General features: G+C 63.6%; 84 protein-coding genes, 4 tRNA genes and 5 pseudogenes (1 of these 93 only partly in view). 41 read left to right on the top strand and 52 right to left on the bottom strand.

Features of this window, described 5'->3' with window-relative positions; translation table 11 throughout:
• The 3 genes from ACIG5A_RS42975 to ACIG5A_RS42965 form a co-directional block, all read left to right on the top strand.
• Window positions 1-603, top strand: the 3' portion of a protein-coding gene (locus ACIG5A_RS42975; protein WP_397251276.1) for a Kelch repeat-containing protein. The gene continues 369 nt to the left of window position 1, outside the view; the window shows 603 of its 972 coding nt (coding positions 370-972); its start codon lies off the left edge, out of view; the stop codon is at window positions 601-603.
• The gene (locus ACIG5A_RS42970; RefSeq protein WP_397251274.1) at window positions 600-1193 is read left to right on the top strand and encodes a DUF305 domain-containing protein; all 594 of its coding nucleotides are present in this window, start codon (window positions 600-602) and stop codon (window positions 1191-1193) included. The genes ACIG5A_RS42975 and ACIG5A_RS42970 overlap by 4 nt, the downstream gene beginning before the upstream one ends.
• Before the next feature lie 93 nt (window positions 1194-1286).
• The gene (locus ACIG5A_RS42965; protein WP_397251272.1) at window positions 1287-2345 is read left to right on the top strand and encodes an AraC family transcriptional regulator; all 1059 of its coding nucleotides are present in this window, start codon (window positions 1287-1289) and stop codon (window positions 2343-2345) included.
• A gap of 36 nt (window positions 2346-2381) precedes the next feature.
• Here the strand turns inward: ACIG5A_RS42965 and ACIG5A_RS42960 are convergent, their stop codons facing one another.
• Window positions 2382-3347, bottom strand: coding sequence for a LysR family transcriptional regulator (locus ACIG5A_RS42960; RefSeq protein ID WP_397251270.1), 966 nt, complete (start codon window positions 3345-3347; stop codon window positions 2382-2384).
• Between the two features lie 225 nt (window positions 3348-3572).
• Between ACIG5A_RS42960 and ACIG5A_RS42955 the strand changes: the two genes are divergently transcribed.
• Window positions 3573-4922, top strand: a complete 1350-nt coding sequence (locus ACIG5A_RS42955; RefSeq protein WP_397251268.1) for an FAD-binding oxidoreductase — start codon at window positions 3573-3575, stop codon at window positions 4920-4922.
• Window positions 4923-5031: 109 nt separating this feature from the next.
• Here ACIG5A_RS42955 and ACIG5A_RS42950 read toward each other — a convergent pair whose 3' ends face one another.
• Window positions 5032-5688 carry a hypothetical protein gene (locus tag ACIG5A_RS42950; protein WP_397251266.1) on the bottom strand — a complete coding sequence of 219 codons (657 nt, stop codon included), beginning with the start codon at window positions 5686-5688 and terminating at the stop codon, window positions 5032-5034.
• A gap of 160 nt (window positions 5689-5848) precedes the next feature.
• On the opposite strand from ACIG5A_RS42950, the pseudogene ACIG5A_RS42945 reads away from it, so the two are divergent.
• Together ACIG5A_RS42945 and ACIG5A_RS42940 are read left to right on the top strand one after the other, a co-directional pair.
• Window positions 5849-6959: pseudogene (locus ACIG5A_RS42945) on the top strand (IS3 family transposase).
• A gap of 72 nt (window positions 6960-7031) precedes the next feature.
• A complete protein-coding gene (locus tag ACIG5A_RS42940) occupies window positions 7032-7283 on the top strand; it encodes a type I-E CRISPR-associated protein Cas6/Cse3/CasE (protein ID WP_397251263.1) in 252 nt (83 codons plus the stop codon).
• A 185-nt stretch (window positions 7284-7468) separates the two neighbouring features.
• On the opposite strand, the gene ACIG5A_RS42935 is transcribed toward ACIG5A_RS42940, so the two are convergent.
• From ACIG5A_RS42935 to ACIG5A_RS42920, 4 genes are all read right to left on the bottom strand, one after another.
• Window positions 7469-9229, bottom strand: coding sequence for an Hsp70 family protein (locus tag ACIG5A_RS42935; RefSeq protein ID WP_397251261.1), 1761 nt, complete (start codon window positions 9227-9229; stop codon window positions 7469-7471).
• Entirely contained in the window at window positions 9226-9657 is a 432-nt protein-coding gene (locus ACIG5A_RS42930; RefSeq protein ID WP_397251259.1) for a hypothetical protein, read from the bottom strand. The genes ACIG5A_RS42935 and ACIG5A_RS42930 overlap by 4 nt, the downstream gene beginning before the upstream one ends.
• A 204-nt stretch (window positions 9658-9861) precedes the next feature.
• Complete coding sequence (locus tag ACIG5A_RS42925; RefSeq protein ID WP_397251257.1) at window positions 9862-10551, bottom strand: hypothetical protein; 690 nt, start codon at window positions 10549-10551, stop codon at window positions 9862-9864.
• Between the two features lie 7 nt (window positions 10552-10558).
• A complete protein-coding gene (locus ACIG5A_RS42920; protein ID WP_397251255.1) occupies window positions 10559-11518 on the bottom strand; it encodes a hypothetical protein in 960 nt (319 codons plus the stop codon).
• Between the two features lie 670 nt (window positions 11519-12188).
• Here ACIG5A_RS42920 and ACIG5A_RS42915 point away from each other — a divergent pair.
• On the top strand, window positions 12189-13409 hold the full coding sequence (locus ACIG5A_RS42915) for a hypothetical protein (protein ID WP_397251253.1): 1221 nt from the start codon (window positions 12189-12191) through the stop codon (window positions 13407-13409).
• 299 nt (window positions 13410-13708) lie between these two features.
• On the opposite strand, the gene ACIG5A_RS42910 is transcribed toward ACIG5A_RS42915, so the two are convergent.
• From ACIG5A_RS42910 to pglW, 6 genes are all read right to left on the bottom strand, one after another.
• Complete coding sequence (locus ACIG5A_RS42910) at window positions 13709-15862, bottom strand: DEAD/DEAH box helicase (RefSeq protein ID WP_397251251.1); 2154 nt, start codon at window positions 15860-15862, stop codon at window positions 13709-13711.
• Complete coding sequence (gene brxD / locus ACIG5A_RS42905) at window positions 15859-17151, bottom strand: BREX system ATP-binding protein BrxD (RefSeq protein ID WP_397251249.1); 1293 nt, start codon at window positions 17149-17151, stop codon at window positions 15859-15861. Before brxD ends, ACIG5A_RS42910 begins: the two co-directional genes overlap by 4 nt.
• 147 nt (window positions 17152-17298) lie before the next feature.
• Window positions 17299-20190: a BREX-2 system phosphatase PglZ gene (gene pglZ, locus ACIG5A_RS42900; protein ID WP_397251247.1), complete on the bottom strand. Its 2892-nt coding sequence runs from the start codon at window positions 20188-20190 to the stop codon at window positions 17299-17301.
• A gap of 121 nt (window positions 20191-20311) precedes the next feature.
• Complete coding sequence (locus ACIG5A_RS42895) at window positions 20312-24178, bottom strand: phage resistance protein (RefSeq protein WP_397251245.1); 3867 nt, start codon at window positions 24176-24178, stop codon at window positions 20312-20314.
• Window positions 24179-24180: 2 nt separating this feature from the next.
• A complete protein-coding gene (gene pglX / locus ACIG5A_RS42890; RefSeq protein ID WP_397251243.1) occupies window positions 24181-27843 on the bottom strand; it encodes a BREX-2 system adenine-specific DNA-methyltransferase PglX in 3663 nt (1220 codons plus the stop codon).
• A complete protein-coding gene (pglW, locus tag ACIG5A_RS42885; protein WP_397251561.1) occupies window positions 27840-32438 on the bottom strand; it encodes a BREX system serine/threonine kinase PglW in 4599 nt (1532 codons plus the stop codon). Before pglW ends, pglX begins: the two co-directional genes overlap by 4 nt.
• A 342-nt stretch (window positions 32439-32780) precedes the next feature.
• Between pglW and ACIG5A_RS42880 the strand changes: the two genes are divergently transcribed.
• Entirely contained in the window at window positions 32781-33656 is an 876-nt protein-coding gene (locus ACIG5A_RS42880) for an alpha/beta fold hydrolase (RefSeq protein WP_397251241.1), read from the top strand.
• Between the two features lie 191 nt (window positions 33657-33847).
• On the opposite strand, the pseudogene ACIG5A_RS42875 reads toward ACIG5A_RS42880, so the two are convergent.
• Both ACIG5A_RS42875 and ACIG5A_RS42870 read right to left on the bottom strand, forming a co-directional pair.
• Window positions 33848-34694: pseudogene (locus ACIG5A_RS42875) on the bottom strand (DUF5131 family protein).
• A gap of 710 nt (window positions 34695-35404) precedes the next feature.
• Window positions 35405-36064: pseudogene (locus tag ACIG5A_RS42870) on the bottom strand (DUF5131 family protein); the annotation flags it as partial.
• Between the two features lie 1044 nt (window positions 36065-37108).
• On the opposite strand from ACIG5A_RS42870, the gene ACIG5A_RS42865 reads away from it, so the two are divergent.
• Together ACIG5A_RS42865 and ACIG5A_RS42860 are read left to right on the top strand one after the other, a co-directional pair.
• Window positions 37109-37402 (top strand): hypothetical protein, encoded by a 294-nt coding sequence (locus tag ACIG5A_RS42865; RefSeq protein WP_397251239.1) that lies wholly within the window; start codon window positions 37109-37111, stop codon window positions 37400-37402.
• A 209-nt stretch (window positions 37403-37611) separates the two neighbouring features.
• Window positions 37612-37770, top strand: a pseudogene (locus ACIG5A_RS42860) (LysM peptidoglycan-binding domain-containing protein); the annotation flags it as partial.
• A gap of 59 nt (window positions 37771-37829) precedes the next feature.
• Here ACIG5A_RS42860 and ACIG5A_RS42855 read toward each other — a convergent pair.
• On the bottom strand, window positions 37830-38915 hold the full coding sequence (locus ACIG5A_RS42855; RefSeq protein ID WP_397251237.1) for a DUF4365 domain-containing protein: 1086 nt from the start codon (window positions 38913-38915) through the stop codon (window positions 37830-37832).
• A gap of 154 nt (window positions 38916-39069) precedes the next feature.
• Between ACIG5A_RS42855 and ACIG5A_RS42850 the strand changes: the two genes are divergently transcribed.
• The 3 genes from ACIG5A_RS42850 (at window position 39070) to ACIG5A_RS42840 (ending at window position 40709) form a co-directional block, all read left to right on the top strand.
• Window positions 39070-39267: a hypothetical protein gene (locus ACIG5A_RS42850; RefSeq protein ID WP_397251235.1), complete on the top strand. Its 198-nt coding sequence runs from the start codon at window positions 39070-39072 to the stop codon at window positions 39265-39267.
• A gap of 447 nt (window positions 39268-39714) precedes the next feature.
• Window positions 39715-40104, top strand: coding sequence for a hypothetical protein (locus ACIG5A_RS42845; protein WP_397251233.1), 390 nt, complete (start codon window positions 39715-39717; stop codon window positions 40102-40104).
• Window positions 40101-40709 carry a DUF3558 family protein gene (locus tag ACIG5A_RS42840; RefSeq protein ID WP_397251231.1) on the top strand — a complete coding sequence of 203 codons (609 nt, stop codon included), beginning with the start codon at window positions 40101-40103 and terminating at the stop codon, window positions 40707-40709. The genes ACIG5A_RS42845 and ACIG5A_RS42840 overlap by 4 nt, the downstream gene beginning before the upstream one ends.
• A 47-nt stretch (window positions 40710-40756) precedes the next feature.
• On the opposite strand, the gene ACIG5A_RS42835 is transcribed toward ACIG5A_RS42840, so the two are convergent.
• From ACIG5A_RS42835 to ACIG5A_RS42825, 3 genes are read right to left on the bottom strand one after another with little or no spacing between them, the layout of a single operon-like run.
• Entirely contained in the window at window positions 40757-41734 is a 978-nt protein-coding gene (locus ACIG5A_RS42835; protein WP_397251229.1) for a hypothetical protein, read from the bottom strand.
• Window positions 41731-43653: an alpha/beta hydrolase gene (locus ACIG5A_RS42830; RefSeq protein ID WP_397251227.1), complete on the bottom strand. Its 1923-nt coding sequence runs from the start codon at window positions 43651-43653 to the stop codon at window positions 41731-41733. The genes ACIG5A_RS42835 and ACIG5A_RS42830 overlap by 4 nt, the downstream gene beginning before the upstream one ends.
• A gap of 17 nt (window positions 43654-43670) precedes the next feature.
• Window positions 43671-44087, bottom strand: coding sequence for a hypothetical protein (locus ACIG5A_RS42825; RefSeq protein ID WP_397251225.1), 417 nt, complete (start codon window positions 44085-44087; stop codon window positions 43671-43673).
• A gap of 220 nt (window positions 44088-44307) precedes the next feature.
• Between ACIG5A_RS42825 and ACIG5A_RS42820 the strand changes: the two genes are divergently transcribed.
• Window positions 44308-45990, top strand: coding sequence for a hypothetical protein (locus ACIG5A_RS42820; protein WP_397251222.1), 1683 nt, complete (start codon window positions 44308-44310; stop codon window positions 45988-45990).
• Window positions 45987-46748: an ESX secretion-associated protein EspG gene (locus ACIG5A_RS42815; RefSeq protein WP_397251220.1), complete on the top strand. Its 762-nt coding sequence runs from the start codon at window positions 45987-45989 to the stop codon at window positions 46746-46748. The genes ACIG5A_RS42820 and ACIG5A_RS42815 overlap by 4 nt, the downstream gene beginning before the upstream one ends.
• Before the next feature lie 4 nt (window positions 46749-46752).
• Here ACIG5A_RS42815 and ACIG5A_RS42810 read toward each other — a convergent pair whose 3' ends face one another.
• The 4 genes from ACIG5A_RS42810 to ACIG5A_RS42795 all read right to left on the bottom strand — a co-directional run bounded on the left by ACIG5A_RS42810 (window position 46753) and on the right by ACIG5A_RS42795 (window position 49028).
• Window positions 46753-47220, bottom strand: coding sequence for a DUF4254 domain-containing protein (locus ACIG5A_RS42810; protein ID WP_397251218.1), 468 nt, complete (start codon window positions 47218-47220; stop codon window positions 46753-46755).
• Between the two features lie 128 nt (window positions 47221-47348).
• Window positions 47349-47861: a hypothetical protein gene (locus ACIG5A_RS42805; RefSeq protein ID WP_397251215.1), complete on the bottom strand. Its 513-nt coding sequence runs from the start codon at window positions 47859-47861 to the stop codon at window positions 47349-47351.
• A gap of 89 nt (window positions 47862-47950) precedes the next feature.
• Window positions 47951-48559 carry a hypothetical protein gene (locus tag ACIG5A_RS42800; protein ID WP_397251213.1) on the bottom strand — a complete coding sequence of 203 codons (609 nt, stop codon included), beginning with the start codon at window positions 48557-48559 and terminating at the stop codon, window positions 47951-47953.
• A gap of 10 nt (window positions 48560-48569) precedes the next feature.
• A complete protein-coding gene (locus ACIG5A_RS42795) occupies window positions 48570-49028 on the bottom strand; it encodes a DUF4254 domain-containing protein (RefSeq protein ID WP_397251211.1) in 459 nt (152 codons plus the stop codon).
• Between the two features lie 596 nt (window positions 49029-49624).
• On the opposite strand from ACIG5A_RS42795, the gene ACIG5A_RS42790 reads away from it, so the two are divergent.
• Both ACIG5A_RS42790 and ACIG5A_RS42785 read left to right on the top strand, forming a co-directional pair.
• Window positions 49625-50494 (top strand): helix-turn-helix domain-containing protein, encoded by an 870-nt coding sequence (locus ACIG5A_RS42790; RefSeq protein ID WP_397251209.1) that lies wholly within the window; start codon window positions 49625-49627, stop codon window positions 50492-50494.
• Entirely contained in the window at window positions 50491-50841 is a 351-nt protein-coding gene (locus ACIG5A_RS42785) for a DUF397 domain-containing protein (protein WP_397251206.1), read from the top strand. The genes ACIG5A_RS42790 and ACIG5A_RS42785 overlap by 4 nt, the downstream gene beginning before the upstream one ends.
• 745 nt (window positions 50842-51586) lie before the next feature.
• On the opposite strand, the gene ACIG5A_RS42780 is transcribed toward ACIG5A_RS42785, so the two are convergent.
• The 3 genes from ACIG5A_RS42780 to ACIG5A_RS42770 all read right to left on the bottom strand — a co-directional run bounded on the left by ACIG5A_RS42780 (window position 51587) and on the right by ACIG5A_RS42770 (window position 55513).
• Window positions 51587-52486 carry a LysR family transcriptional regulator gene (locus ACIG5A_RS42780; protein WP_397251204.1) on the bottom strand — a complete coding sequence of 300 codons (900 nt, stop codon included), beginning with the start codon at window positions 52484-52486 and terminating at the stop codon, window positions 51587-51589.
• Between the two features lie 34 nt (window positions 52487-52520).
• Window positions 52521-53384, bottom strand: coding sequence for an oxaloacetate decarboxylase (locus ACIG5A_RS42775; protein ID WP_397251202.1), 864 nt, complete (start codon window positions 53382-53384; stop codon window positions 52521-52523).
• A 344-nt stretch (window positions 53385-53728) separates the two neighbouring features.
• The gene (locus tag ACIG5A_RS42770; RefSeq protein WP_397251559.1) at window positions 53729-55513 is read right to left on the bottom strand and encodes an AMP-binding protein; all 1785 of its coding nucleotides are present in this window, start codon (window positions 55511-55513) and stop codon (window positions 53729-53731) included.
• Between the two features lie 167 nt (window positions 55514-55680).
• Here ACIG5A_RS42770 and ACIG5A_RS42765 point away from each other — a divergent pair, with 167 nt between their 5' ends.
• Window positions 55681-57297, top strand: a complete 1617-nt coding sequence (locus ACIG5A_RS42765) for a gamma-glutamyltransferase family protein (RefSeq protein WP_397251199.1) — start codon at window positions 55681-55683, stop codon at window positions 57295-57297.
• Window positions 57298-58168: 871 nt separating this feature from the next.
• Here the strand turns inward: ACIG5A_RS42765 and ectB are convergent.
• From ectB to ACIG5A_RS42705, 12 genes are all read right to left on the bottom strand, one after another.
• On the bottom strand, window positions 58169-59419 hold the full coding sequence (ectB, locus tag ACIG5A_RS42760) for a diaminobutyrate--2-oxoglutarate transaminase (protein ID WP_397251196.1): 1251 nt from the start codon (window positions 59417-59419) through the stop codon (window positions 58169-58171).
• Between the two features lie 402 nt (window positions 59420-59821).
• Complete coding sequence (gene cmdF, locus ACIG5A_RS42755) at window positions 59822-61396, bottom strand: tyrosine 2,3-aminomutase (protein ID WP_397251193.1); 1575 nt, start codon at window positions 61394-61396, stop codon at window positions 59822-59824.
• Window positions 61397-61440: 44 nt separating this feature from the next.
• Window positions 61441-62724 carry an MFS transporter gene (locus tag ACIG5A_RS42750; protein ID WP_397251191.1) on the bottom strand — a complete coding sequence of 428 codons (1284 nt, stop codon included), beginning with the start codon at window positions 62722-62724 and terminating at the stop codon, window positions 61441-61443.
• A 52-nt stretch (window positions 62725-62776) separates the two neighbouring features.
• Window positions 62777-64132 (bottom strand): amidase, encoded by a 1356-nt coding sequence (locus ACIG5A_RS42745; RefSeq protein ID WP_397251187.1) that lies wholly within the window; start codon window positions 64130-64132, stop codon window positions 62777-62779.
• A gap of 306 nt (window positions 64133-64438) precedes the next feature.
• Window positions 64439-65725, bottom strand: a complete 1287-nt coding sequence (locus ACIG5A_RS42740) for an ATP-grasp domain-containing protein (RefSeq protein WP_397251557.1) — start codon at window positions 65723-65725, stop codon at window positions 64439-64441.
• A gap of 539 nt (window positions 65726-66264) precedes the next feature.
• Window positions 66265-67017 carry an SDR family NAD(P)-dependent oxidoreductase gene (locus tag ACIG5A_RS42735; protein ID WP_397251555.1) on the bottom strand — a complete coding sequence of 251 codons (753 nt, stop codon included), beginning with the start codon at window positions 67015-67017 and terminating at the stop codon, window positions 66265-66267.
• 70 nt (window positions 67018-67087) lie between these two features.
• Window positions 67088-68281, bottom strand: coding sequence for a 3-deoxy-7-phosphoheptulonate synthase (locus ACIG5A_RS42730; RefSeq protein WP_397251185.1), 1194 nt, complete (start codon window positions 68279-68281; stop codon window positions 67088-67090).
• Window positions 68282-68309: 28 nt separating this feature from the next.
• Window positions 68310-69317 (bottom strand): hypothetical protein, encoded by a 1008-nt coding sequence (locus ACIG5A_RS42725; RefSeq protein WP_397251183.1) that lies wholly within the window; start codon window positions 69315-69317, stop codon window positions 68310-68312.
• Complete coding sequence (locus ACIG5A_RS42720; RefSeq protein ID WP_397251181.1) at window positions 69314-69616, bottom strand: acyl carrier protein; 303 nt, start codon at window positions 69614-69616, stop codon at window positions 69314-69316. The genes ACIG5A_RS42725 and ACIG5A_RS42720 overlap by 4 nt, the downstream gene beginning before the upstream one ends.
• Complete coding sequence (locus tag ACIG5A_RS42715) at window positions 69613-70035, bottom strand: hypothetical protein (RefSeq protein ID WP_397251179.1); 423 nt, start codon at window positions 70033-70035, stop codon at window positions 69613-69615. Before ACIG5A_RS42715 ends, ACIG5A_RS42720 begins: the two co-directional genes overlap by 4 nt.
• A gap of 8 nt (window positions 70036-70043) precedes the next feature.
• Entirely contained in the window at window positions 70044-71696 is a 1653-nt protein-coding gene (locus ACIG5A_RS42710) for a prenyltransferase/squalene oxidase repeat-containing protein (protein WP_397251177.1), read from the bottom strand.
• 92 nt (window positions 71697-71788) lie between these two features.
• The gene (locus ACIG5A_RS42705; RefSeq protein ID WP_397251173.1) at window positions 71789-73102 is read right to left on the bottom strand and encodes a phenylacetate--CoA ligase family protein; all 1314 of its coding nucleotides are present in this window, start codon (window positions 73100-73102) and stop codon (window positions 71789-71791) included.
• Between the two features lie 291 nt (window positions 73103-73393).
• On the opposite strand from ACIG5A_RS42705, the gene ACIG5A_RS42700 reads away from it, so the two are divergent.
• Window positions 73394-74626 carry an AMP-binding protein gene (locus ACIG5A_RS42700; protein WP_397251171.1) on the top strand — a complete coding sequence of 411 codons (1233 nt, stop codon included), beginning with the start codon at window positions 73394-73396 and terminating at the stop codon, window positions 74624-74626.
• A 299-nt stretch (window positions 74627-74925) separates the two neighbouring features.
• Here ACIG5A_RS42700 and ACIG5A_RS42695 read toward each other — a convergent pair whose 3' ends face one another.
• Entirely contained in the window at window positions 74926-75828 is a 903-nt protein-coding gene (locus tag ACIG5A_RS42695) for a LysR substrate-binding domain-containing protein (RefSeq protein ID WP_397251169.1), read from the bottom strand.
• A gap of 477 nt (window positions 75829-76305) precedes the next feature.
• A complete protein-coding gene (locus ACIG5A_RS42690) occupies window positions 76306-77364 on the bottom strand; it encodes a ParB/RepB/Spo0J family partition protein (protein ID WP_397251167.1) in 1059 nt (352 codons plus the stop codon).
• A 573-nt stretch (window positions 77365-77937) separates the two neighbouring features.
• On the opposite strand from ACIG5A_RS42690, the gene ACIG5A_RS42685 reads away from it, so the two are divergent.
• Both ACIG5A_RS42685 and ACIG5A_RS42680 read left to right on the top strand, forming a co-directional pair.
• Window positions 77938-78306, top strand: coding sequence for a helix-turn-helix domain-containing protein (locus ACIG5A_RS42685; protein ID WP_397251165.1), 369 nt, complete (start codon window positions 77938-77940; stop codon window positions 78304-78306).
• A gap of 864 nt (window positions 78307-79170) precedes the next feature.
• A complete protein-coding gene (locus tag ACIG5A_RS42680) occupies window positions 79171-79419 on the top strand; it encodes a hypothetical protein (RefSeq protein WP_397251163.1) in 249 nt (82 codons plus the stop codon).
• A gap of 69 nt (window positions 79420-79488) precedes the next feature.
• Here ACIG5A_RS42680 and ACIG5A_RS42675 read toward each other — a convergent pair whose 3' ends face one another.
• The 3 genes from ACIG5A_RS42675 to ACIG5A_RS42665 all read right to left on the bottom strand — a co-directional run bounded on the left by ACIG5A_RS42675 (window position 79489) and on the right by ACIG5A_RS42665 (window position 82559).
• Window positions 79489-81093 (bottom strand): IS1182 family transposase, encoded by a 1605-nt coding sequence (locus ACIG5A_RS42675; RefSeq protein ID WP_397251551.1) that lies wholly within the window; start codon window positions 81091-81093, stop codon window positions 79489-79491.
• 269 nt (window positions 81094-81362) lie between these two features.
• The gene (locus ACIG5A_RS42670) at window positions 81363-81818 is read right to left on the bottom strand and encodes a hypothetical protein (RefSeq protein WP_397251161.1); all 456 of its coding nucleotides are present in this window, start codon (window positions 81816-81818) and stop codon (window positions 81363-81365) included.
• Between the two features lie 60 nt (window positions 81819-81878).
• A complete protein-coding gene (locus ACIG5A_RS42665) occupies window positions 81879-82559 on the bottom strand; it encodes a hypothetical protein (RefSeq protein WP_397251159.1) in 681 nt (226 codons plus the stop codon).
• A 16-nt stretch (window positions 82560-82575) separates the two neighbouring features.
• Between ACIG5A_RS42665 and ACIG5A_RS42660 the strand changes: the two genes are divergently transcribed.
• The 8 genes and pseudogenes from ACIG5A_RS42660 to ACIG5A_RS42625 form a co-directional block, all read left to right on the top strand.
• Window positions 82576-82782: a hypothetical protein gene (locus ACIG5A_RS42660; protein WP_397251157.1), complete on the top strand. Its 207-nt coding sequence runs from the start codon at window positions 82576-82578 to the stop codon at window positions 82780-82782.
• 1022 nt (window positions 82783-83804) lie between these two features.
• The gene (locus tag ACIG5A_RS42655; protein WP_397251155.1) at window positions 83805-85226 is read left to right on the top strand and encodes a cutinase family protein; all 1422 of its coding nucleotides are present in this window, start codon (window positions 83805-83807) and stop codon (window positions 85224-85226) included.
• 11 nt (window positions 85227-85237) lie between these two features.
• A complete protein-coding gene (locus ACIG5A_RS42650; RefSeq protein ID WP_397251153.1) occupies window positions 85238-85843 on the top strand; it encodes a hypothetical protein in 606 nt (201 codons plus the stop codon).
• Window positions 85840-86130 carry a hypothetical protein gene (locus ACIG5A_RS42645; protein WP_397251151.1) on the top strand — a complete coding sequence of 97 codons (291 nt, stop codon included), beginning with the start codon at window positions 85840-85842 and terminating at the stop codon, window positions 86128-86130. Before ACIG5A_RS42650 ends, ACIG5A_RS42645 begins: the two co-directional genes overlap by 4 nt.
• Window positions 86131-86150: 20 nt before the next feature.
• The gene (locus ACIG5A_RS42640; RefSeq protein ID WP_397251149.1) at window positions 86151-86414 is read left to right on the top strand and encodes a hypothetical protein; all 264 of its coding nucleotides are present in this window, start codon (window positions 86151-86153) and stop codon (window positions 86412-86414) included.
• A 2-nt stretch (window positions 86415-86416) separates the two neighbouring features.
• The gene (locus ACIG5A_RS42635; protein ID WP_397251147.1) at window positions 86417-87034 is read left to right on the top strand and encodes a hypothetical protein; all 618 of its coding nucleotides are present in this window, start codon (window positions 86417-86419) and stop codon (window positions 87032-87034) included.
• A 231-nt stretch (window positions 87035-87265) separates the two neighbouring features.
• Window positions 87266-89524, top strand: coding sequence for a helicase-related protein (locus tag ACIG5A_RS42630; RefSeq protein WP_397251145.1), 2259 nt, complete (start codon window positions 87266-87268; stop codon window positions 89522-89524).
• A gap of 518 nt (window positions 89525-90042) precedes the next feature.
• Window positions 90043-91074 (top strand): annotated as a pseudogene (locus tag ACIG5A_RS42625) (recombinase family protein); the annotation flags it as partial.
• Between the two features lie 6 nt (window positions 91075-91080).
• Here ACIG5A_RS42625 and ACIG5A_RS42620 read toward each other — a convergent pair.
• Together ACIG5A_RS42620 and ACIG5A_RS42615 are read right to left on the bottom strand one after the other, a co-directional pair.
• The gene (locus tag ACIG5A_RS42620; protein ID WP_397251143.1) at window positions 91081-91593 is read right to left on the bottom strand and encodes a hypothetical protein; all 513 of its coding nucleotides are present in this window, start codon (window positions 91591-91593) and stop codon (window positions 91081-91083) included.
• Window positions 91594-91687: 94 nt separating this feature from the next.
• Window positions 91688-91762 (bottom strand) — tRNA-Val (locus tag ACIG5A_RS42615).
• Window positions 91763-92171: 409 nt separating this feature from the next.
• On the opposite strand from ACIG5A_RS42615, the gene ACIG5A_RS42610 reads away from it, so the two are divergent.
• The 6 genes from ACIG5A_RS42610 to ACIG5A_RS42585 all read left to right on the top strand — a co-directional run bounded on the left by ACIG5A_RS42610 (window position 92172) and on the right by ACIG5A_RS42585 (window position 93869).
• Window positions 92172-92244, top strand: a tRNA-Gly gene (locus tag ACIG5A_RS42610).
• Window positions 92245-92288: 44 nt separating this feature from the next.
• Window positions 92289-92359 (top strand) — tRNA-Cys (locus tag ACIG5A_RS42605).
• Between the two features lies 1 nt (window position 92360).
• Window positions 92361-92435: transfer RNA gene (locus ACIG5A_RS42600), tRNA-Val, on the top strand.
• A 175-nt stretch (window positions 92436-92610) separates the two neighbouring features.
• Window positions 92611-93042: an SRPBCC domain-containing protein gene (locus tag ACIG5A_RS42595; protein ID WP_397251141.1), complete on the top strand. Its 432-nt coding sequence runs from the start codon at window positions 92611-92613 to the stop codon at window positions 93040-93042.
• Between the two features lie 2 nt (window positions 93043-93044).
• Window positions 93045-93374 carry an ArsR/SmtB family transcription factor gene (locus ACIG5A_RS42590; protein WP_397251139.1) on the top strand — a complete coding sequence of 110 codons (330 nt, stop codon included), beginning with the start codon at window positions 93045-93047 and terminating at the stop codon, window positions 93372-93374.
• An 18-nt stretch (window positions 93375-93392) separates the two neighbouring features.
• The gene (locus ACIG5A_RS42585) at window positions 93393-93869 is read left to right on the top strand and encodes an SRPBCC domain-containing protein (protein ID WP_397251137.1); all 477 of its coding nucleotides are present in this window, start codon (window positions 93393-93395) and stop codon (window positions 93867-93869) included.
• Here the strand turns inward: ACIG5A_RS42585 and ACIG5A_RS42580 are convergent.
• Window positions 93853-95295 (bottom strand): flavin monoamine oxidase family protein, encoded by a 1443-nt coding sequence (locus tag ACIG5A_RS42580; protein WP_397251135.1) that lies wholly within the window; start codon window positions 95293-95295, stop codon window positions 93853-93855. The genes ACIG5A_RS42585 and ACIG5A_RS42580 overlap by 17 nt on opposite strands.
• Before the next feature lie 61 nt (window positions 95296-95356).
• Here ACIG5A_RS42580 and ACIG5A_RS42575 point away from each other — a divergent pair, with 61 nt between their 5' ends.
• Window positions 95357-96595 carry a hypothetical protein gene (locus ACIG5A_RS42575; protein WP_397251133.1) on the top strand — a complete coding sequence of 413 codons (1239 nt, stop codon included), beginning with the start codon at window positions 95357-95359 and terminating at the stop codon, window positions 96593-96595.
• Here ACIG5A_RS42575 and ACIG5A_RS42570 read toward each other — a convergent pair.
• Window positions 96561-97508 carry a hypothetical protein gene (locus ACIG5A_RS42570; RefSeq protein ID WP_397251131.1) on the bottom strand — a complete coding sequence of 316 codons (948 nt, stop codon included), beginning with the start codon at window positions 97506-97508 and terminating at the stop codon, window positions 96561-96563. The genes ACIG5A_RS42575 and ACIG5A_RS42570 overlap by 35 nt on opposite strands.
• Window positions 97509-97895: 387 nt before the next feature.
• Here ACIG5A_RS42570 and ACIG5A_RS42565 point away from each other — a divergent pair, with 387 nt between their 5' ends.
• The 4 genes from ACIG5A_RS42565 (at window position 97896) to ACIG5A_RS42550 (ending at window position 105508) form a co-directional block, all read left to right on the top strand.
• Window positions 97896-98267 (top strand): hypothetical protein, encoded by a 372-nt coding sequence (locus tag ACIG5A_RS42565; protein ID WP_397251129.1) that lies wholly within the window; start codon window positions 97896-97898, stop codon window positions 98265-98267.
• Window positions 98254-102438 (top strand): caspase family protein, encoded by a 4185-nt coding sequence (locus ACIG5A_RS42560; RefSeq protein ID WP_397251127.1) that lies wholly within the window; start codon window positions 98254-98256, stop codon window positions 102436-102438. The genes ACIG5A_RS42565 and ACIG5A_RS42560 overlap by 14 nt, the downstream gene beginning before the upstream one ends.
• Before the next feature lie 198 nt (window positions 102439-102636).
• Window positions 102637-103131 carry a methyltransferase family protein gene (locus ACIG5A_RS42555; protein ID WP_397251125.1) on the top strand — a complete coding sequence of 165 codons (495 nt, stop codon included), beginning with the start codon at window positions 102637-102639 and terminating at the stop codon, window positions 103129-103131.
• Window positions 103132-103543: 412 nt separating this feature from the next.
• Window positions 103544-105508: a hypothetical protein gene (locus ACIG5A_RS42550; RefSeq protein ID WP_397251123.1), complete on the top strand. Its 1965-nt coding sequence runs from the start codon at window positions 103544-103546 to the stop codon at window positions 105506-105508.
• A 776-nt stretch (window positions 105509-106284) separates the two neighbouring features.
• Here ACIG5A_RS42550 and ACIG5A_RS42545 read toward each other — a convergent pair.
• Window positions 106285-107184, bottom strand: a complete 900-nt coding sequence (locus ACIG5A_RS42545) for a LysR family transcriptional regulator (RefSeq protein WP_397251546.1) — start codon at window positions 107182-107184, stop codon at window positions 106285-106287.
• 143 nt (window positions 107185-107327) lie between these two features.
• Here ACIG5A_RS42545 and ACIG5A_RS42540 point away from each other — a divergent pair, with 143 nt between their 5' ends.
• On the top strand, window positions 107328-108386 hold the full coding sequence (locus ACIG5A_RS42540) for a YncE family protein (RefSeq protein ID WP_397251121.1): 1059 nt from the start codon (window positions 107328-107330) through the stop codon (window positions 108384-108386).
• A 39-nt stretch (window positions 108387-108425) separates the two neighbouring features.
• Here the strand turns inward: ACIG5A_RS42540 and ACIG5A_RS42535 are convergent, their stop codons facing one another.
• The 5 genes from ACIG5A_RS42535 to ACIG5A_RS42515 all read right to left on the bottom strand — a co-directional run bounded on the left by ACIG5A_RS42535 (window position 108426) and on the right by ACIG5A_RS42515 (window position 115330).
• Window positions 108426-109067, bottom strand: coding sequence for a hypothetical protein (locus tag ACIG5A_RS42535; protein WP_397251119.1), 642 nt, complete (start codon window positions 109065-109067; stop codon window positions 108426-108428).
• An 87-nt stretch (window positions 109068-109154) separates the two neighbouring features.
• Window positions 109155-110765, bottom strand: a complete 1611-nt coding sequence (locus ACIG5A_RS42530) for a PEP/pyruvate-binding domain-containing protein (RefSeq protein ID WP_397251117.1) — start codon at window positions 110763-110765, stop codon at window positions 109155-109157.
• Between the two features lie 347 nt (window positions 110766-111112).
• Entirely contained in the window at window positions 111113-112669 is a 1557-nt protein-coding gene (locus ACIG5A_RS42525) for a flavin-containing monooxygenase (RefSeq protein WP_397251115.1), read from the bottom strand.
• Between the two features lie 10 nt (window positions 112670-112679).
• Window positions 112680-113987, bottom strand: coding sequence for a cytochrome P450 (locus ACIG5A_RS42520; RefSeq protein ID WP_397251113.1), 1308 nt, complete (start codon window positions 113985-113987; stop codon window positions 112680-112682).
• 92 nt (window positions 113988-114079) lie between these two features.
• Window positions 114080-115330, bottom strand: coding sequence for a cytochrome P450 (locus ACIG5A_RS42515; RefSeq protein ID WP_397251111.1), 1251 nt, complete (start codon window positions 115328-115330; stop codon window positions 114080-114082).
• Between the last annotated feature and the right edge of the window lie 13 nt (window positions 115331-115343).

The raw sequence follows: 115343 nt of genomic DNA, 5'->3' as shown, positions 1-115343 counted from the left end.
TGGGAGTACGACCCGGCCACCGACCGATTCACCCAGCGCACCGGCATGCCCGCGGACCGTATTCGGGGTGCGGCCGGTGTCGCGGCGCACGACGGCAGGATCTACGTCGCGGGCGGTTACAACGGGCTAGCCGCCGCGTTGCCGTACTTCGACGTGTACGACCCCGCGACCGACACCTGGGCGGCGCTGCCGGATATGCCCAATGCCAGGGAGCATCTCGGGGCCGCGGTGGTCGATGGGAAGTTCTACGCCGTAGGCGGGCGGTTCGTGATTCAACCGGCGTTCGTGCGGCCGACCGATGTGTTCGACTTCGGGACGCGGACCTGGAGCACGGGCTGGCCGATACCGCGTGGCCGCGGCGGTCTGGGCGTGGCGGCGATCGGCCAGCGAATCTACGCGTTCGGGGGCGAGGGCATCGGACCCGCGTTCGACTACACCGATGTGCTCGACACCGCCACCATGACATGGTCGCCGGGGCCGCCGATGCCGCTGGGACGCCACGGCATTCAAGCGGCGACGGTCGGCCGGGACCTGTTCCTCGCCGGAGGCGCGGAGATCAGCGCCTATTGGCCCGCCGCCGACGTCCAGGTGTTCCAGCCGTGACGGGGCGACCCGCACGAACCGCCGCGCTGGCCTTCATTACCGTCGTCACGGCCGCGGCGCTGTTCGGCGCCGGTCGCCTCACGGCCGATCCTGGGCAGTCGCCAGGTCCGAATCAGGTCGATGTCGGGTTCGCTCAGGACATGCGCGAGCACCACAGCCAGGCGGCGACAATGTCATTGGCGATGCTGGAGCGCGCGGCCGATCCAGAGGTCCGCCGGCTCGCGCGCGATATCGGCACGGCGCAGCTGATGGAGATCGGAACCCTCGGCGGCTGGCTCATGTTGTGGGCTCGACCCGAGCAGAGCGACCATACGATGAGCTGGCTGCCCGCCGACGCCCCGCACGCCGTGGACCGGTCGATGGGTATGGCATCGGGTTCGGACCTGCGAAACCTGTCCACGCTCCCGGTCGCCGAGGCCGAACGGCTCTTCCTGACACTGATGCGGACACACCATCTCGCCGGAATACACATGGCGCACGCCGCCGCCGACCGCGCGAATATCTCCCAGCTCAGGGATTTGGCCAGGGCGATGGCGGCGGCGCAGGAACTCGATATCGCCCGCATCGATCGCCTGACGGACATTCTCTGAATTCGATTGCCCACGTGTCCCGGGCAGTGTCCGTAGGCGGGGCGGTATGCTCCCCCTAATTCGCTGACCATTTGCTGCTGAATCGGGTGAGTGATGGCAGTTATCAGCAGAATCGACGAACCGATCATTCCGCCCGCGCACATCGCGTGCGCTGTCGAATGGGGCCGGGAGAACGGCCTGCCGACCGACAGCTGGTTCGTGGGTACCGGAATCCGCCCCGAGCAACTGGACGAGCCGGGCTGCAAGCTGTCCTATCGGCAGGCCGCGCAGATTCTGCGCCGCGCCGTCGAAGGCCGCGGTGACATGCCCGTCGGAATGTATATCTCGTGCCGCGATGTGCTGAAGACCTTCGGCATGCTCGGCATGCTGGTGCGCTCGTGCGGCACGCTCGGCCAGGCTCTCACGGTCGGCATCCAGATGCACCAGGCCGCAGGCACGATGATGGACCTCACGCTGGAGGACTTCGGCGACAACATCGCCATCGTCGCCCACGAGCGAATGCCCGATCCGGTCATTCTGCCCGCGCTGTCCGAAGGCGCCTGCTCGGTCGTGCTGATCGCCCGGGCCGCGCTCGGCGAAGATTTCGCCCCGGCCCTGATGCAGTTCGCGTACCCGGAACCGGATTACAGCGCCGAGTATCGCAACTTCTTCCGCTGCCCCATCGAATACAACGCCCCGGTGGGCCGGATCGTCTTCACTCCGGCCATGCTCGACACCCCGATTCCGACCCACAACGAGGAGAACCTGAGACTGGCGATGGAGGCCTGCCGCCGACTGGTGGACACGCCCGAGAACCGGCCGTCCGTCGTCGCGGCGGTCGAGGGCGTGCTGGCCCAGCGGCTACGGGACCACTCCACCATGGCCGACGTCGCCCGGCGGCTGCTGGTGAGCGAGCGGGCGCTGCGCCGACAGCTCGCCGAGGCGGGCGCCCGTTTCAGCGATATCCGCGACGGCGTGCGCAGACAGCGAGCGACCACGCTGGTCGAGGAGACCCGGATGTCGATCGCCCAGGTGGCCGCCGAGGTCGGTTTCAGCGACGCACGCGAATTCCGCCGCGCATACATCCGCTGGACCGGCGAACCACCGACCGCGGCCCGGCGCAGGCATCACAACCGAAACGCAGGAGACGGCCATGCCCACGCGCAGCAGTAGCGCCGGCGTCTGCCCGGCAGCGCCACGCCGACGCCGTCAGCGCACGCGCGTCGACTCAGCGACGGCGTACGCGCCGGGAGAGCGGACACGGGAATGGAATTCGGCCAAACCGCGGCGGCGCTCCTCGAGAAATTGAGCGAAACCGCGGGCGGCCGGCACCGCTTCGTGACCGCGTGGAACGGCGAGATCCACCCGGCGTTCGAGTTGCGCGTCGCTGACCGGGATCGCGCGCACCGGGCATTGGGTGTCGTCGCGGGCGGCGATGAGTCCCGCCGGAGCGAAGGCGATACCGAGTTCCGCGGCAACCAGGTCCAGGACCATGGCCCATTCGTTCACCTCGCAGGTGATCTCCCTGGTCACACCCGCGGCGGCGAAAGCATTGTCGACCGTGATGCGATTGGCCCATTCGGGATGGGTTTCGATGAACCGTTCCCCGTTCAGCTGGGACAGCTCGACCGAATCGAATGCCGCGAGACGGTGATTCCGCGGGACCGCCAGCACGATCGGTTCGGCCGCCAGGGGCACCAATTCGAGACGGTGAGTATGCCCCGGCAGGGGAGTCACCAGCGCGCAATCCAATTCGCCCTCCCGGACCATGCGCAGTGCCCGCGTGCCCGGCATCTGGCGGACCCGGATGTCGAGCGCCGGATGTTCCCGCGCGAATTCGGCCAGCCAGCAGGCGAACGGAAACAGGTGTCGGCTGGCCTGATAGGCGCCGATCCGCAAACGACCGGTCAGCAGACCGCGCACCGAGTGCACGGCCCGATACGCCGCGTCGCCCGCTTCGAGGGCATGCCGGGCGGCGGGCACCAGGGCCTCGCCCTCGGCCGTCAGTCGAAGTGGGCGGGTGCCCCGCACATACAGATCCGCGCCGATGTCTTTTTCCAGCGCGTGCACGGACGATGAGAGACCTGATTGCACAATGTGTTCGCGCTGGGCGGCACGGGTGAAACTCCGCTCCTCCGCGAGCGCGACGAAATGCCGCAACTGACGGATCTCCATCTCCTCATTGAGACATGAGAGCCATGGGTTTGCCAGCCGTGGATCAAATATGTGACAAAAGATTCTGCATTTCCAGCGAGTGATCCCGGTCATATCGCGATGGATAGATCTGGAGATGCGCTTCATCTCCGATTCGCGCCCTATTCCGGGTATCGCGAGTCGTCGGCCGATGGTTCCCCCGAACACCAGGGCAGCGCGCCCGAATATGACGACAGGAGAACGATCGTGGAAGACATCGAGGGATTGCGTTCCGCCGTGCGCGGTCGTGTTTCACTGCCGGGCGACGACGATTTCGAACAGAGCGGATTGCCGTGGAACAGCGCTGTCGCACAAGACGTGCGGGCGGTGGTACGCGTCGCCGACGCCGAGGACGCGGCGGCCCTGGTGCGGTACGCCCGCGCCATCGGCGTGCCGCTCTCGGTCCAGCCGAATGGGCACGGTGCCAGCGGGAGCGCCGCGGGCACGATCCTGGTGCGCACCGGCGCGCTCGACGAGGTGCGCATCGATCCCGTTCGACGGGCGGCTCGCGTCGGTGCGGGCGTCGCCTGGGACCGGGTGCAGGCGGCGGCGAGCGAATTCGGCCTCACCGGACTGGCGGGCAGTTCCGCCGTGGTCAACGTCGTCGGCTACACCCTCGGCGGCGGGCTCAGCTGGTTCGGCCGAGCGTATGGCTGGGCGGCCGACAGCGTGACCGCGTTCGAGATCGTGGACGCCGACGGTATGGCCGCGCGGGTCACCGCGTACACCGACCCGGACCTGTTCTGGGCGCTGCGCGGTGGTGGCGGCGACTTCGCGCTCGTCACCGCCGTGGAGTTCGCACTGCATCTCGCGCCGTCGGTGTACGGCGGCCGCATGCTCTGGCCAGCACGACAGGCGGCGCGCGTGCTTGCGGAATTCGGCGCGATCACCGCCGCGGCGCCCCGCACCCTGACGGTCTGGGCGAACCTGCTGGCATTCCCGGGCGCCGACCCGATGGTCAGCGTCGATGTCACCTATCTCGGTGACGCCGCCGTGGGCGCGAGGTTCCTGGCGCCGCTGGACGACATCGGCGACCGCATCTCCGACACCAGGCGTCCCATACTCCTCCCCCAACTGGGATCCATTGCGGCCGAACCCATTTCGCCGAGCCCGAATCAACAGCACGCCGAACTGCTCACCGGGCTGGATGAGGCAGCCTGTGCGGCACTGCTGTCCGCACCACCGGGCCCGGTCACCGCGATCAACATCCGCCATCTCGGCGGCGCGCTCACTCACCGGTCCGACAGCCCGATCGGCATACTGACCGAGCCGTACCTCATCAACTTCCTCGGCTTCCCCACCACCCCCGGCGCCCCCACCGCCATCCGTGCCCGAACGGGGCAGTACCTGGACCGGCTCGCCCCCCGGCTCAGCGGCCGGGTGCCCTTCAATTTCCTGACCAGAGGCGAATCCGCCGCCCGCGCTTTCGATCACGACACACTGACGCGACTGCGTCGCATCAAATCCGACCGTGACCCCGACGGCGTATTCCACAGCAACTTCCCCGTACGCGAGGAGGACCGGTCATGGACCGCGCGCTCCGGAGCGTCGGCGTGATCACCGTCCTGGTGCCCGATGACTAGGGGCAGCGACTACTGGCGCGGATCGATGGTGTGCGACCGGTGCGGTTCCGGCTCGGTGCACCATTGCCCGCCGCCGGTGCCGCTCAGTTCAGGTGCACCCGGAGGATAGTGCCCAGTTCGCTGCCGAGCACGAGATCGCCGCCCGGCGCGGTGTGGACAGATGCCAGCGGTTCGCCTCGGTACACGTCGCAGGTGCTGCCGGTGGCCGGATCGATGCGCACCAGGCGGCCGAGTGCGGTTGCGGCATAGAGCATTCCGTCCACACCCGCCTCGAGACCGTCCGGGAGCGCGGGCAGCAGCGTCGGGTCGAGCAGGGCGACCGTACTGCGCCGGGACGGATCGGCGAGGTTCATGCGCACGATCTGGCCGCCGAGCGTGGGAGTGACAGTCACATACAAGGTGTCACCGATGCGCGTCAGGCCGTTCGCGCCGAACAGCCGAGCGCGATCGGACCAATCCCGATCGATCACGCCATCGGGGCGGATACGGGTGACGCCGGAGATGGTGTCCGTAATATAGAAGTTCCCCTCGGAATCGAACACCGCCCCGTTGGTCATGCTGGCGCCGATCGCGAACAACTGCGGAACGGGTTGCGCCGCAGCCGGATCCAAGCGCACCACACCGGCCAGACCCCATCCGGGAATGGGACTGGTCACACTGTCGCCGTAGTTGACGTACAACAAACCGTCCGGCCCGGACCTGATTCCGGCGGGGAAGGGCAGCAGGACGGACGCCGTCAACTGCCCGTCCGGGCCATACCGCTCGAGACGCTGCCAGACGAGGCGAGACACCCACAAGTTGCCGTACGCGTCATAGCCGAGGTGACCTGACCCCGTGATTTCGGTCCGGGGTATGTGAGAGCCCTGCGGCCCACGAAGTGGGCAGGAAGGCTCGAAGACCATGGCGACACGCAAGAGGCACACCCCTGAGCAGTCGTGCGGAAGCTGGGCGAGGCCGATCGACTGCTGGGCGAGGGCAAGGACATCGCCGAGGTGTGCCGGACCTTGCAGATTACCGAGGCCACCTACTACCGCTGGCGCAACCAGTTCGGAGGGCTCAAAGCCGACGACGCCAAACGCCTGAAAGACCTCGAACGCGAAAACTCCACCCTGAAAAGGCTTCTCGCCGAGGCTGAGCTGGAAAAGGCGGCGTTGAAGGAGATCGCCAAGGGAAACTTCTAGACCCGGAACGCCGGCGGGCGGCCGTGGCGCATCTGATGCGCGTGCTCGACGTGAGCGAGCGGTTCGCCTGCCGGATCACCGGGCAGCACCGAAGCACCCAACGCCAGCCTCCGGCCGCGCAGACGCCTGCAGATCCCGATGCGGCACTGCGTGATTGGCTGCGAACCTGGGCTCGCCACCATCCACGGCAGGGATTCCGCCGTGCCTACCACGACGCCCGCGCCGAGGGCTGGACGGTCAATCACAAGAAGATCCAACGCCTCTGGCGCGACGAGGGCCTACGAGTGCCACAGCGTCGCCGCAGAAAACGCCTGGGCATCTCCACCGCGACCACGGCGACCGCGAATGCGCCGAATCGGGTGTGGGCGGTGGATTTCCAGTTCGACGCCACCGACGACGGCCGCCCGGTCAAAATCGTCTCGATCGTCGACGAGCACACCCGCGAATGCCTCGGCGGCCTGGTCGAGCGTTCGATCACCGCCGATCGGCTCATCGATGAGCTCGACCGCATCGCCGTCGACCGCGGCTATCCCGCCGTGCTGCGCTGCGACAACGGCCCCGAACTGGCCGCCGCCGTGATGGCCGAGTGGGCCGGCGAGCGGGTCGGTTTGGCGTTCATCCCGCCCGGTCAGCCCTGGCGCAACGGCTACATCGAATCGTTCAACGGCCGCTTGCACGACGAAGGCCTCAACATCAACAGCTTCTGGTCACTCACCCAGGCCCGCATCGTGATCAGCGACTGGAAAGACGAATACAACCACCGCCGAAGACATTCCGCACTGGGCTACCAAACCCCAGCCGGATACGCTGCAACCTGCATCCACCGATAACCGGCTCTCACAACAGATGGACCGAATCACGGGGTCCCGTCACCTGCTCAACTCTACCTGCAGCCCTTCCGCATGAGCGGCCACATTCCCCGCCCAGCCCGCAATCCGCCCTCGGTCCGCCGTGTCGTCGCCTGGATCATGAGCGTCCACGAGCTAGGCGACCCGGGCCGCGGAGGCAATCCGGCAATTACTATCGCGACTTCGACATTCGAAGGCACGGCAATGATCGCTGATTCGGCACGCGTACGCGCCGCCATACTCACCGGAATCGGCCGAGGACGTGCACACGGCTGTGGCTTACTGTCGCTCACACCCACCAGCTAACTCGCACGCCAGCCGCTCGTCGAGACAGAGTCTCAATCGGCTGGGCTCAGCGGGTTTTGATGTCCCGACGGTCCGATGACTCCAAGCCTGCCAACAACGCACCGACGGCCTCCTCTACGGATACCTTGTCGAAACGGGACTCCCCCTCGAACCCTAGCTCCATGAGTTCAACCTCAGTAGCCGGTTCATCTTGAGCCACAACGGCATTCGGGGTCGTTGGACCTACGCTTGCAGACGGCACACGGCTCATAGTAGAGCCGCTCCTCGTCTTGTCTCTTCGTAGCGCGTTCCGCCAAGCCGGGAGAGAAGAGCACCCGGTTATAGGTGTACAGCAGTTCTCCCGGCACCAGAGAGTTGTCCTTCTTGTCGGCGAGATTCGATCGCACCACAAGCGCTCCGCGATCGAATAACTCCTCGCGAGGTGCCGGTGGGCCGTTCTCCTCCACTACACTCTCGGCCTGTTTGACTGGACCAAGCGAAATACCGAATTCGAGATCGTGGACAGATATCTGCTCGGAGCGTCGGAGCAGTCCGGACGTTGCCTTCGCGTGCAGGACGCCGTCGCTGTCGACGGTGGTTGCCAACGTCAGTCTTTCGATGAACGGCCTGGCTCTGCTGTCGACATCGAGACTGAGATTGCCGATCTCGTCACGCGGATCGGACTTCTGAGCGCTTCCGTCTGGTCGGACCGGAGTGCAGAGCTGGAATTTCGCACGTCCGTCGCGTGGATCTACGCAGAAGAGTTCCAGTTCGTCTTTCAGCTCCTGCCCTTCGAAGGGGATGCGGGTGCCGGCCCTGACCAGGCGGTGGAACGAGCCCCGCGCGAGCTGTATTTCGATATCTTTGGCCAGTTCCAGTTGCTGTTTGTCGTAGGCGATCCATGCCGCTCCTTGGGCGATAAGCGTTGCGCTGTTCCGCGACACCACGACGCGATGTGCGCCCAGGTACTCCCGTAACCGCGCCGAGATCGCCGGCATCCGCGACATGCCGCCGGTCACCAAACACAACGCGACCTGTGATTCGCTCAGGTGCGCGGCGTCGAGCAATGCGGTGATGCGGTGCATTGCACGGTCGATCAGTGGTTTCGTGACCAACTCGAGCTCGTCACGGGACATTCGATAAGAGAGCGGGCGGCCGGAACTGTGGAAGTTCCGAATGTAGAGGGTGGCGTCAGAATCGGACGACAGATTGATCTTCAGCTGCTCGCACCTGTTGCGGAGCTGCCTTCGTCGCTCTGAATCGATGTCACTCAGTTCATCGGCGGCGTTCGCCAGCACCCAGTTGCGGAGAGTGTCGTCGAAGACATCGCCGCCGAACTCCTCGGTGCCGCTGTTCTGCAGCTGCACGACTCGGCCGTTCTCGAACCGGCACAGGGTGAGATCCAGCGTGCCGCCGCCCCAGTCCACCACCAGAATGTTCTTTCGGTCGTAGCGCTGGACGAAGTCTGTACCGCGCAGCGGTCGAACATGACCGTAGAGGGCTGCGAACGGTTCGTGGACGAACTGGACGACGCGAATTCCCGCGCGTGCGTACGCCTCTCGTAGCGCTCGGCGGCGGGGGCCGTTCATGGTGACGGGAATCGTCGCTACCGCCTCGCTGATTTCGGCGAGGTAGCTCGCATTACGGTTCGAGATCAGGGCGCGATGCTTGACGTGATCTATGACGTCGTAGGTCACGTCGATCGGGCTGAGCTCGACGCCGCCTACGGTGATGGTCTCGTCACCGAGGTATGTCTTCGGCGACCTGACGAAGTTTCCATGTATTCCGAGCCCGGGGGCATCGAGAGCGTCCCTGGCCTCCCGGCCGACGGTCGTGCGGACGCCTTCGTACTTGACGACCGACGGCACCGGCAGGCCGTCCTCGTCCAGTAGGTCGTAGACGCACTCGTCGTCTACCACCGAGACGAGGCTGTTGGTGGTGCCGAAATCGAAGCCAACGACGGTCATACTGTGTCCCCCTGTGGATCCTGCTTGTCACGGCGCAGTGACGACAGGCTGTTTCTCAGCGCATTCACGGAGCGTTTGACGAACTCCTCGGTGACCTGCGGCTGGTTGTGTCCGAGTGCGTCCAGTGCGTCTTCGAGAGATTCGACCTGGGTTGCGATCACCTTCGCGGTTTCGATACGCATCGTCTCGAAATCGGTTGTCGCACGCATTCGTTCGCTGCGGTGCGTGTCAATCGCCCGCCGGAGTTCCGATTGTGTGGCGCGCAACTGCGCGTCGAGTTCCGCAGCGTGCCGCTGAGCGGTCTCCAGATGCTCGGTGAGCCTGCTCGCCTGGAACTCCGCCGAGTCGGCTCGGCTCGTAGCCGCGTCCCGAGCATCTTCGACAGCACGGCGTCGTCGTCGAGCGGATTCAACGAGTACCGCCGCCATCTGGCGCGCATCCTGCTGCGATGTGATCAGCTTTACCCGGTGTGCGGTGGACGCGACAGCCGTACCGTCCGGACGCCAAATGTGTTCTGCCAGTGTGTCGACGAAGGTGTCCTCGCTCCATTCTGCGCACGATGCGGCGATGAGGATTGCGATGCAGATAGCGTTGTCCCGAAGGCTTTCCAGCTCAGCCGGTTTGAGTTTGAGTTAATCCTTGCCGTCGAACGTGCCAACAACGCGGTCGCGCAGGCGAATAACTAGGAGCTGGAGAGTGTTGGCGTCGTGGGTGCCGGTCAGCAATGCCGACAGTCGGTCCGCGGTCTCCTGGTCGCCGACGAATGCGGGCTGCAGGCCCAACAAACGGGCGGCGAGGGCTGTCAGGTTCCGCCGGGCTGCACCACGGAGGTTCGACCTGTCAGCGGTCTTCATCAATGCCAACGCCGTTGAGAGTCTCGTGTCGCGGGCCGCGATCTCGCGGATCGCGTCATCGAACCGTTCGAGGTCCGTCGTGGCCGCCAACGCGGCCCGGGCCACTGAGCCTTCCCGCAGCTCGACAGCGGTGAGCTTGCCCTCGGCGTCGAGAACACATCGGAGAAAGTCGGCAAACGAGTTCGCATCCGCGATAGTGACTTTCGGCTTAGTGGCAGGCTTCTTCGCTTTGGCCGCAGTGGTGGACGGCACGGAATCGGCTGATTGAGAGCCTTCGGCCGTGAGCGTGCCCCGGAGTGACTGCTTATCCTGCTGACCCGACGGGGATGTTTCGACTTGACCAGGTAGGGGTGTCTCGGTACTGCTGCCCGCTGAGGTATCCAGGGCTTCTGGATCGTCCGGATTCGCCCGGATTTCGTGGTCATTCTCCGGTAGACGGGCGCCGCTGCGTCCTGTGCCGTGTGCCATATGAGTCCTAATCGGTGACGAGATCGACACGGGCATCGACCCACTGTTCGGGCAGCCCATATTGACTGGCGTCGTTCAGGATTCGCGGCGCGCGGGGATCACCCGTCGCCAGATGGTGTTCCGCAGTGAACAGTTCGACCTTGAACCGGTCATAGGAGTCGGTAACGCCGTACCTGAACGCGGCCACCTCGGCGGTGGTCTCGGGTGTCATCGGCAGACTGAGAAAGATGACCAGTGCGGCGGTTTGATCATCCATCAGCGCCTGTTCGAGCTTCGACAGCCCGCCCTGAACTGCGGGCATGGGACAGGGAGGTGTCCGCGCCGCCAGGAGATCGGCCAGCCTGGTCGAGAGGTTGCCGAGCCGCTGACGCGACGTGCGACGGGCTGCATCCTCGAAGTGGTTGAAGTGGAACGAGATCAGGCTCGCAATCGCCAGCGCGACCGGTCTGTTGAGGTCATTGAGAAGGTCGGCAGCGCGATTCAGCTTGTCACGATTCTTGATTGCTGTCGTCGTATCAACGCACGATTGACGACCTGCAAACCAGTACAGGTATTCGGCGATGCCGCTGGCGTAGTGGACCGCGGTCGAGAACTCGCTGGTGCGTGTAAAGAACTCGTGGATAGACCTCGATGTGATGTCGCCGCCCTCGATCAGCCATGCCAGGGCGCCGTCCACGCCTCGGAGATCGTTCTCATCGGCAATCGAGATATCGAACTCGTAGCACTGAACAGAGCCCTCGAACTCGAGTTCGACCGCGACGATCCCCCGTTCGGCGAACAAGCAAGTTCCAAGGTCCGGCGGCGCGACTTCGGCGCCGTTGATCCGCGCCTTCGTGCAGCGTCCAGCATGCCAATCCAGCGGTCCGGGGAGCTGCTGAACGACGATTCGCGCTTGGCCGCAGATTCGGCCACGATGCAGTAGGACCGGGCGTGTGAAAGGGTGCGTGACGAAGAGGTGCTCACCCAACAAGGCCTGGTCCGAAAAGACTTCGGCGCATTTGGGGCACCTAATCGGGGGTGCCGATTGCTCCAGCGGTGGCACATATTCCTCTTCATGGAAGTCTCTGTAGCTCTCGGACCAATGCGCCAAATCTTTTCGCCCCCTATGTTGTGGAAAATGAAGTGACTCTTCATCATTGGCCGTTCACCGGATCGACGGTATGCGATGCGACGGCGACTGAGACGAGAGATCGGCCATGCTGCAGACGTGCCTTCCGAACTACGGCTTCGTGGTGGGTCTGCGAACTGGCTCAGCCGGTGAATCTCCCCCACAAGATGGCCATGGACCGGATGTGTGTCGACAGTTGCTCGCTCGGTAACAGCGCGCACCGCAGTTGGGCCTCTCATCATCCGGATCGTGTTGTGCTGCCGACAGTGTCGTAGAGGCGCATTCAATTGTCAACCGCGCCAACATATTCAGGCGCATCAAGCCGCGGTAGGCGAGGAACGAGCTGCTCAGGTCCGGAGATCCCGACGGGCGACGAGGGCAGGCGAGCATCAATGAGCGACATCGGATCATCCCACGCCTGGCACGGAGAGCCACACATGCCAATATGATCAACCAGCTGCTGGACCACGATGAAGGTTTGACCATGCCGAGCACACTCGGCCGCAGATGTAGCAGGGGGAGTTGACAGTTGGTCAAGTTCGAGGCACTACGCGGATTCGTCCTCGAGGAGCTACTGGCTCGGTTGCTCCACGACAACGGCTACCGCCTACTGGCGTCCGGAACCCAAGATCCAGAAGCCCTGATCGATGGCGCGCAAGGACTACTTGTCCGCGGCCGCGGCGCAAACCATCAAGTCGATGTGCTCGGCGAGCTCGATCTGCCACTCCCCTTCTCACTACCACTGCGCGTGTTCGTCGAGGCCAAGTTCCGCGGGCAACGCACCGGACTCCTTGAAGTCCGCAATGCCCACGGAACCGTGCACGACGTCAACGAGCACTACGGGTCAATGCAATCCGGCACACGACCGCTGTCAATCCGCCGATACCACTACCGGTACACATTGTTCTCCGCGAGCGGGTTCACCAAGCCCGCCCAGCGTTATGCCTTGGCGCAGCAGATCTCGTTGGTGGATCTGTCGAACCCCGGTTTCAAACCCTTCCTCGACGCCGTGGATCGTACAGCTCACGGTATCTTCGATTTGGTTCGTCGTTCGAGAACATCGCCGTTCCCCCAACGGCAGATCCGCACGGCACTGCGCCAGGCTCTCGGTACATGGCCAGACGACATTCCCGATCTCAGCGCCGACGATCATCTTCACAGGATCATCCATCTTGGCTCCGACCTTGCGGTCGCCGACGTCGGCGATGATGTGACGGAGCCCGACGAAGATCGAGTGTGGGTCCGCTACCAAGCCGAACCCAAGCAGTCGACCGACGATAACGACTGGATACCTCCAGCCGACGACAGCACAACCTACGGCCAAACATTTGCCCTACCTGATGATCAACTCGACCAGATCGTCTCAGAATTCAGCGATACACCGCTGGGCGAACTGCTCATCGGATTCCCGTATGCACCTTTCATTCTTGTTCTTCATATCGATAACCCGACGGCGTTCGCCAACTATGCCGACGACCATCACGGATCCGACATCAGAGTCCACATCGAATTCGCCGATCGAGGCCAGATCGGTGGCGATTGGATCATCGTGCCAGCCGACGGCTCGTACAGTTTTCAACTCCAGTTCGCGCTGCCGGAGCTGCTCGCAGACTGGCTTCTCAGCGGAGAAGGCGTACCGACGCAACGCGCCCGAGACGTCAAGAGCAGCTTGCTCTCCTCCATCGCCGTCTTCCGCGGAAACCGCCTAATCAGACTGCTCTACGAGCCTCATCGCCACCGGCAGCGCTGAAGTATGTAAAACTGCGCGACACTTATGTCGTCGCGAGTATCCAACGCAGAATCATCTACGAACCAGTGACTGCTTACGCCGAGAACTGGAGTCCATGGCACTCAGACGGTTATTCCGAAACATGGTTGGGCAGCGGCTCATGGCCACAGTTGAGCGAAATCAAGTACTACATCAACCCGATAGTCTGATCGCCCACGGTAGTTTTATGGAAGACTTCCAGCTTACACATCCCAGTTCGTCCTAATCAGGAGATTTGCTTTCGAGGTTTCATAGTTCGCAGCGGTTTGCGCCGAGACAGATCATGGTGCGCCACGAAAGCGGACTCGCTCCCCCAGAATCTCCTGCGCGCCAGGAAAATCCGCGAGACGCGCGGCGACAGTTGCCGCAGCGAGATACTCCGGTAGCAGAGCGGCGAACTTCAGGCCGCTGACTGCCCTCGGATCCACTCGTGGCAGCACTAACCTGACATGCGCCGTGGCGGCATGCCACATCTCCGGCGTCAGATCTGAACGGAGTCGGATAGCGAGATCCGTTGGGCGGCGGTCCGGTTCGGCGATCGCCGCGAGTGTCTGGGCTAGTGTTGCATTGGCACGAAAACCTGCCCATGTCCACCAGTGGACGGTCTCTCCATCACGATCAACGACCGTGGCATTCGGTGCAACAACGACGCCGCGTTCCATTCGTTGGTTCGCGAGGGCCATCACGGCACGGCGAGTCATAGACACCGGTGGGTCAGTGCCGAGAATGACTTCACGCATGGCACGGGTCAGAGCATAGGACAGGCCCCGCAGACCCGGAGTCGACCACTTGGCGACACCGCCACCATCGGCTGGTTCGACGAAGAGACGGCGCCGTTTCCAATCGACGTACGTGACGCGCCAGCTTCGCCCGGCGAGCAGCAGCAGGCGCGGGCCGGGGCGTTCTTCCATCAGGAGAGAAGCGTCGGTTAGGCCGACCTCATGCCGCCCGGCCAGGACGGTGAACTGAGGTGGAGCAGTGAAGGCTGCGGTGAGATCGAGGAAGTTCCTTCGGCCGAACCGCTTTTCAGCCTCCGGACCGATGAACAGCAGTCCCTGATCGTCATCGAGGAAGCCGGAAGTCACAAGATGTCGCAGTATCGGCTCGCCGGACCGGTCGAAGGGTGGCAAGCCGTTCCATTCCTGAGTCCAGATCCGATCACCCAGAGTGCCATGTTGCAGGGCGACGGCAAGAACCTGCTGGGCGACCAGATGCCGAGGTTCCGGTGGGGCGATGACGGGTTCGACCCACCCGCGTCCCCATAGCAGCAGCAGCCCGGCGGCTTGCAGCACAGAATCGTCACTGGTGGTGAGGAATAGGCAGTTGCGCGTGCTTCCGAACCGCCGGCCGGTGCGGCCGATTCGTTGCAGGAAGGACGCGACGGTGCCAGGGGAATCTATCTGAATGACTCGATCCAGATCACCGACATCGATGCCTAACTCAAGGGTGGAGGTGGCGACGATGACGGTGTCACGGGCCTCGGCAAACGCCTGTTCGGCACGGCGACGTTCGTCGGCGGACAACGAGGCGTGCGAGAGGAAGACGGTGATTCCGCGGGCCCGCAGCGCTGAGCCGAGCTCCTCGACCTGGCGACGGGAATCACAGAATACGAGTCTTTTTTCGCCGCGGTGGAGTGTGGCGATCACCTTGGCGGCATTTTCCAGCGAACCGACGTAGTCCAGTTCGACCTCGCCCGGTGGCGCCGCAGACGAAACGGCTTGTTGGGCTGTGGTTGTGCCTGGGGCGACCTGGTCCGGTGCGACGACACGACCAGGGCGATGATCGGCTCCCGAGCCCTGCAGCCAGGCCAGCAGATCATGCGGATTGCCCACGGTCGCTGACAATCCCACACGCTGGATCGGTTGTCCGGTCACCCGCTGCAGGCGTTCCAACACCGCCAGTAGGTGCCATCCTCGATCGTCGCCCGCGAAGGCGTGCACCTCATCGACCACGACAACGCGGATCCCGCCGAGCAGGTCATCGTGGTCGGTTTTCACCCCAATCAGCATGGCTTCCAACGATTCCGGGGTGGTGAGCAGAATGTCAGGAGGTTCGCGGCGGATGCGGCTCCGCTGGGATTCGCTGGTATCGCCGTGCCAGAGCGCTGCGCGTCGGCCGAGCCATTGGGCATAGCCGTCGATCCGGCTGACCAGATTGTTGAGCAGCGCCTTGAGCGGGCATAGGTACAGCACTGAAACCCCACGCCAGTCCTGCTGCGTCATGGCACTGAGAATCGGGAAGCAGGCGGCCTCGGTCTTGCCGCCGGCCGTGGGAGCGAGCAGAACGGCGTCCTGCCCAGTGAGCAGCGGACCGATAGCGGCTTTCTGGAGCGGCCGAAGGTCGGGCCACCCCAATGTATTGACTATGTGGTGGACGACGACCGGGTCGAGTCGATCGATCGGATCGACGGTCAGGGCCGAACCCTCATCCGTCACAGTTCGAGGTCGATCTCGTCGGCACTGGTGAGGTTGCGTTCGGCAGCGGTGAGTTCGGTTGACGTCACCGTTAGCCGATAGTGCTGCCGCGGGTCGAAATCCGGGTACTGGTCCACTCGGTCGAGCACATCGCCGACGAGCTTCTTCAAGAAAAGCCGCGGTGCCACACCAACTTTGCCGCCCAGTGCGCCGCCCACCGCTTTGGCGAGGTCCGCGACGTATGCGTTATCGGCGACAGTCCGGATTCGGTCGCCGTGCTCGGAGTCGTCCGCATACAGGTCACGAATGGTGATCCCGAGCTGGGTCAACGAATCGAGAGTGAAGCCGGACAGCCGCAGCTGCACCGCGCGCGGATTGTCGAAACGCGGATCGGTGGTGAAGTCCGTGGCCAGCCGCTGCGCCAAAGGCGCCAGCCGCTGCGCGCCCTGCTGTCCGTCATAGAAGGCCGGTGTGCCGGTGATCAGCAGGTAGAGACCCGGGAAGCGGCCCGAGTACACCTCGTCGATCAGCTGGCGCAGTGCGTTCAGAGCCTTGTCACGCGCATCGGAGCGCACCCGCTGCAGCGTCTCGACCTCGTCGAGCACAACCAGCAAACCGGGGTGCCCACTGTCCCGCAGCACGACCAACAGCCCCTGTAGGAACCCGAGTGCGCCGAAATGATCAAGGTCGCCACGCACTCCGGCGGCCCGGCGGGCCGCGGCCGCGACGTTGGGCTGTCCGCCCAGCCAGGCGAGCACGGCGGCGGCGGTGGACTCGTCACCGTCTGTGGCCGCTTTCCGGTAGCCGCGCAGTGCGGTAGCGAAAGACGGTGCGTGCCTGGATACTTCGGCCAGACGCGCGGTCATGAGCTGCTCCACCGCCGTGGGCAGCTCGGCGTCGGTCGCGCCGTCCGCGAGAGCGTCCTCCTCCAGTGCGTAGAACCAGGCATCGACCACCGGGCGCAATGCGCTGGGCGGGAAGCTGGAGGTGGTGAGTCGTTCGGTGAGTCTTCGGTACACCGTCTCCAGCTTGTGTAGCGGAGTCTCGGTCTCGGAGATTTGAATCTCGGAGACTGCGAAGTTGCGGCGTTTCACGCGTTCGCCCAGCCACCGAGCGAAAAACGTCTTGCCGGAGCCGTATTCGCCGCGCACCGCTTTGAACACCGAACCACTGGACACCACTGTGTCGAGCTCGGCATCGATGGCCGCCTCGAACCGGTCGAGTCCGGTTGCGAGCAGGTCGAGCCCGGCCTCGGGTACGGCTCCCCTGCGTAGTGCGTCGATCACCAGGCGGCGTCGGACCGCGCTCACGGGCACTGGCTGCACGCTACTCACGCGGCCCAGTTTCGCATGTCATCCGCCCGATGAGAGTCATCAGGTACATCGCGCCTGTCGATCGCTGGTCATCCGGCACAACGCACCGACGAAGTGCCGTTCCGCCGCACCCGCAATTCGAGATCACAGTTCGAACTGGGCGCGCAGGCGTGCCACATCCAATTTCAGTGTGCGGCCATCCCCCATTGTCTCGAGCACAGTGATGCCGTCGTAATTGAGCAGCTGGCTAAGCACTGCGGCAAAGCTGGTGGCACGGATTGTCGGGTACCCGATGCGCTGAGCCAAGGCGGTATTCGGGAGCGGGCCATCCAACAGGGCACGGATAGCCTTCTTGAGCACGTGCGGCTGGGGCGGCCGGGAGATCAGTATGCGTTGTGCTTCGAACAGATCCGAGGCAAGCAGTCGGGTCACCAGCTCGTCGTTCGAAGTCGCCGCGGCGGGGATCGCCGAGGCAGGCGCAATAGTGGTTGCGGGCACGTCGAACATCGGTTCGAGACCATGCAGTTTCTCCTTCGACACGCGTGCAGTGCTGCGGCGGCGGGCGTCGTTCTCCAGAGGCTCGCGTGCGGCCGGGGGCGTCGGGCGGTCCGACGACCACCAGTAGGGCGACTGAGGACCGAGCTGCCGCCAGATCGGCTGCCGCGAGACGACCGGCGGTTCGTCCCCGAATGGTAGGAACGCCAGGACCGGGATGGTGACCTCTGCGAGGGAAGCTCCGCCGTGGTACCCCGCCTTGCGAGTGGTGTAGCGGGAATCGTTGTCCCACAGAGCGACAATGGACGCACCGGGCTTGGCGTCGGACTCCCCTGGGCAGGACCAGACCACGCGCGGGCCGGACAAAGCGATCTCGGCATCGGCGAGCGGACGCGATGAGTCGGGACAGCGATGGCGGGCCGATTGTGGTTGGGGAGTCTCGACTTTCACGCTATGCCGATCAATGACGTGGCCATGGTCACTGGTGATCAGCACCGCCATGTCCTGGTCAGCGGCAGCGCGTAGCAGAGCACGCAGATCACGGATTTCCCGCAGTTCCCAGTCCGGGTCGCCGAGCTTCAAGTCCTTGGCAAGTGCGTTGTCAATGGTATTGAGCACCACCGCGATGTGCTGGTCGGGATCAAGGAGGGCGGTGGTGAGATCTTCACCGAAGGGGTGCCCGTCCTCTGCACGTAGATCGTCCAGATGGAAGACGGCTGCAGTCTTCTTCGAACCCCAGAACGAGTGCAGTGGAAATTCACGCTTCTCGACCGTTTGGTCGCCACGCATCAGCTTTCCAGCGAACAGCGAGGTACGCGAAACTCCGGTAAGGCTCGGCAGCGCTGCTGCCATTGCACGGCGGCGGGGCTCACCGCCCTCTGGGTAAGGGTCGAATTCGTTCCATCCGCTGAGTAGCTGGTCGGCCAGCTCCGTGGCAATGGCGGCGCTCAGACCGTCCAACACGATCAGCAAAACCCTGCGGTGGGCGGCAATGGGAGCCACCACACGAGCGAGAAAAGTCTCGACGGTGAGCATTCGTCCGGGAGCAGTGCCCGCCGCTGTCCAGATCGCGAGGGACTTCGCGAACTCTTGATCCAGGTCGCGGCGGCGCTCCCGGACCTTGGCTACAAGGATGCGATAAGGGATCTTCAGCGCCGGATCGGTGTCACCGCCGGCTTCGAGATAGTCAAGAGCCCGGTCCGCCCAGCTGGTTTCGTCCATATGCCGGTCGAGCGCCGAGGCAACTGTCTCTACGGTGGTATCCGGGTCACCAGCGCGCCAGCGGGCCAGTCGTTGAGCCATCTCGACCCGGCGAATACGCACCTCGAGTTCGGGATCACCAGCGAGCCGGTGGGCAAGCAGCGCCTTGACCGCAGCGGAAACCGCCTCGGGATCATTGCGGCCCAAGGCATTTCCCACGGCGGTGAAACGGGCGTCGAGGCCGGATCGCAGGACAGGGCTCGCCTGTGCCGCAGCGTCCGCACCCAGCTCGCGCACCAGCTCACCTGCACGTTTAAGGATCGGGTCGACTATCTGACGAGCCGCACGCGCCGGCTGGGACCAGAGAGTCTCGCCCTCGGATTCGGACTCGGACCAGCGGGCATCGATTCGGCGGGCACGCGGATCGTAAGCGCGGGCGAGCTGGATATCGAAGTACTCGAGACAAGCCCGCCCGAAAACCGCCATGCGCCGGTCGATCTCGTCGGCGCTCACCGCAGGGCGGTCGCCGAGACGACGTTCGGCACGACCACGCGCCTGGTAGGTGGCATTGTCGGGATTCGGATGCAACCACAGTGCCGCGCACACTAACCCGAAGGCTAGTGCGTCTCCACCATGGCCCGCACGCACCAGATCGATCAGGACACTTCCGGCCTTGCCGGCCTGCTCGTCTTCGGTGAGAAACGCCGACAGCCCGGCGAGTTCCGTGTCCCGTAGGTCCAGCAGCAATTCGGGACGCCCGGCAGTGTGCGACCAATGCAGCAGAGTGGCCGGGTCGATGCGGTCGTTCGAGGACGGGAGCCGCAGGCGCCGGGACGCCAGGGCAGACAGAGCCTCTCCCCTCGACAGCACACCTGGCACACGGGCCCACCCGTCGGGGCCTGCAGCGTCGAGCAGCGCCTCGGCTGCCCACGGCTCACGTTTGAGCCATTCGTCGATTCCGGTGGCCCCGAAAGCATTCCGGACAATGTCCCAGCGGTCCACCAGGTTGATCCGCTGACGATGGGTGCGCGCCAGAATCGCCGGATCCAGGTCTTCATGCTCGCGATCGGTGAGCACTACTAGCACCTGCGGCAGGTTCTCGGTCTCCAGGTGCCGAAGTACGAATTCGTGTACGGCCAAAACAGAGGGTGCGGCCGCCACCTGGGCGCGACGGTTCGCCGTCGTCAGCTCGGTCGGACCGCCCCAGGTCGGTTCTGCCCGCAACAGCACGACCGTCCGCTCGCCGCGGCCCGCCAACGCGTCCGCAAGGCCGTGGCCCGCTGAAAGGTATTGCAGCACATCTGCGGCCTTCAGCAGGGGGAGGCTCATCGTGGTGGTCATACCTCGGTCTCCCGGACCATCGACAGGCGGCGAGGACTGCAATGTGCGACGCGGCTGCACAAAACCGCGGCTTCCCTACAGGCATCACTGTGTTCTGCCGTGCACCGCGTACACATTCGACTCATTCGACCACCTGCCAACTCACCACGATGCGGGCATTCGGCTCATGACGGGCGAGTTCCTCCATGTCGCGCTCCAACTCTTCGACGACGCTGCGGAGATTGACTGCGGTGAAGCGTCGCGTCCCCGAGCGTGCGGGAGCTCCAGGTGACGGGTCTTCGGGCACCGGCGGATGGTTGGACTCTCCACCCAGGTCAATGTCCGCTGGGCGCTGGGGTGTCACCTGAACTGGTGGCGTGGGCTCCTCTGTATCGAGCGCCTCCGTAATGGCGTCCGCGGTATCGGTGAGTTTCGCGACCAGATCGTCAGTGAATTGGTTGGCACGGGCGGTATTTCGCAATGACTCCAGCAGGCGGTCACCGTCCGCGCCCAACCGCTTGTACAGCCGCAACGTTCCCCAGGGAGCGGTGTCCAGAGCATCTGCAACAGCGCGGGCCTGCTTGATGGATGCACCCAGGTGCTGTGGTGTCGCCGCACCGAGATCGAATCCGGCGAAGGCCTCCACCGTCTGCTTGGCTCCCGCCGAACCGCCTTCAGCCGCAGCGGAAACAGCCGCCAGCAGAGCGACCGCACGATGTGCCAGCGCCAAGCGGTCAGAGCCGTCGAGGTCCAGGAAGGTGGTGTGGCTTTCGAGCTGCCGCACGAGCGTCGCAGCGGGATCGGCAAAGTTGCGTGCGAAGTCAGTGAGCTGGCGGGCCAACTGTTGCACCATTGGGCCGCGCAGCAATGCCGGGGCCTTCGTGCCCGCGATGGCCTCGAAGCGCTGGCGGGCGGTCTCCCAAGCGGATTCGCTGGGAAGCGGTTGTTTGCGCAACGCATCAACAGATTTGAGCTGGCTCGGTTCCGGAAGCGTGTCCTGCGGAACCCCGGCGCGCACCCACACCCGGTCGTCCATCGCCGCGAAAGCCGCGATCACGAGGTTCTTCAAGAACTCGTCTAGACCGCGCGGCGGCCTGTCGGTCCACGCGGCCAGGGTTGTCACCTTCAGGTCACCGGTCTCGCCGTCAGTCGTGGCGAACCGCCGAAACTCGTCTGCCCAGCGGCGCGACAGCTCGAAATACGCCTCCTTTTGCTCACCCAGCCCGAGCGGAACCGCAATGCGCTTCATGACCTTGATGTCCTTGGCCGGCACTACCTCGACACGTCCGTTCCGCGTTTCCGCGGCTGAACGCACATGGGTGAAGACAGTTTTCGCGTCCGCGGGTTTCACCGCGCTGCCGATTTCGTCGGAGAAGTCTGGGTGGGCGGGATACTGATGGGCGAGCATGACACCGGCCAGGTGTCGGATGCCGTATTCCATTGTCGAACCGAACGGCAACCGCAAATCAGCGATCTCCGGCAGCGGCTGGAGATGGTCGTCGAAGACGTTCTGCACGTCGGTCTCGGTCTTGGCGTCGAGGCCGTACGCCTTCTTGAAAGCCGTACGCATCTGGCTCATGAGCGTGTCCCGCTGGGTGCTCAACAGATTCCAAGCAGTAGCGCGATTGTCAGCGTTGAGGTGGCTGGCGTACTGGGTCTCGAATCGGCCCTTGTCGGCGAGTGCCTTATCGATGACGACAAGTTTCTTGAAGCTGTCCCAGCGCGCTTTGGACAGGTGATCTGGCAGCCAGGCGACGGTCCGGGTGGGGTGGCCGTGCTGTTTGGCACGCAAGTCGCGGATCCGGTTGGCGTCTTCGCGTGCGGTGTGCTCGTCCTCGTCGAAGGGGAGGTCGATTACCAGCCGCCACAGATTGCTGTCGTACGGCTGCAACTGGTTGTCGGGCAGTTCGTCTTCGTCTCGGACATTGCCGAATACGACTTCGACGACCCGACCCGAACCGCGCCACACGAACCGAAGCGGATGGGAATTGGAGACATCGGTACTCGGGTCGATTCCGAATTCGCGGATGAGCAGCCGCTTCGCCAGGGCTGCCCGATTGGCACGCGTGTTGTTAGCTTCGGCGTTCGCGAGCACCATATCGACGCTGACGCCTGTGAGTTCCAACCGCACAGCGGGGTTCGCCTTCGGCTCACTATATTTGATCTCAGCGAACTGACCCGCCCACTCCTCGACCTTGTTCGCGATGACACCGACCGCCAGGGGGTCAACGGGATTCGCGAAGGACCCGAAATTCAGTGCGCTCAAGGTGCGGGCGCTCAGATCGTGCAAGGCGGGTGCGCCCGGTGCGAGTGCCGACAGCAGCAGTGTGCACATCAGCCGATTGTCCGCTACGAACTGCTTGCAGCCGTTCACGAGCTTCTGGTCGGTGATCTGGTCAGGACGGTGTAGATAGGCGTGGATATCGTCCTCGGTGACCTCGTACAGTCGGCGCAGGTAAGGACGAAGATCGTTGTGGTACAACCGGTCCGCGGCTTCGAACATGACGCGCTTGTCGGCGACGAACGGCCGATCACCACCAGCAGTCAACACCTCGTACAGATCGCCGAGCGGGATCAGTTCGCCCAGCCGCAAGTTGTTACGGCGCTTCGCCAACAGCTCACCCATGAGCTTCAGACCTGTGCGGTTGCGCTGCAAATCGTTGGACATGTGCACAAGCGTGGACAGGAAAGCCGGCGAGAACGGGTAGGAGAACTTGAACGACGCTTCGTCTGCACCCGTGGACTCATCGGAGCCGAGCAAGGTCACCCAAGCCGCCGAACCGCTCCGTTTCGCGGCAGCGAAAGCGTCTTCTATCTGCGCCTTGGCGTCCTCATTGAATGGCTTCAGGACTCGTTCGTGCGCGATCTCCGGCAGGTTCCGGTCGTCGAGTTCGATCACGTCGAATCGACCGGAGGCGAGTTCGAGGTTGTCGTGAATAGCCGCCTCGTAAGCACCAGATGCCTCACCGCCCAACAGCTCCCGCGGATCGCGCTGACGAGCGATGAACGAGACGATCGGGATGGCACGCCGGGTGTCGCCGCCCTCCCGGAAATTGGTCATCTTCGCGGTTTCTCGGGCGACGAACTTGTGGTCGTGCATCTGGGTGTGCAGCCACAGCACTAGCTCGTCCAAGAACAGAACAAGGCCGTCGTACTTGAGAGATTTCGCGTGCTGCGCGATCACCGACAAACCGGCGTCGAGGGAGATGAACCCATGCTCGTCTTCAGCGGCGTCCTTGGTGAACCCGGTGATGAGTGTGGCACTCGCGTCGCCGACCAGCTTGGCACGCAACTCCTGCGGAGTCTTCGGCTCGACCAGATCGAGTGCGTCGCCCGGCTCATGCGATTCGGGCGCGGCCATGGCGGCGTCGAGCTTGTCCGCCGTCCAGAATGCGGAGTCACCCCACTCATCGTCTTCATCGACGCTGTAGATCGAATTGAGCGCTTTGAGCACGGCATCGTCGCCCATCGCGGCGCGCAGATTCGCGAGACTGTCGAACAACGCGTCGGTGCGATACACCTGCGGCAGTGGCGCGTCTGGATGCAATACGCGTACATGCTCCACGTACTTGCCCAGCACGCGCTGCTCCAGCGACTTCGCACCCAGCATGTGGAAGGGCACCAGCAGGAACTTGCGTCCGTCCGTTTGCAGCCACTCATGTTTGGCCAGAACAGGTGCGAGTTCGGTCTTCGCACGCGCCGCTGGATTGTTCGACAGCAGTGCGTACAGCACCGCCATGAAATGCGACTTACCGGAACCGAACGAACCATGCAGGTAAGCAGGTTTGGAGGTGTGGCCGTCCAGCGCGGACTTGATCAGCGCGAGCGCCTGTTCGTAGTCGGCCAGAAGTGGCTCGGTGACCACATACTCACGCATCGCCTGCGCGGCGGCTTCCGGATCCGACACCGTTTCGGACAGGCCGAGTACATAGTCCGAGGTAGAGATGTGCTCCTTGATGGGAATCAGTTCCCGCAGCAACGGTTTCGGTGCGCCGGGTTTCGGTGCCACTGTCATCCCTCCGTCTTACGCGTTCGAGTGGCCTTCTTCGCACCGGCGGCCCGACTGCGGGCGACAGGCGGACGCCAGGCGCGCAGGTCGTCATCGGTCAATCCGTGCTCACTCTGAATCTGACGACGATATCCGGCGAAGAACTCCGCTGGGGAACCGCTGTAAGCATCGTCGAACTCGTTGTGCCACTGCTCCAACCACGGCTGCAACTCCAACAGACCTGCCAGCAAGGGGGTGATCTGCTCTGTATCCAGGGACTGCGTCATGAAGTTCGTCGCAACGGCTTGTGCCTGTTCGCGATGATCCCAGCCAGCCCAGCCGTATAGCAGTGGGGTTGCAACATTGGCGTCGCCGAACGAGATGAACCGTTCCTTCGGCACGTCTAGTTTTCCACGTGCCTGCCAGAACGAGGTCCGCAAGAAATCTGCGCTGATATATTTAGGAGGCACCGGTATCGCATCGCGAATCTGGAGCCGCTTCTCCGGATCCCGTTCCTTGTCCTCTTGCCGTTGCAGATCCCAGACATGTTCCCAGTCGGCGCGTTTGTGCATTGAGGAAGGTTTGTAACGCAGGGCCGCGAGGAATGGCACATGCTCGTCAGTCATGAGGTCCGCCACCACCTCCACCAAATCCTGGCGTGGGGCGTAAGTCGCGGCAACCGAGGCGAAATCCTCGTCCTGCGATAGCAGATCCGTCAGCCGTGACAGAGTTCGAATGATTGGCTGACCATTCTCGTCGTACCACAGTTCTCGTTGCTCCATGCGGTCAAGGAGCCAAGAGCGGAGGGCTTTGTCTCGCAGCGCGTCCCAACCATCAGTAAGCCATCGGCGCTTGTACTCAGGCCGCTCAATCATGTTAATGGCGCGGTTAGATTCTATTGCTTTAAGGCGCCGCTCGACCAAGTTACAGTATTCGGCAGGCCAATGCGAAGGAAGGTCGATAGCCTGCACTGAACGGTGCCTACGAAACCAGTCTGTTTCTTCTGCATTAGCGGCTACGCGCCGAGCCAAGGCAATCTCGAACGCGCGTTGACCAAGTACAACTCCAGGTACATCAAGTCCACTAGCGGTAAGCTCGTCGCCCGTGAGCCCATATATCGAGTAGACCTGCCAGTCAAGTTCTTCCTGAAGAGCAATCATACGCGCTCGCAATTCATACCATTCCCGCCTACTTTCACGCAGGGCGGCCACGCTAGGGACACCAGCGGCACAAACGGATCGAGGGCTGACGCGCGCCAACTGATTTGCCAACTCGTCAAGCTCTCTTCCGAGGGCAGTCGGGAATTTATCCGGGAGCGGAAAGTTCTCAAGGTTTGTGCAGGTGAACTCGTATCGAACTGTCCACTTTTCAGACTCCAGCCCGCGACCTACACCATTGCTCGGTTTATCTTGGCTCACCATTTTGAGCCAGAAACAAGCAGTAGAGCTGCTGAGCACACCGATCAGCCGCAGATGAGCATCCTCGGTCGCGCCCTCGGGCAGTTTGATAACGGGCGCCGAACGATTGAACACTTTTTCGCCCCGATCCAACACGAAATGATTGTGCGTAGCCACGGCCGCGAACGCGATCGACCACAGGCTTGCACCTTGGTCCTTCGGAATCTGGTGCCACTCATACCATGGACGCCCCTCGCCAAAGTACGTTCCCTGCGAAAAGGTCGCCCGGTTCCCCAGCTCCGTTCGTGAGACCCAAAGAAGTCGCCCGAGGATAGGGAACTCGCTCAATGGCTGAAGCTCACGTTGAGCATCGTATGGATGGAAGCCGTAATCGCCTTCTGCAACCAAGAAATCTCGAACCTCATCGCCTACAACAAGGCGCCGTACGAATTTACCCTCCGCATCGAGTCTCTCAAAAATTCGATCCGGGGCAGTCATAGCATCATCAGAGCCCATAACACCATAGAAGCCGATGCGCGATATTTGCTTTCGTAGCGGCGATTTGGATGATTGGCCGATCATTTCCATCATCTCCAAACCACCGTCAAGCAGAATCCACGGCTGCTTGCTGAAATAGCGCTTACGATCGAGATCATCGACGGAAACCCATTGGCCCATAAAGCCCGGTTTGCCGATCTGTCCGACAATCTCGCGCCAAACGAGGCCGTTTTCAGGTTCTTCGGGTGTCCTGGGTTCACCTTGCACGCTTCGGGCAGTACGTATGGTCGGTGTCCGACCGTTACCGGATCGCGGCGTCCCGACAAGGATGACAGTCGGCGTGCCATGGCCTGGGATATAGGCACCGGACGTGTCGATAACTTCGGTGAGTTCCACCCTTTCAGCGAAGTAATCTTCGATCAGCTTAGTCCCGAACTCGCGCTTCATGAACGAGTTCGCAGTGATCTGTCCAACCCGCCCATATCCTCGTCCGTCGGATCCCCCACGTTTGGCGAGTTCGAAGAAGCGGACGGCGAACGGGACCGACAGAGCGTACTTTCCGGAGCAGACATCTTTGTAGATCTTCCGGTACGCGTCGTTGAGCTTCTTGTCCTTCACAGTGATATACGGCGGGTTGCCGACCACAACGTGGTAGCGTCCGTTCTCCAGGATGCTGGGGTGCTCAGGCAGATCCTCGGTGGCGTAAGAGAATTCGGCGAGTGGGTCGCCGCCTCCAATACCAATCAGGTCAAGTTCGAGTTGGCGATTCTGGATGAGCGAGTCACCGATCGCCAGGTGGATCGGCCACTCGTAGTTGGCAGCCTTAGCGAGGGTATCGATACCAGCCGCCGCCATTGCAGCCACGAGCAGCCGGAAACGGGCGATAGCCACAGCGAACGGATTGAGGTCGACGCCGTGCACCGAGTCCAGCGCTGCCCTCACCTGCTGATACTGATCCCGCCCCAGCGGAATCTCTTCCCAAGTTTCGACCAGTCGACGAAATGCGCCGAGAACGAAATGCCCTGAGCCGCAGGTCGGGTCGATGATCTTCAGCTCTTCGTGCCCGAATTCCTTCAGTGCCGGTGTCATGGTTCGATCGAGGATGAACTCCTCTACGAAAACCGGAGTCTGCCGCAAGGCGTACGCTTTTCGAGCATTCTCGGAGAGCTCCTCGTACAGGTCTCCGAGAAAGCGTGTACTCCAGCCTTCCTTGCGCTCCTCACGCAGTGGGTCAGTGAAGTCGTGCACGAGCTGCCCGTGCTCGTCCCTGGTCCGCCAGAATTCGACCAATGCGCCCGCGCCTACATGGGAGAGCGGCACCTCATAGAGCGGGTTGTGGGCTGGGTCGAACAGTAGTTTGCCGGCTTGGCCGGAACCGAGTTCGGCGAAAGCGCGCAGCAGCCAGCCGCGGTAGGTGGGGTCGGGATCAGTTTCGACGTAGGTGTCGTAGCGGGCCTGCGCCAGGTCGCGGCGGTCATCACTGGAGCCGGTCAGGTAAGGCTCGGTGATGAGCTGGTTGTCTTCGCAGAATCGTACGAAGACGGTACCCAGCACCCAGGCGGCGGCCACCTGGGGAATGCGACCCGGGATCTTCTCGTCGCCTTTGAGCCAGGTTGACCAGGTAGCAGCGGTGCGGCCGACTGCACGGGCTCGGTCGTATTCGTCGCGAAGCTGGTTTCGGGCCGTGCGCGCGGAATCGGTGTCAGGGTGCTCGATCTGTTGGGTCAGATCTTTCTCGACCGCCACGACCTGCTTGCGGAGGTCAGCTAGAAGCGCGAAGCGGTCGATCATGCACGGACTCCTGTGTTGTCGTCGTTGATCTTTCGGTCACCGGCTCGGTGGGTGTTGCGAACCCAGTCGTCGGTCAGCACGATCCATTCGCCGAATCCGGTCTGGAACGGAACGGCCGTCGTGCCGAGGCGTGGCTTGCGTTCCGGATCGTCCTGTGGGCACAGCAGCCAGAGCCCTCGGCCACCGTGGCGTGCCTCCTCGGCGAGCCGGTTGAGCACGCCCATCGCGTCGTAGCGGGCGAAGACAAGCGTGTCGATCATGAGCACCGGCCCTGCGGCCGCAGCCAGACGTTCGAGCACCTGTGGCTCGATGCGGCCCCACGCGGTGCGCGCATACTCGGCGAAGCGGATGGCCCGTTTGCTGCCGGGCTCGGCGGCATCAGCCATGAGAATCGTGTCCCACGTCGGTTTCCCCTCGGCCGGAATAAGTTCGTGCATCACCGATAGGAACAGTCTGGTCATCGAGACCGGCTCCGCCGCGAACCGGTCGGCAATCTCGTCAGCTGCCAGGTTGCTCAGCGATGTGCGCACCGTCAGCGCTCGGAAGCCGTCGCGCTTCGCTGCGTCGGTGAGCTGTTCTTCGGCCTGGGACGCTTTCGCCACCGTCGGATCGTCGGCCCAGCGACTGTCACGGACGCTGGTGGCGGTGTCGCGGCGTCCTGACCAGGCTGGCAACGAGCTGAAGGCGTCGATTCCGTGCGTTGGCAGATAACGAGTCACACCGTCGGCGCTAGTTTCCAACACCAGCTCGAAACCGGCATTACGCAGAGCGGCGGTGAGCTCCGGCCCCGCCGGAAGGCCCTGTCCCGCATCGAGTTCCGGAAAGCGGCTGCGAATCCGCTCGTGGACCTCCTCAACCCGAAGTCCGGGCTGGCGACCGCGCTCCAGGTTCGGGGTCAGGCGCACAAGCCCCGCTTGGGTGAGGCGGGCCGCGCGCACCAACGGCAGGTTCAGCGGGTAGATCTCCAGTCGCGGCGTGGCCGCGGCATTGCGGGACGCGCCGACCGCCATCTGCACGAGCCGCCGCTCATCCCAGCCGAGATCGGACCACTCGACCACGCCCGGCGGAACGTCGATGGCGCCCAATCGCTCCAACACGGTCGCGGGGGTGGGAAGGGTCTCCGAGTCCGCCAGCCGGTCCGCCGCGGCACCCAGTCGCATCGCGTAACCCAATAGGGCCTTCACCGAGGGCGTTTCGGGTGGATCGTTCTCCTCGTCGACTTCCAGGGCGAGCACCACCGGCAGCGCGCCGTCGCGGGTACCGCTGTATTCGAATGCTGCCTCGCCTGGCGTTAGCTGCTCAGCCTCCGCCACCGCCCGCAATACCGCCAGTGCCAAGGCCCGGCGCTGCTCGCGACCGTCGATACGAGTACCGCGGCGCAGAATCAAAGCGTCCGCGACCTCAACGATAGAGGCGACCCGGCCGAATTCCCTTAGCAGGTCCACGATTTCATTACGTACCGCTTGCAGCGCGTCGGAGTTGCTCCACTGCTGACGCATCTGCTTCAGCGACTGCGAGATAGCCGGCGAGGTGACACCCATTGATGCCGCCACCGCCGACTGCGTCGGCCACGCGCCCAGATCCGGGAGGCCATCGACACCAGGCACCTGGAGCAGACGGGTCACCATATCGATCTTCTTGGCGTTGGAGCCATTGTTATTTCGCTCGGGCACTACCTGCGACAGCAAGGTGTCCAGGCTCAGCGCCCGCAGCACCGCCTCGCCCAGATCGGCTACGGCGGACTGCGCTTCATGCAATTCCTCTTTGGCAGCACGGCGCCCTTCAGGGGTGAGCGGAGTCGGGCTGGTGCGGCCCAGCAGTTTGCCCCACTGCTTCTGCCGACTCTGGATCTCGATGCGGGTTCGGGCACCCAAACCAGGGGCGTTGATGAGACTGCGTTGGCTGTAATCGAGTAGATCACCGACGGTGTTGATACCGAGCCCATAGAGGAACTGCTCGGCCGCCGCTGTCAAACCGGCTGTCGCCAAGGGAGTTTCGCGGGTCGCCTGCTCGGCGATCCGGTCACGTTCCTGCTCGGAGGTTTCGGCATCGGCGGGCGCGATCCCCGGGACTCCGGCCTGCGCCCGCGCTTCAGCAGCTGGGGCGTGAGCAGTGGCATCAATCCCAGGCTGCCGGGTGAGCGGCCGGGAGGGCACTGCACGCGCCATCTCCAGGAAAATCCGCCGCCACTCGTCCCGCATCGGCTTGAGATCGTCGAACCGCTGCTTGATATCCCGGTGAAGCGCCCTCCGGAAGAAGGCGATCAGTCCGTCGCGGATCGACGGGTCGAACGCATCCGCTGCGACTGCCGGATGCGGGAGCTGCTTCGGGTCGGTCTGCCGTGGCGCAACCGAGCCGTCACCCCACCGCGGCAGTTCCGCCGAAGCCATCTCGTGCAGGGTGACCGCGAGCGAGTAGCGTTCCGCGTGCGCGTCATAGTTGCTGCGGCTGATGGTACCGATGAACGGGTCCAGGTAGCCGTCGGTGCCCGCATCGGTGTCCTTGGCGGGATAGCCGGCGAGGGAGAAGTCGATCAGCACCAGTTGTCGAGTTCGGTTGGGGCGCACCCGGATCGCGATATTGTCCGGCTTCAGGTCGCGATGCCAGATGCCTTCGCCTTCAAGGAATTCGACCGCACCGAACAAGTATTCGCCGTATGCCTCCAGCTCGTCCACAGTGAGGCGGCCGTTCTCGCGCAGCTGCCGCGCCACCGTCTCCTCGGTTCGGCGGCGCTTGCTGCCCGATTCCTGCGGCGCGGCCAATTCCCGCTCGTCCCCGACGTATTCGAGCAGTAGGGCGGTGCGGTCGGCGATACGCACCAATCCAGGCTCAACCCGCTGAATGATGCGGGTGTCCTTGCGCAGCCGCCGGAGCACTTCGGCCTCGCGGGTCAGCACGTCGACGCGACTGTCTGACAGCGCCACCTTCAGCACCGCGTAGGCTCGCGCGTCTTTCGACTGTGGATCGGTATCGAGATCCCGCACCAGGAACGCGCGGCTGGTCGAACCGGTACCGAGTCGTCGGCGCACCTCCCAGCGTCCTGCCAGCACGTCACCAGCGACTGCTTCCAACGGATCGGCCTCCGGTGCAGCCGGTTCCGGCTCCGGCGGCGTGCGCAGTTCGGTCTCGATGAGCTCCAGCCACTCCAGGAACTCGTCGACCGTGGAGATCCTGCGCTCGGGCTGGTACGCGGTGGCGGCTTCCACCAGCTCGTCGATATCGGGATGCAGGCCGTCTACCACTGCGCTGGGGCGCAGTCCCTCGCCGGCCTCGAACCGAGCCAGCAGTTCCGCTTTGGTCGCCGCCGGTGGGCGGCCTGCCACCAGCAGATAGGTGAGCATGCCCAGTCCGTAGACGTCCATCTCTATGGGCTTGGGCTTCGGCGCGGCCAGCTCGGGCGCGAGGTACACCTCGGTGCCTGGGGCCAGGTGGGTCGTCGACAGGCTCGTCGGCGCGTAGTTGGTCATGCCCGGATGGCCGGTGGTGCTGCGCTGAGTGGCGATATGCCAGTCCGAGATCTGCAGATACGGTGTGCGCCAACGGTCTTGCTCACTCAACTGCCCGCCGTCGCGGCTGCTCAAGCGCGGGATCACATGCACCGAATGCGCCGCGAGCGCCCGATGATAGATACGCCGCGAGTGCGCGGCCCGCATCGTCTCTGCCAGCTGCCGGACCAGCTGCAACCGGTCGGCCAAGTCGAGGGTGTCGACATGCCGGGCCACGTACTCGTCCAGACGAATGGTTGCCGGGTCGTGCTCGAAGATGAGCGCGGGACCTGCCGGATGCGCGCCAGAGTCGATGTCTACGAATCGAACCACGCCTGGATGCCGGAAGCGGCGGAGCACCGCGGCCTCCCGCTTCGCCGCTTCGTACACAGACTTGCGCGACTCGGCGTCCGCGCCACGTTCGGAAACATAGATCCGTACGCGTGCCAGCGTGTTCAGATCGGCATGCTCGGCCCGGTAGTCGCTCCACGTTGGGCCGATGTCAAACGGCTCGTGCTCCAGTTTGTACGCACCGACCGTGAAATCGGCTTCGCTGCGGCCGATTCCGACCTGTTGGAACGCTCGGCCGATGACCTCCGCGCGCAGGGGGGTGATCCGGCGGCGCTCGTCGGTCACTGGCTGCTGCAATACCGGCACAAGCTCCGCAATTGTGTGCGTGTTCACGCGGTCGCCCGGCGGCAACTCGAACCGGATGTTCGTGTTGGTGAGACAGACGTGGCTGCTCACGAAGACCCGGTCGCGCCCGAGGTGCGGGTTGAGCAGTCCGGCCAGTTCCTTCGCTTTCTGCTCGGTCAGATGCAGCGGACTCCGGTGATGTCGCCGGTGCCCGCGATCGAGTTCCTGCACCCAGTCACCACGCTGCACGGTGAGCCGCCCGCTCCAGTCCTTCAACTCGATCATGTGCACCCCACCGGGTGCGATCACGAGCAGATCGACCTCGCGGACATGCCCGTATCGCTCGGTGAAGGTGAAGTTCGACCAGGCATACCAAGGGTCCACATTAGGTAATGCGACGCGGATGGCCTCCAAGGCGCGGCGTTCGTGCTCGAAACTTGATTCGGTGACATACGTCCACCGACCCACGTCCATGCGCCGAACCCCATTCGTCGTCGTCGCATTCCATCGGCCATCGTGCAGCAGCCGACCGAATGCCCCAGCATCACGCTCATAGCTCCGGACCCTGCCCACCTGTCGGTCCGACGCTCTGAAGAGAACCCTATCCTGCTCGCCGAGCCGGCAGGTTTGGAGCGGGACTTTTCGGGGAGTGTCGGCCGCCCCAAGCAATCCAGAGTGGTTGAGCGCACGTCCAGCGTTTGGTCTCGTACCGTAGCGGGATCCGGCGCTCGACCGTGGTCAAGTCAGCAAGACCAAACCCTGGCAGCATCAGCCATTCCGGTGTGCTGACAGTTCGCTGGCTCGTATCCTGCGGACGTGACCTCTCCCACGCCATGGACGATGACACTGCAGGGTGCGACGGTGGGCGGCATGGAGTGCGGCGACAGGTCCGGCTATCCGGTACTAGCCTTCCACGGCGCACCCGGCTCGCATGTGGAGGCCGTCGCCTTCGCCCACGCCCCGGCAGCTGAGGCCGGATTGCGCCTCATCGCGATCGATCGCCCTGGAATGGGCCTGTCGACGATGTCACCGCGTCGGCAGATACTCGACTTTGCCGACACCGTGACCATCGTGGCCGACCGGCTCGAACTGGATCGGTTCGCGGTGCTCGGCGCCTCGGGCGGCGGCCCCTATGCGCTGGCGTGCGCATATCGACTGCCCAACCGCGTCAGCCGGGCGGTCGTGGTGAGCTCGCCCGCCCCGTTCGACGGTCAAGCAAGAAGCGTCAGCGAGGGTGGCGTCAAGTGCGCAGGCGGGCTGATAGTGTTGCGGCGCTTCCCGTTTCTGGCGCGACCGGCAGCGGCGCGAATGGCTGCAGCGGTCCGCAAGCCGCGCGGCCTGGCAGCGCTGATCGCGCGGATGTCGCCAGCTGATCGTGATCGGCTCGCCGGCGACGAGGAGTTGCTGGGCAAGATCGCCGATAATATTCACACCGCTTTGAGGCAGGGCAGCAGAGGTGTGGCGACAGATCTGCAGGTGCTGTTCGCGCGCCCGTGGGGTTTCGAACTCTCCGATATCGTTGCGTCCACGGTGGTTTGGCAGGGAGACTGCGATGGCAATGTCCCTGCGGCCGATGGTCGACGTCTGGCGGCCGACATTCCGAATAGCGAACTCATCATCGTTGAGGGTGCCGGTCACCTGCTGTTCGTCGATCACGCGGCCGCGATCCTAGATTCGATCCGCGACGGATGAGATCGAGAACGACCTCATCGAACGCCGCAACCGGGCCATCGCCGAGGGCTGGCATGGCGAGGTCGAAGGACTGGAACTGACTTTGATTTTCCTGCGCAGCAAACGAAACCAAACCCGTCACGCCATGGCTATCGGCGCTGTCGGACTGGGGCTTCCCGCATTGCCCAGTCCGAGAACATGAGGTTCGACGCTCAGCCATGGGGGCCGCCTACGTCGACAAACGTCGGATACTCGTCCCACGTTCGCCCATCAAGTTCCCTGCCACCCGCCTTGGGACGAACGCCTCCAACCTGTTTGAAAAACAGGCTGACTTGGTCCCTGAGACGGCGATCTCGCAGCTCACGGACCCCATCCAAATCCAAGGGACGGAACCCGGTCCCGGATTCGCCGCCCACGATGACCCAGTCGATTCCGGTCAGGTCCAATCTGGGCAGCGGTCCGAGCAATGGCTCGCACGAGAGGAAGCGGATCGAGGCGGGGGTTCGACGCAGTTCGTCAGCGCGCCAACAGTATTTGTCGTTCTCGATCGAGGTTCCCAACCAGACGTTCGGCAGGGGCCACGGCGCGTTGACGGTCAGCCAGTCGCCGACGTCGTCTCCGCCGTTCCCGTCGTCGAACAGCATCGATTGCGCCATCAACTCGCGGAAGTCAGTGCGCGCCAGCAGCTTCGCCAAGCGTCGAGGACGCTTGGTCAGCACCTGAAATTGATGCTGACGCGCGACCGCCATGACCGCGAATCCGGGCGATGTCGGCGTCACTAACGCGGGCATGAGCGATGTCGGACATACTGTTCACGAACACTTTCCGCGGTGACCGCCAACGCAGCGGCTCGGCCATCGTGTCGGCATGAACCGCCACACCGAACCCAGGGCCGGAAGTCCGCGGATCGCAGTCGGTCTGGTATTTTGCTGCACCCATCGCCTTGAGCCGCTTGGCCATCTTCAGCGCATAGCAGTTGTCGCAGCCCACACTGATCCGGTCGCAGCCGGTCACCGGATTCCAGGTGACCTCGGTCCACTCGATACTCGACAGACTCATGCCGCGCTCCTCATCAAACGCGTAGTGGGGAACGAGTGAGCGGCGGAGTCAAAGTTCGATTTCGACAACGTGAGTGGCGAGCGCCATGGAACGATTGGCATCCAGCGTTGGATATCGGCCAGGAGGATGGCTATGGACGACAAGCCGGACGAGTCCTTCGAGCAGCCGGCAGTCGTACTAACGATGGTCGACGACGGGAAGACTGACTTACAGAACGCCTTGTCAGAGACGCTGACCACCGCTGGGGTCAAAGGGGCAGAGGTCCGCATTGGCGGAAGCGCTTTCGGCGCACCCCTTACTGTCGAGTTGGTCGCGGCAAGTGCTGGCGTTCTCGTCGCAGCGATTCGCGTATTGCCAGCCTTCGTGAAAGCCCGCCGAACCGACATCACCGTTCGGATTGGCAGCATCGGCAACAGCAGCCCCGACGAGATCGTGATCTCCAATGCCGATTCGAAGGCAGCGATGGATGCGATAGCTCTAATCGAGCGCAGCGTGCTTCTGCATGAGCGCAGGTTGCACCTCGAGCAGGCTCGCCTGATCCCACCACCCACCAGCGGCGACGAAGCCTCAGAGGTATCGCCGCTACCGGCGAGCATCGATCGGGCCTCGACCGACGAATTATCTACGTCGACAAGTGATTCAGTGATAGTCCGATGGTTAGAGCGAGCGCTAGGCAGGATCTTGCCGCGAAAGTGAGTGGTGCAGAGAAGCTTGAAGAAGAACGGAACGCCCGCGGCCTCACACATGTCACGGATGTCACGGACCCACCCCGGGGCCATCGGGCGGTGCCCGGCCCCCGACTCGCCGCCGGCGATGACCCAGCCGATTCCATCGAGCTTCAGCCCGTCCAGAGGGCCCAGAAGCGGTTCGCAGGACAGGAATCGAACTGCTGCCGGGACCTGTCGGAGGTGGTCGACGCGGTCCAGGTAGTCGGCGTTCTCGACCGACACGCCCATCCAGACATTTTTTGGCCAATCTAGTTGGTCAGCAAGGCGTTTCAATCTCAGCGATCGCTTGGTCAGCACCTGGTAGGTGTGCTGCGGCGTCCGTGCCATCACGTCGAATACATCCCGGATGAAGCCGAGTGGGACCTTGGCATGGAAAAGGTCGGACATGCTGTTGACGAACACCACGCGCGGCTGTCGCCACCGCAGCGGAACATCCAGCACTGCCGGATGAAGCGTCACCCCGAAACCTGGACCGGAAGTCCGCGGGTCACCATCGTTCTGGTACTTCGCGGCGCCCATCAACTTCAACCGCTTCGCCAAGGTCATCGCGTAGCAGTGATCGCAGCCGTCCGATACGCGGTCGCAGCCGGTGACGGGGTTCCATGTCGCCTCGGTCCATTCGATACTTGACTTGTCAGCCATGGCTCTTCCCCTCTCCGTCGGGTCCTGACAGTACCTTCGTCACGGCGCGGCGGAGTGATGGATCGTGACCTTCGCGGTCGGCGGCATCTGGCCTTGTATGCGGACCAACTAAGCCCCAACATATCTTCTGCACGTCCGCGTGGTTCGAAATTGCGTTCGATTGTCGAGGGTAGTCCTCTGTACGGCAATCATGTAGGGCCACAGTGGGTTTCGGTTGTTCTTGACAGCGAATCGTTGCCTGCAGTAGCGACATCAAGAAGGCCAGGGATAGACTCCCCTTTAGCTCCTGCCCCAAGACCAGCTCACGCTGGGATTGTTCTTTGTCTGGCCATGCAGCGGTCAGCTCACCACGACGATCCGGTGGCGACACGAATCCGGTCATGATTTGCAATCTGCCCGATGGGCTTTGAGTCGCGGGGCGAAGGCGTATCCGCTTATGGATCCCGCGAAGGCTTGTGGCCGGTTGTACGCGTGCGCGTCGACAGCCGACTTCTTCCGCGATCAGCGCCGCTCTAGGGTTGCCAGAAATGTGATGGGTAACACAAGCCACACGGTTGGTCGACATAGTCGTATACCGCTCCACGACAGAACGGCGCCGTTTACGGGAGTCATCATGAGCACTCGACCAGTCGACACAGGCGCGTCCCCCTTCGCGTCAGCTGGGGTGGTGCTGGTCGCGGCTTTAGCAACCACAATCGTTAGCCCAGCGGTCGCTATGGACGCCCCCATCGCCTGCGAGGCGGTCAATTCGCCACTCCTTACTGCTCGTCAAACCTTGAAGACCGCCGAAGGCCTTGCACCGGCCATCAACGCAGGGCAACGGACCGTCGAGATCGCCAGGGCGACACTTGAGCTCGTCATCAAGCGGAAACGGAAACGTTTGGGCTTTAGACGGCGCGGCGAGGCTCGCTTGTTCGCGACCTCTGCCCCCGCCTACTCGTCCAGAGCATGCCGGTTTGACGGACAGATCCACCAAGGAGGACGCCAGTGGAGTTGCACATTGCATTGCTAGCGGGTGCGTCGGGCGGTGTCATCGTTGAGGCTGTGGCGTTCCTTGCGAACCTGAACCACTACCGGACTGCTCGCCGCCGAGTACGCGCTGCCGATCGGAAGAAGGTGCCGGATTGGAAGGGTTACTTCGACCCAGCCCCTGATCTGACAGCCGCGGTGACTCGCCTCGCGCTGGGCGCGATCGCGGGGACTCTCTTCCAGACACAAGTCACCACCGCCTTGGCGGCCGTTGCCGTCGGCGCGGCGGCACCCGCCCTACTTGGACAGCTGGGCGAAGTGCGATCGATCGGGAATCTGGCCGAACTGTCGGAGGTCCGCAGGAAATGAACCGAACCCCAAACCCTGGAACTCACCCCTCGAATCCTCCACGCTGGCGGGCCGACCCTCTCGGGACAGTTCGAGGCCGCGCGGGGTACACGTTCTTACAGCGCTACTGGGCCTCGCTCACGCGATACAGACTCCCTGGTCAGACAGCAGTTGAACACGAAGCCACATTCGGTCAGCCCTTCCAAATGAGTCCGGATTCGCCCCCTGCATCTCACACCTACACGGTCGAACCTGGCGACAATTTATGGGCGATCGCCGAGCGGTTTTATGGTGACGCCAATCGATACGACGAGATCGCGAACGCGAGCGGCATCGACAACCCCAGCACCATCGATGTCGGCCAGGTGCTGCGCATCCCGCCTACGTGATTCATCGACAGGAAGCGATCGAGGACGTCGAGGCGTCCAAACCGAATCGCCGGCTACCTTTAAACGGAGCGGGCGGATTCTTCGGCGGAGATTAGGTGGTCAAGTAACGCTGAATCACCGCGGTTGAACCATGTATGCAGAAGATCGTCAGTGTCCAAGTCGAGGTTCCGGAACCGGGTCGATGGCAGCGTTCCCTTCGTGGCAGCACAAGCCAACTCCAGGCCGCTCATATTGGGATAGCGGTGACGCATCTCGCAATACCACGCAACGACGTCGGCGTTCACTTCCGTAAATCGGTCTCGTAGATCGAGGCCATGGGCATGCTCAGGCCATCGGTCATACAGCCGAGCCAGCCCACTTAGACCTGTCCGCGAGTACCGATCGTCTCGCACTACTAAACGGACGATTTGATCAGAGGTCATCGTGTATCCGAAACGGTCGATCACAGCCCATAGGCGGGGCTCAAACTTGGCTGCCTCCCATGGCGCTGCACTCGGTCTAAGACCTGCCAGGGCATCGATGATCTTCTCAACCGTCCAGGTTCGCGCGGCCGGATCGACGAGATCGAGTAACGCAAGCGCTCCTTCGAGGAGAGAGGTGTTATGTGAGGCACTCGCCGCAGAGACGGTCTCCCTCAAGGCCAGTACCATCGAGACTGGGTCGCGCCCCATTGCAATCTCGGACCAGTCCCCGTCAAGGCCCGACTCCAAGGTCTGTTGCGAGGGAACGTGCACCGTTATCGTGTCGGATTGGACTGCAGCGAGGCGGTTTTCGTTGTCGAGCAGCCAGGACTGCAGCCATAGCCACGAGGCGGTCTTTTCAATAAGGTCAGCTGCAATCAGAATCACCGGCAATCGAAACTGGGCGATGTATTCGAGGTACTCGCGGCTTAGGGGAACAGCGATTCGCCCGAAGCTGACTCGCCAACTTCTGCTGCTCTTTACCTGTAACTTCAACAACTTCCCGGTTAGCCGCTGATGATCGTTATTGCCGGGCGCGAACTCCGCTTCCAGATCGACTCCGAAGTCTCGATCCTGGGTGCGGCAAAGCCACGAAGCATGGGTGTCCACCATGTCCCTGACGAAAGTCTCGCCAGCATCCCCGGTTCGTTGTTCTCTCTGGCGAGTCGGCACGTCTTCTCCCATGGATCGAAAGTTCGAGTGGGCGTTGGCTATTGCTACTACCCGGACCTCAAGCCGAACGGGGGTCTGTGGCGAGGCGAACAGTACAGCAGACCACCGACAAATCCTGGTCCACTAGCCGCAACATGTCGATTCAGACGCAAGCTCCATCCTGGTTATGTCGCGGCCGCGGCCCCCACGGCGGCATGCCGACTGGGACGACGTCCAGCGCCGCGCCGCTGGACGCGCCGAACAGCGCAGCAGGCGCACGGAACGACCGAATCTGCTCGAGCTGGAGGAGATTCTGCTGAGCGCAACCCGCAACATGGCCGTCCGATACCGCACGGATCGCGAAGCCCTATCACACGCCGATTAGATCGGCTGGCCACGATCCTAGGGTGCGGACTGGTGCTCCTGGGATCGCGCGACAGCCAGTAGCGATTCGATCGGTGGCGCGACGCTCGCGTCGTCGAAATTTCTTGACGTATTGCAATTCTCGCGATGCCACATAGCGATGAACCACGAGAGGAGGAGTCATACTGTCAGCAGGCACCGTGGCAGGCTCCCAGGTCAACGACCAGCGAAAACGGACCCAAACCCGGGACGGTTCATCCTGCTGTACGGCCACCTCGACGACCGATCTGAAGCAAATGACAGACCGATCGAGGCCACACTCACCTCATGGTTCCAACCATTGCCCCTTAGCAGCTGGCGCGTCGATTCCGGTCCGATACATCGGCGGAACAAGGCGACCAATGATCCCCGTGCCGCCAGGCTGATAGCCTTCCCTACGACGCCACGATCGGGGGTTGACGTGACCAAGGTGAGCATCGACTACGGCCAGGCAAAGATTTCAGCACTCAATGAGGCAGCGCGGGCAGGGGTCTTCCGCTTCGATCCCGCTGCCGTGCAGGAGATCGTCGGGTTGTATGAGCAGATGATCTCCCAGCTGCACAAGATCCGCGACAAACTGGGTACGGCGAAGGACGCCAAGGGCTTTGGTGGTTTCGAGTCGGCGAAGCAATTGCAGCGAGGGTTCTCCAACAAGGCCACCGAGGGTATTGCAGTGATGAACCAACTGATCGAAGGCGCGATGCGCCTTCAGGAGGCATACCTGCGAGCCGGAGATCGCACAGTTGAAGCCGATCGGATCAACGCGAGAGCAATCAGTTTCGCGGCGCAGAACTCCGGATTGGACGATACCCACACATGACTCCATCGCGAATAGCCGCTATGTCGTCTTTCTGCGTGGGCTCGCTCATTCTCGCAGGATGTGGTCAGGGCGGCGGTGCCGGCGAACCAGCCAAAACCGTCCCCTCAACCACACAGGCAAGCGTGGCTGTCTCGGTAAGTCCAGCGCCCACGCAACCTAGTAACGCACGAAAGCCGGTCAGATACGATCCTTGCTTCGAGATCGGTGATACGACCGTGGTGAAGGCGGGGTTCGATCCGAAGACCAGGGAACGGGTCGACCAAGTCCATGATGACTATGCGTTTTTGAGCTGCAGTTTCGACCGAAAGCAAGACGTGCGCGGTCGCTCCCTCAGAGTAGGGTCGTTGACCGTGTCGTCGACGAATATCACTCTCGACGAGTTCCGACAACGCGAAGGCGCCGCGGCCACAAATACGAAAGTCAATGGCCGCGACGCGATAACTTATCGACGATCGGCAGAGGAAGCCTGCTATGTCGTAATGAATGGCCCCGACGGAACCGTTGACGTCCGAGTTAGCAGTGCGGCTGCACTCTCTGAATGGAATGCATGCGACCATGCACAGGAAATAGCAGCCATCATCGAGTCAACCACGCCGACAAAATAGTAAATTAACGCTACCTCGAATCGCGATCAGCGGCCATCTGCCGCCGCTCAGATCGGGTCTAGTCCACAAATATGCCACGTTGCGTCAGTTCGACGATAGTCACTGTACTCAGCCCGGTATCGAGCGATATTGTCATTGCCGAGTCCTTCAGCAGGACGCTCGTAGCGGACAGCTACGTCGGCAGTTGCCTTCGAAGGAGTGAAACGATCCTCTTTGCCGTCCGAGTTCATCCATTTAATGTTTGAGATACCGACAATCCATCCATTGCCTCGTGCCGCAAAGTTCGCCTGCCGCTCATTTTCCAGGCTCTTGTCGACCTTGCTCTCATCGTAGGGAACAAGGACCCCATCTCGCCACTCCAGATGGCCCCAACGCATTTTCGAAATCTTCTCGTTGAACTGCCCGCAGGAGACCTTGAAGAGAGCATCCCAATTTCCGGAATTGTAGACAGAAATCGCGATTCTGGTGGTAGCCCTGATGTCAGCCGCGTCATCGAGAAGCCCGACTTCGGTTGTTTTGTCTACGGCGGCGCACGGTGATGACGCCGTGACATGCACCGACCCGGCGCCGTCGGCGTCGGTGCTGTAGCTGGCGCCGATTTCGAATCCGCGCTTGTCCTTGTAAGAGCGGCTGCGGTCGTTGGCCGCCGGATCGGAGGTGCGCTTCGTATACCCATTGCTGGCGAGTGCGTCGACCTTGTCGAGGGTGGCTCGGCCTTCCTCAGGGGTGACGGGCTTGACGGTTACACCTGCCGAGAGCCGCCATGGCGGGCCGACGCGCATGCCGGATTCGTTCTTTCGGCATTCCGTTCGCGCGATCGGGCTGGTAGAGGCTTCAGCGCGAATAGGCGACATCGCGACCATAGCGTCGAAGATGACGGATTCGGCCTCGTCGACGGTAAGCCCGGTCGAGTCGAGGATCTGCTGATTGGTCGGCCCCTCCGCTGGTACACCGCCGCAACCGCTCGACGCCAGCGCCGCATACAACGCGAGAGATAAGGCTCCGACCGTGCGCAGGGTTGTCATCGGGGGACCTTGATCGTGGGGCCCAGGTCTGGATTCTGGGTGACGTGCGGGTTGCCGTAGGGGTCGCGCCCCAGCTGGTCGCGTGCTGCGGCTCTGGCGGCGGCTGCGGCTTCGCTCTCGAGGTTTCCGTCGTCACCGAGTTGCACGCTGATGGCGTTGGCTTGGATTCCGCGTTCGACGTAGCCGGTCACCTCGGTGCCTGCGATCACACCGGAGATGTTACGGAACGCGGTGGAGTCCGGGTCGTCCCAGTAGGTGCCGTGGCCGTCTTTGCCGAACACCACTTCCCGCTCGCCGTTGTGGTTGTGGTCGCCGTAGTAGCCGGTGTCGAGGCGAGTGACGCCGGGGATCTTGTCGGGATCGGTACCCGCCGGCAGTCCACCGTGTGGATTGTGACTCGGGATCGGCGAAGCGTCAGGGAGTTCTACGTTCCCGGGCAGGTCGCGTGGGGCGCTCTGTGCGACGCCGATCAAGTCACCGGGCGCGGTCATGGAGTAGCGCTGCACGTTCGGATTCGGGTTGTGCCATTCAGAGTCGTAGATACCGGTTCCCGCCGAGGACGCGTGCAGCACGCGGTCGGCGCGTAGTCCCAGTTGCTCAGCGGTCCCGACGATCGAGCCACCGTAGGAGTGGCCGACGTAGGTGACCGGTGTGCCGGGTGCGTGCAAGCCGACCTCGCGGTCGATCTCCTTGCCGAAGTCCACTAGCCGGGGGGCCATGTCCGCGGCATATTTGGGGTCCATCGCGCCGTCCTTGCCGAGGCCGTGCGGGAACTCGCCGTCCATGTACAGGAAAACAGGACTCTTCGACTGTTGCGAGAGGTTCCATGCGGCGGTCTCGTTGTTCTGCGATCCCCACACGTCAGTCCCTGTTCCGGGCACGTACACGCCGACACCTTTGGCGTCAGGTTTCACATCACCGAACATCTCGATCATCCGCCCGTTGCCGGTGGGATCGAATGCGATGAACTTGCGATCTACCTCTACGTTATCGAACGGCCGGACACCATCAGCATTGACGACGTTGTAGTACGGCTTCTTATCCGAATCCGACAGCGCACCCGTCTTCGGATCCTTCTCCTTCCCAGTGGCCGGATCGATATTCGGCACGATCCTGGACTTAGACGGATCAGGAACCGGCTTCAGGAAACCTTCCAAGCGATCAATTTTGCGCTGGTCCTGCTCTTTCCCTGGCTTGGCTCTCTCCGCAGCGAGGGCGTTTTCGATGTTGAGCCGATTGGCGGCGATACGGACATCGAACGGCACGCCGTTCAAGTTGCCCATCTTCTCAGGATTCGCGACCACCATCGCCTGGATTTCGGTGGGGCTCATCTTCGCTAAAGTCTCGGCGATCACACTGGCCGGCAAAGTCGCCAGCCGATCGACCGCCTCGTCGGGAGTCATGCGGCCTTCGGGCCAGCGAGGGAACATGACCGTCGGCTGTCCGGTACGGATCGCGGCCAGGCTTGCCTGTACGTCTCGCAGACGCGGGCCGTACAGGTTGTCGATACGTTCGATCTCATCCAGCCCGCTGGAAATATTCAGCTGGTAGACGCCAGCGACTGCTTGTTTTTCTTGATCCTTGGTATCGGGATGAGTGACCGATCCTTGCGGGCCGACCTCGCACCCATCTCGGTGCGCGAAAGCCGCTTGTTCCACTACATACTTGACTGCGGTATCGAACTCCCGATAGGCGTCGGTGGCGTCGTCCGCGAGCTGCAACAGAAGGTTGCGGACCTCGTGGCCGTGGTCGATCTCCTCGTCGGTGCGCTGCACTGCGGCGTCTCGGGTCTGCCCACGCCAATCATGTGCCGCGCTCACCACACGCGAACAATCGCTCAACGAATTGAACAGACTGTTGGCTCGTTCGAGTGAGAGCTCGCCTACCGCTTTCAGCTTGGGCAAGTTCCAGGTCGCCAACTGTGGCAGTGTCGGCCTCATCCGCGAGGGCTCAGCTTTCCGATCTCACCGGCGATTTCGGCATCTTTCTCGATGACGTTGATCCGAAATCTATCGACCAGGTCTGCCATCGTCGAGAAGCGCGTCGCGATCGAGTTCATCGCTTGCTTGGCGGGGTCCGGGCAGTCACGCACCGCGGCGAAGACATCGCTGCCCTCACCAGCGGCTTCCGACAGAAATGACCACGCGTACTTGTCGATGTCGCTCCCGGCTTGATGCCATTGCCTGGTGATGGCTTCCAGCTGTTCGGGCTGAACTCCGAACGCGGGCCCCAGGTGCGGAGCAACTCCAGGCTGTGGTGCTGGGCCGGTAGTCGGCGGAACCGTCGGGGCCTGTGGTTGCGGCGCAGTGGTCGGTGGCTTGGCAATAGTGGGTGGTGTCGGGTCCGGACTCACGCTCTCCCCCTCGCAGCGGCAGACAACGACCAAATGAAGAGTCGACGAACGGTCGTTTCACTTACGCTACCCAGCGGCCTCGGACGAGGACAACCGAGCCGTCTCGGTGGGACGGTGAATAGGGGCTGTGGGCGGGCCGCTGGCCGACGTCCGGTGAATATCGGCTGTTAAGCTTTGGCTCAGCCGGATACGAGATGTGCAGCTCGAGGGGGGGCATGCGATGGGTGATACCGACAAACCGCCAGCACTCATTCCGTCCTGGCAGGACCTGCTCGACCCGCACAATCCGCAACCCGCGCAGCAGAAGGCCAGCGAAGCCCAGGGCCGCACGCAACGCGGGGACCAACGGCTCACCGATCTGGGTGCCGGAACAGATCCGGATTACGTCCAGACCGTCGAGCACTTCGAAGGCCTGACCCATGAGGCCATCTACGCCGCCGTGCACGGCGGAGGTGACGGCCGAGGCGGTATGGACGCTGCCGGCTTGAAGGGTCTGCGCCAAACCTGGTTCGACACCTATTCCGACCTGGTGAACCTGTCCACCTTCAACCTGATGGGGTTGAACCGGATCTTCAGCAGCGGGCGCTGGGAAGGCGCGGGCGGTGACGCGGCGCGCGCCGCGTCCGAGCAGTTCGACCACGTCGCGAACCAGATCGGGCAGGTCTTCAGCTCGGTGACCGATCGGCTCGATGCGCTGGCCTGGTCCGCCGAGGCACTCAAGACCGCCATTCAGCCACCACCGACCCCGGTTGCCTCGGTGAACCCGGACAACCCTGCCGAGTCCGTACTGCCCGGCCTGGCCAACCCGACGTTCGATGAGCAGGCCGACAACGCCCGTGAGCAAGCGCGTCAAGCCGCGGTCCGCGCGGTCAACAGCATCTACGTCCCGACCTTCCCACCCGCCGGGACCGGCGTTCCCGCGTACACGACCGTGCCCCAGATTCCCGGTGCGAACGCCGCACCCGACACGCTCACCGGCGGCAGGCCCGGCGACGTCTCCACAAGCGGTGCCGACAACTCAGACGGCCGTCAGCGCCCCGACAATGTCGGCGCACCGGCCAATCCTCAAGCCACACAACCGAAGACCGAACCCGCGGCCACCAACGCAGCGAGCACTACCCCCGCCAACGCCACCTCCGACAACCAATCGCCCGGTGCCAAGCCCGCCGCGGCGCCGCCTTCGACCACACCAGCAGGGGTGAACCCCTCGACGACAACCACGACCGGCACTCCACGCCCCAGCCCGAAAACACCGTCTCTCAACAACTCCGGGCGCCCCGAGGGATCCAGTCCCAAACCGGGCGGACCCGGAACCTCACGGCCAGGTGTCCCGACCACGAACACACCAGGCGCCGGTTCCCCGATCCTCGGAACGCGTAGTACACCGGGCGCCGGAACGGGGCCGATGGGTCCCATGGCGCCGGGCGCTGGCGCTCGCCGCAAGGACGACGAATCCGAGCATCGGGCACCGGACTATTTGCGGCAGGTCCACCCCGACTGGGCCGAGGGGCTGGACAAGACAGCCGCGGTCATCGGCGAGGACCCGCACGACACCGGAATCGGCAATTCCACCGAAACCGCAAGCACCCCATACCAATACGCGCCTACCGCCGCACCGCCACCCGCTCCGGCCGAGCCGCGGACACCGTACTACGTGGACGACAGCCCCTCCCCCGCCGAACCGGCATCGCCCGCAAGCACCCAGCCTGCAACGGCATCCGGGCCCGCTCCGGCGGACGCCGCCCCCGAACCCGAGCAGACGATACCGCCCGGCGAGAGCCCAATGACCGCCGAGCAGATGGCCGACCTCCTACGTCTGGCCGGAATCCACGAAGACCACCTCCCGCCAACAGGCCCGACGAACGACGGCCCGACCGAGGGGCAGGCAGAGACCAGCCGGTGAAGACCCAAACAGTCTGGGACTTCACCCCTGACGAATTCGCCTGGGTGTGGGCCGAAACCGGACTCGACGAATACCCCTACCCGATCAGCATCATCGAATCCGCCACCACCCAAGACGAATACACGCGCCTGACCGCCGAAATCAGCGCGCGCTATCCACGGCACGGAGATCCGGATCTGACCGGGCCGCTGCGAGTACTCGCTGCCCCCGACGTACGGATCGTGTGCACCGGCCGATCTCACAACTCGCACAAGCGCGTCAGGTCCCTCGCCACCGCGGTCGGCGACCTCGGGGTCATCCTCTTTCAAAAATCCGGTGCAACAACCGATTTCGGTGGCGACCTCAAACTCGTCGTGACACGACGGTCCGAGCTCGGCAAACACATCGCCGCCACCATGCCCGCCGTACCTGCCGGAGCAGCAGGCCAGATGATCGGATACACACCACGCGTCCGCGGCCAGGAACCGCCCCGCTCCTGGCTACGCACCGAGAACGGGGACCATCCGGTCGAGGAACGCATCCGCCTGCTATTACGGGCACCACGCACCCGCGAAGGCCACCTGCGCATCGAGCGACACCTACGCGCCGAACGCCCTCATCCGCCGATCTACCTGAGCTGGATCGACATCCACACCGACCGTCCGGCAGCAGGCCGCTACCTCATCGAAGTCAACGACAACGACACCACCGTCACACCAGCGTCTTCCGAGCTCATCGCCCGCGAACTACGCCGCCGAGCAGCGCTCGACAAACACTGAGCGGCTACACCGGAGCATCCGGCGCGCCAGGCGAATCCCCTTCCACCACAAAGAATGAGAAGTCCGGCAATCGACGGATACCCGAAGCGACCTCGAAAGCGAGGTCGCTGTAGGCGATAGCGAGCTCGGTGAGGCGATGCTGGGCGTAGACAGACCGCAGTGTCGGACCGTTCTGGTCCGTAGCATTGCGTGCGTCGACCGCGAACTGCGCAAGGCGGTCAATCACCATGCCGACCGTCTCGGTGTGCAGGTACGCGGCGTCATAGGCAGACGGCCTCTCGGTATTGACCCAACTGTCGATACGGCTGACCAGCCGAGCACGCTCATGGTCGATCTCGCGGCAATCCGCAGCCGGATCGAGGCGGGCCTCGTGCAGCCTCGCCAGGTCATAGGCGGCCAGCAGGACCGGGTGCCGGATTGCCACGGTCCCCGCGCACGCTTGCAAAACAATGTCCTTGGACGGCAGGGGCACCCTCACAATCGCCCCGCCGTCCGAGCGATGTGACCAGCGTGATCGTTCATTGAATTCCCTTCTCCTGTCTATCCGGATGTGACCGATACGGCCTGAGCGATCTCGACCACTGGCGAGCACGGAACCGCTCACCAGCCGCCGCTGCGATTCGGTAGTCGGTGAGTATCGGCGGTCGCGTGCACGGATCGAGGCGGAGTCATCGCCGGATGGTTCGCAGACATTGCCGCATCGCGCACCCGCAAACGAGCCATTCGGAAGTACCGATACGCCGGACCACGCAAAGCCCGGTCATTGGACTCGTGCACGTCCCACGCCTCGATAACCACGGTCGTACGACTCGTCCAACGCAGCCGCAGCGTCACCGCTGGCCGCCAATACATCGACTCGTCGACAATCGCGACACGTTCGACAACTTGGCCTACCAGCTGCGCCGCCAGGTCCTCGACCATCGTCCCCCAGTCGAATAGACCGAAGTTCGACGCGAACTCCCGCGCAAAACCGGCGGCTTCCGCAGTCGGGTTACACACTGCCAGCGGCAGTGCGATCTCGACGCCGTGCCCGTGCTGGCCAGATGCGTAGGTTGAAAATTCGCTCCGCCCATCAGCGCCTTGGCGACTGACACCCCCACTAAATATCAACATCGGCGACCTCCTCTGTGGTTCTGCCGCGCGTGAATTCCGTTAGGCCCGTGACGAACTCGATGAATCGGATAAGTCCTGGCGAATGCGCGCTACCAGGCGGATAGGTCGGTTGCGGCTAGCTCGCACCAGACCACGGTGCGGCCGCCGTTGTGGCACTGCCCGCACCGCGTCGCGAGCCGTTCGATCCTCGCGGTTGTCAACGGCCCGGCCTGGGCGAAGAGATGTGCGTTCTCGGGGGAATCGTGGACCTCGATGACAAGGTGGCCCCCTTCAAGCGCGCGGATTCGGATCGTCATCCGTGTCGGCACAGCGAGTTCATGCTGGTGCAGGACCGTCACGAACTGCATCGCAAGTTCCTCCACCACACATTCCGCGACTGGTGTCATGTGATCCCACCACCACCGGCGCAACGTGTTCCTGACGAACATTTGGGCCACCGGCACCGCAGTGAGTTGGGCCGATAGGTCGATTGATTCGGCTCCGATACCAGGTGCTGTGCCCGGGGGAGGAAGCGCCCGCGCGTTCTGGCGAGGTGTGGCCACTTGCGCTGCGACGCGGATCAACTGGCCAGCGAGTGCCGCGCGCTCCTGCTCGTCGACGACGTCCAATGCCGCATCAACCGCGGCGCGTTTCGTCGCTCCGATCCGCCGGATCTCCACGAGCAGATCGAACTCCCAGGAAGTGAAGTCATCGAACATTGCCGAACCCTCATTCCGTTGCATCGGCGTCTACTCCGCCCAAATCGGGCACTCGGCGAATGCCTGCGGACACTTCGAAAACCATGTCGCCGTAGGCAACTGCGAGCTCTGCCAGACGTTGCCAGGCGTGGTGCCGCTCAACCTCCGACGTCGATCTCATCAAGACCTCGTGTGCGGCTACGCAGAACCGAGCAAGTCGATCGATCACCGCCCCAACCGTTTCCGTGTGCAGAAGAGCTCCCTGGCGGGCGTGCGGCACCTCGACGGCCACCCAGCAATCGATGGAATGCGCCAAAATCGTTCGCCGATGGTCTATCTCGTCGGTCCCAGCGCCCTCGGCCGCCGCTCGAAGCCGGGCCTTGTGTAAGCCCGCGAGCTCCATCGCCGCGTACAGGACAGGATCGGGCTTGCGAATCAGGTGGCCGACGAACGCTTCCAAGATCTCATCTCGCGAAGGAAGCGACGTCATAGTGCTCACCCCCGGCCATCGCAGTGCGCGCATCGACTATCTCCGCGACCGAGTCCGAACGCACGCGTAGGACCGCGGACGCGTCGCCGCCCAGATGGGCACGAATCCGTTCAGCCATCCCTGCGCCGCCTCCCGAGGGCGATTCCATGGCGACGACGGGACGGACGCGAGACCTCATCCCATGGCGGCAGCCTGAGAGCCAATCCGATTGCTTCGACCGAAGTGAGTCCCAGCTGCCCGGCCAGGTCATCCACCAGCGGAGCTGCTTCCGCGACCTGCATCGCGGCCGCGGCTTGCCTGGAAGTAAGCGTCCGCCCCGGTAGGAACGACACGACCCAGGTTCCATCGCCGACCGACCTCGCTTGGTGCGCAGTGCCGTCGCTGACTATCCATGTGCGGTTTATCTGCATCGACATGTGTTCCTCGATCCCGCCGGCCTCGGGGACCGACTGGAGAGCCTCCACCTGTGACTGGCGCCACAAGTTGACTGGTATCGTATACCAGAAATCACGACCGGAACCATATATCAGACCGGTATATCGCGATCGCTGTTAACCTGATTCCTCGCCAACGCCCCGCGTGAAGGAGGTTCGACAGTGGTGCCGACGTCGCCGACGGTCGCGCGGTGGGAACTGGCGATCCGATTGCGGCAGCGACTCGAGTTGCTGGACATCAAGGTTCCAGCGCTCTGCAAGGCGATGGGTTTCACGCCCGCGTATTGGTCGCACATCATGACTGGGCGGAAGGTCTTCACTGAGGAGACGATGACCAAGCTCCTCGACCACCTCGAGTTTCCGTCGGACGAGAGGGACGAGTTCCTCGAGCTTCGGGCGGCAGCAAAGGAACCCGGGCGATGGGCTCGTTACTCGACGCTGTTCGGCGAGGAACTCATGCGGCTGTACGGACTGGAGCAGGGCGCACACACGCTCCGGCTCCATGAAGCGGTTTTGGTACCAGCGATGCTGCAGTCGCCCGAGTACATGCGTGCGCTGATGACGTCGCCATATGGCGTGCGCTCCGTAGTCGAAGCTGATCAGTACATCGAGGCACGAATGTTGCGCCAGGAGAGACTGATTGGCGCGCAGCCGCTCTACCTCACGGCCATGTTGACCGCGCCTGTCCTCTTGCAGAGTCCCTGGGGTGAGGAGATCCAACTCGCCCAACTGCGCCACATCAAGCAGTTGATGGAGGATCACCCCGACACGATCGACGTTCGCGTGATTCCTCTCGACACCCCGGAGTGCCTCGCGATGAGCGGCAACGTCTACCTGATCGACTTCGAAAGCCCGCGGCTGCCAACGCTGGCCTGGTACGAGAACGCGCTCTTCGGACAGGTGGTCGAGGACCCGGTGCAGGTGCGGAACCTCAGCTTCGTCTACAACAACGTCTTCGCGGCAGTACCGAGCCGCGACGAGTCTTACGCATTCATTGACAAGACCGCACGAGAGCTAGCATCGAGGATATGAGCAAGACCGGCACCTGGTTCAAGTCAAGCTTCTCGAAGGAAGCCGCCAACTGCGTAGAGGTTCGGTTCGCTGGTGACCACGTGTTCATCCGCGACAGCAAGTACCAGCGCGACCCTGCCAACGATCCGGCTGTCCAACCGAGTATCACTGTCCGCGTAGGAGATTGGAGCGCGTTCTTGCGCTGCGCGAGTATGGCCGCGAATGAGCAACCACCAACTCTCCCTACCATCTCGCGCGATGCGTTCGGCGTCACGGTCAGCTCGACCCGAACGAGCTTGCGCTTCACCGTCAACGAATGGGAATCGTTCCTGGACGGCATCCAGGCAGGCGAGTTCGCGGCGGCCTGACTAATCCGACGGCGACCCCGTTGGGTCTCAAACTCGTCTGTAGCTTCTCAGAAGCGTGGCCAGTTCTCAAACAGCTGGCCATGCTTGGCCATTCGGCCACCGTTCTGAGATTCGGCTTCCGATCCTTGCCGTATGGCGAATCAGCGTCAGCGTCTAGATTGCTGGGTAGAAGAATCCGGCGGCGGCGCGATCGCGTGTCAGCGTTCACGGAAATCCCCAGGAACTGTCACGGTTCTGAGACCGGCGGGCCTGGCGGGGGTGGGACAGTTAGAATGTCCCAGGTCACGACATCGCGAGATGCCACGGATTTAGCCCCCGCACAAGCAGATCGGCACGCTGAGCCAGAGCGGGTGATCGAGGTCGCACACTGCGGCATCTCGTGAGATGGCTTGCTGCTCAACCGGTTCGGTACCCCAACCCGGTTGCCGAGTTGCATTTCAGGCGGCATCGGCCACAAGCTGGCGACTGCTTGGGGGCTGCCGTCGTCATTCGCGAAACACGAGCTCACTCTCCAATGCCGGTACCGCGGCGATTCGTGAACCGCTGTCCGGATTGGTGAGCAGAGCCACCCTGGACGCCGTTTCGCGCCGCGAAAGTCGCTGACACACTCCATGATCTCGTCAGTGAGATCCGAATCATCCAAGCCCGCGCCGGAAAAATCTCACCGCACCGTAACGCACCCGTTCTGGCCGTACCACATCCTTCAGTCTCGATCCGGTCGCCGACGGGCGGCGCAGTTTTCGCTCTACCTGTCGCCTGGCTTGTCCATGACCAGGGTCAAGGTGGTGTCGATGAACGCCTGCGCAGCACTGGTGAGTGGCTGGCTGCGATGCACCAGCCACTGAGGTATCGACTCTGCTGGGCTCAGCTGGTAGACCTCCGCACCCGCCCGGCGCGCCAGAGACTCCCAGCCATCGGGCATGAGGCTGACGCCGATGCCTTGCAGCACCATCGGCAGCACCATGCCGCGTTCGCCGACTTCGGCAACGATGTGGAGTTCGCCGACTGCGGCGGCAAGCCGGTCCAAGCGCGCCCGCACCGCCGTAGCAGGTTGCGGGGCAACGAAATTCAAGCCCTGCAGCTCCTCCCTGGTGACCGTTCCGTCGCTGCCCAACTTGGTGCCGGGTGGCGCGACCAGCAGAAATTCTTCGTCCCGCAGGTGATACGCCACTAGCGCTTGGCCTGCGGGCTGCTCTGCGTTGCCGCACACCCCCACCTCACAGCGGCCGCCCAGCACCATCGCGATCACCTCTGCAGCCGACCGCGCCGACCAGGTGCTCACTGTGACGCTCGAATGGTCTTTCCGCATTGCAGCAATAGTGCTGATAATCGGTTCCAGCGCCGAGGACGAGGTGGCCGCGACATCCACCCGACCAACCACGCCCGCACCTGCGGCCTGCGCAGCGGCGCGCAGTGCGTCCAGATCGCGCAGCACGTGGCGTGCCCGGTCAGCCATAAGTTCCCCGGCAGTACTCAACACCACATTGCGCCCTACGCGGTGAAATAGTGAAACTCCCAGCTGGCGCTCCAATTTGCTGATCGCCCGTGATAATGAGGGCTGCGCCACATGAAGCGCCTTGGCCGCACGGGTGAATCCGCCGTGCTCCACGATCGCGACCAAATATTCCAGTTGTCTACGTTCCATTATTTTGAGGCCAGAGCAGCCTGCGCGCCTCGATTCACGCGTCGCTCCATAGATGCAATACCTCTTTCTTGTCATGGTGTCGACTGATGTTCTTCTCTAGTAATGCGAGAGATTCTCGAACGCCGACGCTTGATTCAGACAGTCGGCCGTCCAACTCCACCAGTTCAGCCACTGCGGCATACATTGCGTCCTGAGCTGCGGCCAGACATGCCGTGCTGTAGATCGCGGCATTTACGTCGAGAGCCTGTAACTCCGACAGTGATAAGCGTGGCGATTTCCCGCCTGCGATCTGGTTGAACAGTAGCGGCTTGTCTCCTATGATGCCGCGAATCTGTTTGATCGATTCTATGGTGCGCACTCCGTCGACGAGGATCACATCGGCTTCGGTCTGGGCGAGTGCTTTCGCACGACGCAGTATCTCCTCCTCTTCTACAGCGTCTGTTCGGGCAACCACCAACAAATTACGTCGAGTACGCAACACTAGGTCGAGCTTTTCCAGGTACTCTTCCAATGGCAGAACCTGTTTGCCGTCCACATGCCCGCAGCGTCGTGGCCGCTTCTGGTCTTCTAAAATCACTCCGGAAGCGCCGATCCATTCGAGATGTTCTACAACGTGGCAGGCAACTTCCGGATCGACGTACCCGTCGTCAATGTCGACCAGCAAATGTTTGGTCGGAAATGCCAGTCTGAGGCGTTGAACAAAATTGACCATGTCCGGCCATGCTATGAACCCAATGTCTGGAAGCCCATAATAGGAAGCGGCGAATCCGAAACCTGAGACGAAAAACCCATCGTAATATGAAGCCGCGACAGAGGCTGAAAGCATATCGAAAACCCCTACTAGCGGGGTAATCTTCTGATCCAGCACCGCGTTGTTTAGTTTACTGCCGTAAGACATATATTGCTCCAAACGCAGAATTTCAACTACTTGAAAGTATCTTCAATCAACGACATCAGGGCACGGTTGGCATGCCGATCCGGTAAATAGCCCGGCCGTGCGATAGGTGGTGACCGTGTCAGTGAAATCGGAGCCGCCCGAGCGGCATGTTGTCGGGAGGTGTCGGATTACGAGGTGAAGCCTTCCGACGGCACTGTGCGCACGTTAGCGCTGCCGAGGTTGCCGTCGGAGTAACGCCAGCTGTATCCATATGCCTACGCGCAATGACTAAGGAGAAGTGGCTGGCCTCTCGAACATTCGATCGGTGGACGGCACCGCTCCCGATGCGCGTAGCGGCCGACGTGTCACCGGTCGTGATCACCCTTCGCCGATCCTGGACCGAGGCGGGCTATCAATGCTGCCTGTTCGGCAACCGTGCTGGCTTGGAGCAGTTGCGCGGCAGGTAGTGCGATGCCCAGCGCGTCCTGCAGCCGAGTGAGTATGTGTTCAGCGAGCATCGAGTCGCCCCCGAGATCGCGGAACTGGTCGTTCCGATCGACCGCTGCTACCGCCAGCACCTCGGCCCAGACATCGGCGACGACCCGCTCCACCGCCATCGCCGCAGGTTGCGGATCAGTGTCGTCGACCGGGGGGGTGTTGAGCTCTTGAGCCAGTCGCCGCGCCAGGGCGATGCGCTGCACTTTGCCGGTGGGGCCGGTAGGCAATGCGGCAACAACCGCGATGCGCTCCGGCACCGAGGCCGCGGGCAATCGATTGGCGGCGAACTCACGGAGTCGAGCCACGTTGATCGTGGCTCCGGCTACCAACACGACCGCTGCCGCAACGGTCTCACCGAGACGATCGTCGGGGATCGCGAAGGCAACAGCTTCAGCGACGGCGGGGTGCGCTAGCAGGACTTCGTCCACTTCGCGGGGTGCGATGGTCTCGCCGCCCCGGTTTATCATCTCCTTGGACCGGCCGACCAAGAACAGATACCCGTCGACGTCAAGATAACCGCGGTCGCCCGTGTCAAACCAGTCATCTGGCCATGCGGATGCGTGCTCGCCGCCTACATAGCCGTCGAAGACCGAGGGGCCACGCACCACCACGTCGCCGACCTGACCTGCGGTTGCGCGCCGACCAGGCTCGGTCATGACGGCCACCTCGCACCCTGTCGGAATCCCGACCGACGCCGGCTTACGCGAAGCGGGAGGTAGCGGATTGCTGGTGATCTGGTGCGCGGCCTCGGTCATTCCATAAGCCTCGATCACCGGCACCCCGAACGCCGCCTCAAGCCGTGCTGTCAACGCGGGGGGCAAAGGCGCCGATGCCGACCGCACGAAGCGCAGGGTGTGCGTCGGCAACATGCCGTCGCCGAGTGCACTCAGCACTGCGTGATGCATGGTCGGGGTGGCAGTGTACCAGGTGGGACGTAGCTGTTCCATCCACTGCGGGAATAGCCCGGCGTGCAGCCCGGGGGTGCATATCACCGTGCCAGCGACGGCCAGCTGCGCGAGCAGGCCAGCAACGAATCCGTGCACATGGAACAGCGGCATGACATTGAGGCTGCAATCGGAATGGTCGAGCCGGAGCGACGCGGCCACGGTGCGAGCAGAGGTCGTCAGGTGTGCGGCCCGCAGGGGAACAGTCTTGGCCGCTCCCGTGGTTCCCGATGTGCGCAGCACGAGCGCCACGTCCTCCGGTCTGCTGCCGGTCTGCGGGGCCGATGGCAGTGGCCGGGACGGGTCGGCGAGACCTACACCGTCGATCACCCGTACGGACCTGCCGCCAATTGTCGCCGCATCCGCCGCAGAACTGTCCGGTGTAGTGAGAACGGCGGTCACGCCCAACGCCTCGAAAGCGCTGTGTAGCGCGTCGACAGGGGAGTGTGGATACAACGGAGCAGCCACTGCGTAGCTACAGGTTCCGAGCAACGCGACCGCGAGATCCGTGCCGCCGGGCAGCACGATAGCTACCCGGTCGCTAGGTCTGATGCCGACGCTAGCGAGCAACCCGCCCACCCCGTCGACCCGTTCGAGCAAAGAGCGATAGCTCAGTGAAGCGCCGTCTGGTGTTAGCAGTGCCGGAGCGTCTGGAGTTTCGTTACTGGCGTTCGCGAGGAGCTCGCGAACAGTCAGCACTCTGTCCATCACGACGGGCGCCGATCTGTGTGTCCGCGCAGAAGAATCCATCTACCTACCCCCATTTGTGCCACTTGGGTCGACTGAACCATGTTGTCGCTGTGTGTGATTGGCGAACTCGTCGAACGTTAGCGAAGGGTTCCGTGTCGGGGATAGTGCACTTATCGTTCGGATCCATGCAGAGCCTTGGAGCGTTGGAAATACGATGCGACACGTCGAACGATAGAACTTGGAATAACCCCTTCCCGACGTCTCGATCGCCGGTTGCTGCCCGCAATGTAGCCGCCGCGTCGCACCCCCTGGCCACCCAGGCTGCACTCGAAATGCTGCGTTGTGGTGGGAACGCGATCGATGCCGCAGTGGCGGCGGCGATCACCCTATGTGTCGTGGAGCCGCTGAGCACCGGGGTCGGCGGCGACGCGGTCGCCATGCTGTGGGATGGCACGCGGCTGGTCGGTCTCAACGCGAGTGGGCGGGCACCAGCAGGATTGGATCCGACGCCGTTCTATCAATCCGGTCGCATGCCGATCTTTGGCTGGGACACGGTGACGGTGCCCGGTGCGGTGTCGGGCTGGGTGGCGCTCTCGGAACGTTTCGGTGTGCTGCCGTTCAGCAAGCTATTCGAACCGGCCGTGCGGTACGCCACTGACGGGTTCGTCGTGCTGCCGGTCACAGCGCGTGCCTGGGACACCGCTCGCGGATGGTTCCGCAGCTTCCCCGATTTCGGCGACGCGTTCGTGTACGAAGGCAGGACGCCGCGGGCCGGAGATCTCGTGCGGTTACCCAATCTTGCCCGGACTCTGTCGGAGATTGCCGACAGCAAGGGAGAGTCGCTCTACCGCGGCGCCCTGGCAAGGCGCATCGCCAGACACGCCAGGTCCGGTGGTTGCGCGCTGTCCGAGGCAGACCTTGCTACCCATACCGCTGACTGGGTTGAACCTGTCAGCGTCGGCTACCGCGGTTTCGTTGTGCATGAGCTTCCTCCGAACTGCCAGGGGCTCGCGGCATTGCAAGCACTGGGTGTTCTGGACCAGTTGCCGGCAGCCGGGCCGGACGCCGACCCCGCCACGGCACTGCATCTGCGGATCGAGGCGACCCGGGTGGCGATGAGAGAGGCCCGTCGGCACATCGCCGATCCGGCGGCGATGGTCGTCGGCGCCGACCAAATGTTGGCCCCTGACCACCTGGCCGAGCTAGCTGCCCAGGTCGATCCAGATCGGGCTCGCGATCACGGTTACCGCGATCCGCATGACACCGGGACGGTCTGCGTGACCACGGCCGATGCTAATGGCTTGGTCGTGACGCTCGTGCAGTCGCTCTATGCCGGGTCGGGCATTGTCGTGCCGGACACCGGGATTTTGATGCACAACAGGGGAACGGCATTCTCCTGCGATCCGGACCATCCCAACCAGGTCGGCCCCGGCAAACGTCCATTCAGTAGCCTCGCCCCGGCGTTCGTCACCCTGGACGGGCGGCCAGCGTTCGCGTTCGGCCTGATGGGTGGTGCGGTGCAACCGCAAGGTCATGTCCAGGTTCTCGGCCACCTCATCGACAGCGGGCATAATCCGCAGGCCGCCATCGATGCGCCGCGCTGGCGCATCGAAACCGGTTTAGGGCTCGCGGTGGAGCCGGGGTTTGACGACGCGGCGCTGGCCGACCTCACCGCCCGCGGTCACGTACTAGTCGACCCGGCTGCCGGTGGGTTCGGAGCTGCGCAGTTGGTCGCTATCGACAGCGTCGGCTACCTCGCGGCCGCCGACGCCCGTCGAGACAGTCAGGCAGCCGGATTCTGATGGTCAATTCGCGAACACGCAAGAGCTATGACTCGGTCACAGGACAGAGTGGCATGGACCGCTTGCCGAGCTTCTTCACTCGCCGACCGCGATCTTGAGTTACCGCTGTTGACCGCCGATCCGATCCTTGTTGGACATTTTCGCTATTGGCGAACTGAACAGCACACTCACAGCTGTCTCGGCGAGAAACACTTCGCGGTCGCGCCTGGCCCACCGTTGTCGGACAACTTCGTATTCAGCAACTACTGCAGTCACGGGAGCTGACGACACAAGTCCGTTCGACTGCGGCACTGCCGCAGTCGAACGCCCAGTTAGACGACATCGTTAGAAATAAGCATTAGCGTCCCCCGAACTCGCGGAGCGATTCAATTCGGCCAGTTGTTCATTATTCCGTCTGAAAATCACAGAGGCTTTGAACGTACATGACCGCCTCTACATCTATATGGATTGAACCGACGGCGACACCCGGAAACGCTCACATCAAATTTTCGGTGTCGCCGATCGGTCTATCATGCAAGCGGAAAACGCATGTGTTATATAGCCGATGGGAGACTGCTCAACTTCTCACGCATAATGCAAGATCCGCTCCGAAAAACCAACTCTGCCGACATTTGTCAGCAAGCCCGCCAGGATTCGCCAGCTAAGCCACCTTGCCGCCGCATCGTGTCCTGACGGTCACCAGTTCAGTGAGGAACCGGGCTTTAGTAGCCTTTTGGCCAGCGCCAGCTCGCGTGTGTTCTTGACACGCAGCCGAACCCAATCCATCGGGGCCTTGTGATCGGTCGAGTCTGGACACGCCTCGATACCCGCAGCTGGCAGGAGCCCGCAGCGGGATCCAGCGACAGCCTCGCTGATGGCTCTGGGTGCGCGGTCAGCCACCCACCGCTGACGCCACCGAGTCCCGCAAAATGCCGAGCCCCTCGGCCAGTTCTTCGTCCGTGGTCGTCAGGGGCGGCAGGAGCTTCACCACCTCGTCGCAGGAGCCCGACGTCTCCACCAGGAGCCCGCGGGCGAACGCCGCGTCAGCGACCCGCCTAGCCATGCGAGGCTCCCGGAAGGCTAGACCCCATACCAGGCCACGACCGCGCAACGCAGCTACGTACACCGCGTGCCGATCGGCGAGCTCACCCAAGCTCTCCTCGAACAGGAGACCCCGTGTTTCGGTCTGCTTCTCCAGGGCGTTGTCCGCCCAGAACTCCCGCAGTGCAGCGGCCGCCGTCACGAATGCCGGATTGTTACCGCGGAAGGTGCCGTTGTGCTCACCCGGTTGCCACACGTCCAATCCAGTGCGGAAGAGCGTGAGGGACATCGGCAGGCCGTATCCGCTGATGGACTTGGACAAGCAGACGATATCCGGAATGATCCCGGCGACCTCGAAGCTGAAGAAGGGGCCCGTACGGCCGCAGCCCATTTGAATGTCGTCGATGATCAACAGGATTTCTCGGCGGCTGCACAACTCCGCCAGGTCTGCGAGCCAGGTCGAGCTGGCCGGGTTGACGCCCCCCTCCCCCTGTACTGTCTCCACGATCACGGCCGCGGGGAGATCCATGCCACTACTGGTGTCGGCAAGCATGCTGTCCAGCAGCGTCAGCCCGGACACTTGGCCTCCGGAGAATCCATCGTAGGGGAGGCTCCAGGTGTGCCCAAGCGGAACACCAGCACCCGCACGCTTCGCGGCGTTTCCCGTGACGGCCAGTGAACCCAGCGACATGCCATGGAAGGCCCCGGTGAAGGCGACGATTGTCTGGCGCCCGGTCACCTTGCGAGCCAGCTTGAGCGCGGCCTCCACGCTGTTGGTCCCGGTGGGACCGGGGAACTGCACCTTATAGTCCAGTTGGCGAGGCTCCAGGACCCGCGCCGCGAACTCGTTGAGAAAGTCTTCCTTGGCGGCGGTGAACATGTCCAAGCTGTGGGTAACCCCGTCCTGCTCAAGGTAGGCGAGCAGTGCCCGTTTGAGTAGAGGGTGGTTGTGACCGTAGTTCAGGGCGCTGGCACCGGCGAAGAAGTCCAGATAGGCGCGGCCGTCGCGATCGAACATGTGGCTACCACGCCCCTGATTGAACACCACGGGCCAGTTCCTGCAGTAACTGCGGACTTCAGATTCAATAGTGGGGACGGTCATGATGCCTCCTCGGAAATGGAGCTGGAAAGTGATATTCCCCCTGAGTATGCAGACAGGGGTTCAGCGGATTCAGATGACACGGTAGATGGCTACTCATCATTGCTTAGACTGAGCATCCAGACACCGGCATGCAGCGAAGCAACGTTGTCGAAATCAATCTAATTGTCAACTGCGGCAATAATTTTCAATTATGACAGCGGATGCATGCCGAAAGTAATATTTGTGTTTGAATGTTGAAACAAAGCGATTCAATGCCAGGCATTGTTACAGCAGATTCCTGTTGCATCCATCGACCACAGCAAACCGTGACGCACCTAGGCTTAGACTGTGCCACACTCACGGTAATCGATGCGTCCGTGTCATCGTTCATGGGTTGATTGATCGCTCTCAGACTCAGAGCCGTCATGGGCTTAGCGTGGGCAGCAACGAGTCCGCCCCGTCGTCGAGCACCGCTTTCCGTACGGTAACCAGGAAATCGCTGGCGACGGCTTCGTCGTCACGATAGGGGGAAACTTTCTCGGAGAGCAGGTCGAACAGTCCGCGTACACCAGGGCTGAATCGACTGAACCCCGTCATTGCTGCGGCTTGATAGCAAGCGGCGACCAGCACAGAAACAATGGTTTGCACGTTGTCAGCGAGCTGCAGCGACTTCCGCGCTGCTATCAAACCCATGCTTACTACGTCCTGGTTCTGTCCATTGGACGGAATAGTCTTGACCGATACAGGCGCAGCAAGGTCTAGATTCTCGGCGGCAATGCTGGTCGCCAAATATTGAGAACCTTGCAGCCCGGAGAACAACCCTTTGTCACCAAGTGCCAGGAAAGCCGGATATTCGATGTTGAGATGCGGATCAAGTAGCCGGTTCAGCTGACGTTCGGCGAGTACGCCAATCTCGGTGAGCGCGATGTTGAGGAAGTCGCTGGACATTGCCACATACTGACCGTGGAAGTTGCCGCCGTGAAAGATGTTCTCAGGTGTATCGAATATCAACGGGTTGTCATTGCAGGAGTTCAACTCCTCCTCCACGATGCGCCGGCAATAGCCCAGCGCATCCAGCACCGGTCCGAGTATCTGAGGTACGCAGCGCAGCGTGTATGCGTTTTGGAGATAACGGGGGGTCTCAACTATTTCAGTGTCGGTGCCGACGATCTTTGTGATCTCGCGCATGACATCGCGATGTTCCAGGGTGAGTTCGCTGCCGGACAACAGCTTCCTGATCACCGCGGCAATCGCCGTTTGTCCCTTATGGTTCTTGAGCGAGTGCCCACGATCGTCGAAGGCGCCCGTCGAGCCTCGCATCAGTTGGATGAACGCAGCAGACGCCCATAAAGCGAGACGGAGCAACCGCTCGGCGCGCATCACCGCCAGCGATGCCGTCCCTGTCATAGCTGAGGTTCCGTTGATCAGGGCGAGGCCCGCCTTGTATCCCAGCCGGACCGGCTTCAGCCCCTGTACGGCAAGCACTTCCGCCGCGGACAGGATCTCACCCCGATAGCGAACCCGTCCGGCACCTATCAAGGGTAGAGCTAGGTGCGATAGTGGTGCGAGATCGCCGCTGGCACCGAGCGAGCCCTGTTGGGGAACCACAGGATGGATCCTACGATTAAGGAACTCCCCCATAAGCTGCAGGATGTCAACGCCTACCCCGGAGTATCCTTTAATTAGGCAGTTCAGCCTAGCCACAAGAATCGCACGGACCACGTCGTCCGGGAATAAAGTCCCACCCCCCGCGGCATGACTGCGCAGAAGGTTCTCCTGTAACCGGGTCTCGTACCTGGGCGGAATACTCATCCGCACCATCTCGCCGAATGCTGTGGTCGCGCCGTAGATCGGATGTTGGTCGGCGGCCCACCGCTGAATTCGATCGCATGTCTCCGCTACTATTTTGAGCTGAACATCATCCATCTGAACCTGCTCGCCCTGCACCGCGACGCTGTACAGGTCAGCGATCGTAAGATCGTCACCTCGAATACGCACTCACCCCTCCTAATACAAAAATCCGCTCATGGGGCAGATCGGTTTCAACGCCCACCAACACCGTCTAGACGGCTTTGATATAAGCCCGGATACAACAGGCAGAACAATGACGCCGCGAACAAGACTGCGGCTCCGACGACAAACGGCGACGACGGGGCGAACTGGTAAAGACCGGTCGCAACCATAGGACCGATGATGAGCGTTATCGCATTGGCAGATCCGATCAAACCTGCCACACCACCCTGCTCATTCGGGCCGAACAGAAGTGAGGGTGCCGAGTTGTAGCCGGGCATCGCCAAGCTATGCCCGATACCCGACAGGGTTGCAGCGAAGATTATGGATGCGATATTGGACGCAAACACCATACCGGTGAAGGCGAGGCCAGTCAGAGGCAGTCCAAAGCGAAGGAGGGCGAGTGGCGACCATGCAAGCTTGGGCACGATAAACCCCTGGACCAACAGCATAGGCAGACCGCCTGCTAACAGCACTAAACCACTGGCTTCGGCCGTCTGGTCTGCACCTAGATGCAGTCGGTCTTGAATGAGGAACCCAATACTCATCGTCAGCAGGCTGACCGAAAGTTGTATGGCGAACCCCATTAAGAGGAACGGCCACATCCGGCTGTCTAGCGCACGAATCTTGGATGCTTTCATCCGGGTGGCGTGCCGGGTTTCCTTGGGTAGGCCCACCATCATTAAGATGGCCATCAGTGCGAGCACGAGGGGTGCGGCATACAGTGCTGTCAGGAGACCGAACCTGCCGATTAGGCCGCCGATAGCCGGGCCCAGCACCAAGCCCAGACCCAGGCTGGCGCCGACTCTGGACATACCTTTCACCCGCTCCTTTTGGCCGGTGGTCACGTCGGCCACGTAGGAACGCGCCGCGACTGGCAGTGCGGCGAGAGCACCGCCGAACACCACCCCTCTCGTGAGCAGAAAAGCCACGAAAACCACCGAGGAGCTGAGCGCGCCAAGAAGTGCGAGGTTCGCGGTGATTGCAAACCCGGTGAGGCCGACCGTGGTGCCGATAAGTGCACCGGTGAAGAGCGGCTTGCGTCCCCATGTATCACTGCGACGACCCCATGCAGTGCTGGTCAGAGCCACCATGGCGGCCGAAGTGCTCATGACAACGCCCAGCTGGAACTCAGTGAGTGACAGTTCCCTTGCCAGCGGCGGCAGGACGGGCGTCAATACCTGTTGGCCTGTGTACCCGCCGAACACCGCGAGGTATACGAATGCGAGGCGTTTCGTCGTCCTGGTCGATGCATCGGATTCCAGGGCCTTGTCACGGGTAGCGCTCACCATATCCGCCGAGTCCCACGAAGACATCGATCTTTCCCTCCATAACCGCCAACCAACGGAACATCGCTAGCAGTCCGAGTCATCTTGGCGCAAACCGCATTTCACCCAGCACCTCACCGGCGTCGCGAGCCAACTGGATCAGCGTGGTCTCAGTGTGCGGCGGGCCGACTAATTGCACGGCCAGTGGTGCGTGCCTAGTCCTACCCACTGGAAACGTGATCGCAGGCAATCCCGCGAAGCTGGCTATCGGGGTGTAGCCGATCTTGCGGTCGTACGCTGGATCGTCGGGCGTGGGAATGGTCGAAGCTGCCACCGGTTTCTCTTCGCGCGGCCTCGGCACCACTGCGTCTAGCGGCAGAAGCCAAGCGTCGACCCGCTGAGCCTTGAAGACGTCTACCGCTTCAGAACGGAGGCGAAGAAGAGCGGCGAAGATCTCGGCGTAGCGCTGATCACTTATCCTTGCTCCAGTCTCCAGCGCCACCATCGTAGATTCCAGCAAGTCATCGCTGATCCGCTCCCGCCAGACCTGGAAGCCGTTCCACGCGTCTCGCGCACACAACTCCCAGGCGGGTCCTCGCCAGTTCCACAGGTCACCGAGGCGGACCCGTGTCACCTCGTGGCCGGCGTAGGCCAACGCGCGGACTGTGATCTCGACGGCGTCGGCGATCTTGGGTTCGATGCATCCGTCCAGGACTTCCTGTGGCACACCGATCCGCAGCGGTCCAGACGTCGCTGTACTTGCGGCAACTCCGATCCCGACGCGGCCCCAAAGGAAAGCGAGGTCGTCAGCTGTACGAGCGACCCAACCAGGTGCGTCCATAGCCGGGCAAAGCGGGAAGACGCCCTGTAGAATATTCGGGTTGTGAGTAGTGCGGAGGCCGACCACGCCGCACCGGCCTGCAGGCCAGCGCACGGAGCCAAGCACGTCTGTGCCCAGCGAGATGTCGCAGATGCCCGCAGCAACTGCGACACCAGAACCTGTGCTCGACCCAGCTGGGTTGATTCGCGGGAAATATGGATTACCGCAGCCCGATCCGATGCCGATGTTGAGTTCAGTTGCGACCACTTTGGCCGTGACGACCGCGTTTCGCAGGCGCCGCACGACGGTGGCGGAAGTGGCTGGGTGGTGGCGGTGATTGCGTAGCCCCAATGTAGTAGGAAACCCAGCGACATCGACCGTGTCCTTGATACCGATGCGCACGACCGGAGCGTCCGATGTCGGCGACCGCAACGTTGTGCAGGCGCGGTAACGTGCATCGGCTCGCCTACTCCACGCGTCGGCGACGGCATGCCATTCAGTCGGGTCAAGTTCACCGGTTTCGATGAGGCGGAATCGTTGCCGCAAGGGCAACATGACCGGCTCCGGCGGGGATATCGGTTCTGATAGGCCTGTGTCGGCCAGGAATTCCATGACCGCTGATGTGGATGTGCTCATATCTCCGTGTATCCCGAGTGATTGACATACATGATGGTCACCGGTCACTGACGCACTGCTCGGGGAGATGCCGGTTCGCATATTGCACAATGAGGGATGCCTTGATTCCGACGGCAGCTGTGAGGGGGGACTACCCAGCCGAGCGGGCTGTTGGTTAGCGATCCATTCGCGAACAGCGGCCATCGGGCAATATCACCCGCGTCAAGTTCCAGAATCCGAGATCGCATCGCAGTTGATGCTCCTGGCTCAGCCAAGGGGAAGCGGTAGGGTTCACCGGGGATGAGCAATTTCGCGGCCACAGGACGCTCACCGTCCTGAGGCAGCTGGACCGGGCTCGGCCACGCGGTAGAAGTCCGTGCCGTCGAGGTATCGGATTGTTCCGAAGTCACGCAGTACGACCTCCTCAACGTCGTGCCGAAGATTGACTATGATCGGATACGTCACATCGTCCACAGTGCGCGAGATATGCTCGCCGGGCTTCACAAGCATGCGCACCTCGTGCACGCTCTCCAGCGACTTCAGAGTGTCCAAATGCGGGTATCCAACAAGGGTCCCCTCGTACGGCGAGATAAGCGCCACTGATGCAAAATTGGATTGCAGCCGATAGTTGTCCGCGTACCGTTCGAAGAACCGCTTCGGGCGGACGTAAGCGTCGACAGTCCACTCCACCTGCGACTCCCCCAAACCGATCCGAGCACAGTGCGACAGGTCACCGCCGACAATGCGCGCACCGACCTCGACAAGACGCGGCCCTTTGGGCGTCAGTTTGATCTCGAGATGTGCGGGGCCGTGCCGAATACCTAGCGCATCAAGGACCTGGTAGGCATATCGGACGAGCTCCTCCTGGACATCGCCTTCACGTGCCAAGAGGACAACTCCGTCGCACAGATCCAGCACACCGTTCGCAGTGATCCGGCTCGTCTTCCAGATATCGCAGACATGGTGGTGGCCGTCGCGACTCACCGTGTTGACCATGTACTCGGTACCCAAGTGATATTCCTGCGCCACAATAGCCTCGTTGTGGGCCGTGAAAACGTTGCCCGATCCCAGCAGCTCGCGGTAGGCCCGCACCGCCTCTTCTGGATAGTCGCAAAAGAACACGCCCGCGCCGGCAGCGCCCCGGATCGGCTTGACGACGATCCTGTCGCCGATCTCGCGGTGCCACGTGGTTAGCTGAATTTCGCTCTCGACCAGCAGTTGCTCCGCCCCACGCACACCAGCCGCCTTGATCGTCTCGATCATCCTGAACTTGTCGCGCCTCGCAGAGCTGAGCGTCGTACCGTTGGTTGGAAGGTCGAGCGCCTCGCTCAGCATATCCGCGAACTCCACCCCCACCTCGGAGCCCGGCACTACAGCGACAGGCTGGTAGTCGGTGATCGCGCGAACCGTCGCCTCAAGGTCTCCATCGTGAACGATGCTCGCGGCATAGCCATCAGGGATCAGCGATGACCGGAACAGCGTCGGCACCTCAGGGCTACTCTGCACCCGAACACATGGATACCCGGCATCTCGAAACTCCTGTAAGAGTCGTCCTCGCCCCATGTTCGTGGGAGCGTATGAGTCAACGATCACCACGTGCCTATTGACCGACATTTTCACCTCACGATCACGACGCTCCAGCGTCGATTCAAGTTTGCCGCTATTATTGCGTGGTTCACAATGAGTAGTCCAATAACATCTTGTTCTGACCTGAAAACTTTCAGTTATAATAGGTCACATAATCTTCATTGCTGTCAATTCGACCGAAATAGCTCAAGCTTCATTCCGATTGCTACTTCAAACTACTTTCATCAGAATGACAACGATGCTTTCCGCATTTCGCTCGACAAGATTAATACACGCGATCAATTGCATCCTGACAGGAAGTGAGCGATAGACCTGTACAGCTTTACTGGTTAACCGGTGTCTCAAATGAGTTGACCATGCCGTGCCAATCGATTCACGGCTGAGCCAGTCGAACCTGTCGAGGATTCAGGCACTAAAGAGTAGTCCCTGTTTCTCACGCTAACCGCAGACGACCGACGGAAGCTGCCGAAGAATTTCTTTCCAGCATGGATAGTACGTTATTCGCTGCCAAACCCGGACGAGACCATACAGGCCACAAATTCTGTGAGGGCAGACGATCATTGAGCCTAGCGTCCAACGAGCGCCCCTCCGTTAACCTGCACAATCTGCGCAGTCACCTGACTTGCCTCCGGAGACGCAAGCCAGAACACAGCATTCGACACATCCTGGGGGGTGCTCGCACGACCGGTCGCAGTCTGGCTGATCAGGAGCCGTTCCCGATCCGACGAAATCCGGCCGCCGAAGAACTCGGTATCGGCGACGTACCCTGGCGCGACGGCGTTGACCGTGACTCCCCGCGGTCCGAACTGCTCGGCGAGGTCGTACACGTAGGGATGCAGAGCCGCCTTGCAAGCCGCGTATGAACCCGAGCCAGAGCCCCGGTAAGCGGCAATCGAGCTGAGTAAGATAATTCGGCCGCCCTGAGCGAGGGTTCCCCTGAGCGCTTCCGTCAGCAGCACCGCAGTGAGCACGTTGGACCTGAAGTTTCCCAGCCAATGCCACGCTGCGCCCGTGACGCCCGACGTAGTCTCAGGTGGCGCACCGATCTCCACATTCCCCCCAGCGTTGTTGACCAGCACATCCACAGCTCCTAGACGCTCAACAATCGTCTCGGCAGCGCGCTGAGTCGCGTCCGGTTCGGAAAGGTCCGCGACAACGCTCGACACAAGATCGGAGCCCATCGCCGCGTTGATCTCGTGAACTACCCGATCGAGTACATCGGACCGCCTGCCTATCGCCACGACACGGTCACCAGCACCAGCAAATTGCTTGATGATCGCACGTCCAATTCCGGTGCCCCCACCGCTGACGACAACCATTCGCGACAAGATGAACTCCTGCTTCTCTTTCGCAGATACCAGTATGAATCGATCACGAAACCTCGGCGTGTTAGCACCTCACGAGATCGGCCATGAGCCGCACCACCCGCTCAGCCTGCGATGGGTCCAGGCGTGGATCGCAAACGGATAGAAAACGGTGAAGGATGCCGGGAGTGGCAAGGCGGTCGTGCGTGTCGACACACTCCGTCACAGCATCAGGAGTCAGCTCCAGATGCAAGCCCCCGGGGTGGACATCGTATGCATGCAGCGTCGTACAGAACTGCTCCACTTCGCTCAGCACATCCGCCACCACCCTCGTCTTCTGCCCCGAGCTCGTCCGAATCATATTGCCGTGCATAGGATCACACAACCACACCAAGTCGCGTGCAGATGCGCCCGCTGTGGTGAGTAGCGATGGCAGCCGATCAGCGATTGCGCCAGCCCCCATGCGGATGATCAGTGTCAACCTCCCCGCCGGGTGACCGACTGCAAGCAGGTCGATAATCGCAGCGAGCTGATCCGGTGTCGTGGTTGGTCCGATCTTGACACCGATCGGGTTGTTCACCTCTGCGGCAAATGCGAGGTGCGCACCGTCGAGCTGTCGCGTGCGTTCGCCAATCCACAGCATGTGGCCAGACGAGCCGTATCGCCCGCCGCAGACATCGTCCGGACGAACCAGTGCCCGCTCGAAGTCGAGCAGCAACGCCTCATGGCTTACGTAGGTCGGTGACACGCCGGCCATCGGCAGCAGGAACTGGTTGAGGAACAGGGCATCGAGTGCCTCGGCGGCGTGGTCGTACGCTAGTAGCAGTCGGCGGGCGTCCGCTTTCCGAGCACACGGAGTTGGCTCAGGATCGTTGACGGCATCACCGCGGTAGACCGGTAAAACAGTTCCGTCGGGCAGGGACTCCAAAGGGTTGGACCTGGGTTTCGCGTATTGCCCAGCGAACCGACCGACGCGCACGACGGGCAAGTCAGCAACACGTTCGACTATGTCGCCGAGTTCATCAAGCTGAGCAGCCTTAGCCTGGATGTGGGGTGCGGTGGACTCGGCGAACCGCTCAGCACAATCACCGCCCTGGATGACTAATGCGTCACCACGGGTGACGATCTCAAGCTCACGACGTAACGCATGACATGAACCAGCATCGACCAGTGGTCTGCGTGATCGCAGTTCTTCATCGACGACCGCCAGATCCACCTCAGATTCCCAATCTGGTTGCTGATGAGGTGGCAGGGTTGGCACTTCCGCAGTTTTCGGCATCGGACACCCTACTTCGTAGCGATGATGGTCATTCCGGCGGAACAAGCGAAGTGGCGGCATATAAGCGATCCACTTTTGCCTTGCCGGTGATTGTGCGTGGAATCTGGTCGACGCGGTGCACTGCTCGCGGGATCGGGAGCCCCTTCAGTCGTAGCCATACGTTCTCTGTGCTCACTGTGCCCGTTGGGTCTGTGTAAAACAGCTCGTAGTGCTCGCCACGGACCGAATCTCGAACAGCGATGCACACGACATCGACACCCGGCATTCCTTCGCGCACGGCGTCCTCCACCCAGGCGAGATCGCACTGCACGCCGTTTACCTTGATCAAACGCGAGGTGCGCCCGACGAACTCGAAGTCTCTGTCGCCCACTATGCGAACCACGTCGTTGAGCTGCCACCACTCGGGAGACACCGCCATGTCGTCGCGGCGCGCGATACGAGGACTACGTACCTTCAGAAGCTGCTCGTTGCCGCACTTCTCGAACAGGTCGACATCGGGTAGAAGCGTCCAGGGATGCGCAGCACTCGTGTGTGCAATTTCCCGCAATGCCACGGCGCCCGTCTCCGTCGCTCCGAAGATCTCCATCGCGCGGACGCGACCTTGTGACCTCCGGTGCAGGTCAGCGACAACGCGCACGGTTGTGGCGGTGGTCGGGCCAGTGCCATGTAGCGCAACCGCACCCGGCAGAGCGGCGATCTCCTCGACCATGCTGCGCAGCACCATCCAGCTGGAAGGCAGGCAGACGAATAACGTTCGTTTGCTGGGATCCAAACTGGGCCTGGCCAGCGGATCATGCCAAAGGTCGATAGACGTGATTGCGCGTAGCTCGGGCAGGATATAGCCGTACAGATGGCCGAACAGGTGTACAGGTGGCGCGAAATTCACCACCTGTTCGATGGGATTACCCAAGGCTTCGGTCACCACCTCTACTTCCATCTCGAGCTGCGCACGCGTGCGCAGCCAACGCACCGAAGCTCCGGAATGGCCGGAGGTAGCGAACTCAACCTCCTCATCGAGCTCGACCTGAACGGTCATGAATCGGTCCCCCGCACGTCGCGATCCTCAAGCGCCTCAGCGACAAACTGACTCACCCGGTTTATGGTCGAGAAGATGAACCTGACGTCGTGGGATACGAAATCGACCTCCACACCGAACTCGGCCTCGACGCGAGACACAAACTCCATGGCGGCGAGACTGTCGTAGCGATCGCCAAGCGCCTCACGCAGTTCGTCATCGTTGCCGACCTGGTCGAGTAGATCGCCGACTCGGTCGCGCAGCGTGTTGCGCACACGCTCTCGGGTGCGGTTCAGGGGCAATGGGTTGATCACAGTCATGAGCTTTCACCTCGTACGACTACCGACGCGACCTGATCAGCGCGCGTCAACTCTCCGTTGCTGGCCAGGTAGACCAGGCTTGGTTCGGTTGGACGGAATTCGATATGCAGGAAAGGCGTCTGCTCCGTCATCCCGAGCGCGGCGGCCAACTCGGTGGCCAACTCGCGCCGGAACTGTTCGTCGCGATCCGGAGAGACGCAGCAGAGAACAGTCGCCTGAGCTAACCCATCCGGCGAGTGATGGAGCGCATCGACCGGCATTCCGCCGCTGAATACGGTGTTGGCTGCGTCCTCACCGAACCGGACCACCACATGGCCCGGCCGGACGCTACGATCAGCGAACCACCGGGTCAGCCGCACTGCGATCGCCCGGCGGGAGGGGACCGACATAACGCCGCTATTGATGTAAATCGTAGGCATAGAGAACCTCAGGACAGTGTGAGGGCAGCGGCAAGGCGCGCTTGCCTGCCGTCCAACCGTTTGTGCAACAGGGTGCCGAGACAATCGGCAAGTCGATCCCCCCCGGCAGGCGCCAAGGGACTCCACGCGGTGCCCGCATCCGTGCGTACACGGGCGATGAACCGGCCGACATGCTTGTTATCGACCGCGATACCGTGCAGATCTGCTGTCACCACGGCCTCGTAGGTGGACAGCAAGTCCGGCACACGCGAGCCTTCGTTGGCCCAACCTCCACCGGGCACCCGGTGCCGGTCCAGCAATGCGCGCACTGCAATCGGGTTGGCAGCACCGAGGGCCTGCCGCACGCGCATCGCCTGCAGACCAGAGCGCAACGTCGGTGTGGCGCCGGCTGAAGCCCCGTGCCCGACTCCGTCTTCGTGTCGGCACCTGTCGACGAATCCCTGCAGGGTGGACGAGTTCAACACCGACCGCACATCGCGGCCCAGTAACCGGACCGCCTCAACCGCTGCCGCCGTCGACACCAGCTCGGATCCTCGGCCTTCCCAGTAGCCGAAACCACCGTCTGGGTTCTGCATCCGACACAGCCAGTCGAGCACGCGTTCGACGCCTGCAGCGTTGCGCCGGAACGCACCTGCAGCGACCGCCCACAACGTGCAACGGACCTCACTGCCGCGTCCAGGCATGTACATGATGCCGCCCTCATTCGGCATCTGACACCCCTCCAGCCACCTCCGTGACAGCAGCACGCTCGGGGTTTCTCTGCCTTCAACTAGCACAGCCGCAGCAGTCGTCAGCGCGTCCGCAGCAGCAACTGGCTCGCGGTACGTGAAGCCGCCGTCGGGGCAGGCGAGCTCGGCGAACCGGGAGACGACAACCTCCGCAACGGCGCTAATCGACGCCCCAGTCGCCTCCAAGGCACCCACCGCACAGAACGACGCCCAGACGTCTTCGACGTCGTACCCCGCCCAACGGACGAAAGCTCCGTGGGGGCCGCGCAAGCCCATGATCCACTCTTCGACGGAACGCTCTGGCTTCGCGCCAAGCGCGGCCAGCGCCGCGGTCGCTCGAAAGGTGGCCCACATGCAGGGGATCTCCGCGTTCGGCGAGAACTTGAACCCTCCTTCCGCTGACTGTTGTTCGACAAGCCACCGGACAAGTGCATGGACGTCCCAGGGCGGCGCTACCGGCCCCGCAGCGCGCAACGCGTACCACGCAGCGACGCCGTAGTGGCATGCACGAACGTCAGCCAAGCCAGCGCGCGCGTGCTCTGGCGACCAGCTCAAGCCACCACTCCTGGTCTGCAATGTGCTGAGCCAGACCAACATCCGATCACGATCGGGCACATCGCTACCACAGACAGAGACAGCGGTACGGGTGGAGAAATGCGTGGCCCACACGTCCGGCTCCTGTCCCGGGGTCATCGCATAGGCGTCCCCAGACCACGTGAGGTCGAGCCACTTCGCAGTGCGGTCCCGCCCGGGTATCTGGTGACCGAGATCCTTGAGCGCCTGAGTGCAGTAGAAGGTCGCCCATGCGTCGGATGGCATGCCCTTGGTCCATGCATAACCGCCATCGGAGTTGGCGCGGCCAATGAGATAGCTCGCCGTGCCCGGCTGATTCGCTATGCCCTGGACCCGGCCGAGCCACGCAAGGGTTCGCACGGCCGCATAGGTGCACCAAAGGTCTGGGCCACCGGACACAACACCGAGCCCGGTGGGGGAAGTGGCTGCGGCACGGGCAGCTGCGGTCGGTCTCACGACGCCCGGTCCACAACGCGAATGTTGGAGCGCTTCCAACTCTTCTGAGAACCACCACTCTTCGTTGTAACAGGCAGTGTATTGACGAAGTCGATCTCGTTCCATTCGAGGCCGAGGTGGGCGCGGGTCATCCCCTCAACAGCTAGCTTTTCCTCGACTTCCGCCGCGCGATCAGCATTCACGTCGCGTTCCAGAAGCAGTCGCGCATGGTCGCCTGTCCCATCCAGTTCGACCAAGTACCCCGTGGCCGTCGAGGCGCTGTAAACGATGTCTTCGACCGCGTGGACAGTGAGCTTCACACCGCGCACCAGGACACCATCGGAAACGCGCCCGCAAACTGTGACAATCGGTGCTGCATTGCCGCACCCACAGCCATCACCGATGATCACCTCGTCGCCGGTGTCGAAACGCAGCAGCGGTCGGGCGTACAGATTGAGAGGCGTTACTACGAGCCTGCCTCGACTTGCCTCGGCGAGCGTCACGACGGTGTCATCGATGGCTAATTCGACGTAGTTTGTGGCGGTGAGCAGGTGCAACCGACCGGCGCCGCAGGTTGCAGCAAGCGTGCCTGTCTCGGTGCTTCCATAGCTCGCGTCGTAGGCTGAAGCGTTCCACCACCGGCCCAGACGCTTACATAACGCAGGGGTGCTGACCTCACCGAGCAACATCAGGGTGCGCACCGTCTCACTCAATTCGCTGAATAAGCCACGTTGCTTCAGCAGACGGGTCAGCTGAAGCGCCATACCTGGCGCAACGAAAAGCACGGTCGGTCCGAATGACCGCCATAGCATGATAAGCCGATCCCAGTCGGAGATACCCGCAGCTAGGGGGTACACGCGACTGTGCGGAATGGCGAGATACTCGCATACACCTACGGCGAGATCGCCGACAGGAACAACGTCCGACGGCAGCAACACCGCAACCCGGTCCTCAGGTCTCAGGACGCTGCTCCATGCCTGCGCAACCGAGACCACGTTCCACGCGACATCCTCGAACATGCGGGGCGTAGGAGTAACCTGTCCCGACGTGCCGGTCGTTTCGTAATACTTTGCAGCCTCATTCAAACCTACCGTCAAGAAATTCCATGGATCGGCCTTCAACGCAGCTTTCGGCGTGACAGGCAGTGAGTGAAACTCCTCCATTGAGAAAGCCGGTAGCATCCGATAGGCTTCAGCTCTAGCTGCACGTTTCCAGGAATCCGATAATTTGTTTACATAGAAGTCCTGCTGCGGTGTGCTGCAAAACCGCGATCGTATTTCGTTGTGCGCCTTGAGTAGAAAGTCGAGACGCTCACGGTTGCTGATCAGCATGCTCACTGGTCCTCGAACTGATATAAGGCATTGCTTGCCGCCCGAGCAGCTCTCCACGGCGATCGTTGTGCAAGCATATGCTCGACTGCGTACAGATTGAATCTATCGACTCTTGCGAGGCATCGCTAATAACTATTTTCACTATGATGAAAAGCCAGGATTACTACTGTGCAGACTGCTCATACGATTCAGTTATGAAGTGAGTACGAGAACGTCTTGGACGGGCTGATCCGATCGATGCCAAAGTGAGCGACAAGACATTGGCAAACAATTCAATCAGGAGTCGATCGCATGTCCACAGCTCATGTCACTGCCGAAGCCCCCCTCAACGGACCACCATTGGGAGCAGCCCAGGATGTTCTCCACCGAATGATGGAACTACCTTCTCTGGCCGACCGCTATCGGGCGCTGGTGGGTTCTTCAGTACCGGACTGGCATCGTGTGCCGATCTTGACCAAAGATGACTTCCGGTCGGCGTTCGCCGACGTGCTGGTGTGGGCACGCGACCAGCCACACGGTGCAATCGTGCTCGGCAGTGGCGGGACAACAGCACAGCCGAAGCTCAGCCTGATCCCCAGCGGGCAACTCATCGACGATATCCGGCAAGAGTGGGACCCACTCACCCCCGACGACGTCCTGGTCAACTACGACACCCCAGGCCGGCTAAGCGCGTCACACAACTTCTATTCAGCGCTCGCACACGGAGCCGGTGCAACGACAATCCCGCTGGGCGCAGTCGAAGAAGATCAGTTGAGCGTATGGCTCGACTTCATCGAACAGCTTGGAGCGACCGCGCTCAACGCGACGCAGAGCCGCATCGCGCACCTGTTGGAGCACTGCGAGTCCATAGGCAGGAACCCACCTGCGTTACGGAAGCTGCTGTGGAATGGCGAGGCGTACGGAAATCACGCTCTTGAGATCACCCGGCGGATGCTGCCCGACGCGGAGCTGCACGGTATATACGGCTCGACCGAGACATGGGTGATCGGCCACAACGGGCCGGCGTGCGCGCTCGACACATTCCACCTGATGCCGTACCAGTATGTGGAGCTGGTCGACGAAATGATTGTCGTGACCAACCTGCACTCGCAGTGCCTCAATCCCGTGGTGCGCTATAACGTCGGCGACCGCGGCGAGATGATGGCATGTAGATGCGGTCGCGCCGAACCCGCACTACGCGTGATCGGGCGGAACGATCCACAGTTGAAATTCCTGAGTATTCTCGTCACTCCGCAGGAGATCTCACAAGTGGCGCTCGCGGACACCGAGGTCTCGGACGCTCAGGTGGCACTATTCCGCCACGGTCGTCCAGACGAGCGCATCGAGTTGCGCATCAAGGTCACAGCAGGTGCCGATGCGACGGCGGTGGAGCGCAGGGTGCGCGAAGCCATCCTGACCGTTGTCTACCGCCTCGGGTTCGAGGTCCAGGCACACCCAGAAGCATTTACGGTGCATGTGACCGACAGGCTCTCAGTGAACCAGCGGTCCGGCAAGACACCGTTGCTGGTCAAGGAAGATCGCTGAGGAGCCGCTGGTGAATATTCGAACGTGCGTCGCTGAGGCGCGCCTATACCTAACCTGTCGCACTCTGGGCCATTCGTGGATGGATTCGGGGCAACAGCTCTCCGGTACGCAAGACACGCCTGATTAACGGGGCGAACCGGATGAACTGCTCGCATCGGCCGAGAACGCAGCGATGCTCGGCCTGAACCCAGTCGTCGATAGACAGCAATATGGCGTTGCCGGAGACCGCAACCGATCTTGCAAATCAGGTGCGGCGGCGCATGCTCCACCCAGTGGGCGGCGGGATCAAGTGTTGCACTTTAGAGCTCCACGGACGGTTTCGTCCTCTCATGCCTGAGCACGAACGAGAGGAATGTCTCCAGCGCTGGGTTGGTGTTATCCGGTCGCCACGCGAGACCGAGCGGAACCCTGGCCGGATAGCGGAACGGTTTGATCACGACTCCTGGCATGTTGAATATCGCCGCAGACGGCTTGGTGAGCAGAGTGATCCCAGCGCACTCCGATACAGCCGCGAGCATATGCGTCTCATCGGGTTCCACCCGACTGATGTCGGGACGTTGCCCGTGGCCGTACACAGCGTCAAGCATTGTGCTCCATAACCCCCCTGCGGATTCAGGGAAATACACCAGTGGCTCGTTGTCAAGGTCTGCCTGGTCAATGTCCGGCTTCCCAGCCAGTGGATGGTCTTCCGGTACCGCCAGAACGACCTCATCCTCGGCAATCACCACACAGCGCAGGCCTGCCGACGGATCGATCGGCGGGCGCACGAACCCTACGTCGGACTTCTTCTCCTTGAGCTTGTCGACATTGAGACTGGTGAACCCGTTGTAGGTCTCCACGCAGATGTGCGGATGTATTTTGCGGAATGATGCAGTGAGTTGGACGGGCAAGCCGAGCCCAGCCGAACGCGTGTGATTGAGCACCAGCGTGCCGAGCTTCCGACTCGCCAAACGTTTAGTGAGTTGTTCGACCTCCGCCGCATGCGCAAGCAGCCCTTCCGCCTCGGGCAACAACACGTGCCCGAAGGACGTCAGCGCCACATGCCTTCGACTGCGCTCGAACAACGGTCGACCAATCTCCCGCTCCAGCGCTCTGATGCTTTGTGATAATCCCGGTTGGCTAATGAACAGCCGTTTGGCCGCCCTACCGAAGTTCAGTTCTTCTGCTACGGCTAGAAAATGACGGAGACTTCTCAGTTCCACTGTTTGTCCTCCCCAAACCAATGGTTGACTTCCTGCTATCGCACTGCTCACGTTCAGCCCTGCTCTGAGGGCTGCGAGCGCTGGGGCAAGCTAGGGTTCGCCGCGCTGGTCGGCCGCTGGCACACCCTGCACCACACCACCGCCAGTCCGCAGTAAGCGGTGTGACCGTCCAAGACGCACCCCTCGTCACTCGGTATGAACATGACGGGCTTCCATCACATCTTTGTTAAGATCACCTCAGTGGCCAACTGCACAACAATTGCGATCAATATCAGCTTCCCGCTGAAAGTTACGCAGCGGCGCCATTCGTGACGTTGTAGGAGATCTGTAACGTATCCGGACCCCCGCACTGGTTCAGTTGTATACGACCGCCATATACGGGAGAGAATGCTAAATAGGCGAGGTGCGGTGGCTGCCGGGTCTAGGACCTGGCAGCCACCGCGCGCACAGTCGGCGCAGCCAGGCAGCTTCACTCATCTAGGCGCTGGTTCGCAGACGATCGTTGAGTTGGGCGAAGAAGTGCTGCCAGGCGTTCGCATTGGTACCCGCTAATGCGGTAACAGCTCCAAGCCAGTGCGCCGGGACATGATCCGCGAGCTTTTTCAACTTCTCTGGCAAGTCAGACTGAAGGTCGAGCATGCGAATGAGTAGGCGGCCCGTTTCGTTGAAGCGGAGCGAGGGATCGCGCCTCAGTTTCTGGATCAGTGCGTCGCGATCGGTAGGTGCGATACTCGGCGAGAACATTGGGCCCGGGTCGTTCACGGAGCTCTTCGTCCTGTTGTTGGCCACCCGGTCTGGCTTGCATTTCGGTGGAACCGGGTCCATCCCAAGCCGCATACGCTCGCGAACATCTTGCGCGGTAGACAACGATATTTGAGCGCTGCATGCGATCTCGCGAAGCGACGCGCTTGGTTCCCTGACAATATGCTCAGAAGCTCGGAGGCGGCCAGCTACCGCATCCACGGGGCGCTCTCGGCCGTCGAGACTGAGCCGGACGTGTGACTGCGAATTGCCATCAGCCGAACGTCGCCGGACGGAGGCCACGGTTCTTGCTGAAATTCCAGTCGTCGAGGCGATTGCTCGATCTGACCATGTCGGATGGGACTTGAGAATCCGGCGCACAGCGACCGCCCGATCCGATCGCGTGAGCGGGCGGCCATGCTTTGCGTTTCTCTTGACAGCAAGCATAAAGGCGTTCTCATCAGAACCGTCAAAATACTCAACCATGATGGTTTCCTCCCCCCGGAGCGCCGCGGCCCGCAGTCGATGCATTCCATCGATCACCCGCATTGAAGGGCGATGCACAAGAATTGGAGGCAACGGAGAATCGGATTCGGCCAGGATTTTTATATGGTCGGCATCTTCACCAGCCAACCTGGGAGAGAATCCAGATTTTAGCGACCGAATGGGCACCTGGACCGGAGGATCGTCCGCAAGGGGCTTGTTCCCACCGCTTGACACCTGCACCGTTTCAGGGACGAAAATACATTGTTCAGCATCAGATAGGTTTGCAGGATCGTACTCAAGTCCAGTCATCGCCCCTCCTAATTGCTAGCACCCTCAGGCTATCTTCGTGATCCAATGTAGGGTTTGTCTTATTTAATCGCCGCATCAAGCATCATGCGATCGCATTAACTCAGCGCAGCAGGACAGGTAGCACTTAGACGGATGCCGATCCTTCCCCTCCATAGTTAAGGATCGGTACCCCGCTCAGCAGTACTGTTCCACGAACAAGGCGGGCCAGTTCCGCAATCCTCGTTCGCGCGTTCGATAGCTTTTATTGTCATACACAGTGGACCACTCAGTTTGATCAGTCACTGCGGCTTATCGGCAATCGGCGCCGTTCGCGATCACGCCACGTCGGTCAGCCTCCTTGGATCTGGTATCGCGGCACGTCAGGTCGTGCCCGCTCGACCGAACAGAACGGGCATTGCCGTCGGCCTGTTCGTATCGAGTCCTCCTACAATCAATGCTTCCGAGCCGACTCTAGTACTCACATCTGAGTACCGCAAGGCAAGATCATCCCAGGTGGTCGGCGGGCTTCAAAGAATTACTTCCCCAGAACGCCCCCTGCTGGATCGCCCAGCCTGCGCCAGATACGCTAGTCCGATGGCGACAGAGGACCCACTGAACGCCGCAGCGCGCGACAGCCTCAACGCCGCCGTGGCTCGAGTTATCCGAGAGCGCCGTCGGAAGCGTGAGATGACGAGGGAGCAGGTATATACAAAAGCCGACCTGCCGCGCGCCACCTATGACCGGATCGAGAAGGGCGAGACTCTGCCGGACGTTGGCCGCCTTGAGTCAATCGCATGCGCTCTTGATACAACGGCAGTCGGCATCATCAACGAGGCGAAGCGATCCCTCGACGAGACTGCAGCTCCTAACAGTTCGGTCGCTCCTTCCGGAAGTCTCGACCGCCGGGAGAAAGCATCCGTTCGAGCGGCAAGAATCTACAGCGGCATGATAGGCCTCGAGTGACGCCGCATTACGTTCCATCCCTACAGTCAGCGACACCGCCAACGGTTGATATCGGTTGTGCCGACGGGAGCCGACAACGATCGATATTCGGTGCGAGGTCTACCGCGATGGCGGTGCGTCTGAACTTGCATCGATCGAACGAGTCAATAATCCTCTCGTTCGAGTTTTTCGACTCGCCCGAATACGTAATCGACAACTAGCGCGATCAACTTCAAGCCCAGCTCACAGCATCCTTTTATTAAAAATCACCTCGGCCGAGTCAAGCCGCGACCGGAGACCGGGCGAGGGACAATCAAGGCAATCCAATTGCGAGAGCGACAGGCGGGTCACGAGTCGGCCTGCTCGACTCAAGGGCGCGCTACGAGGTAGCTGTCCCCAGGGAACGAGCCGCTCCATCAGATAGGTTGACGGTTCAACCCAGAGACCTGGCATTCCTCCGCCTATTCCAGACACACTTTCGCCACATTAGCTCTGTTGCTGCTGGAAGTCGTCCCCGTTGACCGCTACTGGCAGCATCAGTTGACAGCTGCGACAAAACATCGGATGATATTTTGGATTGTCCATGACCTAGGGGGTCTTAGCCATGACGGCCAGCGAATCGGAGCCCGAGAAGCCTACGACCGCGGATGCGAAACCCCGGCACGCCGTCGTGCTCCGACCATTGATTACACTCATAACAAATGGAGGCTGGTGGTTCGTCCATGCAGCCAGGTTGAAAGCGACCAGTAATTGGCTCAACGCACGAAGGTAAGCGAGTATGTCCCCTTAACGCGATCGCGAATTGCGCGGCCTGCGAAGTTTACATGCAGGGATATCCGCAATCAGTCACCATCCTGGATGTAACCGCACTCGTGGAGAACTGATATGGGTTGGCTAGAGAAGCTAGCGGAGGCACTGGGCGTCAGGCTCGGCGTTAATGACAGCCAGTATAGACACATTACAGAGGCACCCGACGACCGCCTGCCGGAGGTGGTTCAAGCAGCTGAACGCTTCGCGGCCGAATTGGAACAACGCTGGGAGGCGCTTCCAATGGAGTTCAAGAAGTGGGACGAGCAAGTCGAAGGCAGAACTCCTGAGCGTCATCCCGATCATGATTCGCCTATGGATTTGTAATGCCGTCTAGGCGTCAGCGAGCGGAGGATATCTAAGCTTGACTCTGTCGGTGATCTTGTGAGTTGAAGGTCAGCTGGGGACCGCCCGCCAGGACCGCAGTCGGGGAATTCCGTTGTGGTCCAGGAAGATTTGGAAAGCCGTTGGCGGCCGGGACGGGGCGAGTTCGTCCGGTAACGGTCCTGCGCTGAGGCGTTCGATGTTCACGGCGATGGCGGTGAACACGTGTTGCAAGTGGGCCTTCGCATGGCCGCGGTAGCGGCATCGTCTCATGCCGTGTCCGTTCGCGAATTCGCAGATGGTGCCCTCGATTCCGGAACGCACGGCATATCGTTGTCGCCAGGCGGGGCTTTGCTGCTCGGTGCGGGCTCGGACTTGCAGGTCGAGGAGTTCTCGTGGGGGAAAGCCGACGTTGCGGGCGCTTTCGCGGGAGGTGGTGCACTGGTTGCGGACCGGGCACGGCTGGCATTGGCCCTTGGTGAACCGTGCCACGATCAGCGGGGCCGCGGTCGGAGACGAGGTCGGGTAGGGGCCGTGCCATCCCTTGCTGACCTGGCCTTGGGGACATGTCACCTGTCGGCGGTCGAAGTCGATGTGGAAGTCGTCGCGGCCGAAGCCCTCGTTCTCACGGTGCTGACGGGTCGGGTTGCCCGGCAGCGGTCCGCTGACGGTGACCTGGTGTTCGCGGGCCGCCCGCTTCATATGGACCACAGAGGTGTATCCGCCGTCGACCAGGTGCTCGGCAGGCAGCTGCCCCCGACGCTGTAGGCGAGTGTGGATGCCAGGCAGCACCTGGGCGTCGTTGGTCGTGGCCGGGGTGGTGACCACGTCGGTGATCACGTTGGCGCCGTTGCGTGCGCAAGTCTCGGTCAGGTGGACCAAGAACCCCTTCCACCTGGTGACTTGTCCCCGGCGGGCGTAGCGGGCCGAGATGTCGTAGGGAGAAACGATCGCCACGGAGGCTGGCGGCAGACCGCCGTCGTCGTCGGTGCGCCAGCGAAGGCGGCCCTTGTCATCGCGGTAGTAGTTCTGCAAGACGATCTGTCGCATAGTCTGGACCTGGGGGCCGGACAGGTAATTCGGCTCGTACTGCCGCAGATGTTCCAGCAGCTGGTAGGCGTCCTCGCCAGCGGTGAGGATCCTGGTCTTGGGCTTGGTGGGGTTCTTGCTCAGTCTCACCGGGCGGCCGTAGCGGCGTCCCCACTCCTCGCCGACCAGGCTCGTCAGCAGGTGCGGCGCGGTGCGAGCGAGTTCTTCGAGCGCGGCGCGGACAGTTTCGGTGACCAGTTCGAGCCGGGTCAGGTCGCGCACCGCGGCCAGGACGTGGGTGGAGTCGGTGCGCTGGCTGGTGCGTTCGTGTACCAGTCCGGCGTCGGTGAGCCGGGCCAGGGCGAGATCGAGCAGCCGGTCGGCGCGGTCGCCTTCGGCGAGCCGGTCACGGAAATCGCTGAGCACGCTGTGGTGGAAGCCGGGGTCGTCGAGCTCCAAGCCGAGCGCGTACTTGAAGTCGATGCGGCAGCGGACAGCCTCGGCTGCCTGCCGGTCGGACAGATCCAGCACATACTGCAGCACACAAACGGTCGCCAACTGGGCCGGGGACAGACCAGGCCGCCCGTCACGCGGATACCAGTCGGCGAAATCCTCATTACCCCAAAGATTTTCGAGCCTGTCACGGATTCACATCGCCGTGGTGCCGCGGGGATTGCTGGCGCGGGCCACCCGCGCCGTCAGCGGCGGGACCGTCTTGGCCGGTCCAGGTCCGAGTGACATTCAGTGTGTTCCTTCGAGGGATGCAGTGCCTTTCGCACCTCGCAGTGTGGCAGCCCACCAGCCGCGACATGCCGAATTCCAAGATCACCGACAGAGTCAAGCTAAGCTAAATGGCACAAGCAAGACCCCCGCAACATGCATCGCGGGGGTCGACGGAGAGCTGGCTGATTGCTAGATCAATCGCCTCTTGAGTCCTGTACCGCCCGGATAGCCTCGGCATACTCATCCCGCTTCCAGGTGGGATGGCTCCGCAGCACGAATTCCACATGCTGTCGACTGCGTTGATTACTGGAATCCGTGACGAACGGTTCGTCGGCGCGAAGCCAGGCCCAAAACGCGCTAGCCGTTAGTCCAATGTCTTCAACCGTGTCGAGGGCGTCGGTTGCGTCTGGCATCAGCAGCGTTACGGGCGAGACGCCGAGGGCGTATGCCAGCGGCAGGAGCTCATCAGCGTAGATCCGCCTCTCGCCGTCCACAATTTGGTCGAATTCGTATGGGGAGATCTTGCATCCGATGAGCTCAAGATGCCGTGACAGCTCGGCAATTGGAATCCCCTCCTGCGCACGTAGTTGCTTCACCCGTTTGGCAATGATCTCGGCGCCGATCGTACCGAGCTGTTCCGGTTCGTCCACGGGAGGAAGCATGCCACACACGACGGCGGTGTTGAACCCATGTCGCTCCTCCTCCTTCGATCACAACGCGGCAACCGCGACGGCGATAGTGATCGGCAGCCACCAGATCTGTTCGATGATCTCGGCACCTTCTGCCGATAGGTGGAGCACGAGCGCGTTGAGCAACAGTGATACGGACAACCCGGTCATGCAGACTGCTGCCACGAACAACCCCCCGGTGGCGCGACGAAGCCTGGGGCGTATGTCTTTTCGCTGTAGCGCCTGCCAGGTGGCCACTAAGGTAGCCAAGGCTGTCAAAATCATGAGGACCGCATAGGTGATACCGAAAACCTTTGCGGGCACATCCTGCGCGGTGAACGAGTTCAGTGTCTCGGAGCGCCGTGCGTCACCGGCGATCCAGCATCCGACGAACACTGCTGCCGCCGCCGACCAGGCCATGCCGACATAGCGGCCGAGATGTCTTGTGCCGGTGAGGATTTCGAAAGCGGCAGCGGCCATGGCGCTGAAGGAGACAGATCCAAACAGGGCTGAGGCGAGCAGCGCGACCGCGCTACCCGTGATGTTGATTGAGATGGAGTTGAGTCGCTCGACGACTGGCGGTACCGCCAGGATATAGCTGACGCTGATTGCACCGGATGTCATCGTGAACAGCCGTGATTCAGGGAAGTCTTTCCACCAGCGCATCCGATACACCATTACGGCCCCCATCACGGCGGCACACACTGCGGCTGCGTATGTCATCTGTCTGATCCTAGAGATGAAGTACGAACTCAAGATCAATCGAGATCCAGCATACGACCGTAAATCCACTCCACCAGATCCGACGCTCCTCCCGCATGTCGCCAACGGAGAGAACATGTTTGGCCTCGGCGATGAGGCCGCCGAGGTGGCACTGATGCAATCTGCTCACGCCCCCATCACAGCCTGGAGCGGCACGTCTCGCTTCAGAAGCCTGGCCGGGTGATCGCGGTCACGGCCCGCTTCGACAGGGCGGGGGATCGGCGAGCACCCGCTGATAGCAGTAGGTCTGGTTCGGTGCCGCAGCGCCAGCAGCCGACTGCCTGGCGTACCTTCTTCTCCGCATGCCGTCGTTCTTCTTGCCCGGCAGGGACCGGATGAAGGTGAGCTTCTCGGCCTCGCAGTAGCGCAGCACGGCGTCGTTGTCGGGGTCGACACCTCTGGGTCGGGAACGGAAGCCCTGCCTGGGCGTCGACCAGGGCCTCAAGACACACTTGGCGGCCTTTTTGCGCACCGCTCGCGGCAACCGCGCCACGATCTCGCCCAGGAACGGCGCCAGTCGTTTGTCGGCCCTACGTAGAGCACCGCCCGCACTCTCCGCAGCGCCGCGATCATCTCCACGGGGTACAACAGGACGCAGTTTACGCTGGAGTTCACCATGTTTCGGTCCAGCGTTGCCCGAAACTGCCTGCGGGCGTGATCACGATGCTAGCCGGTGAGCAGGCCCGATTCTGACAAGATCGCCTTCTTGCCGACCTTCGAGGCCGGCAGACGCCGCAGCATCATCACCTTTGTCGCAGCCTGCGTTGCCATCGTCGTCCTCATCCCTCCAGCAAGCGACCGGACAACCCCGCATTCTGGGAGCCGTACCGCACGCGGGCATTTTCAGATGAGGCAGCGCCCCCGTCAACGTGGGTATTTCTAGTGAGTCAATGCGATTTGTTGCGGGCAGCACTCTGAAGGCCTAACCTGGAGCCACTCAGTACGAGCGATACTTCAGCAAATACTTAATCGTTGCTTGAACCCTCGTCCGACTGAATATCCCAGGGATCTGCGGTGGCAGTACCTGAAGGCGTGATCTCCGTTTCCGCGTATCCGGATGGAGCTTGTTGTCACGCATCTCATTTCATCCATCCATAGCTATTCCTCTGCTGCTGCGGCAACGCGATGCCGCGTGTGTCGATGACCCGCGCCGGTTCATGAAAGCGCTTGCCCGAGTGGCTATTCGGAGGCGGGAGGAGGCGCGTCATGAGGCGTCCATTCGGGCCGGAGCAGGCTCGCAGCGGGTTTCGCGGTCTCGCCGTGACGGTCGCAGCGACGATGGTCATCACGGGTCTTGCAGTCGGGGCGGCATCGGCCGAGCCCGGTGGCCAAAACAACTGCGCAGGGCTGATCACGTTGGGGGTTCAGGGAACTGGGGAGTCGGCTCCGGACGCGGATGCGCGTACGGATTCAGGGTTTCTCGGCGATGGTGTGCTGAGGCCGTTGATGGTCCGTGCGGGAGGTAAGGCGGATCGGCTGTACGTTGCGTATCCGGCCGGATTCGGTGGGGCGACGGCTGGTGGTTCTGAGCCCTATTCTGTTTCGGTTTCTACTGGCCTGCAGCGTCTTCGGGACCTGGCGGCCGAGCAGGTCGGCCAGTGTCCTGGTTCCTACCTGGCGATCGTGGGCTATTCGCAGGGGGCGCACGTCGCGTCGCTGTTCGCCCAAGAGGTTGGCCGGGGCGGTGGCAAGGTTGCCGCGGACCGCGTTGCGGCGGTGGCGCTTTTCGCCGACCCGACCCGAAACCCCAATGCATCGCTGTTTCCTGGCGCACCGGGTAAGAACGTTCCTGATCCCGTTCCCGGTACATCCGGTGACTCGGTGCGTGCCTTGGCTGCGCTGTCGCAGCCGGAGGCCAGCGGTGGCGGGATCGGTCCTCAGCGTGATGTCGCGTCCGATTTTGGTTCCCTGACCGGTCGTGTGGCGTCGTGGTGCGCGGCGGGCGATCTGGCGTGTGATGCGCCGTCGGGTTCGCCGATTCTGCGGGTGGTCACCAATCTTGTTGGCCAGTCCGACCTCAGTGATCCGCTGACGGCGTTGCGGTCGGTGTCAGAAGCGTTGGCGTTCACCGCGTTCAAGACCGCGGTCACGGTTGTGGACGAGGACGTCTCGGGCACTTCATTGGCGACTCTGTCGTTGAATCCACGAAAGTCGTTGTCGGAGAGAGTGGCCGAAGCGTCCGATCCTCGCTCCCGGGTTGATACCGAGGCCGGTGTGCGGGCGCTGTTCAAGGTGGCGACGATCGGATTGAACGCCGCGGCTACCTTCGCGCGGACGGTGCTGACTCCACAAAATATTGCGGAGCTGGTGTCGGTTGGTTTGGCCAATCCGGGCGCGGCGATCGCGTTGTTCGGGCAGAAGGTCGTCTCGGCGATTCCGGAGATCATTCCACCGGCGACAACGAGTCGGCTTGTGCAGCAGGCGTTCAAGGCCGTCGAGCAGAACGTGCTGGATAACCATGAACTACTGGACGTAGCGACCTGGGCGAAGTTCGGCGACACAATCTCCCGGCACGTGTCTTACCAATCCACACCGATGGCCGCGGGCACCACCTCGACGACGGCGACGGTGGACTGGTTGACGGCGGTGGCCGACGACATCGCCGCCGCGAGCGGTGGTGCGAAATGAGGTCGGCCGGGTTGCTGCATCGACGGCTGCCGCCGCGGGCTGTCGTGGCGCCGCCTGCCTTGCAGCGCGCTCTGGTGCTGTCCGAGCCCTGCCCAGCGCGCACTGCAAACGGCAGTATCGCGTCGTTTTGGCTGCTGGGTGCGCACGGCGGGGCGGGGGTGAGCACGCTGACGTGGATGTGGTCGGAAGCCGCTGACTGCGGGCGGATCTGGCCGGGACCGGTCGGCAAGGAATCACCGTTCGTGGTGCTGGTCGCCCGCGAGACGGTCACTGGTTTGGCGGCGGCTGATGCGCTGTTGCGCCAGCATCATGCGGACCTGGCGGGTGGATGCCGCGTACTGGGATTGGTGACGGTCGCGGCTCGGCCTGGCCGCATGTCGACGGTTATTCGCCGTGACCTTTCGCTGTACGGGGCGCTCGCGGACAAGGTCTGGCGGGTCGGCTGGCATGAGGAGTTCATTCAACAGCCGTTGCGCGCCTTCGGCCGTAGCGGCGAGGAGATCGGCTGGCGCGACACCTCTGTCCCCGCCGACGTGGCGGCGATCGAACACCAGCTGCTGACCCTTGTCGAACAGTTCCGATCCGACCCTGCCGGAGAAGGAGGGCGGCCGTCATGAGCGCCATCGTCGACACATTTCTCGCGGTCGGCTTTTCGGCTATCGAGCCGATCACCTCGGAAGCTCCGCCCGGATCGAATGCGCTGATCCGGTTGGTGCGGTGGCTGTTATGGGGTGTGATGCTCTCTGGTGTCGCCGGAATCACTTACGCGGGTGGGAAATTCGCGTGGGAGCGCTGGACCGGCGGAGTGCTGGAGTCCCCGAAGATGGTCGTCGCCGCGTTGATCGGCGGCATCGTCGCCACCTCGGCGTCGACCATCCTCAACACCGTCGTGCTCACCCAGTGATGGGCAATCAGGTGACCGCCATGACGAGCACATTGACCTGGGCCGCAACCGATATGCCGTCGGCGGTGAGCCAACCGCTACGGCAGCTGCTGGCGTGGCTGCTGTGGGTGTGCGAACTGGCGCTACTGGCCAAGCTGATCTCCCTCGGAGCGCAACTGTGGCTGGAGCGCCGTCAATCCGAACTGCATGGCCGTCATGCGAGCACGGGTATTGCGGTGACTCTGATCGCCACCGCGTTAGCGTCCGTGGCCGTCCCGATCGCCGCGATCGCGTTGGGAGGCTGACCATGAAACCGCTGTTGGCCGCCGCCGCGCTACTCGTCACTGCCGTCCTATTTTTCGTCGCATGCAGCCATTCCAAGCGCACTGATCCCGAAACCGTCGACGTTTCGATCGCACCGACCGGGATCCGCTGGGGCGAATACCAAGGCGTAGCAATTCCACTCACCGACCAGGGACCTCGGACCTACACCCCGGCGATAGCGGCAGGTTTCGCCCCGGCGCCGGCCGGTGCGGCCGTCGCGGCGATCGTACACACCGTTCGGATGTCGCTGGCGCCCGATGATGCTTGGGCTCAGATCGCGGCGACAGAGCTTGCCCCCGGTCCCGGTAAAGATGCGTGGGCGACGGCGCGGGTGCTGTTCTCTCTCCGCGGCACCGCTGAGTCCGCGACTGCTCCACGGGTTGTCGGATATCGAATCTATGAATACGTGCCGGGTGTTCGGTCGCGGGTGACCGTGTTCACCGAGTACCCGGACGCCTCGCTCGCGGCGACCCGAACGGTCGTGGTGTGGGTGGGCGAGGACTGGCGTTTGCAGCTGCCCGATCCAGGTTCAAATGCTCAACAGGTCGAGTCGATCCGTCAAATCCCTGATGACGCTGTGAGATTGGAGCAAACGAGATGAACCCATCCGAGCGTGAGACCAGTGGTCGATCGAAGGGCTGGTACCTGGCCGCGATATTCGTGGCCGCGATCGTTATCACCGCAGTGACCGTGTTCGCGCTGCGTGCGGGCGACTCCGACGACAGATCGGCTGTCGGCCCCACCGCGTCTTCGCCGGCGCCCGGCGATGTGGAGAACGGTTTCCAGACGCCGGTGACCGACGTCCTCGGGCGGCGGGTGGACGTCCCGGTCGGTGCGGCTGGTCAACCCTTACATCGAACGCGTCGCCACCTTCTCCACCGGAACCCCACTGGCGAACTCGTTGTCGGAGCTGTGGGTGATGAACCGGTACCTACGCCCCGATCTGCTACACGACGCCGGAGTCGAACATCTCGATTCGTGGGGCGCGGCGTTCACCACGACCCGCGAAACCATCGAACTCAACTCCTCCGGCTCTCGGTTCCAGCCGAAAACCCGTGTCGCCGAGTTCGTCAACGTCGGCGACCTCATCGGCATGACCAGTGCCTTCACCGACTCCGTCAGCCGCAACCAGATCCCGGCCACCCTGCCCGAACTGCGCAACGGCCAACGCACCGTCGTGTCGTTCGAACCGCCGCAGGAGGTTGCCGATTTCATCACCGATCTCGGGTTCCGCGCCGACACCTTCGATCCCAAACGCCCCGACGTCGACAACCCACTCAAGGTCGCCACCGACGGCCGCAACGCCACCCTCGACCCACGCACCGCCCACCTGCGCGCCCCCGACTCTGCCGAACCAGGACAGCTGCGCTCCACCGTCGTCGCCGAACGAGTCCTTGCCACCTACGCGGCCACCAAGAACAACACCTACCGCGACCCGGACACCGACGAACTGTCCCCGACCCGCGGCGGCTTACAGATCGTGTTCTGCGACCGCGCCACACCCAAGACCGAGCGCTCCACCTGGAGCATCTACGACGCCCTCCGAACCGAACTCGTGGCCGGCGGCATCCCGGCCGAGCAGATCGCGTTCATCCACGACTATCCCGGCCCGGCCGCCAAGACCCAACTGTTCGCCGACTGCCGCAGCGGCAAGATCGCCGTCCTGCTCGGCTCGACCGAGAAGATGGGCACCGGCGCCAACATCCAAACCCGCGCTGTCGCACTACATCACGTCGACGTGCCCTGGCGCCCTGCCGATCTCGAACAGCGCGAGGGCCGAATCATCCGCCAAGGCAACCAGAACCCGGTGGTGGACATCTTCTGCTACGTCGCGGAGAAGACCTTCGACATCTACATGTGGCAGACCGTCGAACGCAAAGCCCACTTCATCGAGCAATACCGGCAAGCGGACCGTACTGCCCGCCGCGTTCCCGATTTGGGCACCGACGATCTCGCCGAGAACGCCGCCATGATCAAAGCTGTCGCCACCGGCGACCACCGCTACGTGCGCCGTATCGAGCTCGAACAACTCATCGGGGAGCTACAAACCGAACAAGACTCCTACTTCGCAGCGGCCCGCAGCCGCGAACGAGAACTCATCGCCCTGCACGCCGCCGTCCCCGCGCACGAGACAGCCGTGAACGACCTCGAGAACATCGCGGCGCTGCTCCAAGACCAGCAGGACACCGACACCACACCACCGGTAGTCCTCGGCAACACGACCTACGACAAGCGCCCCGACGCCTCCGCTGCGCTCGTCGCAACGCTGCGAGACGCCGCCCTGCGGTTGAGAGCGCGTCCAGCGGATGAGGCCATCACCATCGGAGCGATCTCCGGAGTCGAGATCGAAGCCCGCTACAGCACCAGCAATTCGGTGGTCTACGTCAAACCCGTTGGCCTGCCTGTCCTCAAGTCCATCGAACACGAAGCCCTCTACGTCGACGCCGTCAAAGCCGCGGCCATGAGTCCGGCCGAACACGACGCCGCACAAGCCCGACTGGCCTCCGGCATCATGACCCGCGTCGAGAACCTGATAGCGGACCTACCCAAAGCACTAGACAACCGCCGCTGGGACCTCGACCGCGACCGAAAACGACTGCACCAGTTGGAAACCGAACCCGCACCCGAGTTCACCCGCCTATCTGAACTCAAACAGCTACACGCCGAACTCGACGCCCTCGAACGCGACCTCCGCACCGAAGCCGTCAGCCCCCAAGCCCAAGACCGCCGCCGCGCCCTCAACGACCGCCTCGCCGCCAAAGGCCGCCGCCCCGGCTGGAGCCTCATGCTCAACGCCACCCCCGCCCTATGCCGCCACCTCGGCTACGACAACCCCGACCAACTCCGCGCCCTCATGCGCAAACGCGAACAGGACGCACACCTCGGTCACCTCCAACGAGGCCAGCACCACTCTTCCGGCGATGAACACCCGCAGGGCCTGACCGACACCAGCGGGCAGCGAATCGGAGACCTCATCACGGCGGCAACGCCGCAACATGCGGATCCGGTCATTGAGCTCGCTGGTCCTACTCGCGCGCATGCAAGCCCGGAAGTCAGCCGGGCTCAAGAGTCCTCGATCGAGATCGAATAGCTGCCGGAATAGGACCGGCACGAACGATCAACCGACTCGAAAACGAAGGGAGAAGGCAGATGTCGAAGACAGGAAGGCTCAATTACCGCCGCGGCATGAAGGGGACTCCGAGGAGCCTCCGACGCATCCTCGCGGAGTGTGTGCGCCATGACGGGCAGGACCCCATTCCGGGTCGTGATCTCGAACCCGTTCGCCACTTCGCAGACAAGCCATCGAGACACCACCGCGCGACCAAACAGAAGTGACAGCGAACTTACAGCTATTATATGCGCCTTGCGCGAGGGCGTCGAATATAGGAGGTTCACAGATGCAGACAGCAACAACCTTGCGGTACAGCAACTCTCCAGACGCCCCGGCCAGGAGCGCCCCGTGAGTGGCCGCGGTAGCAACCCGATCGGGGAAGCCCGCCCGCATCGCGTGCTCGTAGAAGGCGATCGTCGCGATCCACCGGACCTGCGCCGACTGAGCCGCGCCGTCATTGCTCTAGCCAAAGAAACCAAAGACGTCGAGGAGTCGCCATGAGAGGTGCTGACATCCCGGATCCCGCGGTCGCGTACCTGCGCGTTTCGGACAAGAAGCAACTGAATACCGCCGTAGATATCGACCCGGACGGCAATTCGATTGCGACTCAACGCAAGGTCGTTGATCTGCGCGCCGAAAACATCCCGGCGCTAATCGTCAAAGAGTTCGTCGAACCCGGTGTCTCGGCCAAGTCCGTCGAGAACCGCCCTGCCTTCCAGGAGATGCTCGCTTACCTTCATGAGCACCCGGAGATCAAGTACGTCATCGTGTACGCCCGGTCTCGCGCCTTCCGTAACTACATCGACGCTGCGGTCACCAAACGACAGCTCGACACCATGGGTGTGAAGCTGATCTCGGCCCGCGAAGACTTCGGTGAGGGCATCTATGCCGACATGATGGCCGCAATCACAGACATCTTCAACGACACCCAGAACAGGCTGTCCGGTCAGGACATCAGCATCAAGATGCTGCACAAGGCAATGAACGGCGGCACATGCAACCGAGCCAAGCTTGGGTACGTTAACGCCCGCATCCTGTTCGAAGGGCGCCAGGTCAACACCATCAAGATCGACGAGGAGCGAGCACCGCTGGTCGTCCAAGCGTGGGAACTCTACGCGACCGGCGACTACAGGCTCGACGATCTCGAGGCAGCGATGGCCGATCTCGGGCTGACTTCCCCACCGACGGGCCGCTGCCCCGTACCGCGGCCGGTGTCCTGCTCGACCCTCCACAACATGTTGCGGGATCCGTACTACATCGGGTACGTCAGCTGGAAAGGCCAGATCTATCCCGGACGACACGAACCGCTGGTCAGCCACGACCTTTACGAAAGCGTTCAGGACATCCTTCGCCTCCGCAGCGCCAACGGAAATCGCGAACGAGTTCACAACCACTATCTCAAAGGCTCACTGTTGTGCACCCGCTGCCGCGAGGCCGGGCATTCCTCACGATTGGTCTTCAACCAGACAACCAGTCGCACTGGCAACAAGTACCCGTACTTCACCTGCCGAAGGAGCAAGGAAGGCTTGTGCGATCTACCGAGCCTCCCGGTCGAAGCCGTTGAGGACGCAGTGATCGAGCACTATCGCACCCTCCAGCTCCCCAGCGTTTTCACTACTGAGAGCCGAAATCTCCTGGAGGAGGTCGTATCCGACGAACAGGCCACCATTCGTGACGCGCACGCAAGTCTGAACCGGCAGCTGAAGGAGCTCGACAAGAAGGAAACCCGGCTGATCGATCTGCTCGCCGACGGCTCCATGCCACAGGCCAAAGTCCGCATGAAGCTGATCGAGCTCAAGAACGAACGCAAACGACTCGAAGCTGGGCTGACGAACACCTCCGAGAAGCTCGCAATCGGCGTGGGCGTACTCCGACATGCCCTCGACCTCATCGCTGACCCATATGCCCTCTACCGGGACTCCGGTCCCGAAGTGCGCCGTCTCCTCAACGAGACCTTCTTCGAACGCTTCTACGTCGACGACCAGGAAGATTCGATTGAGCCACGGGTCGCCGACGAGAAGAAGCCCCTGTTCGCCGAGCTCCACCATGTCGGACGCACCTGCACCAGCCGCCCAACACGCAGAAAGCCGAAAGGGGCCTACCCAAACCAGCGAGCGGACGCTGTTTTGAATAAGCCCCTTATGGTGGTTCTAGCTGGGTTCGAACCAGCGACCCCTCGCGTGTGAAGCGAGTGCTCTCCCACTGAGCTATAGAACCGTGGGTTGCCACCTGGGTGGCTGTTCGGGCGGTGTTTGTGCCGGTCCGAACGAGGTAGAACATTAACACGGTCCCCCACTGTCACACCAAATCGCGCGCACAACGGGGTAAACAGGGGTGTGACGGCGGGGATCGCCGAGGGCGGGTGGGTGCGACCCGAACCCTTCTGGAGGAGAGGAGCGGACGCCGGGTTGGCTGCCAGGAGTCGAGAGGGGCGGTGGGGTCCGTAACTGTCGGAGGAGGCGAGGAACCGGGGTTCTGAGCGGCGGGAGTTGGTGGAGTCGTTGCGAAACACATGCTTGTAGTTCACTTTCACCGGCATCTACCAGGCGATTTGTTGTCTACGCTGATGGTCGGCTAATGTTCTCTCTCGTCAGCGGGACCAGCCGAGAGGCCCCCGGGACGAAATGCGGATGTAGCGCAGCTGGTAGCGCATCACCTTGCCAAGGTGAGGGTCGCGGGTTCGAATCCCGTCATCCGCTCGGAAGGGTTAGGCATTCTGAGTAGTACGCCGTCCCCCTTGCACGGTGGAGTGGCCGAGTGGTGAGGCAACGGCCTGCAAAGCCGTGCACACGGGTTCGATTCCCGTCTCCACCTCGCGCGATTAGCTCAGCGGGAGAGCGCTTCCCTGACACGGAAGAGGTCACTGGTTCAATCCCAGTATCGCGCACCACCGTAACACCAGGTCAGGCCCCCTTTCGAGGGGGCCTTTCTTGTCTTACGCCCCGAGTCCGGGCACAACGATCACACGCATAACAGCCCATTTTCACCAACCCCTTGACGCAACCCGTCGGTTGCAATATTTTTAATGGCAACCAGATGGTTGCTACTCACAACGGAGGTTGGCTATGGGATTCCCTGATCAGATCGTGCGGGAGATGGAACTCGCGCATCCGCCCACGAAGGTGTGGGCGGCGTTGACCACGGCCGAAGGACTCGGGACGTGGTTCGGAAATTCGGCGACGATCGATCTGCGGCCGGGTGGCGCCGGGCAGTTGACCTGGAACAGCGGGGACAAGGCGCAGTTGCGGGTGGAGCGGGTCGAGGAGCCGAAGGTATTCGGGTTCACCTGGCACATCTATGGGCTGCCTGCCGAGGATCCGCGGCGCACCTATGTCGAGTTCACCTTGGAGCCGGTCGGCGCGGGCACGCGGCTCACCGTGGTGGAGTCCGGCTTCGGGCAGCTGTCCGGGGACGAGCACAGCACCGCGTTCAACGGCAATACCGAGGGCTGGAAGATGGAGCTCGGCGAACTGGTCGAATACCTCGGTGCAGCCTGACGATGCAGCCCGACATCGAGGCGATGGCCGAACAGGTCTTCATCGCGCTGGCCGATCCGAGCAGGCGCGGCATTCTCGCCGCGCTCGCCTCGGGCGGCCCTGCCACGGCAACGGATTTGGCCGATCGCCTGCCCATCACGCGCCAGGCGATCGCCAAACACCTTGCGCTGCTGGCAGATGCGGGACTGGTCACGGCCGAACCGGGTGAACGGCGCCGGGTGCGCTATCGGCTGCGCTCCGCCCCGATGCAGGTGGCACAACAGTTTCTGGCCGCGCTGGCCCGCGATTGGGACGGCCAATTCGACGCTCTACGCAGACATCTCGATCATTGACATAGAGAAAGCACGATCATGGGTGACTACACCACCACCGTCACGGTGGACGCGACTCCGGCGGAGGCCTTCGCCGCCATCAACGATGTGCGGGGCTGGTGGTCCGCGGAAATCGAAGGTGGCACAGAGCAACTCGGCGACGAGTTCCTCTTCCACATCCCCGAGGTCCACCGCTGCACGATGCAGCTGACGGAGGTCACGCCGGGCAAGCGGGTGGTGTGGCACGTCTCGGATGCCTACCTCTACTTCCTGGAGGACAAGACCGAGTGGACGAACACCGATGTGGTGTTCGACATCACCGATATGGGCGATCGGACCGAAATCCGTTTCACGCATGTGGGTTTGGTGCCGGGGATCGAATGCTTCGACATCTGCTCGAACGCCTGGGGCAGCTACATCACCGGCAGCTTGCGCGATCTGATCACCACGGGCAAGGGCGATCCGTACACGAAGGGCGGCACCTTCGAATCCGAAGCGCTCAAGCACCAGCGGTGATCGACAGCCCGCCGAGGACTTCGGCGGCGGCACGGTCGCCGGAGCGGATCGCGCCCTCGATGTAGCCGGACCATTCGGTGGCGGTTTCGCTGCCCGCCCAGTGGATGGGACCGACGGGGGTGCGCAGTGCGTGGCCGACACTGGTGAGGACGCCGGGTGGGAAGTAGGCGTTGTAGCCGCCGCGGCAGTACGGGTCCTCGGCCCAAGCCTTTTCGCGCCAGTCGATCGGCGCCAGGGCGACTCTGCCGAAGGCACGGGCGAATTCGGCGAGGACGGTGGAGCGGCGCGTGGCGGCGGGCAACTCGGCCAGGCGATGGGCGGCGCGGCCGGGGATGAGCGCGCCGAGACAGCCGGGGCCGCCGGGGCGGGAGGCGTCGAAGATGACCGGTATCGGACCGGACAGGTTGAACGCCTGCCCGGTGCGGCCGAGATCGCGCCAGAACGGGCGTTCGTAGACGGCGAAGACCTTGAGCACCGATCCCATCGGCACCCGCTGGGTGAGATGGTCGCGCGCCGCGGGCAGCGGCGGGTCGTAGTCGATGCGGCCCGCCAGCGTCGGCGGCACGGCGACGATCACGCGTTCGCCGCGCACCGCGCCGAAGGCCCCGCCGACCAGTACGCCGTCGGCCAGCCGCTGGATGCTGGTGACGGGCGAATCCAGGCGCAGGTCCTCGCCCAGTTCCTCGGCGATGGCGAGGGCGGGCGCGTCGGCGCCCTCGACGAACAACTCCAGTACCGACTCCGCCGCCGTGCCGCTCTCCACACCGCCGGACGCGCGAATCGCGGTGAGCAGGGCCAACATCGAGACGCTGCCGACGTCGACGGACAGTTCCTCGCCGATCATCACCTCGGCCAGATTCCTGGCCCTGCGCTCTGGCAGGTTGCGGCGCAGCCAGGTGGCCGCGGTCATGGCGTCGAACCGGTCGGCGCCGGGCGCGGCCCACGGCCGCTCGGTGTCGATCCGGGCGGCCAGGCGTTCGAGGCGCCACATGGCCTGCGCGAGCACGGCGAGCACGAGCGGCGGCAGCGGCGGGTGCTGACCCTTGAAGGTTCGGTGGGTCGTGCCCTCGAGCAGTACGCTGCGTCCGGCGGTCGGCGGAGTGAAGGTTTTCGCGCCGCACTCCTGTGCCAGCGCGGCAAAGGCGGTGTGGCCCTGGGAGATCGACTGGGCGCCTAGATCGATGGCCCAGCCGCCCTCGATCCGTTCGGTGTGCACCCGGCCGCCGATCCGCGCGCTCGCTTCGAGCACGAGGACATCGACACCGGACCTGCGCAGCGCTCGCGCCGCGCTCAGGCCCGCGTATCCGGCACCGACGACGATCACATCCGCGCGATCCATACCCGGCCTCCCGTTCGACTGCGCAGTGACGGCCCCCACCGACAATACGCAACCCGGGCAATTCGGGCACCGAGCTTTCCCGATCATGTCGGTACGGAGCGATACGCTTGCCGCACAAGTCGACCAGACCAGGCAGGGGGTTCGCAGCATGACGGCAGAACGGGACAGTGCGGCGGCCGTCGAGGACGCCGATCCCGAGCTGTCCGACGATATTCGCGACGATATGTCGTTCGGCCTGGAGGAGGTCAACGAGGCGCTGGCCGAGCTGGTCGCCCAACAGGCCGAACGCAAGGCGCGCGATGCCGAGATCCTGGGCTACCGGCTCGGCATCGCCGGGGAGCGGCCGCAAACCCTGGCGCTCATCGGCGCGCGCTACGACCTGGCCAGGGACCGGATCCGTCAGCTGCACACCAAGGCGGTCGGGCAGCTGCTGCGGCACGCACAGCTGACCGGGCAGATCGGTGCGCCGGTCTTCGCGCTGCGCTATCCGGTGCGCGGGCGCGATCAGCAGCTGGTGCGGGCGCTGCTGGTGGAAACCTATGCGACCGATACCGATATCGCCGCCAACGAGCTGTCATACCTGAAGTTGCGGCTGGCCGGGCACGCACCCGAGGACGCCAAGCGGATCGCCGGATTCGTCACCCAGCGGATCATGGCGTGGCGGCGGAAGACGAATCGGCGGCTGGCCAAGCTGCACGCCGAACCGCCCGCGACGGCGGAGCTGACCTCCGCACTGGCACAGGTGGATTGGCCGGGCGCGGCCACGCCGACCGGGCTGCCGAACGAATCGGCCAGGGTGGTCGACGGCGACGACGACGGACGCGGCCGGTTCTATCTGGACAAGGTCGGCCGCGATGTCGCCTTCGATTCCGGGCTGGAGGCGCGGCTGCTGCGCATCCTGACCGCGAGCGACCTGGTGGACACCTTCCAGGAGGAACCCGCCGCGGTCACCTACGCGCTGGACGGCGCCGACCGGGTCGCCTATCCGAGCGTGGCGGCGCGGCTGTCGGACGGACGGGTCGTGCTGATCGACGTGCAGCCGCTGGGGCATGTCGCGTTCCACACCAACCGGATTCGCTCAGCCGCCGCCCGCGCCTACGCGCACGACCGAGGCTGGGGCTGGCTCATCTGGACCGGCAGCAGGATCGGTGTCCCGGAGTTACTGCACCGCAAGGTCGATGCGAGCGCGGGTGGGCAGCTCGAGGAACTCCTCACCCGCGGCCCGGTGTCCTGGCCGCAGCTGCGTCAGGTCCGCACCGACACCGGTCTCGAGCTGCTGGACTTCGTCGCCCTCGCACTGCGTCACGAATGGCGCTGGGACCGTGCGCCGTTCCGCTTGACCGCGCCGGCGCTCAGCGCACCACCACCGCCCCCGCGACAAAAGTGACGATCAGCATCATCGCGCAGCAGGTGATCAGTTGCCAGTGACCGATCGTCTGTTGCAGGGCTTGGATCGTCGCGCGCAGCGAGGTGTCGACGCGATGGTGGTCGGCGAGCCTGCGCCGGGCCTCGTCCAGTGATTCGGCCTGCTCCTGCACGGACTGCTCGGCCCGCTCCAGCCGGGTGGTGAGCTTCATCAGCGTTTTCTGCTTGTCCCGCACCGATTTCCGGGACAGGGCAAGCGCGGTGCGCTGGTTGACCAGCTCTTGACGCTGCCTGGCGATCACCGTCGCCTGCGTCCTCGTGTGGTACTCCCAGTCGGCCACGGTGGCCCACCCTCCTGTCGTCATATCGCGATAGCCCCAGGCCATCTCACCGGTCACCCAGTTCCGGATGAACTCCCGCAGTTCGTACGGCTCGCGGCGCGGCGCGGCGACCGCGGTGGTCGCGGTGTCGAGCACGCCGAGTTCGGCACGGTAATCGCAGTCGGGCGGCGCGAAGTCGGCGAGGCCGAGCGCGGGCAGGTGCGCGACCCAGTATCCGGGCGGGCACAACCACAGCACGCCCGTGCAGCCCTGCTCCTTCAGCCTGGCCGTATGTTCGCGCGCCGGACCGCGATCCAGTGGGGCGGTGCGCAGCTCGATGGCGTAGCGCTGATCGCCCTTGCGCCAGTAGACATCCACCGGTAGCGTCCCGACTCGTCGGTCCACTTCGGCCTCGTCGGCGCCGTAGGCGAGCAGCCTGCCGCACAGCCAGTACTTCAGCCGCTGCACATCCCATTGCGCGGCCGTGCATTCCGGGCAGCGACAGCTGTAGCCGAGACGTTCGCCCGGCGACCGGCGCTGACCGCCCGCTATTCCCAACTCGGCGAGCATCGCCCGACGTCCGCAAGCGGGGTCCGCCCGCTGTTTCGTTCTCACGCGACCACTCCCCTGCCCAAACCTCCGCAGGTCTGGCGACCTACGCCATAGATCAAGAGTGCGTCAGAGTTTCCGTGCCCGCCAGCCCCCTATACCCCGCGCTCGGGTGCGGCGGTCCGCAAAACCTTCGGCGAACAGGCGAAGAATAGTGCAGACCAACCGATTTGGGTGCCGAGATAGAGAGCTTCACCACATTCATCGCCGGTCGATTGATAGTTGCCGCCATTCCTTCGACGCGCGGTTGTCATCGGTGTCCCCGCGCGCGAATTACCAAGCGGTCGATCGCGCGGCCCGGCGCGCGATCGACCCCCGCAACTGACCGCCGCGCGCCGCGCCCGCGTGGCAGACTTTGCGCACACCGGTTAGCTGTGGGGAAGGACGCCGATCGTGGAGTTGCTGATCGCGGTGGATGCCGCCGATGACGATGTGGCCGAGCTGCATTCGCTGTACCAGGCCATCGTCGAGGACGACGACCTGCGTCCGGCGGGCAAACGGCTGGAGCCTGGCGCGCCGTCCGAGGGGGAGCTCGGGGCCGAGGAGATCATCCGGATGGTGATCGATTCGGCGCCGCTGTGGACGGCACTGTCCGCGAGCTTCACGGCGTGGCTGCACATGCGCACGCCGCGCCTGCGGGTGAAGTTGACCGGCCCCGACGGTAGAACCGCCGAGATCACCGCCAGCGGTGGAAAGGCCGTCGACCCGGCCCATGTCACCGCGGCGATCGAGTTGGTCCGCGGGGCACTCGATGAGGCTCCCTGACGGCGATGAATCCCGCGCCGTCCTCATCGGAACCGCGTCCTACGCCGCGGATTCGGGATTCAAGTCGTTTCCGTCGGTCGGCAGGAGCCTGCACGATTTCGCCGAATTCCTGAGCGGAACAACAGGTTTGTCGCGCATCACGATCGTGGCGGATCCACCCGATCCGATGAGCTTCCCCGTGGCGCTGTCCGAGGCGGCCGACGCGGCGACCGATCTGCTGCTGTTCTATTACGTCGGCCACGGCGTCGCCGTCAATGACGAACTGCACTTGACCCACAGCGGATCCCGCGCCGCGTATGCCGCGTTCACCACGGTGTCCTATCCCAATCTCAGAGCGATCATCAAAGCTTCGCCCGCCAAGGTGAAGATCGTGATCCTCGACTGCTGCCACAGCGGAAAAGCGTTCGGCGCGAGCGTGCTCGCCGGATCCGAGGTGCTCGCCGAGGCCGTCGATATCGACGGCGCGTTCGTGCTCACCGCCACCGACGAGAAGACCAAATTCGCGGCCGCACAGGACGACAGCGGCCGCACGGCGTTCACCGGCACCCTCCTGAACATCCTCACCGCTGGCGTGCCGACCGCCGACCGGTACCTGACGATGTCGGCGCTGTTCCAGGAGTTACGCGACCGGCTGCCCGCCTCGAATCTGCCCAAACCCAAAGCGCTGGAGCGGGGCACGGCGGCGGAGCTCGCGCTGGCGCGCAATGTCGCGTGGGCGGGCGCCGCGCCACCGCCGGTACTGCCCGGCACCGAGACCGCCGCGTACTTCGCTCAGGTGCGCGATATCGCGCCGCCACCACCAAACGGGCTCGTCGACCGTGACGCGGAAATGACCGAGCTGCGCGCATTCTGCGACGGTGACGAACCCTACCTGTGGTGGCGGGCCGGGCCCTGGGCGGGCAAGACGGCGCTCATGTCCTGGTTCGCGCTGCATCCACCCGAACACGTGCGGGTGGTGTCGTTCTTCATCACCTCACGGCTGGCTTCGCAGTCCGATCACGTCGCGTTCACCAACGCTGCGCTGGAACAGCTTTGCGAGCTGTTGCCATCGGAGCGGGCGACGGTCGCCGCCGCGGTGGGCAATCGCGACGCGCTGCGCAGGCACCTGCTCGACCTCGCCGCACAGCGCGCGGTCGAGAGCGGCTGCCGAATCCTGCTGCTGGTCGACGGCCTGGACGAGGACCAGGGGAAGCCGAGCATCGCCTCGCTGTTGCCGAACAACCCGGGCCCTGGCTTGCGCGTCGTCGTAGCCAGCCGCCCGAATCCGCCCATCCCCCTCGATGTTCCGCCGAAGCATCCGCTGCGCACCTGCCGCCGAAGGGAACTCGCACGTTCCGAATGGGCCGACGGCATGCGCGATTCGGCACGAATGGAACTGAGTCTGCTACTCAACGGCGAGGCACGGGCGCGTGACGTGCTCGGACTCGTCACCGCCGCAGGCGGCCTGACGGACCCGGAACTGGCGGAACTGACCCGGCTCGCGCCGTTCGAGATCGAGAACATCCTCGGTCGTGTCACCGGACGGACATTCCGCACCCGCCTCAGCGAATTCGTCCCCGACAAGATCAACTTGCTCGCCCACGAAACGCTGCAGGCGGAAGCCGAGCGAGCGATGGGCAATGCCCTGCTCGGCCGCTATCGCGACGAAATACACGCGTGGGCCGAGCGTTACCGAGATGCGGGCTGGCCGGAGCAAACGCCTACTTATCTGCTGGCGCGCTACTTCTCGAAACTCAAGGCACAGGATGACCTGCCTCGGATGACCGAGCTCGCGCTCGACGAGACCAGGCACGATCGCATGCTGCACCTCACCGGCGGCGATATCGGCGCGCGCACCGAAATCGCCGCGGTGGCCGATCGTCTTCGGGAACAACCCGATCCGGATCTGCTCACGATGTGCAAGCTGGCGATGCGGCGCAGTCGTCTGACCCTGCGCAGCGCCAATATCCCTGCCGGGCTCCCCATCGCGTTCGCTCGGCTCGGCGAGCACGATCGGGCCAGAAGCCTGGCGAACAGCATTCCCGATCCGGAGCAGCGGACCGCGTCGTACATCGGATTGATCAGTGTGCCCCGCAACGCCATCGATGGCGACCGCGACCGCTTGCTCGCCGAATCTCTGGTGCGCGACATCGCCGATCCGGATACTCGGGAAGAATTGCTGACCGACCTCGTCGCCGCGCTGTTGTCCGTCGGGGACCTCGACCGCGCCGAGTATCTTGCACCCGACATCCATTCGACATATCGGGCGCTCCGCTATCTCACCGACCTGGTGTCGGCGCGGCTCGCGGCAGGCCGACGGGATGCCGCGCGGAGTGCCTTCGACGACGCCGCGATACTTGCCGAACAACTCGTCGCGTCCGATGACCAGAGCACCTGGGCTCTCGGCTGGGTCGCCGTCGCCGCAGCCGAGATCGGCGAGTTCGACCGTGCGGACGAACTGACGCGACGCATCGCGTCGACCGCGACACAGGCGGAGGTTCGGGCGACACTGTGCCGAATCCTGGCGCACGCCGGGCAGGCCGACCGCGCGGCCGAGATCGCCGACGAGGTGGAGCATTCCGAGGCAGTTGATCACATATATGCGAACCCCTATATCACGACGACGATCGTCCCGAAACTGGTCGCCGCCGGATTCGCCCCGACCGCGAGGCGAATCTTCGTTCGGGCACGATCTCAACTCGCCGTTCCAGTTCCGCGCCGCGCAGGCGCAACTGCGCTGGAACTGATCAACGGTTTGATCGGGCTCGGTGAACTCGATCGCGCCGAAGCGGCCGCCCGGGAGAGCGATCAGCCACCGCTGCGCGTAATTGCGCTGACAGGCCTGGTCCAGGCGCTCATCACCGCCGGTCGCACCGATGACGCCCGCCGCATCGCCGACGAGGTCGAAACCTTCGCCTACCAGCTCCCGGACGCACTCCATCAATCACATGCCTTCGCGGCCATGGTGCACGCGCTCATCACGGCGGGAAAAACGGACAGGGCGATCGCTATCGCCTCGCGCATCGAACTGCCGCTCAATCGCGCCGAGGCTCTCCTCGCACTCGCCATCGCTGAGCACGGCAACCCCGAACTCGCACATCAGCACGCCCAGCGGGCGCAAACACTGATCATGAGCCTGCCGGAATCCAAGCCGGGGGGTGTGCCGGAAGACGGGCTCATGCACTATTGGCGCGCACCGCACCATATGGTGGCCAGACTCGTGCAAACGTTCGCCCGGATCGGTGATATCGACCACGCGATCGAACTGGCCGACGCCGTATCCGCGGCGGAGACAGAAAGATTCATTGACGTCGCCGCCAGCGACGCCGACGATATCGCGGCCTGGGCCGCCGCGCTCCTCGCGGTCGGACGCACCGAACAGGCAGTGCGGGTAGTCGAGCTCATCCATACGATGGGGCTGCGGATGCGAGTCCTCGCCGAGCTCGCCGAGCCGATGGCCGAGGCGGGTGCGGCCGATGTCGTTCGACAGCTACTCGACCAGGTCGCATTCCTCCCGGCACCCGAGCGAATGGACCGAACGGACACCGAGGTGTGGAATGTTGCAGGCACCTACCTCGCCATCGCCTCGGCAAGGCTCGGCGATACCGACCTTGCACAGCAGCGCGCACAGCGTCTGGACGCCGCGCTCGACCGGTCGGTCGCCTACACCGAACTTGTTCCCGCCCTGATCGAGTCGGGCGACCTCGAGCGTGCGGCAGAGGTGGCGGACGCGACCCCCGCGGTGCCCCTTCGTGTCCACTGCTTGGCCACCGTGATACCCGCGATCGCCGAGCGCACCGGCTTCGAGCAGGCGAACAGCCTGCTCGAAAAGGCCGAGCGGATCGCCGACGCCATCGAGTACCAACCCGAGCGAGACGAAGCCCTCGGCCACCTGGTGCACGCCGTCGTGGCGATGGGCGATACCGCACGCGCGGAGGCACTCGCCCGCCGTATCGACGGCCTCGGCAGGCGGGTGGCGGCGCTCATCGAGGTCGCGCAGGCGCTGATCACGGACTACGCGACCGCACCCCGAAACAGGGCGGCGCTGCGCGGTATTCGACGCCTGCTCGCCGAGGTCTGGAGCGACGGCGAATGGTTCATGCCACTCGACGCCGTCGCCCGATTCGACACCGGCCTGCTTATCGGCATCACCGAGGATGCGCTGGCCTCGATGGCGGCCGATACCGAATAATGACTGTTCTCAGGCGCGGCCAGTGGCCCGGCTACGAATATCGTTCAGCGACAGAGATGGTCGTCGAGACCGGCGCACCGGCGTCACCGCGCGAACCGGTCGACAGCGAGAAACGCGGCGTGGTCACCATCGTTACGCCTGCGCCGGGCATCTCCGGCTCAGACGTCGAGCAGCACGCCGAACTGTATCGGAGGGCCGATGAGCGCGTGGCGTCAAGTTCGTGCGATCCTCGCGTTGCCCGGGACCGTGGTGCTCATGGTCCCGACGATCATGGCGGTCCTCGGGGGCGTGCGGTTCGGTTGGGAGCTGCCAGGGGTTTTCGCCACGCTACTGGTTATCGCCGGTGCGCTGCTCGCCGTCGTCGGCGGCGTCACCTTCGGGGTGACCGTCGCGCTGTTCGCGCGGGCGGGCGGGACGCTGGCGCCGTGGGATCCGCCGCAGGAGCTGGTCGTCGCCGGGCCCTATCGGTATATCCGCAATCCCATGATCAGCGGGGTGTTCGCCGCGCTGGCCGGGGAGGCGTGTGTGCTCGGATCGTGGTGGATTCTGGGGTGGTTCGGGTTCTTCGTGCTCGCGCAGAACATCTACATCAGGTTCGACGAGGAGCCGACGCTGGTCGCCAGGTTCGGTGAATCCTATGCGGAGTACCGGAATTCGGTGCCGCGCTGGCTGCCGCGACCGCGCGTCCGGTAGCAGCTGTTCGGTCGGCCGAGCCGGTGGTTCGCACCCGCTCGATCGGGTCACCCGGTCGGCTTCCAGCGGTCGGCAAACCATCGGCCAGGTGATCGATGCGGATCGTGAATAACGCCTGCCCCCAGGGGAAGTCCAGGGAGTTCCGCTGAATGTTGTTCGGCGAGACGGTTGATCGTTCGCGCGATCGGATGGGCCGGATCGCGACCACCGGCGAACCGAACGGAGGTCTGAAACGCACTGTGGTCAATGTGGTTACCCCTGTGCGGTGCGGGTCGGGCGGCGAGTAGCGTGCCGCGTCAGGACCGTGCCGCCGACGCGGAGCGGGGTTTCTCGTGTACGACGGATTTGCAGATACGCGGATAGAATCGGGCCGCCGACGGCGGAGCCGGGCGATACGGGGAAGAGGAACTGGATGGAGCACGGTCAGCAGGGTGCCGAGTCGGTCGGTGCGATGTTGTCGAGCATCGCGGCGGCGCTGCGCGAGTTCAGCGAGAAGCTGGACGACGTGGCCACCCGGGTCGACGGCGATCGCAGCGTTGAGGCACGCCTGGCCAAGCTCGAGGCATGGGCTTTCCGTGCCGAACAAGACATTTCGGATATCGACTCGCGACTGGGTGGAGCGCCCGATGCGGGCCCCGCCCAGGAAACCAGCGCGGCACACCGCAGCGACGCGCCGCGCGGCGGCTTCGGCCCCCAGCGCAACGCCACCGTGGCGCGCGAGGGTTTCGCGCCACAACGCACCAAGGCCGTCGCACACGACAGCCACGCCGCGACCGCCGGCCCGGACGCCACCGCCGAGGACGGCCACACCGCCACCGCGACCGACAGTGCCGCGAACAAGACCGTCGCGCCGCGCCAGAGCTTCCCCTCCGCCCGCAACAACACCGCCCGGCGCGGTGCCGCGACACCCGGCGGTCCCTTCTCCGCGACCGGGAATGCCTCCGGACCGGAACCCCGGCCGGCGGGCGATCACACCTCCGCGACCCGCGACACGCTTCCGACGCCACGCGAACCGTTGTCGAGCGCTCTCGACAACACCACCGCGACTCGCGAACCATTTTCCAGCCCGGCGGACGCCGCTCCCGCAGCGCGCGAACCGTTTTCCGCCCCGGCGGACAGCGCAGCGACGCCGCGCGAATCGTTCACCGCGCCGCGCAACAACATTCCGGCGGCACGCGGCTCCCTCCCGACCCGCGCCCCACGCGACGCCGCGCCCGCCCCGTTCGCCACCTCGCTCGACGGCGGCGGCCCCCGCCAACCGCTCGGCGCGGATACCTCGCGCGGCACACTCGGCGCGGCACCGAACGGCGCACCCGCCTCGCACAGCCTGAACAGCGGTGACCAGTTCGCCACCGTGCACGACAGCGCGCAGCGCGACACCACACAGCTGAGCAGTCCCGCCCGACGCGATCCGCTGGACACCGCGGCACGCGACACCGCGCTCAACGGCGGCACCCGCCAACGCGATACCTTTGCCACCTCGCCGGACAACACCACGGCCCGCGAAACACCCACCAGGTTCGCCGCATCGCCGGACAGCACGCCGGCCCGCGAAACACCGCTGAACAGCACTGCCCGCCAACGCGATCCGTTCGCGACCTCGCTCGACAGCACCGCGGCACGCGAAGCATCGCTCAGCGGCGGTGCGGGGCAACGTGACCCGTTCGCCACGTCACATGACACCACCGCGTCGCGGGAAGCGCCACTGCACAACGGCGTCACCCGTGATCCGTTCGCCACCTCGCTCGACAGCGCCGGTGCGAGCGCCACCCCACTCGGCAGCGTGCCCGCACCACGCGAATCGTTCTCGACATCGGCCGAGAACGCCCATGATTCCGGCTCCGGCTTCGCACGCGAACCGTTCACCGGATCGCGCACCGGCGACCCGTTCGCGACCTCGCTCGACGAGCTGTCGACCGCGCGGGAATCCGCGGCGCGCAACGACTTCACGACACCGAGGCAGACGTTCACCTCGTCCACCGACGCGCAGTACTCCGGCTCGACCTATCAGAGCAGCTCACCGTACGGGAACAGCGGCTACACCGGTGCGCCGGATTTCGGCAGCACGCAACCGAGCACCTCCTACGAGAGCCTGGTCGCCCCGGAACCCTCGCCTGAGCACAACGGCACCGCGCTGACCGGCGGGTCCCATCACGCCTACGACGAGGACCGCAGTCACGTCGACAAACTCCAGGCCATGCTCGACGAACTCAAGAAAACGGCGGGCATGTCCATCCGCGCCGACGTATTCAACCCGCCCGCAGTCGAATCCACCGCCCTACCCGAGCCGGAACGCCCCGCCGAATCCCGCCGCACCACCGGCGACTACCGCCTCTCCAGCCCACCGGCCCCACGCCTCGAACCCCCCACCGGCTAGCCCGGAGCCGAGCCAGATCCGCCGACGCTCCCCTGCCGCCACCTAGACCACCGCCTCTTCGCCATCGAGGGTCAGCCAACGACACTGCCCGGGCGCACTCGGCGAGAGACCGACACGACGCGGGCCACTGCTCGGGCAATACTGGAAGCTACGGTGCTGCGCGGACACTTTTCGTCCCAGCAGAGCGGAAATCGCCTCGAGCGGGCGGAAAATGTCCGCTCAGCAGCGTGGGCCCCTGCGCTTCTCGGCCGTCGCACACTGCGAGCAACGGGAATGGCTCCCACCGCCACCAACTCGGCGAATGCACCCAGAGAAGCGCCCTGAGCTACTCGGCTCTGCGGTCAGTACTGGCTCCAGCGGGGCTGAGATTGCCCGTAATGAACGAAAACTGTCCGCTCACCGCTGTCCCCCTCGGCTATTACGCGCGGCGATCAACGGAATGGCTCCCATCGCCACCGACAAGCTGGACATATTCGGAGAAGGGCCGGGCGCCGTCCCATGCCACTTCCTCTGCCACACACCGCATTAGGCCGGAGCTTGCGCGTACAACCCTGGCAATCAACCGAAACGACTCCAGTCGCCGATCCACCGAGCACGCTCAGGCAATACCGGGGGCGACCCTGCTGCGCGGACACTTTGCGCCTCAACGGGGCTGAAACCATCTGGTAGCAGACGAAAACTGTCTGCTCAGCGGAGTACGGACCGCCAACGCTCCGCCGTCGACCGGTCACGCTGGCCTGATCCCGCCGGCCGCGGCCTGTGCGCAAGGGCGCCGGTCAGGGGGGCGTGAGGCGCTGGGTGAGGGTGCTGCGGACGAGGGTGCGGAACCAGTGGTGGCCGGGGTCGGCGGTGTTGCGGGGGTGCCAGGCCATGCCGATGGCGACTTCGGGCAGTGGGAGCGGGATTTCGAAGGCGCGCAGGCCGAGTGCGGGCAGGGTCTCGGCGGTCAGGGCGGCGGGGGCGGGGCAGACGAGGGTGCCGGAGCGGACGGCGAACAACGCGGCGGCGAGATTCGGGACGGTGGCGACGACACGGCGGGTGCGGCCGTGCAGGGCTAGTCGCTCGTCGATCGGGCCGTGCGCGCGGCCGCGACGCGAGATGCTCAAGTGCGCGGCCGCGGCGTACGCGGCGACCGACACCCGGCCGGTGCTCAGCGGATGGCCGGCGGCGGCGACGCCGATCACCCGGTCGCCGAGCACGCGCTGCACGGTGGTTTCCGGATCGGTGTGATCGATGACGCCGACCTCCAAGTCGACGCGGCCGTCGCGCAATGCGGCGGTGCCCTCCAGCGTGTCCGGCAGGAAGCGCACGGTGACCCGCGGCGCGGCGGCCCGCACCGCGGACAGCAGCGGCGCGGTCAGTTCGGTGAGCACCATATCGCCCGCCTGAACCGAGAAGCTGCGCTCGAGCCCGGCCGGATCGACCGCGCCGCGCGGCACCAGCAGCGCGCGGCCCCGCGCCACCAGAGCGCCCACCTCGTAACGCAATTCGAGCGCCCGCGGCGTCGGCACCAGCTGGCGCCCCGCACGCACCAGCAGCGGATCGCCGAGCACCCGCCGCAGCCGCGCCAGCGTCCGGCTCATCGCGGGCGCCGAAGTGTGCAGGCGCTCAGCGGCCTTCGTCACACTGCTCGTCTCCAGTAGCGCGTCCAATGCCACGAGCAGGTTCATGTCCAGCGCTTCCACCCCTGGATTATCACCAGCGGAAAGACTGGTTACCAACATTGCACTGGCGATAATCCAGCGGCGCTCTTAGCGTTGCTGAGCGACGGCGCCGTCCTGCCGAACCGAGATCCCCTCCCCCGGAAGGACGCATCCCCATGTCCCCCAACGACCAACTCGCGGTGCTCAGCCAGAGCGGCCACACCCTGAGCTTCTTCGATCTCGCGACCCGCGAGCGCATCGCACGGATCGATGTGCTGCCCGAGGGGCACGAGCTGTGCTTCGATCCCACCACCCGCCTGCTGTACGCCAGCCACACCTACCGCTCGGGACACTGGCTGGCGCACGGCGAGCCGGGCCACGAGATCAGCGTGATCGACGTCGATGCGCGCACCGTCATCGATGTCATCGACCTCTCGCCCGAGCAGGCACCGCACGCACTGCAGATCGATCACGCCGCCGGGCTGCTGTACGTCAGCGTCGAGCAAGGTCCGGCGGGACCTGGCGGGCTTGTCGCGGTCGACCTGTCGACCTACGAAGTGCTGCACCGGATTTCGGCGCACGCCGCGATCCCGCACTGGGCCGTCGTCACCCGGGACGGCACGAAGGGGTACACCACCAACAAACGAGCGCCGTTCGTCTCGGTACTCGATCTCCGTGCGGCGCCGTCGTCGCGCGCCGACCGGATACGGCGCATCCCGATCGCCGGCAGCGAGGGCCTCGATCTCTCCCCCGATGGCACAAGGCTTTTCGTCGCGACCCCGATCATCACCGTGCCGCCCGATCCGGATGCCGCCTACCGGATCCAGGTGATCGATACCCGCACCGACACCGCCGTGTGCATCATCGCGCTACCCGAGATGCCGAGCCCCATCCATGTCACCAACCGCAACCACCTGCTGGTCGGCATGTGGCGAATCGACCACGGCGGCAACGGTCGCCGATTCCGCGAGGGCCTGCTCGCCGCCTACGACGCCACCACCTTCGAAGCGCTCGCGCAGATCGATATCGGCATCGGCCCGATCAACATCTGCTCCACCCCGGACGGCGCAAATGCCTTCGTGAGCGAATTGCAGTCCGGCACAGTCACTATCGTCGACCTCGACACCTACACCGTCACGGCCGCTCTCGCGGTGGATCGCGGTGCGAACCTGCCCCGCGATCGATCGATACCGAACCAAGGTGCGCACGGTATGGCCTACCTCCCCGCCAACTGAGGCCGATCCGCCGAGTGACATCAGCCGCTCGGCGGCGAACTACGCCGCGGGGTCGTGTGCTCGGTCGATGCCGAGGGTGGCGATGAGGTCCTCGTGTAGTTCGAACCAGATGCGGTGGCACGATTCGTTGCTCATGCCGGTGATCAAGTCGGGGTCACCGGCGAGCGCTCCGGTGAGCGCGGCGCCGAATCGGGTGTCGTAACCGGTGAAGCGGGCGAGGCGGGTGGTGAGCCCGGCACAGATCGGGGTCAAATCCTGTGCCAGGCTTTCCAGTTCGGCGAGGATCCGGCGGTCGTGCTCGGTGTCGCTGTGGTCGTTGTCCCGCATGGTGCCGTCCGGATGGATCGTCATCTGCCATGCGGTGCATGCCTTGACGAGGCGCTTGTTCAACGGGAGGAAGGCGCGAAACGTGGTTTCCACCGATACGCGCGCTCCGCAGGCGGCGAGTTCGTCGCCGAGTGCGCGCTCGTTCTCCTCGCGTCCCTGCTCGGTGAGCGACCAGCCCGCGTCGTCACCGAAACTCAAGCGGCTGATCCAGCCTCGGGTCCGGAACTCACGCAGATGCGACTCGGCGAGACCGACCGGCATGCGGAACCTGTCGGCGACGCCCTGCGTGTCGACGAATCCTTTGAGACGTATTGCGTGCAGTGCCAGCAACGCGCTGCCCGAGACGTGCGTCATCTACGTACCTTTCGTGTTCTGCCGGATATGCGCCATCGCGCCGACGGGTGCCGCTCACATCGGCGATCGGCCGATATTCGATCGCGCTCACCCGGCGGCGTGGATCTGTCCACGTGTCCCGTCGACCGAGACCACCTGATCGTTCGTCAACTTCGCCATCGCCCCCTCGGCCGCGAGCACGGCGGGGATACCGCACTCGCGGGCGACGATCGCGGCGTGCGACAGAATGCCGCCGGTCTCGGTCACCACCGCGGCGGCGATACCGAACAGCACCGTCCACGCCGGATCGGTAGTGCGGCAGACGATCACATCCCCCGGCCGAACCGCCGGGAAATCACCGACACCGCGCACGAGCCGCACCCGACCAGCGGCAACCCCATTGCTGCCCGGCACACCCGTGACGAGCAGATCACGCGCCGCAAGTCCCACTGCTTCGCCGGACTGCGGCACACCCGTGACGAACGAATCATGCGCTGCAGGTCGCACAGCTTCTGCGGACTGCGGCACACCGCTGACGAGCGAATCATGCGCTGCGGGTCGCACCGATCCATCAGGCAACGACACATCAACGGCGAACGAACCACGCACCGCGGGTCGCGCCGATTCGCTGGACTGCGGCACACCCGTGACGAGCAGATCACGCGCCATGTGTCGTCGCGCTGGTTCGTCGGGTGGTGCACCGGTGATGGGGCGCGACTGCAATACCCAGAACTGGTTTCCCGCCAGCGCCCACTCGATGTCCTGCGGCGCGCCGAGGTGCGCGGCGATGCGATACCCGAGCGCGACCAGTTCCCGCACCTGCGCGTCCGTGAGCGAAGGCCGCTGCTCCGCAACGGTATTCACGACGACGCCGTGCGCCCCGGCATCCAGCCTGGTGCGCTGCGCGCCACCGCTGACCTCGATCGTATCCTCGCGCACGAGAAACCGATCCGGCGTCGTCCGGCCGGAAACCACCGATTCCCCCAGGCCCCATGCGGATTCGACGACACAGACATCCTCTGCGGTGACCGGATGTCTGGTGAACAACACTCCCGACGCCTCGGCCGCGACCATCGACTGCACCAGCACCGCAACCAACGCCTCGCCCCGAAACCCGTCTATTCCTTGCCAGTAGGCCGACGCCTCGCCCGGAGACCCGCCCACACGATCCCGATCGACCGAACCTTCGCCTCGGGATCCATCGATACGTTGCCGGTACACCGACGCCTCGTCCCGAGACCCACCCACACCACGCCCGTCGACCGAGCCTTCGCCTCGAAGACCGCCGAAACGATCCCGGTGTGCCGAGGTCTCCTCGTCCTGAAATCCGACGACACGGTGCCGGTAGGCCGTGGCGCGCGCGTTGTTCAGCGAATCCCGGCAGCGTTGAACGGCTTCTACGATCTCGGCGGTCTCGCGCACCGCGAGGGTGGTCTCGAGTTGTCCGGCGAACGACCGGTCCGGCAGGTCCTCGATGGTGGCCGAGGATCGCACGGCCACCGGGCCACCACCCAGCCGGGACACGATGTCGCGGGCGATGTCGCCGAGCCGCGACGGCGCTACGCGTGCTTCGATGACGAATCCATCCGGCACCGGGTAACCGGCGCGCAGGAGGTCGCCGAGCACCCCGGCCTTGTTCCCGCACGTGGCCGCCGTCGCCGCGCGCAGCGGGATGGACTGCCGCGAAATCTGTTCCGCCGCCGACGCTTCCGACACCACCACGCCCTTCCTCCGGGCGCGGCGCCATGTCCGAGCACGTGGAGCCACACCAGCGCCGTCAACCCTAAGTTGACGAGACCGAATCGTCAACCCTTCATTGACGAGGTCGACCGGAGACCTGCCCGCCGACCTCGACTCGGCTCCGACGGCATCCGCACCTTCGCTTGCCAGCCGCACCAGCTGCCCCCGCGGTACACGAGATCCGTCGTGCGCAGCCAAATGGCCCTCGATTACGGCGTGTCGCAGGGCCATTCGACTGCGCTCGGCGAGCGAACCGGACGTGACAGCGCGGCAGGCTGCTTCCCTACGGGCGCAACACCTTTCGGCGAACGCGGGTGTGCGGGAAGTCAGTTGGTGTGCGACTCGGGGGGTGGGCCGGGAGTGGAGTAGACGTCCGGTGGTACCTGCTCCGGCGGTACCGCGTGCCCGATCTCCGGCTTCGCGTGACTGCCGAGTCCGCGATAGCTCGACGGGCGGATGGTGCGGAACCATTGGCCCGTGCGGGTGCCGAAGGGGAGGCGGAAGTCGAGGTCGCCGAGCATCTCGTCGAGGTTGTGGATGGAGAAGGGGGTGATCGCGGTGCCGTGGGCGTGTTTGCCCCTGGTGCGTTCCTCCATCCAGTGCAGGCGGCGATCGATGTCGTCGATCAGCGTCTGCTCCGGCGGCAGCGCGATCCGGCCGCGCAGCAGCGCGGCGGTCCAGTGCGCGGCGACCTCGGCGTTGAGCGCGCTGATCACCGAGGAGTTGTACCCGGCGAAGGTCAGGTTCGGCACGCCGACGGGCAGGATCTGGCGGTGCAGCCGGAAATTGCCGTTGTCGTCGGTGAGCTGGCGCTGTACGTACGGGGTGAGGAACGGGACGCGCTGATGGAATCCGGTGGCGCACACCACGATATCGGCGGGCACCAGCTGACCGTTGGCCAACTGAACCGCGGGCCCGGTGGGCCCCGGCCGCATTTCGGTGATGGTGGTGTCGCGCTGCACCGTGATGCGCCCCATCGCCACCTGCTCGTAGAAGCCCTCGGTGGTGAGGCTGACGGTGCTCTCCGCGATGTCCTCGAACCGGCCTTCCGGCACCAGCCCGAGCTCGCGTAACCGCATCTGCTTGGTCGACATCTCCTGGATGACATCGAGATTGCTGTCGCGGAAGGACCGCCCGGCCCCGTGCAGGAACCGCTCGAACCGCCCGGGATTCAGATACCGGAAGTGCGCCTCCCCCAGCCTGGTCAGCATGAGCCGCTCGTAGTCGGCGCCGCGGGCCAGCTTGCGCGGCATCTTCCACAGCAACCTGCGCGCCACCACGGTGGTCGACGCCGCGACGTGGCTGACCGCCTCGGCGATATCGCAGGCGGATTTGCCGTAGCCGACCACAACGACGTGCTTGCCGAGCGCCGATTCGACGTCACCGAATTGCGAGGCGGCGCACAGCCGTCCGCCGTTGGCGCGGAACCAGTCGGCGCCGTGGTAGTCCGGGAGCACGGGATCGCTGAACACCCCGTTGGCGATGATCAGGTGATCGCAGGAGGTGCGGTGCACGCCGGTGTGGTCGCGCACCTCGAGCAACCAGCCGCTGTCCACCGGATCGGCGGCGACCACCTCGGTGCCGAGGCGTAACCGGTTGCTCAGCCCGAACTTGCGCGCGTACCCCTCCAGGTAGGCCTGCATCTGCGCGCCGTCCGGATAGCGCGGATAGTCGGCGGGCATCGGGTGATCGGAGAAGTGGTAGGTGAATTTGCTGTTCTGTGTCCGCAGCCCCGGATACCGGCGCGTCGCACTCCACACACCTCCGACATCGGGCGTCCGGTCGAACACTTCCACCGGAAAACCCTCGTCGCCCAACACCTTTGCGCAGGCCAGGCCTGCGATGCCCGCACCAACGATCGCGATGCGGCTCCCGCTCGTCATGCGCAGGAGATTACGTCCCTCGCTGGGCGATCACAATCTTGGCCTTGCCTCGGGGCACGGTAGTGATGTTGCGCACGCGTCCGCGTTCGGGTTTCGCACCGTCCGGCAGCGACAGTGTGTAGCGCGAAAGGATCTCGCGCAAGACCGTTGTCCCCTCCATGAGCGAAAAGCCGGCGCCGAGGCAGCGGCGCACCCCGCCGCCGAACGGCAGCCAGGTGTTGGGCTCCACCTCACCGTCGAGGAATCGGGACGGGCGGAACACCGCGATATCCGGATAGCTGTCGCGGCTGCGGTGGGCGAGGAAGATCGAGCAGCTGACCGTGGTGCCCGCGGGTAACCGCCATCCGGCGATCGTGGTGTCCCTGGTCAGCTTTCGCACCGCGCCGGGAATCACGGTGTGCAGCCGCATCGCCTCCTTCATCACCGCCTCCAGCGCCTTGTCGTCCTCGACGCGCACCGCCTCGACCGCCGCCCGCTGGATGCGCTGATCGGCGGCGAGCTCGTAGAGCGCCCACGACAGCGCCGACGCCGTCGTCTCGTGACCGGCCAGCAGCAGCGTGATCAGCTGATCGCGCAGTTCGGCATCCGAGAGCGGACGCTCGTCCGCGCCGCCGACCTGCAGCAGCCGCGAGAGTACGTCGGAGCGCTGTGCGAGATCGGCGGCGGTACGGCGCTCGGCGATCTCGCGGTAGAGCAGTTCGTCGATGGCGTCGAGGTCGCGGTGGAAGCCGCGCCACGGCCAGAACCGTTGCAGCGTCGGCACCATCAACCCGGTGTACTGCAACGGGCCGACGGTGACGATGCGGTGCAGCAGCGGGGCGAGCGCGGCGTGCGTGCGCGCGTCGGTGACGCCGAAGACCACCCGCATGATGACCTCGAGCGCGAGCGCGTTCATCCGGTCCAGGGTGAGCACCGTCGATCCGGGTTGCCAGCCTTGGACTTCCGCGGCGGCGATCTCGGCGACCAGGTCGCGGTAGCCGCGCAGCGCCGTGCCGTTGAACGCGGGCATCAGCAGTTTGCGGGCGCGCGCGTGCTCGGATTCGTCGGTCAGCAGCACCGAATGCGTGCCCATGACCGGGCCGAGGATGTTGTTCGCCTCGCCCGCGTGCATATCGCGCGGATCGCCCGCGAAGATCTCCTTGACGTGTTCCGGGCGGGAGAACACCACCAGGTGATCGTTGAACGGCGGTACCCGCACCGAGAACACGTCGCCATAACGCCGACGCAGTTTCGGCAGCAGCTCGGAGCGGTAGCGGATGTAGAGGAAGCTCTGCACCGCGACGGGCAGGCGCGGTCCGGGCGGGTAGGTCGCGGTCATCGGGTTCCTCCGGCTCCGGCCGGTGCATCCCCGCATCGGCTACCTAGCAATGTGGCACAGGTCGCGTCGGCGGGGAAGCACTGGTTTCCGGGTCAGCGCAAGGCGGGGGCGCCCGCCAGATCGACGGGCAGTTCGCACAGCCCGCGGATGAGTATGCTCTCCCGCCAGCGGATATCGTCGCTGTCCACGGCCAGTCGCAGTTCGGGGAAGCGCCGGATCAGCCGGTCGATCGCGATGCGGCCCTCCATCCTGGCCAGTCCGGCGCCGAGGCAGAAGTGGATGCCGTGGCCGAAGGCGACATGGCCCGCGGCGTTGCGCACCGGATCGAATCGAGCGGCCCCGGTGAAGTGCCGGTCGTCGTGATTGGCCGAGCCGAGTGCGACGAGCACCAGCTCGTGCGCGGGAATCTCGGTGCCGTACACCATGACCGGGGCCGTGGTGTAGCGCAGCGTGGCCACATTGACCGGGCTCTCGTAGCGCAGCATCTCCTCGAGCAGCGGCGCGACGGCGGCCGGATCCGCGCGCAGGGCGTGGTAGCGCGGCGGGTCCGAGAGCAGGGTGAGCACGGTGTTGCCGATCAGGTTCACCGTCGTCTCGTGACCGGCGATCATGATCAGGAAGACCATCGAGAGCAGCTCGTCATCGCTGAGCCTGTCCCCGTCCTCGGAGGCGGCGACCAGCGCGGACAGCAGGTCCTCGCCCTGCGCGCCTGCGCGCCGTTCGGCGACGAGGCCCTCGAAGTAGTCGGCGATCTCGTGGGTCATCCGGCGAAGCTCCGCTCGGTCCATCGTTGTCGCGTCGACCACCGCCGCGGTCCACCTCCGGAACTGATCGCGATCCGCGACGGGGATGCCGAGCAATTCGCAGATCACGGTCATCGGTAGCGGAAAGGCATACTCCGCAAGCAGATCCACCTGATCCGCGCGGCCTTCGATCGCGTCGAGCAGGCCGTCGGCGATGGCGCGCACCCGCGGCGCGAGCGCCTCCATTCTGGCGGGCGCGAACGCGGGGGCGACCAGGCGGCGCAGCCGGGTGTGCTTAGGCGGGTCGGAGTTGAGCATGTGGTAGCTCAGCCGCAGGTCGGCGGCCGATGCCTCGGGGTCACGCGGAAAGCGGCGCAGCGCCTCGGTACCCGCGCTCGAGAACAGGTCCTTGCACACGCTCGGATGGCGCATCACCTCCCGCGCGGCGTCGTAGTCGACCACCAGCCAGGCACGCATGCCGGTGCGTAATTCGATCTCGTGCACCGGCCCCTCCGCGCGCAGCTCCGCATAAAAGGCATACGGTGTATGAAAGAAATCCGGCGGTAGTTGTCGCATCTCGTCACCACTCCCCTGGTTCACGAATTATGTTGTG

It is taken from the genome of Nocardia sp. NPDC052566, from assembly GCF_044547285.1.
Taxonomy (GTDB): Bacteria; Actinomycetota; Actinomycetes; order Mycobacteriales; family Mycobacteriaceae; genus Nocardia.
The sequence above is the reverse complement of the archived record's forward strand: the minus strand, read 5'-3'. Positions and strand labels throughout refer to the sequence as shown.

Excerpts from the sequence above, each read along its gene's own strand:
- ACIG5A_RS42660 (WP_397251157.1), top strand. The coding sequence starts at position 82,576 with ATGAAGTACGAACTCAAGATCAATCGAGATCCAGCATACGACCGTAAA.
- ACIG5A_RS42925 (WP_397251257.1), bottom strand. The coding sequence starts at position 10,551 with ATGGCACACGGCACAGGACGCAGCGGCGCCCGTCTACCGGAGAATGAC.
- ACIG5A_RS42540 (WP_397251121.1), top strand. The coding sequence starts at position 107,328 with ATGTCCCCCAACGACCAACTCGCGGTGCTCAGCCAGAGCGGCCACACC.
- ACIG5A_RS42785 (WP_397251206.1), top strand. The coding sequence starts at position 50,491 with ATGAGCAAGACCGGCACCTGGTTCAAGTCAAGCTTCTCGAAGGAAGCC.
- ACIG5A_RS42645 (WP_397251151.1), top strand. The coding sequence starts at position 85,840 with ATGAGCGCCATCGTCGACACATTTCTCGCGGTCGGCTTTTCGGCTATC.
- ACIG5A_RS42550 (WP_397251123.1), top strand. The coding sequence starts at position 103,544 with ATGGAGCACGGTCAGCAGGGTGCCGAGTCGGTCGGTGCGATGTTGTCG.
- ACIG5A_RS42560 (WP_397251127.1), top strand. The coding sequence starts at position 98,254 with ATGAGGCTCCCTGACGGCGATGAATCCCGCGCCGTCCTCATCGGAACC.
- ACIG5A_RS42655 (WP_397251155.1), top strand. The coding sequence starts at position 83,805 with ATGAGGCGTCCATTCGGGCCGGAGCAGGCTCGCAGCGGGTTTCGCGGT.
- ACIG5A_RS42680 (WP_397251163.1), top strand. The coding sequence starts at position 79,171 with ATGGGTTGGCTAGAGAAGCTAGCGGAGGCACTGGGCGTCAGGCTCGGC.
- ACIG5A_RS42580 (WP_397251135.1), bottom strand. The coding sequence starts at position 95,295 with ATGATCGGGAAAGCTCGGTGCCCGAATTGCCCGGGTTGCGTATTGTCG.
- ACIG5A_RS42940 (WP_397251263.1), top strand. The coding sequence starts at position 7,032 with ATGAGCGGCCACATTCCCCGCCCAGCCCGCAATCCGCCCTCGGTCCGC.
- ACIG5A_RS42525 (WP_397251115.1), bottom strand. The coding sequence starts at position 112,669 with ATGACGAGCGGGAGCCGCATCGCGATCGTTGGTGCGGGCATCGCAGGC.
- ACIG5A_RS42820 (WP_397251222.1), top strand. The coding sequence starts at position 44,308 with ATGGGTGATACCGACAAACCGCCAGCACTCATTCCGTCCTGGCAGGAC.
- ACIG5A_RS42620 (WP_397251143.1), bottom strand. The coding sequence starts at position 91,593 with ATGGTGGAGCTCGGCGAACAGGGGCTTCTTCTCGTCGGCGACCCGTGG.
- ACIG5A_RS42745 (WP_397251187.1), bottom strand. The coding sequence starts at position 64,132 with ATGAGCACATCCACATCAGCGGTCATGGAATTCCTGGCCGACACAGGC.
- ACIG5A_RS42770 (WP_397251559.1), bottom strand. The coding sequence starts at position 55,513 with ATGGACAGAGTGCTGACTGTTCGCGAGCTCCTCGCGAACGCCAGTAAC.
- pglX (WP_397251243.1), bottom strand. The coding sequence starts at position 27,843 with ATGATCGACCGCTTCGCGCTTCTAGCTGACCTCCGCAAGCAGGTCGTG.
- ACIG5A_RS42520 (WP_397251113.1), bottom strand. The coding sequence starts at position 113,987 with ATGACCGCGACCTACCCGCCCGGACCGCGCCTGCCCGTCGCGGTGCAG.
- ACIG5A_RS42775 (WP_397251202.1), bottom strand. The coding sequence starts at position 53,384 with ATGTCTTACGGCAGTAAACTAAACAACGCGGTGCTGGATCAGAAGATT.
- ACIG5A_RS42535 (WP_397251119.1), bottom strand. The coding sequence starts at position 109,067 with ATGACGCACGTCTCGGGCAGCGCGTTGCTGGCACTGCACGCAATACGT.
- ACIG5A_RS42705 (WP_397251173.1), bottom strand. The coding sequence starts at position 73,102 with ATGCTGATCAGCAACCGTGAGCGTCTCGACTTTCTACTCAAGGCGCAC.
- ACIG5A_RS42725 (WP_397251183.1), bottom strand. The coding sequence starts at position 69,317 with ATGACCGTTCAGGTCGAGCTCGATGAGGAGGTTGAGTTCGCTACCTCC.
- ACIG5A_RS42840 (WP_397251231.1), top strand. The coding sequence starts at position 40,101 with ATGACTCCATCGCGAATAGCCGCTATGTCGTCTTTCTGCGTGGGCTCG.
- ACIG5A_RS42740 (WP_397251557.1), bottom strand. The coding sequence starts at position 65,725 with ATGTCGGTCAATAGGCACGTGGTGATCGTTGACTCATACGCTCCCACG.
- ACIG5A_RS42935 (WP_397251261.1), bottom strand. The coding sequence starts at position 9,229 with ATGACCGTCGTTGGCTTCGATTTCGGCACCACCAACAGCCTCGTCTCG.
- ACIG5A_RS42960 (WP_397251270.1), bottom strand. The coding sequence starts at position 3,347 with ATGGAGATCCGTCAGTTGCGGCATTTCGTCGCGCTCGCGGAGGAGCGG.
- ACIG5A_RS42835 (WP_397251229.1), bottom strand. The coding sequence starts at position 41,734 with ATGACAACCCTGCGCACGGTCGGAGCCTTATCTCTCGCGTTGTATGCG.
- ACIG5A_RS42800 (WP_397251213.1), bottom strand. The coding sequence starts at position 48,559 with ATGTTCGATGACTTCACTTCCTGGGAGTTCGATCTGCTCGTGGAGATC.
- ACIG5A_RS42590 (WP_397251139.1), top strand. The coding sequence starts at position 93,045 with ATGCAGCCCGACATCGAGGCGATGGCCGAACAGGTCTTCATCGCGCTG.
- ACIG5A_RS42965 (WP_397251272.1), top strand. The coding sequence starts at position 1,287 with ATGGCAGTTATCAGCAGAATCGACGAACCGATCATTCCGCCCGCGCAC.
- ACIG5A_RS42635 (WP_397251147.1), top strand. The coding sequence starts at position 86,417 with ATGAAACCGCTGTTGGCCGCCGCCGCGCTACTCGTCACTGCCGTCCTA.
- ACIG5A_RS42750 (WP_397251191.1), bottom strand. The coding sequence starts at position 62,724 with ATGTCTTCGTGGGACTCGGCGGATATGGTGAGCGCTACCCGTGACAAG.
- ACIG5A_RS42850 (WP_397251235.1), top strand. The coding sequence starts at position 39,070 with ATGTCGCGGCCGCGGCCCCCACGGCGGCATGCCGACTGGGACGACGTC.
- ACIG5A_RS42730 (WP_397251185.1), bottom strand. The coding sequence starts at position 68,281 with ATGCCGAAAACTGCGGAAGTGCCAACCCTGCCACCTCATCAGCAACCA.
- ACIG5A_RS42795 (WP_397251211.1), bottom strand. The coding sequence starts at position 49,028 with ATGACGTCGCTTCCTTCGCGAGATGAGATCTTGGAAGCGTTCGTCGGC.
- ACIG5A_RS42690 (WP_397251167.1), bottom strand. The coding sequence starts at position 77,364 with ATGACTGGACTTGAGTACGATCCTGCAAACCTATCTGATGCTGAACAA.
- ACIG5A_RS42700 (WP_397251171.1), top strand. The coding sequence starts at position 73,394 with ATGTCCACAGCTCATGTCACTGCCGAAGCCCCCCTCAACGGACCACCA.
- ACIG5A_RS42575 (WP_397251133.1), top strand. The coding sequence starts at position 95,357 with ATGACGGCAGAACGGGACAGTGCGGCGGCCGTCGAGGACGCCGATCCC.
- ACIG5A_RS42765 (WP_397251199.1), top strand. The coding sequence starts at position 55,681 with ATGCAGAGCCTTGGAGCGTTGGAAATACGATGCGACACGTCGAACGAT.
- ectB (WP_397251196.1), bottom strand. The coding sequence starts at position 59,419 with ATGACCGTCCCCACTATTGAATCTGAAGTCCGCAGTTACTGCAGGAAC.
- pglW (WP_397251561.1), bottom strand. The coding sequence starts at position 32,438 with ATGGACGTGGGTCGGTGGACGTATGTCACCGAATCAAGTTTCGAGCAC.
- pglZ (WP_397251247.1), bottom strand. The coding sequence starts at position 20,190 with ATGACCACCACGATGAGCCTCCCCCTGCTGAAGGCCGCAGATGTGCTG.
- ACIG5A_RS42735 (WP_397251555.1), bottom strand. The coding sequence starts at position 67,017 with ATGGTTGTCGTCAGCGGTGGGGGCACCGGAATTGGACGTGCGATCATC.
- ACIG5A_RS42685 (WP_397251165.1), top strand. The coding sequence starts at position 77,938 with ATGGCGACAGAGGACCCACTGAACGCCGCAGCGCGCGACAGCCTCAAC.
- ACIG5A_RS42805 (WP_397251215.1), bottom strand. The coding sequence starts at position 47,861 with ATGTTGATATTTAGTGGGGGTGTCAGTCGCCAAGGCGCTGATGGGCGG.
- ACIG5A_RS42585 (WP_397251137.1), top strand. The coding sequence starts at position 93,393 with ATGGGTGACTACACCACCACCGTCACGGTGGACGCGACTCCGGCGGAG.
- ACIG5A_RS42720 (WP_397251181.1), bottom strand. The coding sequence starts at position 69,616 with ATGACTGTGATCAACCCATTGCCCCTGAACCGCACCCGAGAGCGTGTG.
- ACIG5A_RS42780 (WP_397251204.1), bottom strand. The coding sequence starts at position 52,486 with ATGGAACGTAGACAACTGGAATATTTGGTCGCGATCGTGGAGCACGGC.
- ACIG5A_RS42855 (WP_397251237.1), bottom strand. The coding sequence starts at position 38,915 with ATGGGAGAAGACGTGCCGACTCGCCAGAGAGAACAACGAACCGGGGAT.
- ACIG5A_RS42555 (WP_397251125.1), top strand. The coding sequence starts at position 102,637 with ATGAGCGCGTGGCGTCAAGTTCGTGCGATCCTCGCGTTGCCCGGGACC.
- ACIG5A_RS42930 (WP_397251259.1), bottom strand. The coding sequence starts at position 9,657 with ATGGCGGCGGTACTCGTTGAATCCGCTCGACGACGACGCCGTGCTGTC.
- ACIG5A_RS42640 (WP_397251149.1), top strand. The coding sequence starts at position 86,151 with ATGACGAGCACATTGACCTGGGCCGCAACCGATATGCCGTCGGCGGTG.
- ACIG5A_RS42715 (WP_397251179.1), bottom strand. The coding sequence starts at position 70,035 with ATGCCTACGATTTACATCAATAGCGGCGTTATGTCGGTCCCCTCCCGC.
- ACIG5A_RS42665 (WP_397251159.1), bottom strand. The coding sequence starts at position 82,559 with ATGACATACGCAGCCGCAGTGTGTGCCGCCGTGATGGGGGCCGTAATG.
- ACIG5A_RS42595 (WP_397251141.1), top strand. The coding sequence starts at position 92,611 with ATGGGATTCCCTGATCAGATCGTGCGGGAGATGGAACTCGCGCATCCG.